This window comes from Reyranella sp. (assembly GCF_052439685.1).
Classification (GTDB): Bacteria; Pseudomonadota; Alphaproteobacteria; order Reyranellales; family Reyranellaceae; genus Reyranella.
In genome coordinates this window covers 1-98,484 of record NZ_JBQVQG010000020.1, presented here as the reverse complement: position 1 = coordinate 98,484, position 98,484 = coordinate 1, and the positions used below count along the sequence as shown (strand labels likewise).

Below are 98,484 nucleotides of genomic sequence, written 5' to 3'. Positions count from 1 at the left end.
GGCTTCCCCATCCATACTGGCCTCCACGCCCAGCCAGCATCTTGAATCAGGCTTCCGATTCCTTGGGAATCCCCTTTCAATTCTTATTTCAAGCTCGGCGCTCTAATGCCCGGCCGGTTACACCCGCGCGGCACGATTGCTGAAATCAGGCGAAAGGATAAGGTCCGGGGAACGTGCCGATCGGGATGAAGTGAGAGACGAGGCCCCTCCCCTCCAGCCAATGATGCAGCAGCATCGCCGGCGGCTCGATGTACGATGCGGGTTTCGCGTCGGCGCGAAGCTGCAGGGCGATTGCAGTGGTGGTGGACGGCGCGGTGCACAAGACCGTGCCGCCGAAGCGCATCTGCATGACGCGATGGACATGGCCGCAGAGGATTCGCTCGACCTGGGGATGGCGCGCGACGATCGCGGCCAGCCTGTGCCCTTCCCGGCAGTCATACGGATCCATGTAGGGAATACTGGTGGCGAAGGGCGGCTGATGCATCATGACGATCGTGGGCCGCGCCGGCTCCGCAGCCAGGACACCGTCCAACCAGGCCGCCGCCTCTTCGCTCACGACGCCGTGGTGCTGACCGGGAAGCGTGACGTCCAGGGCGACGACACGCACCGCACCGCAGTCACCGACCACATAATCGAACGGCCCCTCGGCCGGCAGCCAGGGCTTTCCGACGAAGGCACGGCGAAAGACCTCGCGCTCATCGTGATTGCCGGGGATCGCCAGCACCGGCATGTCGAGGGCGCCGAGCATCCGCAAAAGCATCACGTATTCGTCCGCTTGGCCGTGATCGACCAGGTCGCCGGTCAGCAGCACCAGCTCGGGCGGCGGATCCAGAGCTTTGACCTGTGCGATGGCCGCGGCGAACTGTGCGTTGGAATCGACCACGCCCTGGTAGAGCACGCCCTCGGGGCGCACATGGGGATCCGACAAATGGGCGATCAGCATCTAGCCGCCCTTCCGGTCGAACTGCACGAGCCCCTCGCACCCCTTCGGCGTGATCGCATAGACACCGCGCTCCACTCTCTCGAACCAGCCATACACGTCCTGCTGCAGGATCTGGGCCGCCTTGGGCGCCCGCGCGGCCTCGCGTAGCGCCGCCACCTTCATCGGCCCGTTGGCCGCCAGAAGCTCGGCACAGCGAAGTGCCTCCTGTCGGTATGCAGTCATCAACGGCGCCCGCATCGCCTGGCCGCCGAGATTGGGATCACCGACCCGACGCGCGTGTTCGCCCAAAAGGCGCCCGGCCTTCTGCTTGTTCGGGCGCGGCGTATAAGGAACGGGATCGAACACCACGTCGGCCTTGCCACTGGCCACCACGATGAAGCCCAGCCCCAACCGGCGGCAGAGCTTCCTCACATTCTTCATCTGCTTGGGCCACTGGCCGACGGCCAAATAGACGAGATCGCTGAGCGCCAACCGGTCGACGCCCTGCAGGACCAGCCCCAGGCCGAAGGTACGCTTCAGTTCCACCACCACGGGCGGCTCCGCACCGCGGACACCGACCACATCGCAGCCCCGCACCTCGCCCTTGACGACGTACCCTTGCCCTTCGAGGAGCCCCTTCACGGGCGCATAGAGGTCGCTCTCCAACGTCATGGCGGCGCACGCTATCATGATCGGGAGTTGGTGAATGAGGAAAACATGACCGAGTTGCTGGATCAGGGCGCCGCTGCCATCGCTGCTGCCGTGCGGGTGGGCAAGACGAAGGCCCGAGACGTAGCCGAAATGGCGATCGCCCGCGTGGAGGCGCGAAACGGGCAACTCACCGCCATCGTCGACTTCGACCCGGCCGAAGCCCGCGCTACGGCGGACGCCGTCGACGCGCGGCGGAAGCAGGGTTTCGATGGCCCGATCCTCGGCGTCCCCTACACCGTGAAGGACACGACCTGGGTGGTGGGTCGCACCGTCACCAACGGCTCGCTGCTCTACAAGGACTTCAAGCCGCCGCGCGATGCCGTCGCTGTCGAGCGGCTGAAGGCGGCGGGCGGCATCTTCCTCGGCATGACCAACACGCCGGAAATGGCCGCGAAGGGCCACACCGAGAACAAGGTCTATGGTCCGTCACGCCATCCGATGAATCCCGCGCTGACGCCGGGCGGCTCATCGGGCGGCGCCGCGGCGGCGTTGGCGGCGGGCTTCTCGCCGATTGCCCTCGGGACCGACGGCGGCGGCTCGGGCCGCCGCCCGGCCTCGCATTGCGGCGTCGTCGGGCTCAAGACATCGGCCGGCGCGATTCCGTCCGTGTTCGGCTTCGGCGGCGCCTACGGTCCGCTCTACGGCGTGACCGCGCCGATGGGCCGCACGGTCGCCGACGCCAAAGTCGGCTTCGAGGTGATGGCCGGTCCCGACCGGCGCGACCCTCATTCGGTAGCTCTGCTCGATGTCCCGCCGCCCAGTGCTCCGCGCATCGCCGTAAGCCCGCGGCTCGGCCTTGGCATTCCAGTCGATCCTGACGTCATGGCGGCGTTCAACGCGGCGGTCGCGAAGCTCCGCGCTTCCGGCTGGCGCATCGAGGAAGCGGATGTCGCCTGGCCCGGCGACACGAGCGAAACGGCATTTTCGGCGGTGAACAGCGCAGCCTCTGCCCTTCTCTACGGCGACCGGCATGCCGCCGACAGGGAGCTGTTCGGTGACAACATCGCCGGCCTGATCGAGCGCGGCCGTTCGGTGCCCGGCACGGACGTCGTCGCAGCCTTCCGCTTCGCCGATGCATGCGCGCGCGCGGTCGCCCAGTTCTTCACCGAATACGACTATCTCCTGACACCGACGACGGCCTGCGTGTCGTGGCCGGTCGAACAGGTCTATCCCAAGATGATCGAGGGCAAGGAGGTCGGGCCGCGCGGCCACGCCGCCTTCACGCCCCTGTTCAATCTCGGCCTCGTGCCGGCGATCTCAGTGCCATGCGGCAGCGGCCGCGACGGGCTCCCGGTGGGCCTGCAGATCGTCGCCCCACGCCTGCATGACCGGCCTCTGCTGGCAATGGCGCAACGGGCCGAAACGGCGCTCGCCCGCTAGCATTGCAGGCATCGCACTCAGTACCATGCAGCTGACCGAAATCCTGATCGTCGTCGGCGTCGCGTTCGTCGTAGCGGTCGCCATCCGGCTGATCCGCGCACGCCAGGCGGCGCGCAATCGCGGCCCCGCCCATATCCACGAGGCCCTGATGAAGCGCGCCGAGCTTCAGGTCGAGCGCAGTCCGTTCCTCAAAAAGGTCGTGAAGGAATTCAAGGCCAACGGACATGTTTCCAACCGGCAGGCCGACGCCGTTGCCAAGGCCCTGAAACGGCTTGAAGGTCATTGAACATCGTTATCCCGTAGCGGGCGCCGCGACGATGGGATTAGGGTGGCACCGTGTCTCGGAAATTGAAACTGAGCGCCGCGTCGGCCCGGCGAATCGCGCTGGCGGCGCAAGGCTTCGGCATCGGTCGACCTGACGGCAACGTCAACCGGGGTCATGTGAAGCGGGTCATCGATCGGCTGGGCCTGCTGCAGATCGATTCCGTCAACGTGCTTGCACGTGCGCATTATCTGCCACTGTTCTCGCGGCTCGGGAATTACGACAGCGCGCATCTCGACGGATTGGCCTGGGGTAGCAGTAGTCGCCGTGGCCTTTTCGAATTCTGGGCACACGAGGCTTCGCTGCTGCCGCTGGCGTCGCAACCGCTGCTGCGCTGGCGCATGGCGCGCGCCCGGGAAGGCACCAGCAAGGGCACGCTGCAGCAGTTTCGTCGCGAGAAGGCCAACTACATCGAGGATGTCCGCCGACACGTCGAGGCGCGCGGCCCCCTCGCCGCGTCGGATCTGGCCGATGGTGGAGCGAAGCGCGGCCCCTGGTGGGGATGGAACGACGGCAAGCTGGCGCTCGAATGGCTGTTCTTCGCCGGCATCGTCACCACGGCCACGCGGCGCGGCACCTTCGAGCGCGTCTACGACCTTTCCGAACGCGTCTTCCCGGCCGAGATTCAGGCATTGCCGACGCCCTCGACCGAGGATGCACAGCGCCAGCTGCTGCGACTCTCGGCCCGGGCGCTGGGCATCGCCACCGAGTTCGACCTGCGCGACTACTTCCGCCTCCCCGTTGCTGACACCAAGGCGCGGCTGGGCGAGTTGGTCGACGCCGGCGATCTGCTGCCGGTCGAGGTCGAAGGCTGGAACCGGCCGGCCTATCTGGAGCCGGCCGCCCGTCAGCCGCGCCGGATCGAGACGCGCGCCCTGCTCGCGCCGTTCGATCCCTTGATCTGGGAGCGCGACCGCACGGAGCGGATCTTCGATTTCTTCTATCGCATCGAGATTTACACGCCGGTCGCCAAACGCAAGCATGGCTACTACGTTCTGCCCTTCCTCCTGGGCGACCGTCTGGTCGGCCGGGTCGACCTCAAGGCGGATCGGCCGAACTCGACGCTGCTGGTGCCGGCCGCCCATCTCGAGCCCGGCGTTGAGGCGCGCGACGTGGCCGCGCCGATGCGCGAGGAGCTGCGGCTGATGGCCGACTGGCTGGGCCTCGAAAACAATGCTCTGCCTCGGGGCGGGGATCTGGGCCACGAGTGGAGTAGAATGGGTAAGTGATGTGCGTAGGAAGGAAGAAGCGAGCATGAACGATCTGGTTCTCAAGGGCGGCCGCGTGATCGATCCGTCACAGGGCATCGACCGCGTGACCGACATCGCCTTCAACGGCGGCAAGGTTGCCGCCATCGGCGATGGCCTGTCGGGCCAGGATACGCGTGACGTTGCAGGCAAGATCGTCTCGCCCGGCCTGATAGACCTGCATACGCACGTCTATTGGGGCGGCACCTCGCTCGGCGTCGAGGCCGAGTTGCTCGCGCGATCGGGCGGCGTAACCACCTTCATCGACGCCGGCAGCGCCGGCCCGGGCAACTTCCACGGCTTCCGCAAGCACGTGATCGAGACCTCGCCGGTCCGGATCCTGCCCTACCTCAACGTTTCCTTTCCCGGCATCTTCGCCTTCTCCAAGTCGGTAATGGTGGGTGAAAGCGCCGACATGCGCCTGCTCGATGCGCGCGAGGCCGTACGGGTGGCGCGCGAGCATAAGGATTTGGTGCTGGGCGTGAAGGTCCGCGTCGGCAAGTCGGCGAGTGGCGATTCCGGAATCATGCCACTCGACATCGCGCTCGACGTGGCCGAAGAGGCCGGCCTGCCGATGATGGCGCATCTCGATTCGCCGCCGCCCTCCCGCCACGAGGTAGTGAGCCGCCTGCGTCCAGGCGATATCCTCACGCATTGCTTTCGCCCCTTCCCCAATGCGCCGGTCCAGCCCGACGGCAAGGTGCGCGACGAGATCCTGGCGGCCCGAGAGCGCGGCGTGATCTTCGACATCGGCCATGGTGGCGGCTCGTTCGGCTTTGGCACGACGCGCAAGATGCTGGCGGCCGGTTTCCTGCCGGACGTGATCTCGTCCGACGTCCATGCGATCTCGATCGAAGGCCCCGCCTTCGACCTCCTCACTACCATGTCGAAGTTCCTCTGCATGGGCCTCGACCTCGCGACCGTCATCAAGCTCACAACCGCCAACGCCGCCGCTGCCATCAAGAGGCCGGACCTCGGCACCCTGAAGGTCGGAAGCGTCGGCGACGCCACCGTGATCGACCAGGCGAGCGGGACGTTCGACTATGCAGATTCAATCGGCGAAAAGCTCATTGGCGACAGACGGCTCCTCTCGGCGGGGGTGATTCTCGCGGGCCGCTGGTGGCACCCGTTGTAGACCCATGACTGCCAAGGCCCCCTCCTCCCCTGCCTGTCTCGCCCACGAAGCCGATGACGCTTACATGGGTTTCGCAACCCGCGGAGAGATCGTCCGCTTCCTGACGGATTTCGACGCGGCACCGGCGGCGGACAAGGTGGAAATGCTTCGGCAGATGCTCCCCAGAATCCGCGATGACGTGCTGTACGCCGAGCTACGCTCCCGTCTCTCGGCAATTGAGTCAGGCAAATCAGTGACTTAGCAAGGCAGGGAATATTCAACGAAGGCTTGCAACCATATGGCGCAAGGCGCCGTTGATCGTGCATGGTTGGATAATTGGTGTTGCCTCTGCCCCCGCTCAGCAACACCTCTCTCCCCATCCAACCGAATCAAGCCCGCTCCTGACTCATCATCGGGGGCGGGCTTTCTCTTTCTCGGAGCTACTTCAGGAATGCGACGGCGAACAGCCGCACCGGATCGGTCCAGAACGCGGCAGTAGAGAAGCCGCCTCGTCGTGCCAGCTCTGCGATGCCGGCCGCGTCGTACTTGTACGAATACTCCGTGTGGACGCGCTCGCCCTCGGCGAAGTGGAACCGGCAGCCCGCGACCGTCACTGCTTGGTCGCACAGGCTTCGGAAGTAGATTTCGATCCGCCCCGCCGCTTCGCTATAAGATGCGTCATGCGCGAATGCCGACAGGTCGAAGTTCGCCTCCAGTTCGCGGTTCATGCGGCGCAAGAGGTTCAGCGTGAACTGAGCCGTGACCCCCGCCCGATCGTTATAGGCGTCGTAGAGTCGCTGCGGGTCCTTCTTCAGGTCCACGCCCAGGATCAGGGCGCCGTCTGAGCCCAGAAGGCGCCGCGCGCGTCGCAGGAACAGTACCGCCTCCTCCGGCTTCAGATTGCCGATCGTGGAGCCCGGAAAGAAGCCGATACGGTGGGCATTGCCGATCGTATCCGGAAGCACATCGAGCGCCATGTAGTCGCCCGTTACTGGATCGACACGTAGCCCCGGATAGTCCTCGCGCAGCCGTCGCGCCGTTGTATCGAGATGCTGGCGCGAAATGTCGATCGGCACGTAGGCGTGCAGATCCGGCATCGCGTCCAGAAGCAGCCGGGTTTTAACGCTCGAGCCGCTGCCATACTCCACCAGCGCGCACCCGGGGCCGGCAAGGCGCGCAATCTCGGGCGCATGCTGACGCAGGATCGCCGCCTCGGTGCGCGTCGGATAATATTCCGGCTGGTCGCAGATCGCATCGAAGAGTGCCGAGCCACGCGCGTCGTAAAGGTACTTGGCCGGAATCGCACGGGGCGTTTCAGCAAGCCCAGCAAGAACGTCGTGGCGGAAGGCATCGCGGTCGGCCCGCTCACCATCCGCGACCGCGAGAAGTGGCACATTCATCGAAGATCCTCCGCGAGTCGAATTCCGCCGAACATCCATCGGGCGTCGGGCGGGAAGAAGTTGCGATAGGTCGCGCGGCCATGACCGATGGCCGTTGCCGCGCAGCCGCCGCGCAGCACCATCTGGTTGGCCATGAACTTGCCGTTGTACTCGCCGACGGCGCCGGCGGGTTCACGATAGCCGGGATAGGCGATGTAGGGACTGCCGGTCCATTCCCAGACCTCGCCGGCGCCCTTGACGCTGTCGGCGGCGATCTCCCACTCGGCTTCGCGCGGCAGCCGCTTACCCGCCCACTTGGCATAGGCCGCCGCTTCGAACGCACTCACATGACAGACGGGACGGTTGTGATCGACGAGCTCGAGCCCTGACAAGGTGAAGACGTGCCACCCCCCGTCCCTCATCTCCCAGTAGAGCGGCGCTTCCCAATCGCGCTGTTTCACGCAGTCCCATCCGGCCGAAAGCCAGAATTCCGGCCGCCGATAACCGCCATCCTCGATGAACGCGAGGTACTCGCCACAATTCACGGGCCGCATCGCCAGCGCAAAACCGTCGAGCCACGAGCGATGGCGAGGTCCCTCGTTGTCGAAGGCGAAGCCCCGGCCATCGTGGCCCGTCTCGACGAGACCGCCTTCGAATTCACGCCAGGAGAGCGGCGTGTCGGACTGTGCCGTATCGGTGCGCGCGCGACGATAGGCCGGCCGCAGCGGATTTAGCGAAAGGGCGTGCTTGATGTCCATCAGGATGAGTTCCTGATGCTGTTGCTCATGATGCAGGCCGAGTTCGACGAGTTCATGTGAGTTGTGATCGCCCCTCAGGAAGTCGAGCATCGCCGCTGTCACGTGATGGCGATAGGCCAGAACTTCCTCGACACCCGGACGCGTGATGAGCCCTCGCTGGGGGCGCGGGTGCCGCGGGCCTACGGCCTCGTAATAGGAGTTGAAGAGGTATTCGTAACTGGGATCGAAAACTCGATAACCGGATGCATGCGGGCGGAGAACGAAAGCTTCGAAGAACCAGGTCGTATGCGCGAGATGCCACTTGGTGGGGCTGGCATCCGGCATCGATTGCACGGTCTGGTCTTCGGGAGAGAGCGGCGCGGCCAACTCCTCTGTACGAGACCGGACAGTCCGAAAGGACTGGAGGTCGTGCGGTCGCACGGCAAGCATCATCGATTTCGGCAAGGGACCTCCATCGGCGTAACGTGGGGGCGCGGACGTCGGTTGCAAGGGCGCCGTGCGGCGAGCACCCTGCAGCATCCGCTCGTGGAGATGAGGGAAGCAAGTGCCGATTTGCGAGATCGACCCGTGGCGCTCTCAATATTTCGAAAACGTGACCTGTCCCGCAGACGTCTTCATACCGACTGAGGACTCCGATGCCTGGCTCTGGAATCCGGAATATCGATGGGTCTATGACAAACTTGCCATTGCCGCATCCCAAGCACTCGACTCGGCGCCGCACGGAATCCAGCCTGACCGCTATCCCGTCTTCTCAAAGCCCATCTACAATCTCAAAGGCATGGGTGTCGGCAGTCGCGCGCTCCATTCGCAGGAGGATTACCAGGCGGCCTATCAGGCCGGACACATGTGGATGCCACTCCTCGTCGGCGAGCATGTCAGCAGCGATGTCGCCCTGATCGACGGCGTGCCCCGCTGGTGGGGCCATGCGAACGGCATCCCCGGGAAAGACGGCACCTTCGACTACTGGGAAGTCCATGCCGGAGCCGAGCCGCAGATAGAGAGTTCAGTGGGCGATTGGTGCCGTCGTCATCTCGGAGGCTACAGTGGTATGGCCAATCTCGAGACGATCGACGGGCGGATCATCGAAGTGCATCTGAGATTCGCCGATCAGTGGCCCGACCTATACGGGCGCGGATGGGTAGAGGCGCTGGTCGCACTTTACGAGCGTGGAGTGTGGTCATTCACTGATCATGTTGATCGAGTCGGGTATAGTGTTGTCCTGTTCATGCCGCACGGCACGCACTACCGCCACCCGCCGCCCCAGATCATCAACCGCGTTCTGGCGCTCGAAGGTGTCTCCAGTGTGCAGATCACCTTCCACGAGGGGCTCGCGCCGGAACAACATGCCATGCCACCCGGCGGCTTCCGGGTGGCCATCGTCAATTGTTGGAATCTCGCAGCGGGCCGCGAAGCGCGCAATCTGCTGCGAGGACACTTCGGCTAGAGGTTGCGGCGCACGAAGCCCGCGAACAGGCTGACGACGAAGAGCACCAGCGCAATGACGAACAAGATCTGCGCGATACCCGTGGCCGTCGAAGCGATACCGCCGAAGCCGAAAATCCCGGCCAGCAGCGCGATCACTAGAAACATCAAGGCCCAGTACAACATTTCCTCGCTCCTTCCGAGCATTGGCAGGGGTTGTGCAGGCAACGTTGGAGCGAGAGTTCCGGTTCCGCCGGGCAACCCTCCCTGTCAAGGCGGCGTTGGAAATCTCAACACCAACAAACACGGAGGCACTATGCAGCCCGAAGTCACCCCCACCGAAGCGCGCAGCGGCGTCGTGACCGGTCGCGTCCTAGTCGTCCTCATCATTTCGTTCCTTGGCGCAGCCGGCGGCATGGGACTGGCTTGGTATCTGCTCGGCTAGTAGGTTGGCCGGATGAAGACCGTGATGGCCAGCTACGCCGTCGCTTTGGGCGTACTGGCCGTCATAGACGGGCTGTGGCTCGGCGTCGTTGCGCGCGAGTTCTACAAGTCGCAGCTTGGAAACATGCTGCAGGACAAGCCGATCTGGAGCGTGGCCATCCTGTTCTATCTCGTGCACGCAGCCGGCGTCGCAGTCTTCGCCGTTCCGCCGTCGGTGACCGCCGGAACTTGGACGAGCGCCCTCCTCTACGGCGCGCTTTTCGGGTTCTGCGTCTACGGTGCGTACGACTTTACAAATCTAGCCGCCTTGCGCGGCTGGCCATGGACGGTCAGCGTAGTGGACTTGGCATGGGGAACAGCGGCGACGGCGATCGCCACCGTGATCGCCTTTCTGGTCGTAAAGCCCTGATCAGCGACCGCTGTCATCAAACTCGGGGTGGCGACGGACATAGGCGACGACGAAGCTGCAGGCCGGTACGATTTTGAAGCCCTGCTTTCGCGTGTCCTCCAGCGCCGCTTTGACGATCCGTGCACCGATACCCTTACCCTCATCTTCAGGCGGGACTTCCGTGTGGGTGAAGATTCGCGCATCACCCTGCTGACGATAGACGGCAATCGCCATCCCATGTTCGGCGGCCAACTCGTATCGTTGTTCTGCGGCGTTGTGTGTAACGTCCATGGTCATCCCTTCCAGCTCGTGGGCGGTGCATCGGCCCGGAGGCACCGCATCGTCGGGAACGCCCAGCCGGCAGGCCGGTTGCCCTAGCGGTCCACTTCCCAGAACATCGGGTAGGATGACTGGATCAGGCCCTTCAGATCGCTTCTATAGCCTGCGGGTATGGTGAACTGGCCCCACATCAGCGACGGCACGAGTTCGTAGGCGATCAACTGGATTTCGGCGGCGATTTTCTTCCGCTCCTCGAGGGTCGCCGCCCGAGTAAAGGCTTTGAGCAGATCCGGGATACGGTTGTCGCAGGACCAGCCCGGGAAGTCGTTGCAGGTGGCAGCGACGTAGAAGTGCGTGAGCGGCGAGAACATATCCGTGCCGTTCGAATAGACAGGAAACATCGACCACCCGTCCTTCTTGGCACGACGCGCCAGCACGGTGGGCCAGTCGCGTGGCTGCTGCTCCACGTTGAAGCCGACATCCTTCATGTTCTGGACGAGCACGCGCGACGCCGTCTGGCTGATCGACCCGGCTACCTCCAGCACGATCACAGGCTCACCCTTGTAACCGGAAGCCTTGAGTTCGGCGCGCGCCGCCGCCAGGTCCGGCTTGGCGACGTTGCCGCCCGCGTCGGTGGAGAACGGAGTACCGCACATCCAGAACGAGGTGCAGTCCTTCGTCTGATACTTGTCGGGCACACCGATGGCCGTCAGCGTCGCATTCTGGTCTACCAGCTTCCACATCACCTTGCGCACCGCCGGATTGTCGAACGGAGGGGACGCATGGTTGAGGCGGAAATTGCCTTGGAACTGGTGGAGCCCGCCCAGCCCGAGCAGCTTGACCGACTTTTCCTTCTCGAGGACCGGCAACATGTCGAACGGGAGATACTGCATGTAATCGATTTCGCCGGCGATCAGCGCATTGGCACCGGTCGACGGATCCGGCATCACGCGCAGGGTGAGTTGGTCGATCTTCACGTTCTTCCCGCCGGTCAGGAAGTCCGGCGCCTCCTTGCGCGGAACATAGGCCGCATTGCGCTCAAGGATCATGGCGTTGCCGGGCCGCCATTGATCCTTGAGGAAGCGGAAAGGTCCGGAGCCGATCGGCTCGGGGATTCGCTGGTCCGCGGGCGTCGCGGCAAGCCGTGCAGGCATCATCACCGGCAGCGGCGCATTGGGTTTGCCCAGTACCTCCAGCAGCAGCGGGAACGGCTGCTTCAGGACGAACTTGATGGTCTTGGGATTGGACGCTTCGAGCACGGCGGTGTCCGCCATCAGCATCTTGCCCAGGGGGTCGCGAACTGACCAGCGCTTGAGCGAAGCGACGCAATCCTCGGCCGTCACCGGCGTCCCGTCATGCCACTTGAGCCCCTCGCGCAGAACAAAGGACCAGGTGAGCCTATCGGAGCTGCTGTCGTAGCTCTCGACCATTTGCGGCTTGATCTCGCCCTTGTCGTTCATGGCGAAGAGCGTGTCGAAGACATGCAGGCCAAACGTCCGTGTAATCGCGGCCGTCGTCGCGTGGGGATCGAGGATGGTGACCTCTGATTCGAGCACGACAGTAAGCCCTTTGGCAGCCCGCGCCTCCCTCGACCGAATGAGCGATGCACCGGCCAAGGCCATCCCGCCCGCCATTGCCGTCCGACGTCCGAGACCAATCTTACGCATGAACATCTTCCCTTCTTTCCCCAGTGGTCACCGTAGCGACCTTTCGGAGCAAACGAAACGGGCCGGCCATCCCTTTCGGAAATGGCAGGCCCGCAATCCGCTGGTCGAAAGAAAGCGGCGACTACGCCGGTGAAAGAAGCCGGCAGGTGACGCGGTCTACGAATGTCGAAACCGGGGGCCCGTAAACCGGAACTCCCCAGCGCTCACCCGGACCTGCCGGTGACAGCATGATACGCGTGTCCTGAACGGGCCGTCCGCCGTTTGTGAACACACATCCGACGACTGGATCGACTACGTTGGCGGAGTTGTTCGTCACGTAAACGACCGAGAGCCAGTTCTGCTGCGGGACGGCCTGCAACCACGGGCTGTCGATCACGACAGCAGGCACTGACGGGCCCGCCGTGATCGGCACTACACCCATCAGGGTACCCCGCGGACGCTGAACGACCACCTGAGTCGGGGCGGACTGGGCACTTGGATCGAACGCCTTGTCGGCAGACGTGCTGGGCACCGCGGCCTGCTGCTGGGGCGTCTGATTGTCTTTACTCACGTTTTCCGGCGTCCAGACCTTGCCTGTTCGTTCGTCCTTGAACTGGGTGACGCCGTTTGCCGAAACACCGGCAGCGATCGAGCCGGACGTCTGGCCCGTCGGGGCCTGGGCGGATGCCGATGCCGCGAAAACAGTTGCGACGGCGACGGCAGCGATAGTCGAGTAGCGATTCATTTGCGTCCTCCTCACATCTGCTTCAGACGGCCCTTCTCCCAGGCACCAACCTGCGCCTCGGCCGCCTCGCGGGAGATGCCATAGCGGGTCTGGATCTTACCCACGAGCTGGTCGCGGCGGCCCTCGATCGCCAGGAGATCATCGTCAGTGAGTTCGCCCCACTGCTCCTTTACGGTGCCCTTGGTCTGGTTCCAGCTGCCCTTGAGCTTCTCCCACATCGTCTGGGCGTCGTTTTGCGTCGTGGTTGTCGTGCTGGAGCCCGTCTGGGCGGCTGCCACGAGTGGCACCGAAACGACGGCAACGGCGGCACACGCCGCCAGGGTAACTATGGAACGCATTGATATCCTCCTGATTGGGACGTGTTAACGGCCGTACCAAACACGAGGTTGCCCGCCTCCCAAGATCGCAGCGTGAGAACCCTCAGACCCAGACGGATTTGAGGAAGAACGCGATCGGGATGACGATGATCATGGCGACGTAGAGGTCCATCAGCTCGCCGGCCAGAGGACTGTGGTCGGACTGATCCTGCGTAACGATGCTCGGCGTTTCGGGTACGTGCTTGGTGTCCATGATCCCCTCCACGATTGCCTCATCCTGAACAGATGAACGCCGCAAAATCGACGACGGTTGCAGGCGCTTCGAGCGAATCGTGGGGAATCTAGGGCGACTTAGCGGATACTGTGATCCAGAGCCTGCTGGAGGTCGATCGACGAGTATGGCTTCGAGATGAACTGCATTCCTTCGGCCTGAATCCCGGGCCGTCCATAGCCGCTGGCGATAACCACGGGAAGCGACGGAAAACGATCCCGCACCTTGAGGGCAAGGTCCTCGCCACTCATGCCCGGCAGACCGACGTCGGTGATGAGCATATCATGGGCGTCGCCCTGGCCGAGCAGCTCAAGAGCGGCCTCGCCACTGCCGACGGCGGAAACGGAACATCCCAGCCGCTCCAGCATGTCCGTGGTCGACATCCGCAACAGGACTTCGTCCTCGACCAGCAGCACGCGCCTCGCCCTGCCCTCCGATGGCGCCTGGCGGGCCGCCTCATCGGAAGAGGCTTGGAGCGCCTCTGCCGGCGCCGGGACAGGCCGGCGGTTGGCCAGCACGCTTCGCAGCTTGGCCGAGAGGGCGTCGCTGCTGTACGGCTTGGCAATCATGGGATAGCCTGATCGGGTGTGGTCGGGAATGAGGCCACGCGCGAAGCCGGAGGTCAGGAGCACCGCAATCCCGGGCTGCAGGTGTTGTGCCCGCTGCGCGAGTTCGACGGCCGTGATGCTGCCCGGCATCACGATGTCGGTGAACAGGAGATCGAAGGCGGAATCTCTTTCGAGAATCGCCGCCGCTATATCCGGGTCTTCCGCGGCCTCCACGCGGTACCCCCAACCCTTCAGCATCTCGACGACGGCCCGCCGCACGTCTTCGCTGTCTTCCACCACCAGGATCCGCTCACTGCCGTTCACCGCGCTGCCCGGATGGGGTAGGTCCTCGACCACTGGATCTTCCGTGCGCGGCAAGTAGAGCTTGATGCTGGTTCCTTGCCCGATCGCGCTGTCAATGCGGATATGTCCATTGGACTGGCGCACGAAGCCATAGACCATGCTGAGCCCAAGCCCGGTACCCTTACCGTCGCCCTTGGTGGTGAAGAACGGATCGAACGCCTGGGCTGCGACCTCCGGCGGCATGCCGGTGCCGGTATCGCTGACGTCGACCAGCACATAAGGGCCCGGGGTCACGTCCGGGTGAAGAGCGGCATAGCGGCGGTCGAGGGTCGCATTCGAGACCTGGACCCGGACTGTACCACCGTCCGGCATGGCATCGCGGGCGTTGATCGCAAGGTTGAGAATCGCATTCTCGAGCTGCCCCGCGTCGATCCTCGCGTTCCAGGGATCGTCGGCCATCTTGAACTCGATGGCGATACGCTCGCCCAATGAATGCCGCATCAAATCGGCCAGGTCTCCGAGCAGCTTGGCGATGTTGGTGGGCTGCGGTGTCAGGGGCTGACGTCGCGCGAAGGCAAGCAGTTGCTGCGTGAGGCGTGCGCCTCGGTCGGCCGCTGCCGTGGCGCTCTGTACCCGCGACAGCATCGGCGCATTGTCGCCAGCCTCCTCCTTGAGGAGGTCGAGATTGGCCCGGATGACCTGCAGGATGTTGTTGAAGTCGTGCGCCATGCCGCCCGTAAGCTGGCCCGTCGCTTCCATTTTCTGGCCCTGCCGAAGCGCCGCTTCGTCATGCAGCTTTTCAGTGATGTCGACGGAGCGAATGACGGCACCGCCGCCCGACATCTCACCACGATAGATTTCGTAGTCGCGCCCGTCATGTGCGACGCGCACGATTGCCGGTCCCGTAGAAGGCATCTTGTCGAGCTCGAGCGGCAGGAGGAGTGCACGGGTCGCCGGCGAGCGCTCGGACAGGAGTTGATCCAAGGTCGGCGGCTTCTGCTTGCCAGGTTCCCATTGCGCGAGCTTGGCGAAGGCTTCGTTCCAGGCGACCACGGCACGCTCGCCATCGATCACGAAAATCGGATCGCGCAGGCTCTCGAGAGTTGCCTGCAGAAGGCGGGATCTTCCAGCCAGGGCCTGCTGGCTGCGCTCGAGGCGCCCGGCGCCCTGCAGCACGATATAGATGCCGGCGATCAGGCAGAGAAAGGCTCCGCCTAGGACCAGCAGGCCCGCGACTTCCGCCTGTTCCTGCTCCGACCGCAGGGCCGTCAGACGCCGCGCTAGCAGGAGCCGCTGACCCTCCACCAGACTGTCACCGAGCAAACGGACCTGGCCGAGCATTGCCCGCCCCGCTCCCGTCCGGTCGAGCGACAATGCCGCCTCGCGCCCCTGCGTCTGATAGGCGCCAACCGTCGAATTCAGCTGGTCGAACTTCTGCGCGGTGATATTGCGAAACTCTTCGAACTGGCGCGTCGTGTCGGGATCGTCGGCGACCGCGACTTCGAGTTGGCGCATGCTCGATTCGATTCGGAGGCGCGCCCGTTCATAGGGCTCGAGGCTGGTCGCGTCGCCGGTCAGAAGGTAGCCGCGCAATCCGATCTCGGCATCCTGGACCGCGATCACCATCTCGCGCATCAGCGCCATGGTTTCGTAGTTCGCGACCACCAGACGCTGCTGGCGCGCCGCCGATTTCGACTGAGAGAAAGCCAGCATGAGACCCGCGGCGATCAACACGGCGAGCGTGATCCCGGCGATGACGCCGGTCGATCGGGCCGATCGAAGCACGCTAGGCATTCGTCGGTTCGTCGGCGGCCGGCGTGGGAAACACGACCACGACCCGGTTGCCGCCAACGGGCTTCTGCTCGATGGTGACCTCTCCACCGAGCTGCATGGCCAATCCGCGGATCAGCGTGAGACCGAAACCGCCCCGGCCGTCGGATGCGGCCTGCGTGGCATCGCGCGTCACGCCATTATCCTCGATGACAAGTTCGACTTCCTCGCCGCGCTCGCTCGTCTCGATGCGAATCTCCGGGGCAGCGGTCCGGCTGAAATCGTGAGTGAGCGCGATGCTGACCGCTTCGGTCACAATCAGGCCGATCGGAATGGCGGTGTCGGGACCGACGGCCATGATCGGCGCGCGTATGTGATAGCGGGGTGCCTGCTTGCCGCCTCCGGTACGTCCGACCGAGATTTGGCGCACGAGATCGCTGATGAACTGCTGGAAGTCGACGAGCGACCAGCTCGATCGCTCGTAGAGATGGCGGTGGAGAATGGACAGGGTGAGGACGCGATTCTGCGCATCGCCGAAGAAGCGGCGAATACGCGGTGACCTGATCTCGCCGGCCTGGAGGTTCAGCAGGCTGGAAATCATCTGCAGATTGTTCTTCACCCGGTGATGGATTTCGCGGAGCATATGGTCGCGTTGCTCAACATTCGCGCGAAGCGCCGCCTCGCGACTGGCGATGGCTTCGGCCATCGCCGTGACCCCCGCGCCCACCGATGCCATTTCCGGACTCCAGGGATGCGGCGGCGCCAAGGTGATGCTCTCGCCGCGCGCGACCTTGTCGGCGAAGTCCTGGATGTAGTGCAACGGGCGGACGCACCAGCGGTCGGCGCCGAACCAGATCACAAGCAGAACGACCGCGGACGCAAGGGCGACGAACAACACGCCCACCCACGCGCCGGCAAATCCCAATGGATTCTCCGAAATCGGCGCCGACACGACGGCAAACAAGGCGTTCGCCCCGACAGGGCGGATCCAGAATTCGTAGTAGGCGCCGTCCTGACCGAAGTCGGAAACCCTCATCTGGTTGCGTGCGAGCGCATCGGCCAGTCGCGCCGGGACCGGAAGCCGGCGCATCGCCGCCGGGTCGCCCCCGAGAGCTGTCCCCGTGCGATCGATCACGGCGACGGCTGTTCCGGCGGTGCCTTCGGCTTGGGCAGCGTCCTGAGCGAGCGCCTTGAGGGTGATTCCCAGCGTGCACATTCCCGCGAACGCGCCGTCGCGTCGGATCGCAATGGCTATGGGAATGATCGCGCGGGTAGATATACGGCTTGCGATCGCAGCACCGCTTACCAACTCCCCGCCCTGCCGGGCCTTCTGGAATATCTCGCGATCGGCGAAGTTCATGCCGACCGCCCTTCGCGCCGTGGCGCAGCGGGCAATTCCCTCGTCGTCCGTCACGAAAGCGGTGGAGTATTGGCCCGGATAGGCCTGTACCAGCTTCGACAGGTAGGCTTCGCAGCGGTTGGCCGCTTCAGGGGACGGGTCCGGCCGGGCGCTTTCTACGACGGACTCATCGGCGCAGGCCGCCGCGAGCATGCGCTGCGATGCGTCAAACAGACCAGCATAACGCGCCACGGCGAGATCGGAGACCGATCCTAGCGCCGCCGCGCGTTGTGAAAACGTCGCCTCTTCCTGGAGCTCTGCCTGCCAGACCGCCAGCCCCAGTACCGGCAGCAAGGCCAGCGCTACGAGGGTGACGAGCTTGGTGCGAAGCGACCATCGCGCCACGTTCCGTCCCGGTCTCAGATCGATACGGTGTCGAGCGCCTGCGCGATCGCCGCCCGGAGAAGATCTGGATCGAAGGGCTTCGAAATCACGAAAGCCGGCTCGACCTGCTTGCCCGTCAGGAGGCGCTCGGGAAAGCCCGTAACGAAGATGACGGGCACGGACATCGACTTCATGATCTGGTTCACGGCAGAGATACCGCTGTCGGAGCCACGGAGCTGAATGTCCGCGAGCACGAGGTGCGGCGAGTGCTTCTTGGCGAGCTCGATCGCCGCCTTCTCCGTAGCGGCGATGCCCACGACTTCGTGACCTGCGTTGCGAACGATGTCCGCCACATCCAAGGCGATAACCGCCTCGTCTTCGATCACGAGAATGCGCACCGATGCCACGCGCTGAAGCTCCCAGCGCGCCTCTTCCAAGCTGCGCTCGGCATCGTCGATGCTGACGCCCAGAACGTGAGCGGCATCTCCGACGGTGAAGCCTTCGAGCACGGTAAGCAGGAGGACCTGACGCTGCATCGGCGCCATGTCGGTGAGGGACTCTTTCAGTCGGCCGCGGACGCTCTCGCCTCCGCTCGCGCCTGCCTCAAGGTCGCCGAAAGGCTGACGCAGCCGATGGAACAACGCGAATACGCCCAGCTTCGTATCTTCCACTTCGGCGATGAGTTCGGGCTGCTGCACCGCGACCTCGGCGCAGAGGCGAACCCACTCGTCTCCCTGCTGCTGGGAGCCGGTTACGGCGCGAGCGTACCGCCGCAGAAACGGCAGTGTCCTGGTGATCGCCTCGGACACCTTCTTCGAAGCTACCTCTTCAGCCACGTACTTCTCCCTCATCGCTCGAATCCGTCGCTCGGCGTATCGCAGCCGTCCTACACTACGCCCTGTGCGCCTACATACAACTGTCGAACCTACACAACGCCCAACGGATCCGTAAACTGACGCTGCCCCGCGCCGAAACAAAGACCACGAAAACGAACGGCGGGATTCCGGCGCCCGCCTGACGCGCGTTAGTGAAGCCACCCCAAAACCCACATGAGCAACAACACCGGAATCGGCACACCAACGAACCAGAGAAGAGCTGCGCGTCCCATATGATCCTCGCCATGGAATGAGTGACCGCGTAAACGCTCCACCACACCGTTGGTTCCCGCGCCGTGTCGCCAGCACCATATGTTGCTTGACGTGCTGATTTGCCCTTTCGGGATCGTAACGGGCTCCCCAGATAGACGAGTCATGAAGGACGAGATCGTTGCGCTTCTCCCGGACCTGCGTGCGTTTGCGCGCTTCATGTGTCGTGAACGAGAAGCGGCGGACGATCTGGTACAGAACACCATCCTCGCGGCACTGAACAAGCAGACCCAGTTCACTCCCGGTACCAATCTCAAGGGCTGGCTCTTCACGATCATGCGCAATCGCTTCTACTCGGATATCAGAACCCAACGCCGACGGCCCTTGACCATCGATAACGACGCTGCCGCGCCGTTGCCGGCGGTGGACAATCCCGAAGCGACGCTGGCCTTGAAGGAACTGTCGTCCGAAATATGGAAGCTCAATCCACAGTCTCGCGAGGCGCTGGTGTTGATCGGCGCAGGCGGATTTTCCTATGAGGAAGCTGCCAGCCTCTGCGGATGTTCGGTCGGCACCCTGAAAGCCCGCGTATCGAGGGCCCGGAAATATCTCTCCGATCGGCTTCAGTGAGATTTTCGGGCGATTTTTCATTTGAATTCAATAAATTAAAAGAATTAGTCGCTCAGGTGTAACCAATTCCCGCTCCAGGCATTCCTCTCCACAGGACGCAACCTTGGAGATAGCCAATGCTCACGCAGACCCCGCAGGATAACGGCACCCGTGACTTTCACGACCAGCTCAAGACCGTCCTGCCCCGCCTGCGCATCTATGCTCTCTCCCTCACGCGGGATCGCGATGCGGCGGACGATCTCGTTCACGACACCGTCATCAAGGCACTGACCGGCCGCAACAGCTTCCAGCCTGGGACGAATCTGGCCGCGTGGCTCTTCCGCATTCAACGCAACGAATTCATCTCTGGCCTGCGCCGTCGCCGGCCGACCGTGCCCGTCGACACGGCCATCGCCGAGTCGCTGTCGCATCCGCCGCATCAGGACAGCGGTCTCGTCATGCGAGAGTTCATGTCCGCGTTCGGTAAGCTCGCGGCGGCTCAGCGCGAAGCCCTGTTGCTGGCCGTTCTCGAGGGCCTGCCCTACGAGACGATCGCCGAACATACCGGCGTTTCCGTGGGCACGGTCAAGAGCCGTATCTCCCGCGCCCGCGACACGCTGGAACGCCTCCTGCTCGAAGGCGAGGCGCGCCGTCCGGCCGGATCGGGCCGGGTCTCGACCAGCCTCCAGGACGACCACGCGCTCGAAGCACGCTGAAGCCCCTTTAAAGTCCGCTGTCAGAGTGCGACATAGCCATGAGTAGTCCCACGGGGAGAAGTGAATGGGTCGGACAGGATCCCGCGGAGTGGGCTTCCGCCTCCGGGGAGCATGTGATGGCCAATAATGACGATAAGCCGGAAGGAAAGCGTGCCGCTGCCGCGGCACGCTCCAAGCCTCGCGGCAACGACAGGCCATTCGATTTGTGGCTGCACAAGCAGCTTCATGCAATGTATGACGAGATCGCGAGCGAGCCCTTGCCCGACGATCTCCTGAATCTCATCGACAAAGATGCTGCCGCCCACGAGAAGGGTGGCACCAGTGAGCCGCCCAAGAAATAGCGATTCGTGACCCAATTGGCGCACCTGTCAATTGGGTCTGATCAACAGCACCCGACGCAAGAATGGCGGCGGCCTTTCGACCGCCGCCACCCTGTCCGCAGCCAGCTGGTCAGCCCGGCCGGCCAGCTGCGAAGCGCAATGTCTGCCACCTGCAATTGCGTTTCTCTGTATTGGTCAACGGCCCCCCCTATTTCGGGTTCCGGGCCTTGGATATAGAGGACCGACAGGAAGCGGGAGGAATTGTATGGAGCTGTTCGATCTTTCGGGCCGTGTGGCCATTGTCACGGGCGGAAACGGCGGCATCGGTCTCGGCATGGCCCTCGGTCTGGCGCGTGCAGGCGCAACCGTCGTCGTTGCTGGCCGGGATGCGTCCAAGAACGCGGCAGCGCTGTCGGAACTCCAGGCGACGGGAGCGAATGCCAGTGCCGCAAGCGTCGACGTCCTCGAGGAAGCATCATGCCGCGCGCTGATCGCCGACACGGTGATGGCCCACGGCCGGCTCGACATTCTCGTGAACAACGCCGGCATCAACATCCGCAAGCAGCCGCAGGAGTACTCGCTCGCGGAGTGGCACCGTGTCATGGACAGCAACCTCACCAGCGCCTTTGTCTGCAGCCAGGCGGCCTACCCCGAGATGATGAAGACGGGCTCGGGCAAGATGATCAACATCGGCTCGATGATGTCGATCTTCGGCGCCTCCTTCACCACCGCCTATGCCGCAAGCAAGGGCGGCATCGTGCAGATGACCAAGGCCATGGCGACCGCGTGGGCGAAGGACAATATTCAGGTGAACGCGATCCTTCCCGGGTGGATCGACACCGCGCTGACGCAGCGCGCCCGCCACGACGTTCCGACGCTCCACGATTCGGTGCTGAATCGCACGCCGGCAGGGCGGTGGGGCACGCCGAACGACTTCGCGGGCATCGCCGTGTTCCTGGCGTCATCCGCGTCGGACTACGTCACCGGCGCCGCCATCACGGTCGATGGCGGCTATTCGGTGCAAGGATAGGCGTCAGGGCGAAACAACGCGGCAGGACGCACGATCGACGAACAGATCGGTCTTCGGCCCATAGATCGTCAGGCCTCCTCGCACGCCGGCGCCGATGCCGGGCAACAAGGCGCGCGTTTCCTCGACGAGCTTGCCGGCGTTGGTGAAGCGGCAGTCGACCATCGGCGCGAGGGTGCCCGCACTGTTGTTGCTCACGTACATGACGACCTGCCAGTGTCGCGCGGGAACGGCGCTGAGACTGGCATTGTCCATGGTCACCAGCGGCGTGGTCGGTCCAGCAGTGGGTGCCGACCACCCCAGCGGGGTGAAGCCCGGCCGCTGAATAACAACGCCCTTGATGCGTTCGGCCTGCGCCAGCGGATCGAAAGCGAGATCGGCCGGCGTCGGCTTGCCGATCCGCCCCTGCCCCACATTGGCGGGCGTCCAGATCTGGCCGGTCTTGGGGTCGCGGAATTCCTGCATGCCCGCGCTCGTCGACATCTCGACACTGCTGCGTTGTACCGGCGTCGGCGCTTGGGCACCGGCGGCAGAGGCCAGCATCAGGGCCACCATGGAGGCGAAAACGATCTTGGTTGAGGGTCGGGGCATGCGATCTCCTTTCGTGCCCCAATCTCAGCCGATGGCCAGCTTCGTTGCAACCCACAGGCCGCCCGCGGCGATGGCCGGGCCATAGGGAATCCTTCCGCGCAATCGCCCCCGCAGCGTCGCCTCCCCTTGGCCGCTGACCGATCCAAGCGGCACGCCGGCCAGGACAGCCAAGCCCAGCACCCCGCCCGCGACCGCCGTCACCAGGAGCAGATCGACGACGAGCGCCGGTCCCGCAAACAGTCCCATACCGGCCAGCAGCTTCACGTCTCCCCCGCCCAGCATTCCGCCGGCAAACGCCGCCACGCCCAGCCCGAAGAGCACTGCGGCGCAGCCGATCGCCATGCCAAGAGTCGTGGCTGAATAGACGCCCTCGGAAAGGCCAACGAGGGCCCATATGCCGAAAAGGGCCGCGATCGCTATCGACAGCCCGTTGGCGATATGGAGGGTTCGCAGATCCTGCCAGGCTGCTGCGAGGAGCAGCCCTGCGAGGACGATCAGGCAGCCCGTCTGGAATAGCGTCGCCAGATCTGGCAAGGCCCGGCGCTCTGCGTCAGTTGAGCCCGGCCGTTCCCAGAACGTGAGTCACCTTGTCTGTCACGGAGCGGATCGACGCGATGGCCGCGACAGCGATCAACGAGGTGATCAGCGTGTACTCGACCGCCGTGGCACCCTGGTTGTTTTTCATCAAGCGACGAAAAATCGTAAGCATTCCCTGCTCCCCAGCTTAGACTCCCCGGCCCCACGCCGAATCAACTTAGGGAAGTTACTTAATGCGATTTGTCAGGTCAATTGAAACTCGTCCATTTTGTGACATCATTTCTAACAGTATGATTTAAAAAGGGAAATTTCGAGATGCTCAAGCTCCGTCGCAAGTCGCCCCAGACGTCCGCTAAACAACTGAAATCAGGATTCTGAATCCGCGGACCGGGTCTCGATCAGCCGTGCCGCGGCCGTCCAGAAGCATAGCGCCGCAACCAGGCTGGCCAGCCAGGCAAACAGGTCGGGAAAGAGGCAGAAGAGGATGAAGGCGAGGATCGTCTCGGTCCCCTCCATGAGACCCGCGGCATGGAAGAAGGACTTTCGTCCCCGGCGTCCCGTATCACCCTCACCCCGCCCGGCAGCAAGGACTGCCCGCCCGAGGAAGGAAGCACAGGTGCAAACGAAGGAGGCGAGAAGGAGAGCGGCCCAGACGGCGTTTTCGGGCCGTGCCAAGGCAAATCCCAACGGCACCGCCGCGTAGAATACCATGTCGCAAAAAATGTCGAGATACCCCCCGTAGGGCGACGACCGCGTGTGCCGAGCCACCACCCCATCGAGTCCATCGAGCAGGCGGTTCAAGGCAATCGCCACCAGTGCCATGCCGTAGTGCTCAAATGCGAGAAGCGGCACCGCGACCAGTCCTGCTGCGAGGCCCGTCACGGTGATGACATTGGCGGACGCGCCCCGGGCCGCGAGCCAAGCCCCCGCATGATCGAGCGGTGGGTCGACCCACCGGCGCAGGATGGGATCGAGCATCCGCGTCAGTCGCGCGGAGGCACAGGATCCGTATCGACGGAATGAAGCGGGACGACGCCCGCGGACTCGGCCGTCTGCCGGTCCTGCGCGGCCTGCCGCCGATAGGACAGAACGCTGAAGGGAATCAGGCAGATATAGGCAAGGCCGAGCAGCGAAAGAGCGATCCACGGCGCGCTGGCCAGGACACCCATGAAGAGGCCTGCTCCAAGCAGCAACGGCAGAACCAGGTGACGGGGTACCCTGCCCTTCTTGAAGGAGAAGGTGGGGAGCCGGCTCACCATCAGGCCGCCGACAATCACCAGCCCGAGGCCGACGAGCACGGCATGGCGCGGCCAAGCCGCTTCGATCTCGAAGCTCAGCATGAGGGGCATGAGGGCGAGCAGAGCACCCGCCGGCGCCGGAACGCCGGTGAAGAAGGATCCCGTCCAGACGGGCGGCGGCGTATCGGAGACCAGCGCGGTGTTGAAACGGGCCAGGCGCAACGCCGAGCAGATGGGAAACATGAGGGTCACGACCCAGCCGAGCGCGCCGGCATGCGTCATCGACGCAAGGTAAAGCACGAGCGCGGGCGCCACACCGAAACACAGGAAGTCGGATAGCGAATCGAGTTCGGCGCCGAAACGGCTGGTGACCCCCAGTCGCCGGGCAACCCGACCATCCAGGGCGTCGAAAATCGCCGCGACGATGATCGCGATCACCGCAAGCCGCATCTCGCCCTGCAGGGCGAAGCGTATCGCCGTCAGGCCCGAGCATAGTGCCGCCAACGTCAGCACGTTGGGGATCAGGCGATGGATCGAGAAGCCGCGTAGTCCGCTGCGCTGCGCGCGCAGGTCGCTGTCCATGTCGGACTCCCTAGAATTCGACGGCGGTACGCGGCTCGCTCACGGTGGGATCGAGTTCGGCCATCACCGTTTCGCCACCAATCATGCGCTGACCCGGAGAGACCAGCAAACGCGCCCCTTCCGGCAGGTAGAGGTCTGTACGACTACCAAAGCGGATGTGGCCGAAACGTTCCCCCGCCGCGACTGTCTGCCCCGGCTTCACGTAGCAGACGATGCGGCGGGCGACGTAGCCCGCGATCTGGACGCAGCCGATGACGCGCCCGTCGGCGCGGCGCAGCGCCAGTGCCGTACGCTCGTTGTCCTCGCTCGCCTTGTCGGCATTGGCGCTGAGGAACTTGCCCGGACGATAGGCAACCACGTCGACCGTAGCGGCGCAGGGACTGCGGTTGATATGGACGTCGAACACGCTGAGAAAGATCGAAACCCGCGTCAGCGGCTTGTCGCCCAGGCCCAGTTCGGCCGGCGGTACGGCCGGGACCACCATCTGCACGAGACCGTCGGCCGGCGCGATCAGCAATCCGTCGTCCTGCGGCACGCCGCGCGAGGGGTCGCGAAAGAAATAGATCGACCACAAAGTCACGATGAACAGCGGCCAGAACAACCAGGCCGCACCGGTCAGCGCAGCAAGGAAGGTCGCGCCGGCAAACAGGGCGATGAAGCGCCAACCGTCGGAGAGGATCGGCACCAGGAAATTTGCCAGCATGATTTTGCGCGCTCTCGGTTGTCCGAAGATCAGTTGACCTTGGGCAGGGTGAGTATTTGCCCCGGATATATCAGATTGGGATCGACAATCTGTTCCTTGTTTGCGTCAAAAATGACGGTATGGCGCCAGCCGGCGCCATAGTGGGCGCGCGCGATGTTCCAGAGATTGTCGCCCCGGACGATGTGCAGCCGCCGGCCGTCGGCGCTGGAGACCGGCGCCACGATCACCCGCTCGAACGGCAGCTCGAGGCGCGCGACGGGCTTGCCGTCCTTGGCGATCCGGTCGAGGCGCAGCCGGTGCTTGCCCTGCTCGATCGGATCCGGCGGCATCAGGCGCCAATGGCCATCCGTTCCGGCCGTGCCCTCCGCCACCATCTTCTCGTTCACATAGGCGCGGACGACCGTCCCTGGCGCGGCTCGTCCGGACAGGGTCACCTGCCCCCGGTCGTCGTAGACCAGGGTCGACAGCGACAGGTCCGCCGACTTCGGCACGCCGGCGGGCGATGCCGGTTGCACCAGCGTCGGCACGCCAGCGGGCGGCGAAATCATGACCAGCGTTTCCTCGCGCGGTTGGCCCGGCGCCCCTGCCGCGGGCGGCTCGGGGACGACCGCAACCACGGCCTGGCCCGACGTAACCGGCGCCTTGCCTTCTATGTGCTGCACCACGCGCAGTTCGTGCTGCCCGGGCGTGAGTGGCGGATCCTGAACGATGACGACCCACTCTCCGCGTGCATCGGACTCAGCCTTGGCGATCTCCTTGCCGCCGTCGAGCAGCACGATCTTGGCCCCCGGAGCGGCCCGGCCGGCGATCACGGCCCGGCCGTCAGGTCCAATCCGCGCGACGTCGAACGACGGCTGCACAGCAGCGGCCGGTGTGGCTGGTGCGGACGCCGGGACGGCTGGGGCGACGGCGGCGGACGGCGAAGGCCCTCCGGACGCGTCAGCCGCCCCCGGCACAGGTTCACGACTGGCGGCCTTCGCCGACTGGTCGATGGCGGCCTGTTCGCTCAGCTTGCCGCGCCACGCGACACCCAGGGCGACGGCGATGACGACGGCCCCGACAGCCACCAGCCCGAAAACAGTTCGTGACATCGCCCTCCCAACGGTGCGACCACCATCCCCATGGTGTTCGCAACCACTCTTTGCGAAATGATACCATGTCACCCCGGCGCTGAAACGCGCTGGTTCGTCCCAGAAAAGCAGCTTTCGTGCCCGATTTCATCCCCTCTTCCCTCTGCGTCTTCTGCGGCTCCCGCTTCGGAACCGATCCCGCAACCAGCGAAACCGCCGTCGCCCTCGGGCGGCTGCTGGCCGCCGAGGGCATCACCCTGGTCTATGGCGGGGGTGGCGTGGGCCTGATGGGACTGGTTGCCAATGCCGTTTTGGACAGCGGCGGCCGGGCGATCGGCATCATCCCGAACTTCCTTCTGCAGCGTGAAGCGGGCCATCCGGACCTCACCGAGACGGTCGTTGTGGAGACGATGCACGAACGCAAGCTGCAGATGTTCGAGCGCTCCGAAGCCTTCGTCGTGCTTCCCGGGGGCATCGGGACCCTGGAGGAGTTCTTCGAGGTCCTGTCGTGGCGGACCCTCGGCCTGCACAAGAAGCCGATCGTGATCATCGACCAGGGGGGCTATTGGCAGCCGCTCGCGGCGCTGCTCCGCGGCGTCGTGGAGGGCGGTTTCGCCGATCGAACCCATCTCGACCATGTCGCGATCGTGAGCGAAGTGAGCGAGGTTCTGCCTGCGATCGCGGCAATGCCTCCCGCGGCCGGCTCCGAGAAGCCTCTGGACCGGGTCTGACGGAGAATCGCCCGCCGGTGCGCCGGCCCGCCGTCTTGCAGCCCTCCCCCGGCGGTGCAACAAGACTGGCCCGACGAGCAATTCATCAACCCAGCCGAAGCGAAAACGGCGTACGGAGGTGCAGGTATGTCAGATCTCGAAATCGTCTGGACGAAGGTCGATGAGGCCCCCGGACTTGCGACCTATTCGCTGCTGCCGATCGTCGAGGCCTTCGTCGCGACAGCCGGCGTGAAGGTGAAGCTGAAGGATATCTCCCTGACCGGCCGCATCATCGCCAACTTCCCCGACAAGCTGAAGCCGGAGCAGAAGATTCCGGACGAGCTCGCCGAACTCGGCAAGCTGACGCTGAAGCCGGAAGCCAACATCATCAAGCTGCCCAACATCTCCGCCTCGATCCCGCAGCTCAAGGCCGCGATCAAGGAGTTGCAGAGCAAGGGCTACGACATCCCCAATTATCCCGACAGCGACGCCACGCCGGCCGACAAGGAAATCCGCGCCCGCTACGGCAAGGTGCTGGGCAGCGCCGTGAACCCGGTGCTGCGCGAGGGCAATTCCGACCGTCGCGCCGCCGGCGCCGTGAAACAGTACGCCCGCAAGCATCCGCACAAGATGGGCGTCTGGAGCAAAGAGTCGAAGACCCGCGTGGCGACCATGTCGGGCGGCGACTTTTATGGTTCCGAGGTCGCGACGACCCTCGCAGCGCCCACCAGCGCCCGCATCGAGCTGGCCGCCGCCGACGGCGCGACCACGGTGCTCAAGCCCAAGATCCCGCTCAAGGCCGGCGAGATCATCGACTGCTCCGTGATGAACGTTAAGGCGCTGCGCGCCTTCTACGGCGAGGCGATCGAGGCGGCGAAGAAGGAAGGCATCCTGTTCTCGCTGCACCTCAAGACGACCATGATGAAGATCTCCGATCCCATCCTGTTCGGCCATTGCGTTTCCGTGTTCTTCGCCGACGTTTTCGCCAAGCACGGCGAGACGTTCAAGAAGCTCGGCATCGATCCCGACAACGGCCTGGGCGACCTGCTCAGCCGCATCGAGACGCTGCCGGAGGCCGAGAAGGCCGCCATCAAGGCCGACATCCAGGCCGAGTATGCGAAGCGTCCCGGCCTCGCCATGGTGAATTCCGACAAGGGAATCACCAACCTCCACGTCCCCAGCGACGTGATCATCGATGCATCGGTGCCGGCGATGATCCGCGAGTCGGGCAAGATGTGGGGTGCCGACGGCAAGCTGCACGACACAGTCGCCACCATCCCCGACCGCTGCTACTCGACCTTGTTCCAGGCCGTCATCGAGGACTGCAAGGCGCATGGCGCCTTCGATCCGACGACGATGGGTTCGGTGCCGAATGTCGGTCTGATGGCGCAGCAGGCCGAGGAGTACGGCTCGCACGACAAGACCTTCGAGATCGCCTCGGCCGGCACGGTGCGCGTGGTGGCCGAGGACGGCACCGTCCTGATGGAACAGAAGGTCGAGGCCGGCGACGTCTTCCGCATGTGCCAGGTCAAGGACGAGCCGATCCAGGACTGGGTCAAGCTCGCCGTGCGCCGCGCGCGCCTGACGAACACCCCGGCGGTGTTCTGGCTAGATGCCAAGCGCGCCCACGACGCGCAGCTGATCGCCAAGGTCGAGAAGTACCTCAAGAACGAGGACACCAAGAGCCTGGACATTCGCATCCTGGCGCCGGTCGAGGCCACGAAGTTCTCGCTCGAGCGCATCCGCAAGGGCCAGGACACGATCTCCGTCACCGGCAACGTGCTGCGCGACTACCTGACCGACCTGTTCCCGATCATGGAACTGGGCACCTCGGCCAAGATGCTGTCGATCGTTCCCCTGTTGCAGGGCGGCGGCCTGTTCGAGACCGGCGCCGGCGGCTCGGCGCCCAAGCATGTCGAGCAGTTCCAGCACGAAGGTTACCTGCGCTGGGATTCGCTGGGCGAGTTCCTGGCACTCGGCGCTTCGCTGGAGCACCTCGCGCAGACGACCGGCAACGAGGATGTGAAGGTGCTGGCCGAGACGCTCGACGAAGCCAACGCCAAGATTCTCGAGGACAACCGTTCCCCTGCCCGCAAGGTCGGACAGCTGGATAATCGCGGCAGCCATTTCTATCTGGCCAAGTACTGGGCCGAGGCGCTGGCCCGTCGCGACAACAGCACCGCTCTCTCGGCCCGCTTCAAGCCGCTGGCGAAGGTGCTGGAGGAGAACGAAGCCAAGATCGACGCCGAACTGATCGCCGCTCAGGGCAAGCCGGTGGACACGGGCGGCTACTACCTGCCCGACCAGAAAAAGACTTCGGCCGGGATGCGGCCGAGTGCGACGTTGAACGAAGCACTCGCTGCCCTCTAAAGCAGCGTCAGGTGAAGCCGCCCCGGGCAACCGGGGCGGCTTTCTAAATGGTGCATTACGGAAGTGTGAGGTCCGGAAGATGGCGAAGATCAAGGTGAAGAACCCGGTCGTCGAGATGGACGGCGACGAGATGACCCGCATCATCTGGGCGTTCATCAAGGACAAGCTGATCCTTCCCTATCTCGACATCGACCTGAAATATTACGACCTCGGGATCGAGAATCGCGACAAGACCGCCGACAAGGTGACCGTCGAGTCGGCCGAGGCCACGAAGAAGTACGGTGTCGCGGTGAAGTGCGCGACCATCACGCCGGACGAAGCGCGCGTGAAGGAGTTCAATCTCAAGGAGATGTGGCGGTCGCCGAACGGCACCATCCGCAACATCATCGGCGGCACCATCTTCCGCGAACCGATCGTCTGCAAGAACGTGCCACGCCTCGTGCCGGGCTGGACGCATCCGATCGTCATCGGCCGCCACGCGTTCGGCGACCAGTATCGCGCTACCGACTTCGTGGTGCCGGGCAAGGGCAAGCTCACCGTCCGCTTCGAGGGCGAGGACGGCAAGGTCATCGAGCACGAGGTGTTCGACTTCCCGGCCGGCGGCGTCGCGATGACGATGTACAATCTAGACGAATCGATCGTCGGCTTCGCGCGCAGCTCGTTCAATTACGGCCTGATGCGCGGCTGGCCGGTCTTCCTGTCGACCAAGAACACGATCCTCAAGCGCTATGACGGCCGCTTCAAGGACCTGTTCCAGGAAGTCTTCGACAAGGAATTCGCCGACAGGTTCAAGGCGAAGAACATCTATTACCAGCACCGCCTGATCGACGACATGGTCGCCTCCGCTCTCAAGTGGCATGGCGAATTCGTCTGGGCCTGCAAGAACTACGATGGCGACGTCCAGTCCGACACGGTGGCTCAGGGCTTCGGCTCGCTCGGCCTGATGACGTCGGTGCTGTTGACTCCGGACGGCAAGACCGTCGAGGCCGAGGCGGCCCACGGCACGGTCACGCGCCACTACCGCGAGCATCAGCAGGGCAAGCCGACCTCGACCAACCCGATCGCCTCGATCTTCGCCTGGACGCAGGCGCTGAAGTATCGCGGCAGGTTCGACGACACCCCCGAGGTGGTGAAGTTCGCCGAGGCGCTCGAGAAGGTCTGCGTCGAGGCCGTGGAGAGCGGCAAGATGACCAAGGACCTCGCGCTGCTCATCGGCATGAACCAGGCCTACCTGACCACCGAGGAGTTCCTCGCTGTGCTCGACGGCAACCTCAAGACCCAGATGGCCAGCTGGTAGGCGCCGTTTGATCGTTGCCGGCGCTGACGGTTGCCGCACCGGGTGGGTGATCTGCCGGCGCGACAGTAACGGCACGCTGGACATTAAAGTCGTTCAGACCCTCGCAGAGGCCTGCGAGGGTCTTTCCGTTCTGGCCGTCGACATGCCGATCGGCCTCACCGACACGCCTCGCCCGGGGCGCGCCTGCGAACGCGAAGCCCGCACGCTCCTCCGCGGCAAGACGAGCTCGGTCTTTCCTACCCCCTGCCGCCCGGCCCTCGCCTGCGCCACGCACGCCGAAGCCAACACGCTCAGCAAGATGATGGGTGTCGGGCTGACCCGGCAGACGTTCCACCTGTTCCCCAAGATGCGCGAGGTCGACGCGCTGATGCGCGCCAACGAGACCTTGCGCTCGACCGTCTACGAGGCCCATCCCGAACTGGCCTTTGCGCGCATGAACGACGGCAAGCCCGTGCTCAGCAAGAAGCGCCGGCCCGACGGCTTCGGCGAGCGCCTCGAGTTGCTTGCACGGCACGGCTTCGCGTGGGAGCCGCGATCGCTCCCCGGAGCTGCCCGCGACGACGTGCTCGATGCCATTGCCGTCTGCCGCACGGCCCTCCTGATCGCACAGGGTACCTCGACGCGCCTGGGACCGGCGCAAGAGCGTGACCGCTACGGCCTGCCGATGAACATCTGGTTCTAAAACATTGTTATAATGTGATTTTTCGAAATTCCGGCGAGCAACAGTGACGCATCAACGGCCACCACGGGTCCCGATCCAGGAGGGTGCGACATTCGCTTCATTTATTTCGTTTATTTCGTTTGTTTCGTTTACTTGCGAGAAAGCCCCACTATTTCAGCGGCCTGTTGGAGCACGGAACTGCCCGGTTGCCCGACCGGTGGGCCGAACACGGCAAACAGGCGCTTCTCGATCTCGACGGCGACGAGCAGTACCACCCCGACCCCGACGGTCGCGACGCCATCGCCGACGGACAGATCGCGCGTACCGAAGGCCGCCTGCATCGGCGGCAGATAGGTGAAGGCGAACTGGGCCAGGACGACGATCCCGACGCCGATCAGAACGGCAGGCGTACCGAAGATCCCGCGCCAGGTCAGCGATGTGCCGTGAACGTAGCGCACGCTGAACAGATAAAAGATCTCCATCACCACCAGCGTGTTGACCACCATGGTCCGCGCCGTCTCGATCGGAAGGTTGCGGGCCTCCGCCCAGCCGAACATCCCGAAGGTTCCGACGACCATCAGGGCTGAGACGAACAGGATGCGCCACAGGAGCCGTCCGGACAGGATCCGGCCCCCCGCCCGCCGGGCCGGCCGCTGCATGGCCCCGGGCTCGGTGGGCTCGAAGGCCAGTGTGAGGCCCAGGGCGACGGCCGTGATCATGTTGACCCAGAGGATCTGGACCGGTGTCACCGGCAGGGTCAGGCCGAACAGAATTGCCAGGATGATCGTCATGGCCTCGCCGCCGTTGGTCGGCAGCGTCCAGGTGATCACCTTGGTGAGATTGTCGTAGACAGTGCGCCCCTCGCGGACAGCCGCCACGATGGAGGCAAAATTGTCGTCGGCGAGAACCATCTCGCTCGCCTCCTTGGCTGCCTCGGTCCCCTTGCCTCCCATGGCCACACCAACATCGGCGCGCTTGAGGGCCGGCGCATCGTTGACCCCGTCACCGGTCATCGCAATCACGGAGCCGTCCTGCTGCAGAGCTTCCACGAGTCGGAGCTTGTGCTCGGGACTGGTGCGCGCAAAGACCGTCGACTCGCGAGCCTTGCGCTTGAACTCGGCTTCATCCAGGCCGTCGAGTTCCTGCCCGGAGACCGCCACCGGATCGGCCGCGAGCCCAAGTTGAAGGGCGATGGCGCGCGCGGTCGATGCATGATCGCCGGTGATCATCTTGACGCGGATTCCGGCCGATCTGCACTCGGCGACGGCGGCCACGGCTTCCGGCCGTGGCGGATCGATCAGGCCCACGAGGCCGAGCAGCGTGAGCCCTCCCTCGACATCGGCGGGCACGATCTCAACCGCTTCCTCCGGCATGGTCCTGCGGGCGATGCAAATGACGCGCTGGCCCTCGCTCCCGAGCCGCTCGGTCTCGCGACGCCACCAGTCCAGGTCCATCAGCGCTTCGCCCTCCCGGGTGGCCGCCCAGGCGCACATTTCGATGATGCGTTCCGGCGCACCCTTCACATAGGCGACAGGCCGACGCCCATCGCGAGCGTTCAGCGTCGCCATGTAACGGTGACGCGCGTCGAAGGGAATCTCGTCACGCCGGACGAAGCCCGCCCGTGCCGCCGTGACGTCATGTCCGGCCTTGCTGGCCAGTGAGACGAGCGCTCCCTCCATCGGGTCGCCGTCGACGATCCACGCCTCGTCCGGCCGCCGAATCTCGGCGTCGTTGCACAGAAGGGCCGCCAGCGTGAGTTCCTCGAGAACCGCGTCGGCGGCGGGATCGACCGCCGCGCCGCCTTCGACCGCAAACCCACCCTCGGGACGATAGCCGACCCCTTCCACGACGATCCGACGATCCGCCGTGACGACGGCGGTCACGGTCATCTCGTTGCGGGTCAGTGTCCCGGTCTTGTCGGAACAGATCACGGAGACGGCGCCAAGCGTCTCCACGGCCGGCAGGCGACGAATGATTGCGTTGCGCCGCGCCATGCGCTGGACGCCGACGGCAAGCGTGATCGTCATCACCGCAGGCAGACCTTCGGGAATGGCGGCGACGGCCAGGCCCACGACCGCCATGAAGGCTTCGTCGAAAGCATAGGCATGGGCGAAGGTCGCATACAGGAACACGAGGCCCGAGACGCCGAGGATCGCGAAGGTCACGTGTCGTGCGAACTGATCCATCTGCCGCACGAGAGGCGTCGCCAGACGCTCGACGGCACCGATCATCACGCTGATCCGCCCCAGTTCCGTGGCCGCGCCGGTGCCGATCACGACGCCCGTCCCCTGACCGGCCGTGATGAAGGTTCCGGAGTGCGCCATGCACAGGCGGTCCCCGAGAGGGGCCGCGACGTCGACGGGTCCGGTCGCCTTGTCGACGGGGACCGACTCGCCGGTCAGGATGGCCTCGTCGATCCGGAGATTGCGCGACTTTACGAGACGCAAGTCGGCGGGAACGCGATCACCGGCTTCCAGCAGCACGATATCCCCGGGCACCACCTGGTCGGCCGGAACCGTCCGGCGATGACCGTGCCGGATCACGGAGGCGCGCGGGTCGATCAGGTCGCGGATCGCCTCGAGCGCCTTCTCCGCGCGCCCCTCCTGAACGAAGCCGATCACGGCATTGGCGATCACGACCGCGAAGATCACCAGCGCGTCGACCGTATGGTCGAGCGCCGCCGCCACGAGGCCTGCCGCCATCAGGACATAGATGAAGAGATTGTGGAACTGCTCGGCAAACCGCAGGAGCGGGCCGCGACCCGGCCCCTGCGGCAGGCGGTTAGGTCCCCAGATCGCTAGACGTCGCGTGGCCTCGGTCTCATCCAAGCCTTCGACCCGGGTTTCGAGCTCCGCCAGGCACTCCGTCGGCTGCAGCGCATGCCAGACGCGATTCAAGTCGAGCTGCGTATTGGCGCCCCCTGATGCGCCGGGCCCTCCCGCCGGCCCTGAACCCGAGGCTCCCGAAGTCGACTTCCGCATGGTCACGAACTCCCTCGGGGGTTAGTGCGAGAGCAGCACGGGCAGGCGAGACTCCGCGAACACGCCTTTGGTCGCGCCGCCGAGAACGAAATCGCGAATGCGGGAATGACCGAACCCTCCCATCGCGAGCAGCTGCGCCCCTTCCGTCAGGGCCCTCTCCTGCAACGCCTGGGCAATCGTCCTTTCGCCGAGGGTGATCTCGATGGGATCTGCCTTCATGCCCCGCTTCTCAAGCGACGATGCAAGAAGGCTGGCGAGAGCTGCCCCGGCCAGCGGCTTCTCATCCCGAACGGTTAGCACAGAGACACGACTACCCTCTTGCAGAAGCGGAAGGACATCCCCGAGCGCACGGGCGGCGACCCGGCTGCCGTCCCAAGCGACGGCGATATGGTCAAGCCTGGGGGCGGGACCGGCCGAACCCGGCACCACAATGGTCGGACGGCCGGATCCGAAGACGACCGCCTCGATCAGGTGCTGGGCGGACGCTGTGTCCCGAGACCAGGGAAGGACGGCCAGATCGTAATACCGAGCGTCGCCGGCAGCGGCATCGAGCAGTCCGCTCAGAAGGACCTCCCGGCTGGAGCAGTTGACGGCGGCAGGACTCCCGATCCCGCGTATCAGGTCGTGGAGGCGGCTACATTCCGACCTGCTCTTGTCCTCGGCCGCCTGAACCAGACCGGGAATGTCGATCAAAAGGCCGGCCAGCGGCGATGGTACGCGAGGAATGTCGACGGAGAACGTCGTGACCTCGAGCGTCCCTCCCAGGGACACGGCGAAGCCGGCTGCCGCCCGGATGGCCTCATCGTCGACCGCCTCCGGATAAGTCGCCAACGGCATGTAGGTCCTGCGGATCGTGATCATTTCGCTTCTCCAGTTGACTGAGGCGAGCGTGAGGAACGGCCAACCGGCTTACCTCACATGCTATGCAATTCTGGAGAAGGGCCCCGCACCTGCCCTTGATCTGGGTCAAGCGCGAAGGCAGGCGTTCACTCGTTCAGTGGTAGATGAAGAGTGGAATAGGAGCGCTGTCGAACAGGTGCCGTGTCGTGGAGCCGAAGAGAATCTCCCGGAAACCACGATGACCGAAGGCTCCCATGACGAGCAGCCGTGCACCCGTTTCCGAAGCGCGCCTCAGCAGGACATCGGCGGGGTTCTCCGTCGTTGCGATCGCCTCGAGATCGGCATCGACACCGTGCAGAGCCAGGAATGAACGGGCTCGTTCGGCGACCGACATTGCGGCCGATTGCTCGCGGCCGATCGACAGAATGCGAGCACCGGAAGATCCGAAAATGCCCATCAGCGCCGCGACCTGTAAAGCCTTCGCGGCCGGCGCGCTTCCATCGTAGGCCACCAGGACGGGGCCCTTCTCGTTCCATTCGGGACCGCTCACCACGACAGGACGGCACCCCTTGGCGATGATGTGGTGGACCAGGGATGTAACCCCCTCCACCGCTTCGAGGTGAAACTCGGCATCCCGGCCGGTAACGACGAGGTCGCACGTCTCGATCATCCGAAGCAACCCATCGCGCACGTCTGCTTCCATCGTGGAGCACACGGCATCCATACCCTCGTCCGCCAGGGAACGTCGAAACACGTCCGGCAGTTCGGATATTCTCGCGCGTCGCTCGTCCGCAAGCTTCTTGCGATGCTGCAGCCGGTCGTAGGCGTATTGCACGCCGCCGATGGGCACCGGCTCGACGCGATCGAGGTCGCTGACATCCAGTGCGGTTACGCCTCTTATCTGGGCGCCACACTGTCGAGCCAGCGCAGCAGCCAGCCCCCTGGCCGCGACGGCGGACGGCGTGTCATCGACCGTGACGAGAATGGAGCGCATGGGAACCCTTTCGTTGTGGAGTGGCGGCCCCACGCTGAGCTCCTGCCGGGAGGAACCTTCGGGTCGACCAGGACGGACGGCCAGGCGAGACATCAGGGCCTCACGGCGAGGATGTCGCAGGGAGGGTAGCTTAGAAGATCCTCGGCGACGCTTCCCATGACGACGTGCGCGATGCCGCTCCGCCCGTGAGTACCGAGAACAAGCAGATCCGGCTTCAGCTGATCGATCTGATCCTGGATCACGTCGCGGACGGGCCCTTGTTTCAAGACTGGAAACACGCGAGCGGGCACCGCCTGCAGAAGAGGAAGAAGCGCGGGGCAATCCCCTCTGATGAACCGGTCCATCTCTTCCTCATGGCTCCTCGACACTTCTTGGCGAGTGTCCTCGCTTCTCAGGAAAGCCTTGAAGGGGACATCGAAAGCATGGACGAGGTGGAACTCCGCATTCGGAAATAGCTTCACTGCAACTTCGATGGCACGCCGCGAGCAATCGGAGAAATCGACCCCCACCATGATGCGGCGATAGTCGGCTTGCGGTCTCGCCTTGACCATCAAGACCTGGCACGCGCGGCTGCGAATGACGCGCTCTGCCGTCGTGCCACGGAAGAGTTCAGGTGTCTCGTTGCGGTGGACGCCGAGAACGATGAGTTCGCACCCGGATTTCCGGGCGACCTCCTCGATCTCCTTGTAATCCGTGCCGAGCACGACCTTGATGTCGGGCGCCATCGCTTCGGCGCTTTTCAGTGTCGCGACATGTTCGCCAATCAACACCCGGGCCTCGTCGACCAGTCGATCAGCCGTCCGCCGCGGAAGTTCCGCGTCGACCACGTGAAGAACCGTGACGGCCGAACCCGCCTCCTTCGCCAGGAGGACGGCCCGCTCGACCGCACGATCGGATCGCGCGGACAGGTCCGTTGCGACGAGCACTTTGGACGGCGCGGACGCGGCTGCTGCGTTCGTCATCGCGGATGCCGAAAGGTCATGAATGGCTCCCTCTCCCGCTTACTGCGCAATAGCAGATCGACTGAAATGTGATCCTGCGCTTTGACCTGGATCAATATCGGGACCAGAGATGCTGAGCCTTTCTCCCTATTCCGGTTTGATCCCCGCAGCCTGAAGCACCGGTACCCAGATCGGCTCCTGCACCTTGAGCCAGTCGGCAAGCTCCTGCGGCGTGCCGCCCATGGCGACGAAGCCGCGCTTGGCGAGGTCTTCCTTCTGCTCGGGCGTTGCCACGGCGGCGTTCAGTGCCTCGTTCAACCTGGCGGTGACCGCCGGTGGCGTGCCGGCGGGTGCCAGCAGCGTGTAGACGATCGTGCCGTCGACATCGCCCGCCCCCAACTCCTTGAAGGTCGGGATGGTCGGAGCGACCGACGAGCGCTCCAGCGACGCCATCGCATAGGGCTTGAGCTTTCCGGATGCGATCTGTTGCGCAACGCTGGTGATGCTCGACATGCCGAGCTTGATGTGGCCGCCGAGCAGGTCGGTCACCAGCGGGCCGGTCCCGCGGAACGGCACGTGCGTCAGCTTGATTCCGTTCAGCATCGCGAACTGCTCGGTCGACAGGTGCATCGGCGTGGTGAGGCCCGCGGTGCCGTACTGAACGGAGCCGGGCGCCGCCTTCGCCGCGGCGATGATCGCCTTGAGGTCGGGCCAGGGCGCATCGAGGCTGCCGACGAGCACGGATTCCTGCTTGGCAATGAAACCGACCGGCACGAAGGCCGTCTTCGCGTCGAAGCCCAGCTTCGCCACGATGTGCGGATAGAGTGGCAGGTTGTTCGCACTAACCACCATCCAGTGGCCGTCCGCCGGCTGCTTGGCCACGAATTCGTGGGCGATGCTGCCGCCGCCGCCGCCCTTGTTGTCGACGATCACCGTGCCCCCCAGGGCCTTCTGCATCGGCTCCTGGATCGCCCGCGCAAGCGAGTCGGTCCCACCACCCGGCGGAAACGGCACGACGACATGGACAGGCTGGGATGGGAAGCTCTGGGCCCAAGCCGGCAAACCCGCCGCGGCGACGGCGGCGGCAGGCACGCGCAACAGGTTGCGCCTCGAGATCATCGACCGATGAGCGGACATCCGCATGGCATTCCTCCAAGGCCTGCTCCCGTGACCGGAGCATTCGCCGTGAAGAAGCCTAGCGCCCGCGCGACATGGGCGGAATCAAAAACCGGGACGCGTTTCGCTCCGGTCAGACCATTCCGAGGGCGTGCTTGTAAACGTCGAGCAGCGTCTCCGCTTCCGCCCGGTCGGAGGCGTCCATGGAGCGCAGCGACACGATCTTGCGCATGGTCTTCACGTCGTAGCCGACGCCCTTGGCCTCGCTGTAGACGTCCTTGATGTCGCCGCCGATGGCCTTGCGCTCTTCCTCGAGCTTCTCGATGCGCTCGATGAAGCTCTTCAGGCGGTCGGCCGAGATCGGGCCAGCTTTGGTCTTCTTGGAAATCGCGCTTCCGTCCGGCATGTCCAGCTACTCCATGGTCCGACCGGCAAGACCATAGAAGCGACCACCATGTCCACTCAATTACATCGACGCAATGAAACGTGGGGATAACGGGGACGGCGGCCGCTCAATCTTTGCTCTGCGCATGGGCCGGGAACCTAGTCCGCCAATGCTGCGCGACGTCGATCCCGCGGCAGAACCAGACGCCTTCGCGGGCTGTCGCATGCTGCAGAAACTTGACGAGGCCGCCCGCGCGCCCCGGCCGTCCGATCAACCGGTCATGCAGGCCGATCGACAGCAGCTTCGGCGAGCCTGCCGCCCCCTCCTCGTAGAGAAAGTCGAAGGCGTCGCGCATGTATTCGAAGAAGTCCTGGCCGGTCGAGAAGCCGGAATTCGCATCGAAGCGATTGTCGTTGGCCTCGTAGGAATACGGGATCACCAGATGGGGGCCGTGTGCGGTTTCCACCCAGTAGGGCAGTTCGTCGGCGAGCGAGTCGCGGTCGTAGAGAAAGCCGCCCTCCTCGGCCACCAGCCGCCGCGTGTTCTCGCCAGGACGCCCGGTCATCCAGCCCAGCGGCCGGCTTCCGGTGAACCGCGTCAGAATCTCGACCGCCAGGCGGATATGCTCCCGCTCGGTCGACTCGTCGACGTCGCCGTAGTCGATCCAGCGGTAGCCGTGGCTCACCATCTCATGGCCGCGCTCGACGCAGGCCCGGGCGAGCTGCGGATTCTGTTCGAGCGCGCGGGCCACTCCCAACACGCTGACCGGCACGGAGAACCTCGCGAAGATGTCGAGAAGCCGCCAGGCCCCGCGCCGGCTGCCATATTCGAAGACCGATTCGACGAGCGGCACCCGGCGGCCGGTCTTGGTGTCGACGCCAATGTCGTTCAGCATCCCTTCCGACACGGCATCGCCGTTGGCCAATGTCGATTCGCTGCCGCCCTCGATGTTGAGGTTGAAGTTGACGGCGATCCGGGCATTGCCCGGCCAGTGGGGATGCGGCGGCCGCTCGCCATAGCCCACCAGATCTCGGATCTTCATCGGATCGGGACGGATGTCACCGGGGGCGGCGGGGTCGAGGACGGACATTGGCGGCTCCGGATCAGGTGGCGGCGTCGAGCGGGGCGTTGCAGGGATCGTAGGCGAAGAACCAGTCGACCTCCGTCGGCCCGTGCATCCAGGTGTTGTCGATCGAGATGCGCTGCACTTCGGCGACCCGGGGTATCCGGTTGGCGGCATAGCGCCGGAAGGCCGCGCCAGCGTCCGTGGCACCGACGATGCAGCGGTGGAGAATGGCGGCGTCTTCGATCGCCATCGAGCCGCCGGCCGCCATGAACGGCCGCACGGCGTGGCAGGCGTCGCCCATCAGGACGACGCGGCCTTCGTGCCAGTTGTCGTTTCGCGGCCGGTCCATGATCGGCCAGACGGACACGTCCGTCGCCGCCTCGGCCGCCCGCAGCAGCTCGGGATGGAAGCCCTCCAGCGCCGAGACGAAATCGTCACGCGTGCCGGGGATCGGCGTGCCATCGCCGTCCCAGCGATCGGCCGGGATGGCGGCCATGACATAGACCTCGTCGCGCCGCGCCGTCATGTAATAGACCAGCACGTGGCGATCCGGTCCCCACCATTTGGTGCAATCCCGGATGCCGAGGTCGCCGAGACGATCGGCGGGAAAGACGGCGCGCGGCGCGATCCGCCCGATGAAGCGCGGCTCTTCCCTGCCGAGGATCTCGTCGCGGACCCTCGAACGAATGCCGTCGGCGCCGATCACGATATCGACCTCGGCGCGGACGCCGTTATCGAAGGCCAGCGTGATTCCGCCCGGCGTCTCCTCGAGGCCCGCCAGCCGATGGCCGAACCGGATCGTCCCCGGCGCCAGCGGCGCCTGGAGAATCCGATGCAGGTCGGCTCGATGAATGTTGACGAAGGGACCGCCGAACCGGGCCTCGCAGGCGGCGTCGAAGACGAGTTCGTACAGCGTCTCGCCGCTGTCCCATGCCCGGCTGACGAAGGCATCGGGACGGATGCCGGTGTCAGTGAAGTCGCGCCCGAGACCTAGGGAACTCAGCACTTTCGCGACGTTGGCGCCGAGGATGATGCCGGCCCCGATCCTCGAAAAATTCGGCGTCTGCTCGTAAACCGCAACGGGGTATCCGTCTCGCTGCAACAGAGTCGCCACCGTCAACCCCGCCAACCCGCCGCCGACAACTGCGATCCGCGTCTGCCGATCCATCCGTCTCACCTCGATCCATGTCTTGCGAAGACCCTTCGTAGATCATTCGTCATCGAATGAATAGAGGCTCCAATGCAGTTCACATCTGATCACATCCGCACACGCAAGCCGGTAAATGCTCCATTATTAGCGTTTTGGTAGACGCCTTGATCAAGAGATAGGCAGCTTTCGATCCGCCTGCTTTAAAGCCATTCCCGGCTTTTCATTCGATATGGAATGAAATATGCAAAGGCATCGGGACGCTCAGTGCGGCGACGGCGCCGCAGCCTGCCGGGGGCCTTCCCAGTTCGAACCGAGGATGTGATCTATGAAACTGCTTGGACGTCTCGCCGCCGCAATCGGCCTCGTCGTCGGCATGGCCGGGGCCAGCGCGGCGCCGGCCCGCGCGACCGACGTGAACTTCATTACCGACTTCGGCTTCAACGGACGGCACGCCTATTTCTACGTCGCGCGCGAGAAGGGCTACTACAAGGATGCCGGCCTCAACGTGACCTTCCTGCGCGGCCAGGGCTCGGCCGATGCGATCAAGAAGGTGGCCGCCGGCCTCGCCACGATCGGCTTTGCCGACGCGGGCTCGCTGGTGCTGGCCCGTGGCAATGATGGCGTCCCGGTGAAGCTGGTCTCCATCGTCTATGCCCGGCCGCCGCAGGCCATCTTCGGCGTGAAGGGAACGGGCATCGCCTCGCCCAAGGATCTCGAAGGCAAGACGATCGCCGATACCGCGTCGAGCTCGGTCCGCCTGCTCTTCCCCGCCTTCGCCAAGGCGGCCGGCATCGATGCCAGCAAGGTGAAGTGGGTCGTTGCGGAAGGCTCCGCCCTGCCCTCTCTGCTCGCCAACGGCCGGGTCGATGCGATCGGTCAGTTCTCCGTTGGTGAGCCGCTGATCGCGGCGGCGATCGCGCCCAAGGAAACGGTCCGCATCGCCTACAAGGATTCGGGCCTCGACTATTACGGCAACGGTTTGATCGCCTCGGAAGAGACGATCGCCAAGCAGCCCGAACTCGTGCGCGCCTTCGTCAAGGCGACGATCAAGGGCATGAAGGATGCATTCGCCAACCCGGCCGAGGCCGCCGCCATCATGGCCAAGTACCAGAAGGAACTGGCGCCGGCGATCATCGAAGGCGAGACGAAGCTCGTGGGCGAGCTCGCGACCGTGCCCGGTCGGCCGCTGGGCAGCATCGACCCCAAGAGCATCGCGGGAACCGTCGAGGTCATGTCGGCGAACTTCACCCTGAAGTCGCCCGTGCAGCCGACGCAGCTCTACGCTCCGGGCTTCGTCGAATAATGGCGGCCGCCGGTGGCCTGGCGGCCGCCCCTCCGCCGGCGGCGGATGTGGCGGCCATCGATCTCCGGGGTGTGAGCAAGCACTACCCCGGCGCGGCGGGAACGTCGGTCCATGCGCTGGGCCCGATCGACCTTCGCATTCCGACCGGCAGCTTCGTCGCCGTGGTCGGCCCTTCCGGTTGCGGCAAGTCGACCCTGTTGCGGCTGGTCGCCGGCCTGGAGATGCCCGACACCGGCACGATGGCGCGCTACGGCACGCCGCTCGACGCGCCTTCCCACGAGGTGGGAATCGTTTTCCAGGAGCACGTGCTGTTCCCCTGGAACACGGTGCTGGAGAACGTCCTGCTCCCGGCCGACGTGCTCGCGCTGCCCAAGGCGGCGGCCCGCGAGCGTGCCCTGCGCCTTCTCGAAATGACGGGCCTCGCGGCCTTCGCCGATCACCGCCCCCAGATGCTGTCCGGTGGTATGCGCCAGCGCGCTGCTCTCTGCCGGGCGCTGCTGGCGGATCCACGCCTGCTGCTGCTCGACGAGCCGTTCGGCGCGCTCGATGCGCTGACGCGCGAGGAGCTTTCGCTCGAACTGTCAGGCCTCTGGCAGGATCTCGGACGGACCGCCTTCCTGATCACGCATGACATCGAGGAGGCCATATTGCTCAGCGACCGCGTGCTGGTGATGTCGCCACGCCCGGGCCGCATCCGCGCCGACTTCGAGGTCGACCTGCCGCGCCCGCGCAATGCCGACACGCCGAGGCTGCCGCGCTTCCAGGAGCTCAAGCAGCAGATCCGCGACATCATCTTCGACCGCCGGGCCTGACCTATGGGTGCGTCCTCCTCCTCGCGCCTCGCCGAGCGCGCCACCATCCCGGTGGTCTATCTGGCACTGCTCGTCGTCTGGGAACTGTCCGTCCGCGTCTTCGCGATACCCGCCTGGATCCTGCCCGCGCCAACCGAGATCGGCAGGACGGCCATACAATGGGCGCCCGAGCTCGCCCTCAACAGTCTCGTGACCTTGCGCGAAACCCTGGTGGGCTTCGGGCTCGCCATCGCCCTGTCCCTGCCGCTGGCCGTGCTCATCGCCCTGAACGCGACCGCCCGCAGGCTTCTCTATCCAATCCTGCTCGGCCTTCAGTCGGTCCCCAAGGTCGCGGTCGCGCCGCTGATCATCCTGTGGCTCGGCCTCTCGGAATGGCCGAAGATCGTGATCGTCATCCTGGTCTGCTTCTTCCCGATCCTGGTCAATCTGATCGCCGGCCTGGAAGCCGCGCCGCGCACCATGCTCGATCTCATGCGATCGCTGGGGGCGTCGCAGCACATGATCTTCCGGCGTCTTCGGATTCCCGTGGCGCTGCCGCACTTCTTCACCGGCTGCAAGGTGGCGGTGACCTTCGCCGTCATCGGCTCGGTCATCGGCGAGTTCGTGGCGGCACAGGAGGGGCTCGGCTATCTCATCCTGATCTCGACGTCGCAGTCGCAGACGCCCCTCGCCTTCGCCGCCATCGCGTTGTTGACCCTGCTCAGCATCGCGCTCTTCCATGGCATCGAATGGATCGAGCGCCGGGTCGTCGACTGGACGCCCTGAACCCGCGCGTGCAATGACGGGCTTCGACGGAGGAAAGATGGGCAGCGGCAAGCCGGCAACGGAAGGCAAACCGGAGACCGCGGTCGCGAAGCCGCAGCGGCCCGGCCGCCGCCCCACGGCCAGCGCCCGGGCCGCCCGCGACCAGGTGGATGCCATCTTCTCGCAATGGCGCACCGAGCGGCCCGACATCGACACCAGCCCGGTGCAGATCTACGGCCTGATCGCGCGCATCCAGATCCAATGCACCGCCTTCATCGAGGAAGTGCTCGTTCCGTTCGGCCTGACCCGCGGCACGTTCGACGTTCTGACGGCGCTCAGGCGTGCTGGTACGCCCTACTGCCTCACGCCCAAGCAGCTCGTGCAGTCGCTGCTGCTGAGCGGCGCGGGACTGACGAGCCGTTTGAACAAGCTTGAAGCCCAGAACCTGATCGCCCGCCTCGCCGAGCCGAGTGATCGCCGGACCCTTCGGGTCCAGCTCACGGCGGCGGGCGAAGCCGTCATCAACGAGGCCATCCCCCGCGTCTTCGACGTGCAGCGCAGCCGCCTTCAGAAGCTCGGCGACGACGGTCAGCAGCGGCTTCTCGAGGAATTGTCCCGCTTCGCCGAAGCGATCGATACCTGGCCGCGCTAGAGTCTTTCCGCTTCAAGGAGACCTGCACCACCTCATCCTGAGGAGCGACCGCAGGCCGCGTCTCGAAGGATCGGCAACAGGCGTGGTGCTCGTGCCCATGCTTCGAGACGCCACGCTTCGCGCGGCTCCTCAGCATGAGGTCCTAGGAGTGAATTCGCCTTCAGCCCTGCTTATGGGCCTTGTCGAAGGCCTTCTTCTGGTCGCCCGAGGCATCCTTCTGGTGCTTGGCCTTCCACTCGTCGTAGGGCATGCCGTAGACGATCTCGCGAGCCTTGGGATCGGCGATCTCGATACCCCGTTTGCCCGCCTCCTCGCGATACCAGCGCGACAGGCAGTTGCGGCAGAAGCCGGCTAGGTTCATCAGGTCGATGTTCTGGACATCGGTGCGCTCCTGAAGGTGCGACACCAGACGCCGGAAGGCGGCGGCTTCGAGTTCGGTGCGGGTCTTGTCGTCCATGATCGCCTCCCGGAAGTACGGACTGATCTCTGCTTCCGGATATAGGCTCAGGTGCCTGGATTAACCAGACACCAAGGCCTTTTTGACTGCGGTCGAGATCGCCGGAGCCAGTCGCCGCCCCCAGGCGCGCGCATCGTCCGGCGTGCCCATGAGATCCTGGCGTACTTCCAGCGAGCAATGCGGCAGCGCCCGCGGCCGTGCATGGGCGGTCAGTGTGTATTCGTAAGGTGCACGCGCCGAATAGGGCTCGTTGTCGCCAACCACGAGCGAGGGATCGCGGCGCAGCTCTTCCAGCAGCGGCTCGGGCAGGCGCGGATCGTCGTTCCACAGCACACCGACATGCCAGGGACGCTCGAAGCCTTTCATCACCGGCGTAAAGCTGTGCACCACCAGCAGGCAGACCGCCCCGCGATCAGCCGTCATCGCATCGAGCAGCCGGTCGACCTCGCGGTGATAGGGCCAGAAGCAGGCCTCGGCGCGGGCATCGACCTGCACCTTGGTCAGGTCCTTGTTGGCCGGCACGACCGTCTCGTCGCTGATCTCCGGCGTCGAGCCCTCGCCGCCCGGCCAGCGGTTGCAGTCGATGACCAGCCGCGAATAGCCGGACGCAACCAGCGGCGCATCGAGCGCCTTTGCCAGTTCGATCGCCGCATCGAGCCCGCCGATGTCCCAGCCGATGTGCCGTGAAAGTTCGCTCTCGGGAATGCCGAGATCGCCCAGCGCCTGGGGGACCGCCTTGCTGGCATGATCGCAGAGCAGCAACAGCGGCGCCCGCCCCTGTTCGTTGAAGACGGAGAACGGCGGCGGATCGTCCGGCCGGAGCAACGGTTGCATCGCGCCCCTATAGTGCGAAGATCGGGCAAATGAAAGATGCCGACGCCCCCGCCCTGCTGCGCGCCCTGTTCGACGCCGCGCTCGCCGCCGCACGACCCGCCACCTGCCTCGCGCCCTACATCGAGAAGCTGCAGCCGCCGAAGGGCCGGACCATCGTGATCGGCGCCGGCAAGGCCAGTGCCGCCATGGCGCGCGCCGTCGAGGACCAGTGGCCGCACCCGCTCGAAGGGCTGGTGGTGACACGCTACGGCTACGGCGAGATCTGCAAGCGCATCGAGATCGTCGAGGCCGCGCATCCGGTGCCGGATGACAAGGGCCGCGAGGCCGCCGGCCGCATCTACGAGCGCGTCCGGGGACTGAGTGCCGACGATCTCCTGCTCTGCCTGATCTCGGGCGGCGCCTCCGCCCTGCTGGCGCTGCCGGCCCCGGGGCTCACGCTGACCGACAAGCAGGACGTCAATCGCGCGCTGCTGAAATCGGGCGCCAACATCGGCGAGATGAACACCGTACGTAAGCATCTCTCGGCCATCAAGGGCGGCCGCCTCGCCATCGCGGCGCAGCCCGCGCGCGTCCTGTCCTGGCTGATCTCCGATGTGCCGAATGACGATCCCGGTGTCATCGGCTCGGGTCCCACCGTCGCCGACAAGACGACCTTCGCCGACGCGCTCGCCGTTCTCGCCAAGTACCGGATCGACCCGCCGCCTGCCGTGCTCAAACATCTGCAGGAGGGCGCTGCCGGCCGCATCGACGAGACACCGAAGCCCGGCGATCCCCGCCTCGCCAATGTAGAGACGATCATGGTGGCGACGCCCAAGCGCTCGCTCGAAGCCGCCGCCGCCGTCGCGAGGGAGCATGGCGTCGAGGTCGTCATGCTGGGCGACAATCTCGAAGGCGAGGCTCGCGAACTCGGCGCGACGCATGCGCGGCAAGCCCTCGAGATCGCCAAGCGCGGCGGCAAGCCCGTGGCTATCCTGTCCGGTGGGGAGACCACCGTCACGGTGCGCGGAAAAGGCCGCGGCGGCCGCAACGTCGAATATCTGTTGGCCGAAGCCATCGCCGTCGACGGCGCGGCGGGCATCTGGGGCCTGTCGGCCGATACCGACGGCGTCGACGGTGCCGAAGACATTGCCGGCGCCATCTTCACGCCCGACACGCTCGCCCGCGCGCGCGCCAAGGGTCTCGATCCGCAGGCCATGCTCGACGACAATGATGGGCATGGCTTCTTCGGGATGCTGGGTGACGGGCTCGTCACGGGCCCGACGCGGACCAACGTCAACGATTTCAGGGTCACCCTGATCGCGCCATGACGACCTATCCCGGTTCCTGCCACTGCGGCGCGATCAGCCTCACCCTCACGTCGGAGAAGCAGCCCGAGGAGATGCGGGTCGGCCGCTGTGCCTGCAGCTTCTGCCGCCGCCACGGGGCCCGCACGATGGGAGATCCGACGGGAAGCGTGGAATTTCGCAGCGCACCCGATGCCCTGTCGCGCTACCGCTTCGGCCTCGGCATCACCGACTACCTTCTCTGTGCTCGGTGCGGCACCTATGTCGGCGCCGTCATGCCCGAGGAAAACGGCGCCATCGGCATCGTCAACGTCAACGCGCTCGACATTCGAGATACTTTCGATGCTGCACCGCCGTTGCATCACTACGATGGCGAGGACGAAGCGCGGCGGCGCTCCCGGCGCCGAAAGTTCTGGATGCCTGCGACCGTCATCGCCTAGGGTCGTCCCATGGCCATTCTTGGAGTGATCGCCGACGACTTCACCGGCGCAACCGACATCGCGGGCATGCTCGTCAAAGGCGGCATGCGCACCATCCAGACGATCGGCGTGCCGGCGAAGGGTACGATCCCCGACGACGTCGATGCCGTCGTGGTCGCGCTGAAGACACGCTCGATCCCGGCGGCCGACGCGGTCGCGCAATCGCTCGACGCGCTGAAGGCATTGCAAGCGGCGGGCTGCGTGCGCTTCTTCTTCAAATACTGCTCGACCTTCGATTCGACCGACGCCGGCAATATCGGTCCCGTCGGCGATGCGCTGCTCGACGCGCTGAAGGCGAAGCAGGCGATCTACTGCCCCGCTTTCCCGGTGAACGGCCGCACCATCTTCTTTGGACATCTCTTCGTGGGCGACGTGCTGCTGTCGGACTCGCACATGAAGCACCACCCGCTGACACCGATGACGGATGCCAGCCTGGTGCGCGTGCTGGCGCGGCAGACGCCGCACAAGGTCGGACTCGTCGCCTTGAAGCAGGTCCAGTCCGGATCCGCCATCTTGCGTGAAGCGCTCGACAGGCTCGCCGCCGAGGACGTTCGCCATGTCGTGGTCGATGCCGTGGCCGATACCGATCTCGGCATCATCGGCGAAGCGATCGGTGACGACACGCTGGTCACCGGCGGTTCGGGCGTAGCGCTTGGCCTCCCGGCCGCCTATCGCCGGCGCGGCCTGATGGCCCATCGCTCCGGCGCCGATGCCCTGCCGAAGATCGAAGGCGCCGCCGCCGTCCTCGCCGGCTCCTGCTCGGCCGCCACGCTCGGCCAGATCAAGGCTTTCAAAGGTCCACATCTGGCGCTCGACACCGATGCGATCTGCCGCGGTGATGACGTGTCCGGCAAGGCGCTCGACTGGGCCAAAGGCAAACTTGGTAGCGGGCCGATTCTGCTGTCGGCCAGCGACACGCCCGACGCCGTGAAGGCACTGCAGGCAAAATACGGCATCGAGAAATCGAGCCAGGCGATCGAGAAGACCATGGCGACGCTGGCGCGCGGCCTCGTCGAGGCCGGCGTCGGCCGCCTCGTCGTCGCCGGCGGCGAGACCTCCGGTGCCGTCGTGAGCGCGCTCGATGTCACGGCGCTGCGCATCGGACCGGAGATCGACCCGGGCGTGCCGTGGACAGCGTCGGTCGGCACCAGGCCCATCCTGCTCGCGCTGAAGTCCGGTAATTTCGGCGCGCCCGATTTCTTCACCAAGGCATTCGACACGCTATGAGCACCGTAGAAACCAAGATGCGCGAGCAGATCTGTGCGTTGGGCGCCAAGCTCGCCGCGCGCGGCCTCTGCCCCGGCACCTCCGGCAACATCAGCGCGAGGGTGGCCGATGGCTGGCTGATGACGCCGACCAACTCCTCGCTGGGGGAACTCGAGCCCGGTCAGCTCTCCAAGATCGATCTCTCGGGCAAACATGTCGCCGGCGATCCGCCGACCAAGGAAGCGCTGCTGCATCGCTCGGTCTACGACGTGCGGCCCAAGGACGGTGCGATCGTCCATCTCCACTGCACCCATGCGGTGGCGATTTCCTGCCTCGATCCGTCATGCCACCACAATGCCGAGACGACCCTGCCGCCGATTACGCCCTACTTCGTGATGCGGGTCGGCAAGCTGCCGTTGGTGCCCTACTACAAGCCGGGCGATCCCAAGCTTGCCGACGCCATCCGCGAATATGCCAAGGGTCATCGCGCCGTGCTGCTGGCCAATCATGGTCCCGTCGTCGCCGGCACCTCGCTGTCGGCCGCTTCCGCCTCGATCGAGGAACTGGAAGAAACGGCGAAGCTCCACCTGCTGCTGCAGGGATTCAAGCTGCGCACCCTCTCGGACGCCCAGGTGCGCGACGTCGAAGAAGCCTATCCTTCCTGATTGGACCAGAAGAATGCCCAAGCTCGCCGCCAATCTTTCGTGGATTTACCAGGAAGTGCCATTGCTGCAGCGCTTCGGCACCGCCGCAGCACATGGCTTCAAGGCCGTCGAGATCCTGTTCCCCTATGAAGCGCCGGCCGCCGACATCGCCGCCGAACTGAAGAAGCACAAGCTCACGCAGGCACTGTTCAACCTGCCGCCGGGAGATGCGAGCAAGGGCGAGCGCGGCCTGGCCGCCCTTCCGGGCCGCGAGGCCGAGTTCGCCGCCGCCATCGACAAGGCGCTGGACTACGCGCATGTCCTCGAATGCCGGACCCTGCACGTGATGTCCGGCATGATCGCCCCCGGCGCCGACGTGAAGGCGATGCATCGCACCTTCATCTCGAACCTGAAGAAGATCTGCGATCGCACGGCCAAGATGGGCATCACCATCGTGCTGGAGCCGATCAACCATCGCGACATTCCCGGCTACTTCACCAACACGACCGACCAGGTGAAGGCAATCATCGACCAGGTCGGCGCGCCGCACCTGCGCCTGCAGCTCGACCTCTATCACCTGCAGGTCACCGAGGGTGATCTGCAGAAGCGCATGGAGCGGCTGTTCCCGATTACTTCGCACGTGCAGATCGCCGGCAACCCCGACCGCAACGAACCCGACATCGGTGAAGTGAATCACCTCTACCTGCTCGATGTGCTCGATCGCCTCGGCTACGACGGTTACGTCGGCCTCGAATACAAGCCGAAGACCACGACCGGCGCTGGCCTGGGATGGGCGGCGAAATACGGCATCAAGGCCTGATCCATGACCGACAAGAACACGCCCGTCGTCGCTTTCGTGGGCCTGGGCTCGATGGGCCTCGGCATGGCGAAGAACCTGCTGAAGCACGGCCACAAGGTGATCGGCGTCGATCCCAGTGCCGCCGCCCGCGAGGCCTTCGTCGCCGCAGGCGGTACGACGGCCGCGTCTCCCGCTGAAGCCGCGAAGACCGCCGACGTGGTCATCGTCGCCGTCGTGAACGCGCAGCAGGTGGAAGCGGTCCTCTACGGCGAGGGCGGCGCCGTTGCCACGCTGCGCAAGGATGGCCTGGTGATGCAATGCGCCACCTGCCCGGCCGCCTTCATCCGCAAGCTCGACGAGCGTCTCGCAGCAACCGGTCATGCGCTGCTCGATGCGCCGATGTCCGGCGGGCGGGCCCGCGCCGAATCCGGGGAACTCACCTTCATGTCCTCCGGGAACGCCGGGGCCTTCGCCGCGGCGGAATCCATCCTCTCGGCCACTTCGGCGAAGGTGTTCCGGCTCGGCGACAAGGCCGGCATCGGGTCTTTGGTGAAGACGGTGAACCAGCTCCTCGCCGGCGTGCACATCGCCACGGCCGCCGAGGCGATGGCGCTAGCGGCCAAGGCCGGCGCCGATACGCGCGCGGTCTATGAAGTGATCTCGGCCAGCGCCGGGAATTCCTGGATGTTCGGCAACAGGGTGCCGCACATGCTCGACGACGACTATTCGCCGCTCTCGGCAGTCGAGATCTTCGTGAAGGACCTCGGCCTGGTGCTCGACACCGGCCACGAGCTGCGCCTGCCGCTGCCCCTGGCCGCCGCCGCGCACCAGCTCTTCATCGCGGCCGCGGGCGCCGGCTGGGGCAAGCTGGATGACGCCGCCGTCGTCAAGGTTTACGAGGCCGCAGGCGACTTCAAAGTGTCGTCCCCGGTGAAGTAGACTGACCGCATGCGCCGTAATCGTTTCACCAAGATCGTCGCCACGCTCGGCCCCGCCTCCTCGACCACGGAGCGGCTGCGAACGCTGTTCGAAGCCGGGGCCGACGTCTTCCGGCTGAACTTCAGCCATGGCCAGCACGAGGATCACCGCCAGCGGGTCGAGCAGCTCCGCGCGCTCGAGAAGGAATTCAAGCACCCGATCGCGATCTTGCTGGATCTTCAGGGCCCCAAATTGCGCCTCGGTACGTTCGCCAAGGGGCCAATGGTTCTGAAAATGGGCCAGCGGGTGCGCTTCGACATGGATGCCGAGCCCGGCACGACCGAGCGCATCCCCCTCCTTCATCCGGAAATTTTCAAGGCCGCCAAGCCCGGCGGCATCCTGTTGATCGACGACGGCAAGGTGCGGCTGCGCATCGTGTCCCACGACGCCCGGACCATCGACACCGAGGTCGAGGTCGCCGGCACCATCAGCGACCGCAAGGGCGTCAACCTGCCCAACCTCGTCCTGCCGATGTCGCCCATGACACCGAAGGATCACAAGGACCTCGCGTTCGGCCTGTCGCTGGGCGTCGACTGGATCGCGCTCTCCTTCGTGCAGCATGCGAACGACATCGCCGAACTGAAGAAGCTGGTGGCCGGCCGCGCCGCCGTGATGGCCAAGCTCGAGAAGCCGCAGGCGATAGAGCATCTCGACGAGATCATCGAACAGAGCGACGGCATCATGGTCGCCCGCGGCGACCTCGGCGTGGAGATGCCGCCCGAGGCCGTTCCGCCGCTGCAGAAGCGCATCCTCGCCGCCGCCCGCGTCGCGGGCCGGCCGACCATCGTGGCGACCCAGATGCTGGAATCGATGATCCTGGCGCCGACACCGACACGGGCCGAGGTGTCCGACGTGGCCACGGCGGTCTATGACGGCACCGACGCCGTGATGCTGTCCGCCGAATCCGCTTCGGGCAATTTCCCGCTCGAGGCGGTCACGATGATGGATCGCATCCTGAAGAGCGTCGAGGGCGACCCGCTCTATCGCCGCCTGATGGATGCCAGCCGGCACGAGCCCGAAGCGACGACGGCCGACGCGATCAGTGCGGCCGCCCGCCAGTGCGCCCACACTCTGTCGGCCGCCGCGATCGTCACCTACACCAACACCGGCTCGACCACCTTGCGCGCGGCGCGCGAGCGGCCCGACGTCCGCATTCTCTGCCTTACGCCGAATCTCGACACGGCACGGCGCATGACGCTCACCTGGGGCGTCCATCCGGTCCGTACCGAGGACGCCCACAATTTCGGCGACATGGTGCAGAAGGCCGTGCGGGTGGCCCGTCAGCAGGAGATGGCCAAGGAAGGTGAGCGGCTGGTGGTGACGGCAGGCGTCCCCTTCGGCACGCCGGGCGCGACCAACATCCTGCGCATCGCCTACGTCTGACGTACTCCGCCCGCAGAACGCGCGCATGATTTTCCGCGAGGGATGATCGCTCCCGGCTCTCCGTAGTGTTCTCGTACGAACACAACGAGGAGTTCCATGTCTCGCCGCAATTTCGCCACCGTCGATGCCGTGCTCGTCGCGATCTGCATCGTCGTCTTTGCCGGCGGCGTCCTGGCGCAGAGCCTCGCATCGGGGCCGTCCGCGTCTCCCCCTCCCGTCAGCAGCGGCGGAGACCGGCGATGAAGCGTCGTCGCTTGTCGCTCACCTGGATCGACTTCCTGGTCATCGCCGCCTCGATCCTGACCTTCGCCGCGGTCGCCGGCGCCACCATCGGACACGCTTGACACAATCCTCCTTGGTATCGCCCCAGTCCGGTCGCGGCCCGGACCGAAACTGGAATCATAAGCAACCTTTCCAGCCCAGCCGATAACACTGTTCCAAGAGGCCATCATGAATCCCGGCCAGAAGAAGAAGCGGGCGATCGCCGTCCCCTATGAACTTCGCAAGACGCGCTTTTCGTGGATCGATCTGCTCGTGATCGCCGCCGCCCTGATCACGCTTGCGGTCGTCATCGATGCCTCTGTGGCTCGCGCGAAGGCGTCAGCGGCGCCTGTGTCGCAGGCCAACCTCATCACACCCGAACTCAGCCAGCTTCCCGACGATCCCGGACTGCTCAAGGCCAGAATTCGCCTGGCGTCGGGGCTCTAAATTTTGGGGCGCCTGTCGATGACACGGCGCGCCTTGCCCAGCGACCGCTCGATCGTCCCCGGCGCGGCAACCTCGACATCAGCCGAGAGGCCGCACATTCCCTTGAGCCTTCGAGCCAGTTCGGCACCCGACTGAAGCCGAGCCTCCTGCTCCTGAACCTGCCGCGCCTCGACACGCACCAGCAGATCGTCGAGCGCCCCCGCCCTCGTCAGCTCGATGACATAGTGGCCGCTCAGGGCCGGATCGCGCAGGATCTGTTCCTCGACCTGGCTGGGGAAGAGATTGACGCCGCGCACGATCAGCATGTCGTCGCTGCGGCCGGTGATCTTGGCCATGCGCCGCATCGCGGTGACCGAGCCCGGCATCAGCCGCGTCAGGTCACGCGTGCGGTAGCGCACGACGGGCATCGCCTCTTTCGTCAATGTCGTGAACACAAGCTCACCCGGCTCGCCCTCGGCCACCGGCCGGCCGGTCGTGGGATCGACGATCTCGGGGTAGAAATGATCCTCCCAGATCGTCGGCCCATCCTTGGCCTCGACGAACTCGCAGGCGACGCCCGGCCCCATCACCTCGCTCAGGCCGTAGATGTCGACGGCATCGATGCCGAGCCGGCGCTCGATCTCCGTGCGCATGCCCTCCGTCCACGGCTCGGCACCGAAGATGCCGATGCGCATCGCCGTCGAGCGCGGATCGACGCCCTGACGCTCGAACTCGTCCGCGATCGCCAGCATGTAGGACGGCGTCATCAGCACGATGCGGGCGCCGAACTCGCGGATGAGCTGGACCTGGCGCTCGCCGAATCCCCCCGACATGGGCACGACCGTGCAGCCCAGCCGCTCCGCGCCGTAATGCGCGCCCAACCCGCCGGTGAAGAGCCCGTAGCCATAGGCATTGTGGATGATGTCACCCGGCCGGGCGCCGCCCGCAAACAGCGACCGCGCCATCAGGTCGCCCCAGGTGGCGATGTCCTGCGCCGAGTAACCGACGACGGTCGGACGGCCAGTGGTGCCGCTGGAAGCGTGCAGACGCACGCAGCGTTCGCGCGGGATTGCCAGCATGCCGTAGGGATAGGCGTCGCGCAGGTCACCCTTCTCCGTGAAAGGAAAGCGCGGGAGATCGTCGAGGCTCGCGAGCTGGTCGGGGTGAACGCCAACGGCTTCGCACCTGGCCCGCCAGGGCGCCTGGTTTTCGTAGGCATGACGAAGCGTGGCACGCAGCCGGTCGAGTTGCAGAGCCCGCAACGCATCGAGCGACAGGCCGAGTTCGGGGAACAGAGTGCCCGTCATTTGCCGTCGAATCCGAAGCGCCGGTAGGCGTAGCCGAGGCCGATCAGTGCCGCGCCCAGACCGAGGAAGGAGAACACCCGCAGCAGACCCTGCAGCCCCGCCATGTCGATCAGGAAGACCTTGGCCACCACGATGCAGACCAGCACCATGCCGGCATGCCGCAGCGCTGCGGCCTGCCGCAGGAAGCCGAGCGCCAGCAAGGCGACGCCGAACAGCAGCCAGACGATCGAGTAGGCATAGAGTTCCAGCCCATGCGCATCGAAGCCGCGCCGCTCGAAGCCGGGATCGAAGAAGTGGCGTACCTCGAACGAGACATAGACGAAGGCCAGGATCGAGGCCGTCGCCTCGACGAGGAGATCGACCCGCCGGTCGGGCTCGGCATCGATCCAGCGGCGCGCCAGGGCCGCCATCGCCGCCGGCGCCGCATAGGCGAGCAGCAATCCATTGAAGATCGGCAATCGGCCGACATCCGCCGGCTCGAACACCGGATTGGCCACCAGCACCTGGACGATCAGCACCACCGCAACAGCCACCCCGCCGCTCAGGCGCCACGCCCACAGGGCCACGAGGTCGCCGTCGAGCCGCGTCTTCCACAGCGCCGCCAGGGCGAAGGCTCCCCAGACCAGGACATAGGTGGCCCGCTCCATGAAGCTGGCATCGGGCGTCATCATCGTCGTCGGCTGGAAGACGCTGCGCACTTCGAGCGTCAGCAGGACGAACGCGAGCAGGGCGGCGGCCGCCTCCGTCGCGCGCACGAGCTGGATATCGCCCGTCGGACGCAGGAAGCGCAGCGCGACAACCAGCGCGGCGATCGAGATGCCGTAGCCCCAGAGCATCCAGTTGAGGATCGGCGTCAGCCCGATCGGATAGGTCAGGATCTCCGGGTTGATGACGAAGCGCACGACCACGATGGCGAGCAGCGGCCAGCAGAGCCGGCGCAGGGCGACCAGGCCGAGCTGCGCGGAGATCGCGGCGACCGCGGCCAGTTCGACCGCATAGGCGACCGTGATCCATTCGCGGCTGAGTTCCAGCGGAATGGCGGCGCCGATGAAGAAGGTGACGCCGGCGGCCAGGAAGCCCAGGGCCTCGGTGGCGCCCGGCATCGTCCCGCGCCATCGGGTCAGGCGCTCGGCGCCCACGAGGAACGGCGCGGCCAGGCCGACGCTGATCAGGCCCCAGGGAATGCCCGGCGTTGCACGCAGCACGTACCAGGCGAGCAGGAAGTGCGAAAGCGCGGCTGATATCGACAGGGCTGCCCAGAAGCCCGGCCGGGCGGCGTTCCACAGCAGGGCAAAGGCCGCCGCAGCATAGAGGCCGCCGAAGCCGGTCACGAGCCAACCGAAGCGACCATCGTTCCAGTCGGCCGCCACGCCGCTCCCCGTCCACCACCAGAGCGCCAGCGCGGCCAGCGACAGAGCCGGAGCGAGGCCGGCTGCGAACTGGAAACGCGGTGCCCAGCGCGAGAAGGCGAAGATGCCTATTCCGTGCGCGGCCAGGGCCAACCAGCCCGCCGTTTGCGCGCCCCTATCCTGGGAGATCGCCAGCACGAGCAAGCCGCCGGTGACCGCCAGCGAGGCCCAGACCAGGGCCAGCACGTCCTTCGCCGGATTCTCGCTCTCCTCCAGGCGCCGCCACGACGCCCAGACGAAGAGCCCCGCGAGCGCTACCAGGAAAAGGCCGACCCAGTGCAATTCGGGCAGGTCGGGATCGGCCAGCATCCAGATGCAGGTCCACAACGCCGAGCCGGCCAGCACGCCCCAACCGAGTACCCACCATCCGCGGATCCGGATGACCGTGAGAGTTCCCGCGGCAATGGCCAGCAGATAGCCGAACAGCACGGGCGTATTGGGCTGCTCGCTGCCGATGATCGCGGGGCTGAGGAATCCGCCGACGAAGGCCAGCGCCGCGACGAATATTCCGTGGCGCAACGAGAGCGTGATCGCAAAGGCGGTCAGGGCCGCGGCGCCGCCGCCGGCCGCAACCTTGGAGATCATGTCGTACAGCGCCACGGCCGACAGCAGCGAGCCGTAGAGCGCCGCCACACCCGCGGCCGCCAGCGCCTGCGACACGCGATCGTCGCGCGCCCGAATTCGTTCGGCGCCCGCGATCAGGGCGAAACCGAACAGGGCTGCAAGGATGACGCGCACCTCGGGAGAGAGATAGCCCTCCTCGATCGAGTAACGGACGAGGAAGACGGCCGACAATGCCAGGGTGATGGCGCCGACCCAGAGGAAGGCGCGGGCACCGAGCCGCTGCTCCCACCCGCCCCGCACCGGCTCGACGGCCGGGATCGCCGGCGGCGGTGCGGGCACCGACGGGGATGCCGGCAGATCCACACCGATGACGATCGCCGCGGGTTCGGCCTGGGGTTCGGGCTCGGGAACGAAGGGTGGCGCGGGCGGCGGCGGCACGACGGCCTCGGCCGGTGCCGCCGGGAGCGGAGCTGCCTCGACAACCGGCGGAAGCGGCACAGTGCCCGCCGCGGCGATCTGGCGACGCAGTACCGCCAGTTCGGACGCGAGACGGTCGTTCTGCGCGCGGATGCCCGAGGTGCGGACCAGCGCGATGATGGCAATCAGCGGCGTGCCGAGCGCCCAGGCGATCCCGACGAGGATGAGGAAGATTTCTTCCACGAAGGCTCCGGGATCGCCCTGCTCGGCTCTTTATTCCGCCGCGACGCGGACGGCTTCTCGGGAGAAGGCCGCACGGTTGTCCCGGGCGACGATGCCACGCTTCACGACAAGGCGATGGTTTTCCTTGCGCGCCGCACGCTTGATATCGGCCAAAGCATCGCCGTCGCACAGCACGAAGTCGGCGACGTTGCCTTCCTTGATGCGGCCGTGATCGGCCAGCCGCATCAGGTCGGCGGCACTCGCGGTCGCAAAGAACAGCGAGTCGCGGCTGGAAATGCCGATGTCACACATGAATTCGAGCTCGCGTGCATTCTCGCCATGGCGATTGTGCGGCGTGCCGGCGTCGGTGCCCATCGCGATGCGACCGCCCGCCGAGTAGTACATCTTGGTCGCGGCGATGTGCCGGTCGAAGACGCGGCGACTCTTCTCGATGACGTAGTCCGGAATCGAGCGGTCGCCCTCGTCATAGCCCTTGAGGATGTTCTTCACGGCCGCCAGCGTCGGCACCAGCCAGACGCCACGCTCCTTCATCTCGCGGCAGCATTCGTCGTCCATGAAGATGCCATGCTCGATCGAATCGATGCCGCCGCGCACCGCGTTGAGGATGCCGAGCGCGCCCTGGGCGTGGCTGGCGCAGCATTTGTGGAAGCGATGCGCCTCCGAAATGCCGGCCTTCATCTCCTCGGCGCTATAGTGGGCGTCCTCGGGATTGACGCCGGCGGTCATCACCCCGCCCGTGGCCATGATCTTCACCAGGTCGGAGCCGGCATGGACCTGCTCGCGCACCGCCTTCACCACCTCGTCGACACCGTCGGCGACGCGACCGACCCTGTTGCCGTGACCGCCGGTCATGCAGATCATGCGGCCGGAGCAGCGCATGGTCGGGCCCAGGAAACGCCCGGCGTTGTAGGCGTCGCGGATCGCGAACTCGATATAGTCCTTGCCGCCGCAGTCGCGCACGGCGGTGACGCCGCCTTCCAGGGTCTGGCGCATGAACTCCATGCCGCGCACCGTGAGCTGGGCCGCACTCAGGCGATCCTGCACCGCACCGGGATTGCCCTCGGCGCCCGACAGCGAATGGACGTGGCAGTCGATGATTCCGGGGATCAGCGTCGCCCCCGACGTGTCGACGGTCTCGCCGGCAAATCCCTTGAACTCGCCCGCCGGGGCGACCCGCCTGATGCGGCCGCCCTCTTCCAGCACCGCCTGCCCGTCTTGCACTTTCTCGCCGTCGAAAAGACGACCGCCGACATACAACGTGGCCATTCACCAACTCCCGAATCTGAACGCGGCGCGACTTTGACCTACGTCGAGGGCCGACCGCAACCCAGCGGATCGGCATCGGGCCCCTTATCCCCGCCCAAAGCCTGCAGGCGCTCGATTTCGCCCGCGATGCCCGGTATGTGCGGGTTCCACCGGCGCGCCAGTTCGAACGCCGCAACGGCGCGCCCGTTCTCCCCCATTTCCGCGCGAATCATGCCCAGCCCCGAATAGGCGCCGAAATGGCGCGGCTCGCGCTTCACCGTCTCGCAGATGTCGGCCAGCGAGGCCGGGAAGTTGCCCATCAGCCAGTGCGCCGTCGCGCGCTTGTTCCAGGCCTCCGACAGATCCGGTGCGACGTCGATCAGGCGCGTGAAGGTCTCGATCGAGGCCTTCAGCTCCTGCTGCTGCATCTCGGCGATGCCGCGCATCATCAGGGCGCGCTGGCTCATGTCCGGCACCATCACCCATTGTTCCCAGATCGCGGCTTCCAGCGACTTGATGGCGGATGGATCGGTGGCGCTCTGCAGCTTGATGAACAGAGTATCGAGCACGGTGCCACTCCCGGCGTTCTGCGCCTGCACGTTGGCCCCGAGCATCAGTCCGAGAAGGGCGGCAAGGCAAGCGCGAAGAGCGTTCATGCCTCCCCTCCTCGTCTGCGGTCAGTCGAGTGCGGCGGGCTTCGGCCCGCCCGTCGCCCAGTCGAGCAGCTCGACCGTATGGGCGATGGGTACGCCCGTGCCCGAGGCGATGTTGCCGATGCAGCCGAAGTTGCCGGCGGCGATGACGTCGGGCTTCACGCTCTCGATGTTCGCCACCTTGCGATCGCGCAGGCGGCGCGACAGTTCGGGCTGCAGCACCTGGTAGGTGCCGGCCCAGCCGCAGCACAGATGGCCCTCGGGCACGTCCTTCACGACGAAGCCGGCATCGCGCAACAGCCGCTTGGGCTGCTCGATCACTTTCTGGCCGTGCTGCATCGAGCAGGCCGAATGATAGGCCACGGTCAGGCCCTTGGGCTCGACATTCACGAGGCCGATATCGAGCATGACCTCGCTGACATCCTTGGCGAGCTTGGCGACCTGCAGCGCCTTCTCGTGCCATTCCGGCTCGTCGGCCAGCATGTTGCCGTAGTCCTTGACGGTCGTGCCGCAGCCCGAGGCGTTGATCACGATGGCGTCGAGCCCAGCCCCGTCGATCTCGCGCAGCCAGGCGGCGATGTTGGCCTTGGCCAGCGCAATCGCCCGCTCGTTGCGCCCGACATGGAGCACCGACGAGCCGCAGCAGCCCGAGCCCGCGACGTTCACCACCTCGATGTCGTGGCGCGTCAGCAGCCGCACCGTCGCCTCGTTGACCTCCGGCGCCAGCACCTGCTGGCCGCAGCCCGGCATCAGCGCGACGCGCTTGCGGCGCAGGCCTTTCGCCGGGAAGGTCTGGGGCCGGTCGACCGGCGACGGGCCGCGCAACCGCGCCGGCACCGCGTCGAGCATGGCGCGCAGGCGGCGCGGGAAAGTGGCACCGCCGGGATCGGTGCTGGTCGCCGGCAGCAGTGGCGCCAAGGGCTTGGCGAGTCGGCCCAGCCTCATGGCCCAGCGGAACGCGGTGGGCCGCGGCATCAGCCAGGCCAGCAGCGCCCGCATGAAGCGGTCGGCCGGCGCCCTCGTATAGGTTTCCTCGATGCGGTGCCGACCGTGATCGACCAGGTGCATGTAGTTCACGCCCGACGGGCAGGTCGTCATGCAGGACAGGCAGGATAGGCAGCGATCGACGTGCCGCACCTCCTGCATCGTCGGCGCGCGGTCACCCTCCAGCATCGCCTTGATGAGATAGATGCGACCGCGCGGACTGTCGCGTTCGTCGCCCAGCAGCACGAAGGTCGGGCACGTGGCCGTGCAGAAGCCGCAATGCACGCACTTGCGCAGGATATGCTCGCTGCGGGCGTTCTCGGGATCGGCAAGCTGGGCCAGGGTAAAGTTGGTTTGCACGACGCGGATCAGGCCGCTTGATCCAACTTCAGCCGTTCCGTCGTCTTCTTGATCAGTTGCCCCGATTCAGAGGACGCCTTTTCCAACTCGTACAACGTCTGCAGGTTCATCCAGGTCTGAGCGCTCATGCCAAGGGCGCGCTCCAGTCGCAGGGCCGTCTCTGCCGTTATGCCGCGCCTGCCCCGGACGATATTGCCCACCTGCACCTGCGACAGACCGGCCGCCTGCGCCAACCGGTACTGCGAAATTCCGGCCGGTGCCATGAACTCGTCATGGAGAATGCGACCGGGATGCACTGGCTTGATCTTGCGCTTCATATCCCAACTCTCTCAATGATAGTCCACGACCTCGATCGCTGTCGTCTTTGTCCCGTCCCAGGCGAAGCAAATCCGCCACTGCTCGTTGATGCGGACGCTCCATTGCCCTTTCCGGTCGCCTCGCAAAGCGTCCAGCCTGTTCCCAGGCGGGACTGCCAAATCCTCGAGCCGGCTCGCAGCATACACGATCTTCAGCTTGTTCTGGGTTCGCTGAGTCAAGTCCACCGGATGGCGCCGGACCCGCTCTCCGTAGAATAGGCGCAGCGTGCTTTCGTTGCGGAACCGATCCTCATCGACCATCAACCCCAATACTAATCAGTTTGATTAGCAGGAACAATCCCTAACCCATCCTCCCCGGATTGAAGAGCCCCTTGGGGTCGAAGCTTTCCTTGAGCCGCGCCGCCAGTGCAACGAGCGCGGCGGACTGGGGCTGGAAGACGGGCACGGTTGTACGTGTGGCCTCGGGAGCGCGGAACAGCGTCGCGTGACCGCCGGTCGCGCGCAGCGCGCCGCGAACCAGCGCGTGATCGGCATCGTCCGACGGCGGCAGCGCCAGCCAGATCAGGCCTCCCGACCAGTCGTAGAAAGCCTGTGCAGCAGGGCGCTGTGCCTTGATGCGCGCCAGGATCTCCGGCCCCTCGGTCGGCGGACAGGAAATCTTCCAGACCACGGCATCGGGCGCGGCCTTCAACGGGACCACGTCGCGCACCTCGCGCCAGAAAGTCCGGCTCTCCAGCGTGCCCAGTTCCTCCATCTTGGCGCCGGCGTCGACCATCAGCTCGCGCAGGCCCTTCAGCCGTGCCTCGACCGAGGGCGCCACACCTTCGAGACGGAGCGCGGTCATACCGGGCACGTGCGCGGCACCGGAGACTTCGTGCGGGCTGCCCATCGCGGCGCACATCGCGCGCACGGCTGCGGCATCGTCGAGGCCCAGAAGCATGAGTGTCGCCGTCTGATCGGGCGCCGGCAGCACCTTCACCGACACCTCGTCCAGCACCGCCAGAGTGCCCCAGGATCCGGCAAGGACCTTGGAGAGATCGTAGCCGGTGACGTTCTTCATCACGCGGCCGCCGGACTTGAAGGCCTCGCCGCGTCCATTGACCCCGCTGAAACCGAGCAGATGGTCGCGCGCGGCGCCGGCCGACAGGCGGCGCGAACCGGCGAGATTGCCCATGACGGCACCGGCCAGCGTGCCCTGCCCCGGCTCACGCCCCAGCAGCGGCCCGAGATCCGGCGGCTCGAAGGCCAGCATCTGGTTGCGCTGGGCCAGCAGCGCCTCGACCTCGCGCATCGGCGTGCCGGCGCGCAAGGTGACCACCAGCTCCTCGGGCGCATAGTCGACAATGCCGGAGAGGCCCGTGATATCGAGCACCTGGTCGCAGCGCATCGGCTGGCCGAGCGCCAGCTTGCTGCCCTCGCCGCGCACGTCGAGCGTCACGCCCTCGCCCAGCGCCCACTCCACTGCCTGCCGCAGCTCCTTCGCGTCGCGCGGCTTGATGGTCTGACTCATGAGCCCCACGCGGCGCGTAGACGAAAAGGAACCTGAAACGAGGATGCTGGCATCTTTGCTTTAGAACCGCGGAATATCGGGGAACGGGATGTTGTTCTGCGTCACGACCAGGCGGCCAAGTTCAGCGCAGCGGCGCAGCTTGGGGAACACCTTGCCGGGATTGAGCAGGTGGTCGGGATCGAAGGCGCATTTCACGCGCATCTGCTGGTCGAGATCGATCTCGGTGAACTGCACGCCCATCAGGTCGCGCTTCTCGATGCCGACACCGTGCTCGCCAGTCAGCACACCGCCGACCCTCACACAGAGTCGCAGAATGTCGGCGCCCAACTCCTCGCAGCGCCGCAGCTCGTCGGGATCGTTGGCGTCGAACAGGATCAGCGGATGGAGATTGCCGTCGCCGGCATGGAACACGTTCACGACGCGAAGCCCGTACTGCTTCGAGAGGCGGCGCATCTCGGCCAGCACCTCGACAAGTTTTCCGCGCGGCACCGATCCGTCGAGGCACATGTAATCCGGTGAGATCTGGCCGACGGCGGGGAATGCCGCCTTGCGGCCGGCCCAGAACAGCACCCGCTCCTGCTCATCATGGCTGACCCGGACGGTGGTGGCGCCGCGGCTCCGGGCAATCTCGGCGACACGCTCGACGAGATAGTCGACCTCGACCGGCGGCCCGTCGAGCTCGACGATCAGCAGCCCCTCGGCATCGAGCGGATAGCCCGCGCCGACATAGGCCTCGGCGCACTTGGTCGCGTCCTTGTCCATCATCTCCATGCCGCCGGGGATGATGCCCGAGGCGATGACGGCGGCGACGCAGTCGGCCGCGCCCGCCTCGGTCGGGAAACCCAGCAGCACGGCGCGCGCCGTCGAAGGCTTGCGCAGGAGCCGCACCGTCACTTCGGTGACGACGCCCAGCAGGCCTTCCGAGCCTGTCATCAGGCCGAGCAGGTCGTAGCCGCCGGCATCGAGATGCTTGCCGCCCAGCCGCACCACCTCGCCGTTCATCAGCACCATCTCGATGCCGAGCAGGTTGTTGGTCGTGAGCCCGTACTTCAGGCAATGCACGCCGCCGGAATTCTCCGCGACGTTGCCGCCGATCGAGCAGGCGATCTGCGAGCTGGGATCGGGCGCGTAGTAGAAACCTTCGTGTTCGACCGCCTTGGTGACGCCGAGATTTGTCACCCCCGGCTGCACGCGGGCGCAGCGATTGGCGTAGTCGATCTCAAGTACGCGGTTGAACTTGCCCATGGCCAGCAGGATCGCGTCGCCGACCGGCATCGATCCGCCCGACAGCGAGGTGCCGCCGCCGCGCGGCACGACCTTCACCTTGTGGTCCTGGCAGTAGCGCAGGATGGCCGCGACCTGGGTCACCGTCTCGGGCAGCACCACGACCAGCGGCATCTGCCGGTAGGCCGACAGCGCGTCGCATTCGAAGGGGCGCATGCCGTCGAGATCGTCGATGACGCCCTCGCCCGGAACAATGGCGCGCAACGCGGCGACGATCTCCGACCGGCGGGCGAGAATGGCGGGGTCGAGCGGCGGCATCTCCATGCTTCGCTCATACGCCAAATGAAAAAGCGGCGGAAGCCGAAGCCTCCGCCGCTTTGTTCGCTAAGACGCTGACGCCGTCTTCAGCCCTGGCGGGCCTTGAAGCGCGGGTTGGTCTTGTTGATCACGTAGACACGGCCCTTGCGGCGCACGATGCGGCAGTCCTTGTGACGGAGCTTCACCGACTTGAGAGAATGACGGATCTTCATGGCCCTAACTCAACAAAAAGCCCCGGCCGGGCCGGGGTGAATTCCGAAAGCGCGCGGAAAATACGGACCGCAGCCGCTCTCGTCAACCCATTGATTTTCCACCCAAGTTTCGCAGCGCCTTTTTGCCCTGAAAGAGCAGATTCGTCAATGATCCCAAGGGCTTGAAGGCGGGATGAGGCCTCTGCCCGCATCGCTACCTCCATCAGGTCGGCCACGAGGCCCGCGAATCCCGCGCGATGCGCGCCATTCCTACCGCTCCAGCCTGCGCATCAGGGCCCGCGCATCGTCGGGGGCATGCAGCTTGTCGGTATTGTCGAAGTAGACGTAGACGTCGCGCCGCAGCTGCCGCGTCAAAGGTGGCCCGGCAAACGCGCCGTCGGTCATGGGCGCGCCGTCGCGCCATGCCGCCACCCGCGTCGCCCACCGCGAAAGCTCCGGCCCGCTGTAGGCGCTGCGGTAGAGTTCGCTCGAACCGTGGAGGCGGCAGTAGACGAAGTTCGCCGTCAGATCCATCAGCAGCGGCCAGTCGACCGTGTCGGCACAGACCAGTGCGATCCGGTGCTTGCGCAGCAGGGCGATAAAGGCCGGGTCGCAAAAACTCTCGTGGCGAATCTCGACCGCGTGCCGGATCGGCTGGGAACTTTCCACCCGCAGCCACGCCCGCGCCTTCAGCCGATGATCGTGACGCCGGCCGAGCCGCGCCGCCTCCTCGGTGTCGCGCGGCAGGACTTCGAAGAAGGCTTCCAGCCTCTCCGGCTCGAAGCGGAAGTTGGGCGGGAACTGCCAGAGGATCGGCCCGAGCTTGCGCCCGAGCCGCAGCACGCCCGAAGCCATGAAATTTGCCAGCGGCGCCACCGGGTCGCGCAGCCGCTTCATGTGAGTAAGAAAGCGCGGCCCTTTGACGGCGAACACGAAACCGTCGGGCGTGCAGTCGAACCACTGCCGGAAGGAGTCCGGCACCTGCAGGCTGTAGAAGGTGCCGTTGATCTCGACCGTCGGAAACACCGAGGCGAGATGGGCGAGCTCATCCTTTTGCGGCAGGCCTTTCGGGTAGAACTGGGCACGCCACGGGGTGTAGCGCCATCCCGATACGCCGATGAGGACCTGTGATCGTCGGACCATGCCGCCAAACGGTGCACGCGCGCGACGGTTGCTCCTCCTCGGGCCCTACTCCTCGGGTTCGGTGCTGAACTCCAGCGGATGGCCGGCGCCGCGGGCCAGATCGTTCGCCTCACTCGCCTTGGACTCAGCAATGTCGCGCGTGTAAGCCGCGACGACGCAGGCACCGCGTTGATGCGCCGTCATCATCACGGCGTAGGACTGTTCCTCGGTCAGGCGGAACACAGCCTTCAGAACGACGACCACGAACTCGCGCGGTGTGTAGTCGTCGTTCAACAGGATCACCTTGTAGAGCGGCGGCTGCTTGGTCTTGGTCCGCTCCACCGCCTGTGGCTTGGTGTCGATATCGCTCATCGATCTCCCTTCAGTTTCCTTGAGGGCACCAACGAGCGACAGTCTCAGCCCACCGGCATCGTCTCGGCAAGAGGCGGCAGCTTCACGACTATGTCGTACCAGGCGGCGAGCGTGGGATGGCCCGGACGCCACGGCTCGTTGGCGTAGCGGAAGTCGAGATAGCCCAGCGCGCAGCCGATGGTGATCTCCCCGATCGTGGTCAGGTTGCCCAACGAATCGGCCTGCTTCTCCAGTTCGTCGAGCGCGCGTGTGACCTTGCCCTGCTGCAGGGCGATGTAACTCTGGCGGCCCTCGTCCTGGGGCAGCGCGATCTCGCGGCGGCGCGGCTGCGTGGCATCGAGAATGCCGTCACCCAGCGCCTCCTGGGTCAACGCCTTCCAGCGCGCCGGGCCGACCGGCGGGAACAGCTTCGGCGCGCTGCCGATGCTGTCGAGATACTCGCAGATCACCGGGCTGTCATAGATCGACATGCCGTCATCGCTGATCAGCGTCGGCACCTTCGACAACGGGTTGACCGGCAGTAGGGCCGGATCGGTCGTGCCGACCTTCCAGCGCTCGATCTTGTCGTTGAGCCCGCGCGCGATGGCGCAAGCCATCACTTTACGGACATACGGGCTTGCAGCAGAATAGGCGATCTTCATGGCGGTCCCCCTTGAGATTCATCGGATCGGCGCGCACGTTATCCCGCCTTCCGGGAGCAACGCCATGAATTTCCAGACCGAGAAACTCGGCCCCCACATGGCCGCAGCGGTGAGCGGCATCGACTTCAACACACCGGCTGACGACGCGACGCAAGCCGCCCTGACGGGCGTGCTGCACGACAACCTGGTGATCTGCATTCGAGGCCAGCATCTGGCCCCGCCGGCGTTTCTGGCGGCCATGTCGAAGTTCGGAACGCCGATGCTGCGCAAGCAACTCACCCGCACACCGGAATGCGCCGAGGTGAACATCATCTCGAGCGAGGACCGCGACGTGCTGGGCGACGGCAAGAAGATCGTGAACGGCGCCAACTGGCACACCGACGACAGCTTCATGCGAGCCCCCTGCTCGCTCACCATGCTCTACGGAGTCGAGGTGCCGTCGCGCGGCGGCGACACGCAATTCACCAACATGTACGCCGCCTACGAGGACCTGCCGCCGGAGATGAAGGCCCGGATCGATCCGATGAAAGTGATCCACAAGTATCATTCGAGCCGCAAGCTCAGCCGCATCTCGACTCGCCCCGCCGAGGAGATGGCGGCGATGCCCGAGGCCACGCATCCGCTGGTGCGCACCCACCCGGAGACGCATCGCAAGTCGCTTTATCTCAATCCCAATCGCATGGAGCAGATCTTGGGTCTCGACCGCGCCGAGAGCGACGCGCTGCTCGACGAGCTGATCGCCCATGCGACGCAGCCGAAATACGAGTACCGCCATGTCTGGCGCCAGGGCGACATCGTGATCTGGGACAATCGCTGCACGATGCACAAGGCCAACGCCGACTACCCCGAGGGCGAACGGCGGCTGATGCACCGAGTGATCGTGGCGGGGACGGAGCCGTTCTAGAAAAGCCTGTCGTCTCTCCGCTACGCCTCGCTTCGCGAAGCTCCGGTCGAGACGACGGGGAATTTTTACGCCTCCAGCAGCACGCAGTGCTCGGGCGAGAAGGACAGCGTCACATCGGCGCCTTCCGGCAACAGGTTGGTCGGCGGGCGGCGCACGATCATCGCGCCCACGGGACTGTCGACGACGTATTGTACGAAGTCGCCGTGGAACAGGCGCTGGCGGACCCTGCCCGGCACATGGTTCTCGCCGGCCAGCGGCTCCAGTCCGATATAGGCGGTGCGGACCGCGACTTCCGTCTCCCTTCCATGTGGCATGTGGGGTGCCATCACCTTCAGCACCGTACCGCCTTCTGTGACGAAGGTGCCGTCGCCGGCAGGCTTGCCCTTGATCAGGTTGGCCGAGCCCACGAAATCGGCGACGAAGCGGCTGCGCGGCTTGTTGTAGATCTCCTCCGGCGTGCCGATCTGCTCGATCACTCCGACGTTCATGACGATCACACGGTCGGAGATGGCCAGCGCCTCCTCCTGGTCGTGGGTGACGTAGACCGAGGTGATGCCCAGCCGCCGCTGCAGCTCGCGCAACTCGACTCGCATCTCTGCGCGCAGCTTGGCGTCGAGGTTGGAGAGAGGCTCGTCGAACAGCACGACGGTCGGCGAGAAGGCGATGGCGCGGGCCAGCGCAACCCTCTGCTGCTGGCCACCTGACAGTTTCGACGCACCGCGGTCTGCGAGGTGGCGCATCTGCACCAGGTCGAGCGCGCGCTCGACATTGGCCTTGATCTCCTGCTGGCCCTGCTTGCGCACCCGCAACCCGTACGCGACGTTGTCGAACACGCTCATGTGCGGCCAGATGGCGTAGGATTGGAACACCATCGACACGCCGCGCTGCTCGGTCTGCACGTTGGTGCGTGTTGCCGCGTCGTAGACCGCGTGACCCTCAAGGTTGATTTTGCCGCTGGACGGATGTTCGAGGCCGGCGATGGCGCGCAAGGTCGTGGTCTTGCCGCAGCCCGACGGGCCCAGCAAGGTCAGGTGCTCGCCCCTGCCGACCGTGAAGCTAACCCCGTTCACCGCGACCTGATCGCCGTAGCGTACGACCAGATCCTTTACTTCGATACGCGTCTCGCTCACTGCAACTCCTTGGTCATGCCGCGCGCGACGCGGAACAGGATGACAAGCGCCACGATCACGGTGAAGGTCTGGATCAGGGCCATCGCCGCGGTCAGCTCGGTACCGCTGGTGGCGAAGGCGCTGACGATCGACGGCGCGATCACCTTGGCATTGGGTCCCATCAGGAAGGCCGAGGCGCCCAGCTCGCGCACGCAGGCCATGAAGATCAGCAGCCACGCCGCCAGGATGCCGGGCTTGAGCAGCGGCAAGGTGACGGTGCGCATCTGATAGGCCCAGGAAGCGCCGCAGACGCGCGCACACTCCTCCAGGCTCTTGTCGATCTGGAGCACCACGCCCGCCAGCGTGCGCACACCGAGCGGCAGCATGACGGTGAAGTAGGCCAGCGCCAGCAGCCACAGGGTGCCGTAGATGCCGATCGGGATGTTGAGCCACGCCCAGAGCAGCGCCAGGCCGAACACGAGGCGCGGCACGGCCTGCGGAAACATCACGAGATACTCGATGGCGCCGCGGCCGCGCAGTTGCGAGCGGTAGATGATCCAGACCAGCAGCGCCATGATCACCACGCCCACCGTGGCGACGCCCAGGCCCAGCATGATGCTGTTGAACAGCGCCGTCCGCACGGGACCGAGCGACAGGGCCGTCTCGTAGTTGGCCAGGGTCCACTGCGCCTGGTCCAGGAGCACGGTGGCGAAGCGCTGCAGCGAGGTCATCAGGAGCGCCGCGATCGGAAAGACCACCGCCAGCGCCACGTAGAGCGCGCAGACGCCGAACAGCACCCAGGCGAGCCGTCCCATTTCCATAGGCCGCGGCCGGAAGGCCTTGCCGCTGATGGTGGTGAAGGTGCCGCGGCGGATCATCCGCCTGTAGAAGGACAGCATGAAGAACATGACGACGAACAGCGACAGGCCCATTGCCGAGGCGCGGCCGTAGTCGGGTGGATAGGACAGCGTCGAATCCCAGATCGCCGTGGTGATGACGTAGATGCGGCCGGGAATGCCAAGCACGAGGGCGGCCGCGAACGAGCCCAGCATCTCGGCGAAGACGAACAGCATGGCACCCAGCACGCCCGGCATCACCAGCGGCAGGGTCACGGTGAGCATGGTGCGGAGCTTGGAGGCGCCCATGACCCTCGCCGATTCCTCCAGCGCCGGATCCATCGATTTCATGGAGGCCGAGATCATCACGAAGGCGACCGTGCCCTCGAACAGGGCCATCACCCAGGCGATGCCGAAATGGGTGTAGATGTCCGCAATATCGCCGGTGCCGCCCACCGCCTTCCACATCTGGTTGATGAAGCCGCTTTTGGGACCGGCGATCACCGCCCAGGCGAGCGCGCCCACCAAGGGGGTCATGTAGTAAGGCAGCTCCATCAGCCGCTCGAGCTTCTCGCGTCCCGGCACGTTGGTGCGCGTCAGGATCCAGGCCAGCGTGAAGCCGATGAAAATCGCCATCACGGTCGCCATCACCGCAATGATCAGCGTGTTCCAGACGGTCTTCAGGTCCTCCTCGAAGATCGCGACGTAGTTGGCGATGCCGAACTCGACCGGCGGAAACGCCATCGGATCGCCGACGTTCAGCGATTCCTCGACCAGGAAGACCATCGGGAGCAGGACGAGGAAGCCGACGATCAGGAGGACCGCCAGCGTCGTCAGGGCCTGCCCGTTCAGGCGTGGGCGCGATATGCCCGTCGACGCATCCGCCAAGGCCTAGCGCCCGGTGCCGACGATGCGATTCCACTCCTTGGCAAAGGCCGGACGATCCTTCTCGAAGGCGTTCCAGTCGGCCGGCGTCAGCAGCTTCATCTTGCTGAGCGGCACCGTGTCGGCGCCCCCCGGCGGCGGCACGTCCGGACGCGGCGAATGGAGCAGCAGCGCGTCGGCGAGCGCCTTCTGGCCGACCGGCGAGAGGAACCAGTCCATGAACAGTTCGGCCGCGTTGGGATGCGGCGCCTGATCGACGATGCCGTAGGTCTCAGGCACGGCCGGCACGCCGGTTTCCGGGAAGACGAAGGCGAGCGGCGCGCCCTTGGCCTTGAATTCGATATAGCCCGAGTACTGGGCGCCCATGATGACCTTGTCCTGGCCGTCTACCAGGCGACCGTACTGCTGGACGTAGGAATCAAATGCGCGCGGCTTCTGCTCGCCGAACTTCTTGAAATAGTCCGCGCCGAGGATCGGCATCAGCATGTACCAGACTCCGTGCTGCAGGCCCGAGTTGGACACCTTGACGTTGATGCTGTCCTTCCACTTCGGATCGAGCAGGTCTTCCCACTTCTTGGGTGCGTCGGCGGCCGACACCTGGTTGGGATTGTAGGCAATGCCGGCCATGATGACCGAGCCCCAGGTCCAGAACCCTTCCGGCTGGCTCTTGGCCTCCTTGGGAAAGAACTGCATCTCGGGCGAAATGTACTGCCGGAACCCGCCCTTGCGCTGGAAGTCCAGGATCATGCCCATGTCGGAGATCTGGATGACGTCGACCAGATAGGACTTGGCCTGGCGCTCCGAGAGCAGCTTGGCGTAAAGCGCGCCGGCTTGCAGGCGGACGTAGCTGGTCTTGATCTCGGGGAACAGCTTGTTGAAGGCGGCCAGCAGCTTGACCTGGCCCTGCTCGGGGTCGGTCGAGTAGAGCGTGAAGGCGCCCTCGGCCTTGGCTTTCGCCACGTCGGCACACGTCTTGAAGCCGTCCATCTGCTGCGGACTCGCGCAGAGCTTGGCCCCGCCGGTGGCTTGGGCGCTGGCCGGGGAAGCAGCGGCCAAGGCAATGGCGCAGAGAGCCGCGGATGCGGCAGCGAACAGCTTCATTGGTTTCCTCCGATTTGCTCTTATTTGCAGCGAGCGTACCGACCGCTGCCCGGAGGTTCAATCTCTGTGTTAATCGTCGCCCTGATACGCTGACTGCACCGTCACGTATCCCGCCGCGATGTCGGCAGCGAGTGCAGCCGTGGAGCGCAGCGTCGGATCGCCGTGACCACCGCCGCCCGGTGTGCCCAGCGAAACCGTATCGCCCTTGTTCAAGACATACTGCTTCTTCGGATCGGTCTTCTCGCCGTTGATGCGCAGCTCGCCCGGCGCGCCGTCCTTGCCGCCCTCGATGCCGAAGGCGGGAAACAGCGTCCGCTCGGCGAGGAACGACACGGCGATCGGTGTCTCGCTGCGGCTCTCGATCAGGATCTCCTGTCCCAGCCCGCCGCGATGACGGCCGGGGCCGCCGGAATCGGGACGCAGCTTCTTGTGATGGAAGCGCAGCGGCGCGATGTGCTCGCTGATCTCGATCGAGGTCGAGCTGACGTTCGACGGCCACGACAGACACGTAACGCCGTCGCGCTGCGTGTTGCCGCCCATGCCGCCATTGTAGAAGAACATGTTGGCGTAGGGCTTGCCGCCTTCACGAACACCGGACTGGTTCATGCCCCACATCGGCGAGCCGCAGGCCGCCATCACCCTCTCGGGCACGATCTGGCCCAGGCAGCCAAACACCAGCATCGGAATGTAATGGCCGATCAGCATGCGCGAGCCGCCCGGCGCAGGGAATTGCGGGTTCACGATGCAGCCCGGCGGCGCGGTGAGCGTAATCGGTCGCCACGCGCCTTCGTTGTTTGGCAGGTTGGAGTTGGTGCAGACCTTCACCCCATACATGCACATCGCATTCGTGTAACACAGGGCACAGTTGATCGCGCGATCGACCTGGGCATCGGTGCCGGCGAAGTCGATCGCGATCTCGTCGCCCTTGATGGTGAGCGCCATCTTGATGGTGATGGGCTTGTCCATGATGCCGTCGGTCTTGAGCTCGCTGTGGTAGGTGCCGTCCGGCAGTTCGCGGATCGCGGCCCGCATCGCCGCCTCACAGCGCCCCTGGATTTCGCGTGCCAGATCGGTGAGATCGGGCAGCCCGTAATTCTCCATCAGGACCAGCAACCGATCTTCCATGAGATCGAGCGCCACGATCTGGGCGTAGAGATCGCCCATCGTCTGGTCCGGCGTACGCACGTTCTTGCGGATCAGCGCGACCAGCGTCTCGTCGGTCTTGCCCGCCGCCATCATCTTCATCGGCGGGATCTGCAGCCCCTCCTCGAAGACCTCGCGCGGCTCGGGGCTCCTGATCTTGCCGCCAATGTCGGGCACATGCGCCGTGGTGGCGCTGAAGGCGATCAGCTTTCCATTGCGGAAGATCGGCTTGGCCAGGGTCACGTCGGGCAGATGACCGGTGCCCAGCCAGATGTCGTTGGTAATCAGCACGTCACCCGGCGAGAGCTGATCCTCGGGAAAATGACGCAGGAAATGCTTCACGGTCTCCGGCAGGGTGCCGATGAAGCTCGGAATGCTCTCGCTCGCCTGTACCAGCGACTGGCCTGCCGCGTCGGTCACGACGCAGGAGAAGTCATAGCTTTCGCGCACCAGCGTCGAGAACGACGTGCGCACCATGGCCGCCGCCGCCTCGTCGACCAGCGAGATCAGCCGACGCCAAAGGAGTTCGAGTTCGATTGCATCGAAAGTGCGTGACATCAGTTGGCTTCCGCCAGGATGGAGCCGTCGGCGAGCAGTCGCGCCGTCGAATTCGGCCCGACGATGAAGGTGCTTTCGTTTTCCTCGAAGACTGCGGGCCCGTCGATGCTGACACCGGGTTCGAGGGCGTAGCGGTCCCAGACGCGTGTCGGGAGTGTCTTGCCTTCGTCGGGGAAGAACACCGGCCGCGTGCCCTTGAGCGCCGTGTCCGAAGCGTGCCGCGGCAGTTCGAGCTTGCCGCCGGTGCCGGGCATCGGCGCGCTGACCGACAGCCGAAGGGCCACGAACTGGATCGCGGCACCCGGCGGCGTGCGCGCGAACAGCGCCTTGTACGCCGCTTCGAAGGCGGTCTTCACGTCAGCCTCGCCGAGAGCTTGAGGCAGGACGACGGTGATCTCGCTGCCCTGCCCGATATAGCGCATGTCGGCGAGGCGCCGAACGGTTCGGTTCTCGACATCGGCGCCGGTCAGGTGCAGCACGTCCAGCGCCTCTTTCTCGAGGCCGGCGAAGAGGCTATCCGCGGCGGCGAGATCGGCGCCCGCCAGCGCGGTCGTGAAACTCGCCACACGATCGACGCGCGCCGGCGCCATCAGCATGCCGATGGTGCTGCCCGCACCGGCACCCGGCGGGCAGACCACGCGGCCGACACCGAGCTTGCGCGCCACGTGCCAGGCATGGACGGGCCCCGCTCCGCCCGTCGCGAGGAGCGCGTATTCGGAGGGCACACGGCCGCGCTCGGCGATCGCGACCCTCGCCGCGCCGGCCATGTTCTCGTTCACCACGTCGTGCACACCGAAGGCTGCACGCCCCGACTCGACGCCAAGCGCACCGGCCAGCTTGCCGAAAGCGGCGTTGGTCGCCGCCGCGTCGATCTTCATGGCGCCGCCCAGGAAGAAGTCGGCATTGAGGTAGCCCAAGGTGAGGTCGGCGTCGGTCACCGTGGCCTCGGTGCCGCCACGGCCATAGCAGGCCGGTCCCGGCTGCCCGCCGCTGCTCTCCGGCCCGACGTTCAGCGTGCCGAGATCGCTCCTGTGCGCAATGGAGCCTCCCCCGGCGCCGATCTCGATCAGCTCGACGGTGGCGATCTGCATGGGCAGGCCCGAGCCTCGCAGGAAGCGCTTCTCGCGCGCCGCCTCGAAGCCCCAGGCGACGACCGGTTCGCCATCGTCGACCAGCGCCAGCTTGGCGGTCGTCCCGCCCATGTCGAAGGCCAGCACGCGCTCCAGCCCGGCATTGCGCCCGAACCAGGCGCCGGCCAGCGCGCCGGCGGCCGGCCCGCTTTCGAGAAGCTGCACGGGCGCCCGCTTGGCCTCGCTCACATGGGTCAGGCCACCGTTCGACAACATGAGGAACAGCCCGCCCGGGATCCCCTCGTCCCGCAGCGCCTGCTCGAGCCGCTCCAGATAGATCTCCGCCAGCGGCCGCACATAGGCGTTGGCTACCGTGGTGCTGGCGCGCAGGTACTCGCGAATTTCCGGTGCGATTTCGGACGACAGCGAAATGGAAAGGTTCTGGAAGCGTTCGGCCACCGCCGCGCCGATCTTCCGCTCATGCGCGGCATTGGCATAGGAGTGCAGGAAGCAGATGGCGAGGCTTTCCACGCCCTGCTCCACCAGATCCGCGACTTCAGCCAGCGCCGCCTCGACATCGAGTGCGATCTCGATCGAGCCGTCGGGCCCCAGCCGTTCCTTCGCCTCGCGACGCCACGGCCTCGGCACCAGCGGCTTCGGCATCTCGATGAAGAGATCGTAGAGCTCGTACTTGCGTTCGCGCGCGATTTCCAGCACGTCGCCGAAGCCTGCCGTCGTGAGCAGCCCCGTCTTCGCGCCCTTGCGCTCGATGAGCGCGTTGGTGAACAGCGTGGTGGCGTGGACGACGCGGCCGATCTCCTGCGGTCGGGCGCCCGCCTTTTCGAGCACGCGCCGCGTGCCTTCGAGTGCCCCTCGGGCAGGATCGTCGGGTGTGGTGCTCTCCTTCCAGATGACGGCGCGCCCGGTGCGCGGATCATGAATGACGAGGTCGGTGAAAGTTCCCCCGATGTCGATTCCGAGGGAAAGCGGCGCACTCATTACTCTTCCTTTGCTATTGGGCTCTTACGTTGCCCTGCTTGGCGACCTTCGCCCAGCGCTCGCGATCCTTGGCGATATACGCGGCGAAAGCATCGGGTCCCTGGCCGATCGGCTCAAGCCCCTGCTTCGCCAGGGTTTCGGTGTTCTTCGGGTCCGAGATCGCGTCGATGAATATCTTGGCGAGCGCCGCCTTGATGTCGGTCGGCAGGGCAGCCGGCCCCATCAGGCCGAACCAGTTGTTGATGTCGAGGGCCGGAATGTCCTTCGTGAGCAGCGGCAGTTCGGGGGCGAGTGGCGTGGGCTTCGTCGCGGCGAGCGCGAGGATGCGCACCTTGCCGCCACGCGCCTGGCCGATCAGTTCCGACACATTGCCGAAGAACACGTCGACGTTTCCAGCCGCCACGTCGGCAATGGCGGGGGCGCCGCCGCGATACGGAACATGGATCAGTTTCAAGCCGCCCGCTTCCGCCGCCAGGAATTCCGCGCCGAGCTGGTTGGTCGAGCCAAGGCCGGTCGAGGCATAACTCACCTTGCCGGGATTGGCCTTCGCATAGGCAACGAATTCCGGAATGGTCTTGAAGGGTGCATCCATGCGCACGATCAGGGCCATCGGCACACCCACGAGATTGCAGATCGGCGTCAGCTCCTTGTCGAGATCCAGCGGGATCTGCGAGCCCGGCACGACAGGTCCGACCGCGAGCTGGCCCATGATGCCGATGCCTACCGTGTAACCATCGCCCGGTGCCTGGGCCAGGGCCTTCAGCGCGATGAACCCGCCGGCACCGGTCTTGTTGTCGACGATCACCGTGTAGCCGTGCTGCCGCTGGATCGTCTCCGCTGCGATGCGCGCCGCCATGTCGGCGGTGCCGCCAGGCGCATAACCGACCAGGATCTTGATCGGCTGTTTCGGCACCCATTGCTGGGCGCGCGCGGACGCGGCAGCCAGGACGAGCGGAGCGGCAAGCAGGCTTCGACGGAACATCACATCTCCCAATCCCCAATGGCGAGCGTTAGGCAAGCGTCGTGCCGGGTCAAGGTGACCCGCTTGTGATGAAGCGGTCTTCGGGTAGTCTCCGCGCGCATGCCTCTCGCCCAACCCGCTCCCGATGTCTGGACGCTCGTCGCCGATATCGCAGTGCAGACCCCCGATGCGCCGGCTCTGCTCCACGCCGACCGGAGGATATCCTTCCTTGAGCTCACCGAGCGCGCGCGACGCGCGGCTCAGGGCCTTACCGACCTAGGCGTCGGCCCGGGCGACCGCGTGGCACTGTGGCTGCCCAACGTGCCGGCCTATCCGATCCTCTATCTCGCCTGCATACGGCTCGGCGCCATCGCCGTCGCAGTGAACACGCGCTATCGCGCGGTCGAAGTGGCCGACATCGTCCGTCGCTCAGGCGCCAAGGTGCTGGCCTGCGCGCCCGGCTTCCGGCGCATCGACTTCCTGTCGATCCTGGCCGACGTCGAGCCCGACGCTCTCGACCGACTCGCGGCCATCGTCACGGTGGGCGACGAGCCCGCTTCGATCCCGCCCGCCATCGAGCGCCTGCGGCGCGTGCCCTTCGAGCGCCTGCTGTCGCGCCCGCGGCTCGGCCTCAACAATGCGAAGGCCAGCGCCCCCTGCAATATCTTCACGACCTCGGGGACCACGAGCGCGCCCAAGTTCGTGCTGCACCGCCAGGGCGCCATCGCCGGCCACGCCCAGCAGGTCGCGCGCGCCTTCGGCTTCACCGCGCCCGACACGTTATCGCTCTCGATCCTGCCGATGTGTGGCGTCTACGGTTTCGACCAGACGATGGCGACCCTTGCGGCCGGCAGGCCCTGCGTGCTGGTCGAGTCCTCAGAGATCGACGAGATCGCGCGACTGATCGAACGACACCGGCCGACGACCCTGTTCGGCAGCGACGACATGTTCGCCCGCCTGCTCGACGCCGTGCCCGGCGACCGCCCCTTCCCGTCGGTGAGATGGGCGGGCTACGCCGGCTTCAACACTTCACTGGACAGTATCGCAGAGTCCGCGGAGCAGCGTGGGCTGCGTCTCTGCGGCCTCTACGGGATGAGCGAGGTTCAGGCGCTCTATTCCCTGCAGCCGATCGACTCGGCGGTGTCGCGCCGCAAGAAAGGCGGCGGCGTTCCCACCTCGCCGCTCGCCCATGTCCGCGTCCGGGATCCGGAGACCGGCGACCTGCTGGGCGTGGGACAGCCCGGCGCGCTCGAATGCGCCGGCCCGTCGCTGATGGTCGGCTATTACGGTGACGACAAAGCCACCGCCGAAACCGTGACGGCGGACGGCTATGTCCGCACCGGCGACCTGGCCGAGCTCGACGGGCATGGCGGTTTCACGTTCCTCAGCCGCATGGGCGACGTGCTGCGCCTCTCGGGCTTCCTGGTGAATCCCCTCGAAATCGAGGCCCATCTGCAGAAGCTGCCGGCCATCGCTGCCTGTCAGGCAATCGCGGTGGCGCGCCCGGACGGCGTGCGCGCGCTTGCCTTCGTGATCCTCGCGCCCGGCGCGTCGCTCGACGAGGCCGCAGCCATCGCGCACTGCAAGCAGGGCCTCGCGAACTACAAGGTGCCGATGCGCGTTCTGGCCATCGACGATTTCCCCAAGACGCCCTCGCCCAACGGCTTCAAGATCCAGCGCGCCCGTCTGCGCGACATCGCCTTGGAACGGGTCTAGCGCCCCGGCAGGCGGAGGTTGGCGACCGCGGATCCGACGAAGATCTGTGGCAGCGACGGCGTGCGGATGCCCATGTTCTTCTCGAGATTCTGCACGCAGGTCCGCGTCGCCTGGGCGAGCTGGCCCCAGGTCGAGGCGGCATCGAACTGCTGCAGCAAGCACTGGTCGTAATAGGTGAAACGGTCGCCCGCGCCGCAGCCGAAGCTCACGCGATCGGCCGCGGCGGCCGTCAGCACCACCCGGTTGGGCTGGCGCATGGCCGGCGTCAGAAAGACGCCGCTGTGGCAGGCCGAGACGACCACGACCGTCGGCAGCGTGCCACAGCCCGCGTCCAAGGCATTGTCGAGCGTGGACGGTCGAACGACGCCGTTGGCCTGGCGCAGCACGAAGCCGGCCTCGGTGCCGTGGCTAGTGATGAAGGCGAGGCAGGCCCCGGCGTCACCGGCATTGCGCAACGCGCTCGAGACGTTGGCGGCGCTGGCGACTTCGGCCGAGGGATTGCGCCCGGGATCGGAGGTGAGCAGCCGGATGTCCCGCACGCCCCGCGCCGACAGCTTGTCGCGCAGCGCATCGATGCCGTTGTCGAAGGACGGGCTGTTGTTGTCACCGGCAATCAGCACGGCATGCCAGCGCGCCGCCGGCACGTCTCCTGGCGCAGAGGCAGTCGCCGTGTTGCGGCCCGACGGGGGCGCTGCGTCGGAGTCCGGCGTGCAGCCAATCAGCGAGGCCAGCAACGCAGCCAAGGCCGCGACGCGAATCAACATGCTCTGCTGCTCCAGATCTGCTTATGCGGGCTGAGGCGTGGCGCCGACCATGCGCAGGGCCATGTCGGTGTAGAGCTTCGCCATCTGTTCCTCGGTGAGATCGCCGCCCGGACCGTACCACATCGAGACATGAGTGCACTGGTCGAGCAGCGCCATCGCCATCGCCTTGAGATCGTGCTTTCCATCGACGCGCGGCGGATCGAACACGCCCTTTTCGACGCCATGCCTGAGGATCGTCACGACGATGTCGCGAATCGCCCGCCGGCTACGCCGGATGTCGGCCACGCGCGCCGAATCCAGCCAGCCGATCTCGCGGTTGGCGACCAGCGCCTCGATGCGCAGCCGGCAATGCCGGATGACATAAATCCGCACGAAGGCCGCGAGTTCTGCACGTGGATCGCCGCCCGCTCCGGCCACGGCCTGCTGGCACTGCCGCTCCAGCTCGCCCTGGGTCGAGGCGATGATGTCGTGCAGCAGCTCGTCCTTCGACTTGAAGTGGTTGTAGAGCGCGCCCTGCGTCAGTCCGCAGGCCTTCATGATGTCGCGTACCGTGACGACTGGATAGCCGCGCTCGGCGAACTGGGCAAAAGCTGCGGCCCGGATCGCCTCGACCGGCGGACGCGCCTCGCGCTCTTCCACCGGCGCCGTCGACGCCTCGTCGGCGAGGACCATCTTGCGCTTGCTCATCGCGAGGCTCCGGACATGTTGCGGACGATCTCCCAGGCGAGGTCGGCGGCGGGTTTCACCAGCTTGCCCGAGTCGGCGGCTCGCATGTTGGCCGCCGTGCCGTCGAGTGACCGGGCATAGACGCCCTGACGGATGCAGGACACCCGGAACAGATTGTAGGCCATGTAGAACTCCCAGAGCGCGGGCTCCGGGACGGAGCGCTTCGACAAGGTGCTGTAGTAGTCCACCATCTCGGCCTCCGTCGGAAGGCCTAGTTCGCCGAGATCGTGGCCCTGCAGGCCACCCCAGTCCTTCGGGGTGCGCCAGAGCATGCAGAGATAGGCCAGCTCGGCCAGCGGATCGCCGAGCGTCGAGATTTCCCAGTCGATGATGCCCAGTACGCGCGGCTCGGTAGCGTGGAAGATCATGTTGTCGAGGCGATAATCACCGTGGACCAGCACCGTCTCGTCGTTCTTGGGCAGGTTGGCCGGCAGCCAATCGAACAGCCGGTCCATGGACTCGATCTTCTCGGTCTCCGACGCCTTGTACTGTTTGCCCCAGCGCGAGATCTGACGCGCGACGTAGCTGCCCGGGCGCCCGAAATCCGAGAGACCGAGCGCGGTATAGTCGACGCGGTGGAGCCGGGCCAGCGCTTCGAATTTGGCGCGGTAGATGTCCCGCCGCCCCTCCTTCGGGACGTCCGGCAGCAGCGGGTCCCACAGGACCCGGCCGTCGCAATATTCCATAATGTAAAAAGGCGTCCCCACGACACTCTCGTCCTCGCTCAACGCGTAGGCCCGCGGGGTCGGCACATCGGTGCGGTTGAGCGCCGAGATTACCCGAAATTCCCGGTCGACTGCGTGTGCCGAGGGCAGCAGCTTGCCGGGAGGCTTGCGGCGCAGGACGTAGCGGCGATCGGCACCATCCGTCAGCCGGTAGGTCGGGTTGGATTGCCCTCCCTTGAACTGCTCGACCCGCACCGAAGGCGTGAATCCGTCCACATGGGCGGACATGAAACGGCCGAGCGACTGCTCGTCGAACCGGTGCCTTTCCTGCACCGCCATCGTGCCGATATAGTCGTCCCCTCGCCGTGACACCCGAAAACCTCCTGAACGACCGTTCACATTGGCCAGGAGTTTGCTCGCCCGTCGGTGCGCATGCAATATCGACCAACGGGGACATTGACGCTTGGAAACACTGTTTACGGCCTATCCGCCGGCTGCCTGGGCGGCGCTGCTGGCGACGGGTATTCTCATCGGCCTTCTGGCAGGTCTCCTGGGCGTGGGCGGTGGTGTCGTTGCGGTCCCGATCCTGCTGGAAATATTCGAGTTTCAAGGCATCGGAGAACCCCAGGCGGTGCCGCTCGCCGTGGGCACGGCCCAGGCGAGTATCCTCATTGCTTCGATTACGGCCGCAGCGGCCCACTGGCGTGCTGGAACGATCGACCGCGAACTGGTTCGGGCCTGGCTGCCAGCTTTGATGGCGGGCGCCATCGTCGGGCTGGCCGTGAGCCCGTTCGCGCCCACCAAGGTCCTGACGACTCTGTTTGCCGTCATCGCGGCTGCGCTTGCCCTGAAGATGGCCGCGGGCGACCGCCTCATTATTGGGCACTCCCAGCCAACAGGTTTGCTGTCGCAGGTGACGCCCGCCGTCGTCGGAGGTCTGGCGGCCGCCGTCGGTGTCGGGGGCGGAACACTGAGTACACCCGTGCTGACGCTCTTCTCTTTTTCGATCAAGCGCGCGATTGGCGCCGGCGCGCTGTTCAATCTGATCATCGCCGTGCCGGCCACCATCGTCTTCCTGCAGATGGACCGCAACGCGCCGGGCCGTCCCGCCGATGCGCTAGGCGATGTCGCGATGTTTTGCGTTGCGACCCTGTCTCTCCCTGCGCTCTTTGTCGCGCCAGTGGCCGCTAGATGGTCGACCAAGGTGCCCGTGTCTTTACTACGGCGCTTGTTCGCTCTTTGCCTGGCCGTAATCGCAGTCCGTCTGCTGCTCAGGTAGTGCACTTAGCACTTGTATTGCACTTGGCACTTGGGCAAAGCGGCCGAATTGTGTTTAGCTGTTGGCGGTCCCGGGGTTCGGACCCAACAACACATTGACGGCTACGCGTTTCTGGGGAGGCATCGTTGAATCGATTCCTAAGCAAGGACTTCTTGTCCGGGCTGATGTTCATTGGCTTCGGCCTACTGGCCCTTTATGTCGGGCAAAAACTGGCAATCGGCACACCCGTTCGCATGGGACCGGGCTATGTGCCGCGGATGCTCTCGCTGATCCTGCTGGCGCTGGGTACGGTGGTTTGCATCCTGGCGCTGGTGAACGGCAGCGAAGCGGTCGAGCCTCCCAAGTGGAAGCCGATCACGTTGGTGACCATCGGCATCGTCTGCTTCGGGCTCCTCTTCGAGCGGGCAGGCCTCATCCCCGCTCTGATCGTGCTGGTCACGATCGCATCGCTTGCGGGCGAGGAATTCAAGCTCACGGAAGTGATCGGCCTCATCGTGGCGCTCGCCGTGCTCTGCACACTCGTCTTCAAGGTCGGCTTGGGCATGAATATCTACATCCTGCGCGGAGTGTGGTGAGATGGAAATTCTCGACAATCTCGCGCTCGGCTTCAGCGTCGCCCTTTCATTCCAGAATCTGACATATGCGCTGCTGGGGTGCATTCTCGGCACGCTGATCGGCGTTCTTCCCGGCATCGGCCCCGTGGCGACCATCGCGATGCTGCTGCCCATCACCTTCCACCTCCCGCCGACGGCCTCGCTGATCATGCTGGCCGGCATCTACTACGGCGCGGCCTACGGCGGTTCGACGACGTCGATCCTGGTCAATTTGCCTGGTGAATCGTCTTCGGTCGTGACCTGTCTCGACGGCTACCAGATGGCGCGTAATGGCCGTGCGGGTGCCGCCCTGTCGATCTCCGCGGTCGGTTCGTTCTTCGCCGGCACCGTCGGCACGATCATCATCGTCATGTTCGCCGAGCCGCTGACTCGAATGGCGCAAAAGTTCGGCCCGGCCGACTACTGCTCGCTGATGGCGCTCGGCCTGGTCGCTGCCGTCATCCTGGCCAGCGGCTCGGTGACCAAGGCGATCGCGATGGTCTTCCTCGGCCTGCTGTTCGGCCTGGTCGGCACCGACGTGAACACAGGCGCCCAGCGCTTCACCTTCGACCTGCCGGAACTCAGCGACGGCATCGACTTCGCGCCGATCGCTATGGGCCTGTTCGGCATCGCCGAAATCGTCGTCAATCTGGAGAGACATCTCACCCGCACCGGGGGCACCATCAAGGTGACCTCGCTGTGGCCGACCGCGGACGAAATCAGGCGCGCAATTCCCGCCGCGCTGCGTGGCACCTTCCTGGGTGCGGCCCTCGGCGTGCTGCCGGGCGGTGGGCCGACCCTCGGCGCCTTCTCGTCCTATACGCTCGAGAAGAAGATCTCGAGGGATCCGAGCAAGTTCGGCAAGGGCGCGGTCGAGGGCGTCGCGGCCCCGGAAGCGGCCAACAACGCCGCGGCCCAGACCTCGTTCATCCCGATGCTGACCCTGGGCATCCCGTCCAACGCCGTCATGGCGCTGATGGTGGGGGCCATGATCATTCAGGGCATCCAGCCCGGCCCCGAGGTCATGACCAAGAAGCCCGACCTGTTCTGGGGCATGATCGCCTCGATGTGGATCGGCAACGCCATGCTCGTCATCATCAACCTGCCGATGATCGGCATCTGGGTGAAGCTGCTGACGGTGCCGTACCGCTTCCTAGCGCCGGCCATCCTGCTGTTCTGCTGCATCGGTGCGTACAGTCTGCAAAACAGTACGTTCCATGTCATGCAGGTCGCCCTCTTCGGGGTGCTGGGCTATATTTTCGTTCGCCTCGGCTGCGAAGGTGCTCCGTTCCTGCTGGGCCTCGTTCTGGGGCCACAGATGGAGGAATACTTCCGGCGCGCCATGCTGCTCTCGCGGGGCGATGCCATGGTTTTCCTGGAGCGTCCGATCAGCCTCGGTCTGCTCATCACGACGGCGCTTCTGCTGCTCCTGATGTCCATTCCGAGCTTCAAGAAGGCAAGAAAAGAAGCATTCGTCGAAGAGGAGGGCTGACGCCCTCCTCCTGACACCAGGAGGAAGAGATGTCGGACCTGCCCAAGCGCGTGACCATCGACGAGGAAGGTCCTCGCGAGGGCTTCCAGTCCGAGAAGAAGGTGATCCCGGTGGCCGACAAGGTCCGCCTCATCGAGGCGCTTGCGGACACCGGGTTGAAACGTATCGCCTGCGTTTCTTACGTCAATCCAAAGCGCGTGCCGACCATGGCCGACGCCGAGGAAGTGGCCTCCCGGATCGATCGCAAGCCCGGCGTGCAATACAGCGCGCTGTGGCTGAACCAGCAGGGCCTCGAGCGTGCGCTTCGGGGCCCTTTGCATGTCGAAGGCAGCGTGCGGGTCACCGCCTCCGACACCTTCTCGCGCAAGAACATCGGCAAGTCGGTGCCCGACGCGATGATCGAGCAGCGCCTGTCGCTCCAGACCTTCAAGGAGCGCGGTATGCCGGTCGAGTGGGGCGTCATCCTCGGCGCCTTCGGCTGCAACTACGAAGGCGAGCTGTCGACCGACCTGATCCCGCAGAGGGTCCAGCTGGCGCTCGACGAAGCCGAACGGGCCGGCTTCAAACTCAAGGGCATCAAACTCACCGACGCAATGGGATGGGCCACCCCCGCCTCGGTCGAGCGGCTGATCGGCGCCATCCGGTCGAAGTGGCCGGATCTCCAGATTTCGCTGCACCTCCATGATACGCGCGGCATCGGCACGGCCGCGGCCTATGCCGGCCTGCGCCTGGGGGTCACGCGCTTCGACGCCTCCGTCGCGGGTCTGGGCGGCTGCCCGTTCGCGGCGACAGAAGGCGCGGCCGGCAACATCTGCACCGAGGACCTCGCCTTCATGTGCGAGGAGATGGGCATCGAGACCGGGCTCGACATCGAGCGCCTGATCGAGGTCGCGAAGCTCGCCGAAGAGATCGTGGGACGCCCCCTGCCCGGCCATCTGATGCGCGGTGGCACGCTGACGGCGGCGCGCCGGAGGATGGCCGCATGAACGCCGCAGCGCCGACGGGCCTGGTTCCCAACTCGACATATGTAGACGTCGCCGAGCTGCCGTGGCAGCCGACCCGCTTCCCCGGCGCCGAGTGGAAGATCCTGATGGAGCAGAAGGAGACGGGTCTTTCGACGGTGCTGATGCGCTGGGCCCCGGGCGCGCGCCTGCCGGCGCACGAGCACGTCGCCATCGAGCAGACCTATGTGCTCGAGGGATCGTTTGCCGACCATGCCGGCGTCTGCCGGGCGGGCAATTACGTCTGGCGGCGCGCCGGCAGCCGCCACGATGCCTGGACCGACGAAGGCTGCCTCATGCTGGCGATCTTCCTGAAGCCCAACACCTTCTTCGATTGAGGCCCGCGCCCCTTACACGCGGAACGGATCCGGCCGTGGAATAGAACCGCCCTTCGACCTCTGCTAATGCTCCGTCGCAGCATGGCCCGCCAGGGCCGGCGCAAGGGAGGCAGAAGCAATGTCAGGCGTTCTTGAAGGCATCCGCGTACTCGATTTCGGCCGCTACATCGCCGGTCCGTTCTGCGGCACCATGCTGGCCGATCTCGGCGCCGAGGTGATCCGCGTCGAGAAGCTCGAGGGCAGCGAGGATCGCTGGGTGACCCCGGTCGTCGAGGGCGGCGAAGGCGCCATGTTCCTGCAGATGGGCCGTAACAAGCTGGGCCTCACCCTCAACCCGATGAAACCCGAGGGCGGCGAGATCGTGAAGAAGCTGGTGGCGGCTTCGGACGTGGTGATCGCCAACCTGCCCTATGAAGACCTGCAGAAGATGGGCATCGATTACGAGAGCCTCTCCGCCCTCAATCCGCGCATCATCCTCGCCACCACCTCGACCTTCGGCTCGGAGGGCCCCTACAAGACGCGTGTCGGCTTCGACACGATCGGCCAGGCGATGTCGGGTGCCATGCACCTCTCGGGCGACGGCGAGACGCCGACCCGCATGAACGCCCCCTTCGTCGATTTCGGCACCGCGCTGCTCAACACCGTGGGCGTGCTCGCGGCCCTCATGGAGCGCAGCAGGAGCGGCAAGGGCCAGAAGGTCGAGACCGCCCTGCTGCGCACGGCCATCAACATCACCAACGGACACCTGATCGAACAGGCGATGCTCGACCTCAATCGCATTGCCACGCTCAATCGCGGCTTCACCGCCGGTCCCTCCGACACCTTCAAGTGCAAGGACGGCTGGATCTACGCCATGACGATCGGCCAGCCGCTGTTCGTGCGCTGGTGCAAGCTGATGGGCGACGAGAGCCTGGCGGCCGATCCTCGCTTCAAGGACGACCTCGCACGCGGCGACAATGGCGAGGCGCTGTCGGCGATCATGCAGAAGTGGTGCGACACGCGCACCGTCGCGGAGACACTGGCGGCGCTCGAAGCCAGCCGCATTCCGGCCGGTCCCGTCTACACGCCGCAACAGACGCTCGACGACAAGCACGTCCAGGAGGCCGGGTTCTTCCATTCCATGGAGTATCCCGGTGCCAGGATGGGTGTCCCGGTGCTGCAGGAGCCGGTGAAACTCTCCCGCACCCCGCTCACGATCCGCCGCCGCGCGCCCACCCTGGGCGAGCATACGGACCAGATCCTGCAGGAGCTTGGCTACGGGGCCGACGATATCGCGCGTCTCAGGGCCGACCGGGTCGTCTGAGGGGGCTGATCCGGGGGCTCCTGAGGGCGTATAAAGGGTTCAGGAGCCCAAACATGATGCGACGTCTTCTACTGGTGTTGATGGCGGTGGGATGCTGCAGCTCGGCGGGAGCGCTGGCGGCGCAGGACCTGCCGTATGGCCAAAGCCATGTTTTCGCCGCTTTCCGAAACGGCGAACGCATCGGAACACACACCCTCACCTTCCAGCAGAATGGCGACAAGCGGGTCGTGACCACCTCGATCGACTTCTCGGTCAAGGTCCTCGGCATGACCATGTACCGCTACGTGCATCGCGGCCAGGAGGTCTGGAACGGCAACACGTTCGAGTCGATCTCGACTCAGACCGACGACAACGGCACCAAATACGGCGTGAAGGCTCGGCATGAGGCCGGCGGCGTCGCAGTGGTGCGCAATGGCGGCAGTGCGCCGAAGCTCACGGCCAACGATGTCGGCTTCCAGCAGGGCAGCGCCCGACAGGAGACGCTTCCGCCCGGAACCATACCGTCGACCCACTGGAACCTGAACCAGGTCAAGCAGTCGGCCATGCTGAACAGCCAGAACGGCTCTCTCGCCAAGATCCAGATCACGCCGCGGGGTCGAGAGACGGTCAAGACGGCCAACGGCACGCTGCAGGCGACGCGCTATTCCTACACCGGCGACGTCGAGATGGATCAGTGGTTCGATGATCGCGGCCGCTGGGTGAAGGCCTCATTCAAGGCTTCCGACGGGTCGACGATCGAGTACATACTGCAGGAATGATCCCTGCAGATTGTTTTGCGAAGCTGCCTGCTCTCCTCGCTGACGATGGCGACCTGCTGCGGCGAGGCCGCTGGCTGAATGTCGACTGCAGGGTCGACATCGGCAGCGAGCCCTTCCATCTGACCTTCAGGGACGGCACCCTCGCCTCCTTCGATCGCGGACCACGCCTGATGCGTTCCACCGCCTTCAGCGTGCGCGCTACCGACGAAGCGTGGCGACATCACTGGCGGAAGATGCCCGAACCGGGCTGGCATGACCTGTTCGCGCTCACCAAGCGGGGCGAGGCCTCGCTGCAAGGCGACCTGCGGCCGCTGCTGCAGAACCTGCAGTATTTCAAGGACCTGCTGGCGCTCCCGCGCCGCCTGCCGGAGGCCCCCTGACATGGCGCCCGTTCTCGACCCCATGGTCGGCCGCTACCTGCGGCTCGACATCGACGGCACGCCGCATCGCGTCTACTTCGAGGAGACCGGCAGCGGCATCCCGCTGGTCTGCCTGCACACGGCCGGCGCCGACGGCCGGCAGTTCCGCCACATCATGGCCGATCCCGAGATCACCAGCCGCTTCCGCGTGATCGCCTTCGACATGCCGTGGCATGGCAAGTCGACACCGCCGGATGGTTGGGAGAAGACCGAGTACCGGTTGACGACCGCCTCCTACACCGCCGCCATCCGCGCCTTCTGTCAGGCGTTGGAGCTCGACCAGCCCGTGGTGATGGGCTGCTCCATCGGCGGCCGCATCGTGCTCAACCTCGCCATTGCCCATGCGGCCGAGTTCCGCGCTCTGATCGCATTGGAGGCCGCCGACTTCCAGCAGCCCTGGTACGACACGGCGTGGCTGCACCGTCCCGACGTGCATGGCGGCGAGGTCTGCGCCGCGCTGATCTCGGGCCTGATCGCGCCGCAAAGCCCGCCGGTCAGCCGCCACGAGACCTTGTGGATGTACATGCAGGGCGGCCCCGGCATCTTCAAAGGCGATCTCTATTTCTATCGCGTCGACGGCGACCTGCGCGAGAAAGTGAAGTCGATCGACACGAAGGTCTGCCCCCTCTACCTGCTGACCGGCGAGTACGATTTCTCCTGCACCGCCGAGGACACGCTGCGCACCGCCGCCCAGATTCCCGGCGCACACGTGAAGGTCATGGAAGAGCTTGGCCATTTCCCGATGAGCGAGAACCCGGCCAGGTTCCGCGAATACATCCTGCCCGTCTTGGAGACGATCGCTTCAACTTCGTCGTCTTGAGCGCAGCGAAGGACCTAACGAAACGACCAGAGCACTACGTGCTGGCAAGAGATCCTTCGGTTCGCTCAGGATGACAGATGAAGTCTAGGACCTACTGTCGACCGCGAGCCTCACGGCGAGGCCGGCGAAGAGGGCGCCGAGGAAATATTGCGGCAGGCGGCGAAAGCGTCCTCCTCGGGAGAAGACGCGGCTGAGGCGGCTTGCACCCACGATGACCGCGCCGTTGACCATCAGCCCGATTGCATTGAGCACGCTCGCCAGGACGAGGATCTGGAGCACCAACGAATCCGCTTGAGGCTGAACGAACTGCGGGAACAGCGCGAGGACGAAAAGCGCCATCTTGGGGTTCAGCAGGTTCGTGAGCAGTCCCTGCCGGAACATGACTCCGACGGCTTGGCGAGGCGCACCCGCCTGAGGCGTGAGGCTCACGGCCCCGGACCTCACCGTCTTCCAGGCAAGGTAGAGGAGATAGGCCGCGCCGGCATAGCGCACGGCATCGTAGGCGTGCGGCACGATCAGGAAGAGCTGTGACAGGCCGAACGCCGCCGCCAGGGCGTGGCAGTAGGTGCCGGCCTGGATACCGGCCAGAGTGGCGAAACCGGCCGCCCTGCCCTGACTGGCGCTGCGGGAGGCGATCAGGAGCATGTCCGGCCCCGGCGTCATCGTCAGCGCGAGCGCCGCCACGCCGAACACAGCCAGGGTCGAAAGATCGATCATTAGAGAATCTGGAACACTTCGTAGACCGGCCCGGTGGGATCGCGCCGCCCCGTCGAGACGCAGACGATGCGATTGAGGAAGCGATACTTTTCCGACGCCGTCTCGAACCACGGCGTGGCCCGGAAGTAATACTGGCTGGGATCGACCTTCTCGCCCTTGTTGAGCTGCTCGATCACCCAGGCCGGGCCGTGCCGCATGCCGCGATAGCTCATGTAGACGAGGTGACCGTCGTCGGTCTTGAGCGTGAGCCGCACGTCGAGCTGCAGGATGCCGTCGCGGCGCTGCAGCAACCAGTCTCCGGCCGGCGCCGGCAGCACGGTACCGCGCAATTCCTCGCCTTCGAATGTGCCCCCGGTCACGGTCGCGATGCGACGGCGTCCGTAGGGCGTCTCGCCGACATCGACGAGGATCGGATCGACTTGAAGAGTCAGCGTGAAGAGATGGGTGGAACGGAGTGTCGGTTCGCTCATGCTAATCCTCGAATCCTGACCATCAGATCTTGGCCGTCCGGCCTTCCCAGTAGGGAGCGCGGAGTTCGCGTTTCATGATCTTGCCTATGGTGCTGCGCGGAAGCGAGTCGCGGAATTCGACGGCGACCAGGCGCTGCGTCTTGCTGAGCTGGCCGTTCGCCCATTCGCGCACCGCCGCCTCGCTCACCGTCGCGCCGGCGCGGCGTACGCACAAGGCCATCGGCGATTCACCCCACTGATCGCTGGGTACGCCGATCACGGCGACGTCGATCACGTCGGGATGCTTCAACAGGAGCACCTCGATGTCGGCAGCATAGACGTTGAAGCCGCCCGAGATGATCATATCCTTCTTGCGATCGAGCAGGATCAGGAACCCGTCCTCGTCGAGCTTGCCCATATCGCCGGACTTGAAGAACAGCCGGCCGTCGGCATCGTGCCAGAACAGCTCGCGCGTCTTGTCGTCCTGCTTGTAATAGCCCTTCATCATCATCTCGGCGCGACCAGCGATCTCGCCGACCTCGCCCTGCGGCAGCTCCCGGCCCTGTTCGTCGAGGATCTTGAGCTCGACGCCGAAGCCAGGCTTGCCGACAGTGTGGAGCTTGTCGGGATGCAGGTTGGCTTCGAGCATGCAGCTGCCGCCGCCCTCGGTCAGGCCGTAGATCTCGATCAGCCGGCCGGGCCAGCGCGCGAGGCAGTCGGCCTTCACCTGCGCACGCAGCGGCGCGCTGGTCGAGAGCTTGGCCTTGAAGGCGCCGAGGTCGTACTTGCCGAAATCCGGATGAGCCAGGATGCGCTGGTACTGGACCGGTACCAGCATGGCATGCGTGGCTCGCTCGCCCTGAGCCAGTCCGAGGAACTTCACCACGTCCGACTTACGCATCAGGATCGACGTGCCGCCCACGCCGACCGTGGCCAGAAGCGCGACCAGCGTGGTGTTCGAATAGAGCGGTGTCGAAACCAATGAGATCGTATCGGGCCCGTAGTCGAAGGCCGGGAAGCGCACGGGAAGCTGGCTGCGCAGCGCGTGAGAATGAAGAATGCCCTTGGGCAGGCCGGTCGTGCCGGAACTGTAGATGATGTTGAAATCGTCGAGCGGTCCGATCGCCGTCTCGAACGGCGCGTCGCTCGCCGGCGCCAGCCAGGCTTCGAAATCCTGCCAGCCAGGCCGGGCGAAGTCGTAGGCGATGCGGCCGCCGGCCACGAGCTTGCCCAGGCGCGCCTCGTAGGGTTCCACCAGCGCACGGTACTGGTCCGACAGGAACAGCACCTTGGCGTCGCAATCGTCGAGCATCTTCTCGAGCGCATCGGCGGCGGACATGGTCGAGAGCGGCACGACGCAGACGCCGGCCCGCAGGCCGCCCATGAACGTCTCGAGATACTCGATCGAGTTGGCGGCCAGGATCGCGACCTTGTCGCCGCGCCCCAGCCCCATCTCCGACAATCGCCGGGCGATCCGGTTGATGCGCCCGTCGAACGCCCGCCAGCTCCGCACGACCCCGTCGCACTTCACCGCCGGCTTTTCCGGATCGTTCGTCGCGTGGCGCGCGATATAGGCCGGGATCGACGTGAACTCGGGAATGTCGTCGATGACCGGCTGCGGAACGGTAGGCTGGGGCGCGGTCTGGTCGGCGCTCACGGCCGCGCTACTTCTTGGGCTCGACCGTCTCCACCGCGCCGCCGGCCTTCTTCCACGCGCCGAAGCCGCCTTCGAAATGGGCGACCGGGGTGAGGCCCATGTCCTGTGCGGTCTTGGTCGACAGGGCCGAACGCCAGGCGCCGGCGCAGAAGAACACGAACTTGTTGCCGGTCTGGAAGTAATCCTTGGCGTAGGGGCTATGGGGATCGATCCACATTTCGAGCATGCCACGCGTCACGTTGATCGCGCCGGGGATGGTCCCGTCGCGCCACAGTTCGCGCGGATCGCGGATGTCGATGAAGGTCACGCCCGGCTGGCCGTGCATCTTCATCGCGTCGGCCAGCGACAGCGTCTCGATCTGGCTGTTGGCCTCGTCGACCATCTGCTGAACCGTCTTCTTGATCTCGAGTGGCATCGAATCCTCCTACGCGCTTCCTTCGAGCGTCAGTAGCATTTTGGCCGCAGCGCGCAAACGACGGTCAGCCCGCCGCGTGAAATCGCGACCGCTATTTTTTGCCGGCCTCTGGAATGGCCTTCATCTCCTCCAGCCAGACGTCGGGGCTACCGTCGGACGGAGCCCGCCAGTCGCCGCGCGGCGAGAGCGACCCGCCGGAGGAAATCTTCGGCCCGTTGGGCACGGCCGAGCGCTTGAACTGGTTGGTGAAGAAGCGGCGCAGGAACAGCGCCAGCCAGCCGCGAATCTCCTCCAGCGTGTAGGCGCGGCGCGTTCCTTCCGGCAGGTTGGCCGGCCAGGCGCCCGTCTCGATGTCGTGCCAGGCATTCCAGGCGAGGAAGGCGATCTTGGACGGCCGGTAGCCGAGCCGCGTCAGGTAGAAGAGGTTGAAGTCCTGCAGCGCGTAGGGACCGACGAAGCTCTCCGTCGCCTGCACCACGCCCTTCTCGCCGGCCGGGATCAGCTCGGGCGAGATCTCGGTGTTCAGGATGTCGTGCAGGATCTCCGCCGTATCCTGGCTGACGTCGCCGGAGGCGGCGACGAAACGGATGAGGTGCTGGATCAGGGTCTTGGAGACCGAGCCGTTGGGATTGTAGTGGGACATATGATCGCCCACGCCGTAGGTGCACCAGCCCAGGCCCAGCTCGGAGAGATCGCCGGTGCCGACCACCATACCGCGCTGCTGGTTGGCCAGGCGGAACAGATAGTCGGTGCGCAGGCCTGCCTGCACGTTCTCGAAAGTCACGTCGTAGACCTTCTCGCCCTTGCCGAACGGATGGCCGATATCGGCCAGCATCTGGGTCGCCGCCGGCTTGATGTCGATCTCCGCCGCGGTGACGCCCAGTGCCTTCATCAGCCGCCAGGCATTGGTGTACGTCTTGTCGGAGGTGCCGAAGCCCGGCATCGTGTAGGCGAGGACGTTCTTGCGGCTCAAGCCCAGCTGATCCATCGCGCGGCAGGCCACGATCAACGCATGCGTCGAATCGAGACCGCCCGAAACGCCGATGACGGCATTCTCCGTGTGGCTCGACTGCAGGCGCTGCGCCAGCCCCTGCACCTGGATGTTGTAGGCCTCGTAGCAATTGTCGCGCAGCTTGGCGGGATCCGACGGCACGTAGGGGAAGCGTTCGATCGCGCGGTTGAGTGCGACCGCCTCCTCGGGCGGATCGAAGACGAACTGGACGTGCCGGAAGCGCTCGATCCGTCCCTTCTCCTGCAGCGCGCAGTCGGCGAAGCCGTTGTAGCGCAGCCGCTCCTGGCGGATGCGGCCGACATCGACGTCGGCCTGGATCATCTTCGACTCGAGCGCGAAGCGCTGGGATTCGACGAGCTGGTCGCCCAGCTCGTAGATCGCGGCATGGCCGTCCCAGGCGAGATCGGTCGTCGATTCGCCGCGTCCCGACGCCGAGTAGGCGTAGGCCGCGACCGCGCGCATCGACTGGCTGCCACACAGCAGCCGCCGCGCCTCGGCCTTGCCGATGGTGATGTTGCTGGCCGACAGGTTGACCAGAAGCTCCGCCCCCGCGAGTGCGGCGTGGCTCGACGGTGGGATTGGCACCCATACGTCCTCGCAGATCTCGACATGGAAGGTTAGATCGATACCGGTCGCCTTGAACAGCAGGTCGGTGCCGAAGGGTACGGTCTGCCCGGCGAGATCGAGCTCTTGGCAGATGACGTTGGCGCCGGAGATGAAATGGCGCTTCTCGTAGAATTCGCGATAGTTCGGCAGGAAGGTCTTGGGCACCACGCCCAGCACCTTGCCACGATGGACGACGACCGCGGTGTTGTAGAGGCGGTTGGTCACGCGCAGCGGCGCGCCGACGATCAGGACGGAGAAGAGAGCGCGCGACGCCTCGACGACCTTGGCGATCGACTGCTCGACCTCGTCGAGCAGCGCATCCTGCAGCAGCAGGTCCTCGAGGGCATAGGAGGAGAGCCCCAGCTCGGGAAAGACCATCACGGAAGCGCGCGCGGCGTCGCCCTGTCCGGCGAGCTTCAGCGTCTCGGCCAGATTGTAGGCCGCATCGGCCACGCGGGTGCGTGGCACGCAGCAGGCCACGCGCACGAACTCATGCGAGTAGAGGGAAAAGAAATCGGACATCGGAACTCCAGCCATTCCCTACTCGTGCCTTGGACACCGGTTCCGATCAAGGGTGCTGGAGAGAGAAGGCGATTGTGGGCGCGACAGGGATCGAACCTGTGGCCACTGCCATGTCAAGGCGGATGCCAGCACCTATCCCATTGATAAACAATGTTTTGCAGCCGCTAGAAAAGTGAGAACGAAACGTGACGTACGCGCAAGTTGCGCGCGCAGCTGCTCTGCCTCTTATACTCGGCCGGCGGCGAACAGAAGTAAATGGAAGGAGCAGCTGGCTGTCTTGACTCAATGTCCGAACAGCGTCGACAACATGAGCAAGGCGCAGTCGAACATCCCGATCGGTGTGTGGCGTGACCTGTTGGCCTTGGTTGAGGCTCGCGAGAGCGAGTTGTGGCCCTTGACGAAGGACCTTTTCAGCATGACGGGGTCCGAGCAACCCTTCCGTGATGTCAGGATCTCTCCGTCCATCGTCGGCGCGAGTTTGGGCCAGCGGATGATCGACGAACTCAACCGTCGTCTGTCGGCCCTGCCGGAGGGTCACGAATTCCAGCGCGCTGCCGCCTATTCGGTAGGTCATGGCGCCGCAATTTTCACGGTGCCTCCCGACATGTCCGGCGACACGATAGAAAATCTCAAGAAGTGGGTGACCGACCAAGTTGAGAGGCTTGGAGTCGATCTGAATCTTCACAGGCAAATCAACGCGGTGGGCACTTTCGGCGGGTAGCTGCCGACAGCACCGCCAGCAGCCCCGCGCCGCGCTCACGCCGCCATGCGCAAGACCGGGATCGTCGGCCGGGCAGCCGAGCGCTACGACTCCGGCCGAGGACAGAACCAGGCGGCGGGGCGTGGGGCCGCAGCCAACCGGGGATCGCCATGGTCCGCCCAAAGCGCGGTTGGAACAGCCCCACTTCGCTCGCCTCCGACGAGAAGACCGCTTCCGAACTGCTGACGACGCGGAGTGGAGAGCCGCCGCCGATGGAATCGCCGGGCCGGCCGGCTGGTACTCGATCACCGGCACGTATGCGGACTGGGGCTGTAGGCTCATCCACTTCGCCACGCAGGCCGAGGCCGACGCGATGCAGCGATGGATCGCGGAGTCGGGTATCGAGACGAGGTCGGGGCCGGCCGCGTACAACGGTCCCCAGCTCGGGGTCGCAGGCGGCGAACCCTCCTGATGGTCGGCCCCCGGCCCCACCCGCCGGAAACCTTGCGCGCCCTGCGGACGATCCTCGGCCATCACTACGTCCTGTGCCATCGCCGCCGAAGCTTCGCAGACATGATCATCGCGCGCGGCATGGAGGATCGGCAGTACGAGCCCTGTCCCTACCGATGTCGCGTGTGCGGAACACGGGGTCACCTGGTGACCGATGTGCCTCGAGGATTCGAGCGCGATCCAGCCAGCGAGGCGACAGGATTGGCCAATCGACCCTTATTTCTTGTGCAATCCAATTGGACGTCGTCCACCGATGCTATGTTCTCGGGCAAACTGGAGGCGCATTTTGATGGGCAGCAGTCGGCGTGGGCGCGAACGGGATGCAAATTGCAACTCAGCTTGCGTAGGCTTTATGACCGTAATACGGCCCTTCGCGAGCAGCGCCGTCATGTGGGCTCAGCGGATCGACGCCAATGAAGGATCGCATGCGTCAAGCGCACGTCGAGTCCACCTTCACGAGAAATCGGGGCCCAACATGAACGATTACAGGATTGGCCTGAAAGCACTACAAACCCGCGTCACCCGCGAGTGCATCAGCGAGGCGGACTTCATCGCCGCCGTCTCCGAAATCGTCGCCGCCACACCGGCCGATCTTGAATCGATCGACGGCTTGCGTCTGGCCCAGCAGATCCGGGAGATGGAACACGTCAGGAAGACCGGCGCAGAGCCGGCGTTCACCTGAGCTTCCCGCTCGACGGTCCCGCCTCGACGAGGTCGGCCGCTTCCACGACCTGCAGCCAGCGTTCCACCGCCACCTTGAGGAATTGCAGTCTCGCCTCGGAAGGCTCGCGCCTGTACGCGGCAAGCCTCTCGATCACGGCTTCCCGGGCCATCTGACGCGCTTCGCGGACCGACATTCCTCATCCTTCCCAAAATCGCGGCGTATGAGCCGGCGCCACCGTAAATCATCCCACTCTGGCGCATTTGTGGTAACCGCCAGCCCAGCGCCCAGATGCAGCGGCAGGCAATTTCTTCGAAGACACCCCGCGTGCTAAGCCTTCCTCGCCTCCGGCACCAGCAGGATTGCGTCGTCAGGCGCCGACTTCTCCAGCTGCAAGGCCTCCCCGGGCAGCGCCTCGATCCACTGCTCGGCCGCGTCCTTTGTGCGGATCAGCACCGGTATCGCGTTCTCGTGAATCGGCCCGACGATGCCGTCGGACTCGGTCCGCGCGAAGGTCGGGCGAACTAGACGCATCTATCGTTGTGGTATCTTCGCAGTTGGTGCATATTCCCACCGCTGTCTTCCTAATGAGGGGTTTCGACGTGAAAAGATTGCTGCTTGCGGCTGTTGCTTCGCTCGCACCTGTGGCCGGTCATGCTCAGGGCATGTTCGACCAGACCTTAACCGCGCAGCCGGGCTTCTACGTCGGTGCCCAGGGCGGCTTGAATTGGCTCTTGAATACATCGATGGGGAACTCGCCTACCAACACTGGCCTCGGCTGGGTCGCTGGGGGAGTTGCGGGCTATGACTTCGTCGGCCCGCGTGTCGAATTAGAGGCCAGGTACAGTGAAACTCCCGTAGGCTACCTGGCCTTCGTCCGGGGCCAGGCCAATAACACATCCAATCAGCTCAGCTTTCTCGTAAATGTGCTCTACGACTTCTTTCCGACTGCCGCCGTCACGCCTTACGTCGGTGCCGGTGCGGGCATCGGCTTCGTCGATAGCAGCGGTTCCTGCGAGGCATGTGGGTCGCTCGCTAGCACGACATTTGCCTACCAGGGCATTGTTGGCGTGGGGTGGAGGCTCAACGACAATTTCCGCATGAACCTCGACGGTCGCTACTTCGGTACGACAAACCCATCTGTGACCAATATCTTCGGCCAGCCCTCGACGTGGACCAACAACAACTTCAGCGTCATGCTCGGACTGCAGTACAAGTTCGTTGCGGCCGCGCCACCCCCGCCGCCGCCGCCCCCGGCGGTTGAGCCGCCGTCGTTCATGGTGTTCTTCGACTGGGATCGCTCGAACCTGTCGGCGCAGGCTCTCAACACGATCAAGCAGGCTGCCGGCGCCTATAAGACGAAGGGCAACGCGCGCATCACGGCGACGGGCCACACCGACACGTCGGGTTCGGAGAGCTACAACATGGCGCTGTCGCTGCGTCGTGCGAACGCCGTGAAGGACGCGCTGCTGCGCGAGGGCGTGCCGGCGACCGCGATCGCAGTAGTGGGCCGAGGCGAGCAGGGCCTTCTGGTGCAGACCGGCCCGAACGTCCGCGAGCCGCAGAACCGCCGAGTTGAAATCGTCATCCAGTAAGACAGTCCATACAGACATAGAAAAGGCGGCTCGCAGGCCGTCTTTTTTGCCGCACATTGATCCCGATTAGCGCCGGCCAGGGAAAGCGGCCTCGCCCGATCGGGAGATAGCTGTCAATGTCGAGCGAGGCTTGGCCGACCGGCAGCAGGGGTGCAACAGGGCGGTTGCCCTCCGCGTACATGCGCGTTGTCGGACCGCCAACTTGAAAAGATGTCGCGTGCCGCATCTCGAACTCAGCAATCGTGATCAGTCGCCTTAGACACGGCCTCCGGGGCGCTGACCGGCCGCTCATCGCGAAGTATCTTTTCGCCGATCGTTCGAAACCGAACTTTGCGCGCCGGCTGCGGGACCGTACCATTGTGGCGGGTCGAGTGCAGCAGCCAGCACTCGGCTCGGCCCTGCGGTCTTGTCCCCTCAAGTGAGCCGCAGGGCCTTTTATTTCGTGTCTCCGCCAAGGCGACTTCGACGCCCTGGCTATCAGGAGAGCTCACCGCGACGCTGAGCATCATCGAGGCTGAGCGGCGTCACACGCCACAGCGTAGTCGTCGGAACGCGCAGCCCAGGGGCCGCTGTCAACAACGCGCTCGCTGTAAGAGGCACAACCCGCTACCAGCGCAGCGGGCCTGAGTTTGGGAAGGGCCTGAGCAGGCAGGCCAACATCGCAACGAACCGCGATCGAGCGCAGAGATTGCCATGGCAGCGATCCTAGCGGCCAGGCCGGGGGCTGTCCTGACGCTCCCCGGACTGACTCCGCAGCTAAGTACAGCTAAGATTTAGCCATGATCGACAGCAAAATCCGCGAGATCCAAGAAGTCCTCACTGAGGTCGACACGCTGTTACGCGAGCGGCTGAAGGCACTCGGAGTTGAAAGCCAACATGTCCTGCTGGCAGCGCTGCCCAACAGTGCGGGCGTGATCCGCAGCAACGTAGTGCCGCAGGTGCTGAGCAACATGGCGGAGATGCTTATGGATATTGCTGACGAGGCCATCAAGAGTCGGCCTAAACCGCCCCTAAACTAAGCTCGCGCTGCGTCGAACGACGAGATGTGCGCAACTTCTGCTAGGATCGCCGTCATGACTGACCGAGCAGACGCCCTCCACAAGATTCTTAATGATGTCCACGACATCCTTCAGCAGCGCTTGGTAGAGATCGGTGAGACGGACACACCGCATGTCCTGATGGCGATCGGGCCTCATGGAATGGCCCTGGTTCGCACGAATGTGGACCCCGAGGTGCTGAAAGCAATGTCACAGGACCTCGGCGATGCCGCCGACGGTGCGATGCAACGGCCTCCCGACAACGAGCCGCTGAACTGAGCGTTATCCCGCCAGCTGTCGCCCTTCGTCGGTCAGGCAGACCGAGCGCACCTGCGTCCCTTCTCCTGTCATTCAGCCCTTCTCGATTGCCAGCGCCGCGTCGAGGGTTGGCATCGCGGTATCCGGGTGCCGCAGCCCAAGCTCGCCGACCATGATCCATTTCATCGGCTGGCCGCCGGTGACCTTGTAGGCGTCGTCGCGGAGGGTGCGGGCGAGGCCGAGGGGCGGTTTGCGGGCGGGCATGGCCGGGTAACGGCGCGGGTGGTGTTAAGTTTCTCGCCTGGGCGGGATGTCGCCCACCTGCGGCCTCGAGATGAAGCCACCGAGCTCTTAGGCGACCACCCGGCGCGCCATGTCCGGCCGCCACAGCAGTCTAGTTGAGCCCCTCCCGCACCGCGCTATGCCACCTCTCGATCGCCTCTTCCAATGCAATGAGCCTGTCGTCCGCGGGATCGTCCTGATACGCCGCCAGCTTCTCGATCACGACCAGGCGCGCCACCTCGATGGCGCCGCTTCGCTCGTCGATTTTTATTCCCCACACTCCCCAGTCGCACTACACCCAAACGGTGGCTGCTTTTCCAATACAGCTCCAAGGTTGTTCGCGATATGCAATGCCCTACGAAAAAGCCCCGCACCGCGTCATCGGGCGGGCACTCGAAGCCTTCTACCTTTCCAGATGACCGAGGAACGCTTGTGACATATCCAGGCTGACCATCGTCCAGTAATCGGCAACGGTCGCGGCGACGCGCTACGGCGGCCTCGATACCGATCCGGCAGGAATGACCACGGGGGCAGCAAGTCCCACTAAAAGGCCTGCTACTAACCGGGACACCATCGGCCGCCGCTTAGGATTGTCCGACATCCAGCGCTCCTTCGGGTTCGCCCGGGTGATCGCTAGAGCATCGAGCGCTTAATCGGGAGCATATCCAGCGTCTTTGAGGAAGTTCCAGCACTCGTGCTGGGAGTAGAGGGCGCAGATATCACCGATGGCTTCCAGAGGGCATCGATTGTACGCGCGCCGATACGTCTGAGATGGGCCTTGAGCTTGGCGAAGGCCATTTCGATCGG

Annotated in this window: 106 protein-coding genes and 1 pseudogene; 45 read left to right on the top strand and 62 right to left on the bottom strand. The window is 65.4% G+C overall.

From position 1 onward, the window contains the following. Positions 1-145 precede the first annotated feature (145 nt). Together ACT6UX_RS22200 and ACT6UX_RS22195 are read right to left on the bottom strand one after the other, a co-directional pair. On the bottom strand, positions 146-943 hold the full coding sequence (locus tag ACT6UX_RS22200) for a phosphodiesterase (protein ID WP_444777328.1): 798 nt from the start codon (positions 941-943) through the stop codon (positions 146-148). Further along, a complete protein-coding gene (locus ACT6UX_RS22195) occupies positions 944-1,594 on the bottom strand; it encodes a DUF2161 domain-containing phosphodiesterase (RefSeq protein WP_444777327.1) in 651 nt (216 codons plus the stop codon). Between the two features lie 45 nt (positions 1,595-1,639). Here ACT6UX_RS22195 and ACT6UX_RS22190 point away from each other — a divergent pair, with 45 nt between their 5' ends. The 5 genes from ACT6UX_RS22190 to ACT6UX_RS22170 are packed head-to-tail and all read left to right on the top strand — an operon-like array spanning position 1,640 to position 5,958. Next, positions 1,640-3,013, top strand: a complete 1,374-nt coding sequence (locus ACT6UX_RS22190) for an amidase (RefSeq protein ID WP_444777326.1) — start codon at positions 1,640-1,642, stop codon at positions 3,011-3,013. 25 nt (positions 3,014-3,038) lie between these two features. Then, positions 3,039-3,299: a hypothetical protein gene (locus ACT6UX_RS22185; protein ID WP_444777325.1), complete on the top strand. Its 261-nt coding sequence runs from the start codon at positions 3,039-3,041 to the stop codon at positions 3,297-3,299. A gap of 50 nt (positions 3,300-3,349) precedes the next feature. Further along, a complete protein-coding gene (locus ACT6UX_RS22180) occupies positions 3,350-4,564 on the top strand; it encodes a winged helix-turn-helix domain-containing protein (protein WP_444777324.1) in 1,215 nt (404 codons plus the stop codon). Between the two features lie 25 nt (positions 4,565-4,589). Continuing rightward, complete coding sequence (locus ACT6UX_RS22175; protein WP_444777323.1) at positions 4,590-5,717, top strand: amidohydrolase/deacetylase family metallohydrolase; 1,128 nt, start codon at positions 4,590-4,592, stop codon at positions 5,715-5,717. A 4-nt stretch (positions 5,718-5,721) separates the two neighbouring features. Next, the gene (locus tag ACT6UX_RS22170) at positions 5,722-5,958 is read left to right on the top strand and encodes a hypothetical protein (protein WP_444777322.1); all 237 of its coding nucleotides are present in this window, start codon (positions 5,722-5,724) and stop codon (positions 5,956-5,958) included. 178 nt (positions 5,959-6,136) lie between these two features. Here ACT6UX_RS22170 and egtD read toward each other — a convergent pair whose 3' ends face one another. Further along, positions 6,137-7,096 (bottom strand): L-histidine N(alpha)-methyltransferase, encoded by a 960-nt coding sequence (gene egtD, locus ACT6UX_RS22165; protein ID WP_444777321.1) that lies wholly within the window; start codon positions 7,094-7,096, stop codon positions 6,137-6,139. Next, positions 7,093-8,352 (bottom strand): ergothioneine biosynthesis protein EgtB, encoded by a 1,260-nt coding sequence (gene egtB / locus ACT6UX_RS22160; RefSeq protein ID WP_444777320.1) that lies wholly within the window; start codon positions 8,350-8,352, stop codon positions 7,093-7,095. The genes egtD and egtB overlap by 4 nt, the downstream gene beginning before the upstream one ends. Before the next feature lie 25 nt (positions 8,353-8,377). On the opposite strand from egtB, the gene ACT6UX_RS22155 reads away from it, so the two are divergent. Beyond that, entirely contained in the window at positions 8,378-9,277 is a 900-nt protein-coding gene (locus tag ACT6UX_RS22155; protein ID WP_444777319.1) for a hypothetical protein, read from the top strand. On the opposite strand, the gene ACT6UX_RS22150 is transcribed toward ACT6UX_RS22155, so the two are convergent. Then, positions 9,274-9,441: a DUF1328 domain-containing protein gene (locus tag ACT6UX_RS22150; RefSeq protein WP_422014754.1), complete on the bottom strand. Its 168-nt coding sequence runs from the start codon at positions 9,439-9,441 to the stop codon at positions 9,274-9,276. The genes ACT6UX_RS22155 and ACT6UX_RS22150 overlap by 4 nt on opposite strands. Before the next feature lie 130 nt (positions 9,442-9,571). On the opposite strand from ACT6UX_RS22150, the gene ACT6UX_RS22145 reads away from it, so the two are divergent. After that, complete coding sequence (locus ACT6UX_RS22145; protein WP_444777318.1) at positions 9,572-9,700, top strand: hypothetical protein; 129 nt, start codon at positions 9,572-9,574, stop codon at positions 9,698-9,700. Between the two features lie 12 nt (positions 9,701-9,712). Beyond that, entirely contained in the window at positions 9,713-10,108 is a 396-nt protein-coding gene (locus ACT6UX_RS22140; RefSeq protein ID WP_444777317.1) for a DUF2177 family protein, read from the top strand. Here the strand turns inward: ACT6UX_RS22140 and ACT6UX_RS22135 are convergent, their stop codons facing one another. From ACT6UX_RS22135 to ACT6UX_RS22100, 8 genes are all read right to left on the bottom strand, one after another. After that, the gene (locus tag ACT6UX_RS22135) at positions 10,109-10,384 is read right to left on the bottom strand and encodes a GNAT family N-acetyltransferase (RefSeq protein WP_444777316.1); all 276 of its coding nucleotides are present in this window, start codon (positions 10,382-10,384) and stop codon (positions 10,109-10,111) included. A 77-nt stretch (positions 10,385-10,461) separates the two neighbouring features. Next, positions 10,462-11,922: an ABC transporter substrate-binding protein gene (locus ACT6UX_RS22130; RefSeq protein WP_444777315.1), complete on the bottom strand. Its 1,461-nt coding sequence runs from the start codon at positions 11,920-11,922 to the stop codon at positions 10,462-10,464. Positions 11,923-12,154: 232 nt separating this feature from the next. Continuing rightward, complete coding sequence (locus tag ACT6UX_RS22125; protein ID WP_444777314.1) at positions 12,155-12,757, bottom strand: hypothetical protein; 603 nt, start codon at positions 12,755-12,757, stop codon at positions 12,155-12,157. 11 nt (positions 12,758-12,768) lie between these two features. After that, on the bottom strand, positions 12,769-12,975 hold the full coding sequence (locus tag ACT6UX_RS22120; protein WP_444777330.1) for a CsbD family protein: 207 nt from the start codon (positions 12,973-12,975) through the stop codon (positions 12,769-12,771). Positions 12,976-13,177: 202 nt separating this feature from the next. Continuing rightward, positions 13,178-13,327, bottom strand: coding sequence for a hypothetical protein (locus ACT6UX_RS22115; RefSeq protein ID WP_444777313.1), 150 nt, complete (start codon positions 13,325-13,327; stop codon positions 13,178-13,180). A gap of 98 nt (positions 13,328-13,425) precedes the next feature. Then, positions 13,426-15,990 (bottom strand): response regulator, encoded by a 2,565-nt coding sequence (locus ACT6UX_RS22110; RefSeq protein ID WP_444777312.1) that lies wholly within the window; start codon positions 15,988-15,990, stop codon positions 13,426-13,428. Next, positions 15,983-17,710, bottom strand: coding sequence for a sensor histidine kinase (locus ACT6UX_RS22105; protein ID WP_444777311.1), 1,728 nt, complete (start codon positions 17,708-17,710; stop codon positions 15,983-15,985). Before ACT6UX_RS22105 ends, ACT6UX_RS22110 begins: the two co-directional genes overlap by 8 nt. A gap of 14 nt (positions 17,711-17,724) precedes the next feature. Further along, positions 17,725-18,540, bottom strand: coding sequence for a response regulator (locus ACT6UX_RS22100; RefSeq protein ID WP_444777310.1), 816 nt, complete (start codon positions 18,538-18,540; stop codon positions 17,725-17,727). Between the two features lie 399 nt (positions 18,541-18,939). Between ACT6UX_RS22100 and ACT6UX_RS22095 the strand changes: the two genes are divergently transcribed. From ACT6UX_RS22095 to ACT6UX_RS22080, 4 genes are all read left to right on the top strand, one after another. Further along, positions 18,940-19,404 carry a sigma-70 family RNA polymerase sigma factor gene (locus ACT6UX_RS22095; protein ID WP_444777309.1) on the top strand — a complete coding sequence of 155 codons (465 nt, stop codon included), beginning with the start codon at positions 18,940-18,942 and terminating at the stop codon, positions 19,402-19,404. A 116-nt stretch (positions 19,405-19,520) separates the two neighbouring features. Then, entirely contained in the window at positions 19,521-20,099 is a 579-nt protein-coding gene (locus tag ACT6UX_RS22090) for a sigma-70 family RNA polymerase sigma factor (RefSeq protein WP_444777308.1), read from the top strand. A 116-nt stretch (positions 20,100-20,215) separates the two neighbouring features. Further along, a complete protein-coding gene (locus ACT6UX_RS22085; protein WP_444777307.1) occupies positions 20,216-20,440 on the top strand; it encodes a NepR family anti-sigma factor in 225 nt (74 codons plus the stop codon). A gap of 244 nt (positions 20,441-20,684) precedes the next feature. After that, the gene (locus ACT6UX_RS22080; RefSeq protein WP_444777306.1) at positions 20,685-21,449 is read left to right on the top strand and encodes a glucose 1-dehydrogenase; all 765 of its coding nucleotides are present in this window, start codon (positions 20,685-20,687) and stop codon (positions 21,447-21,449) included. Between the two features lie 3 nt (positions 21,450-21,452). Here the strand turns inward: ACT6UX_RS22080 and ACT6UX_RS22075 are convergent, their stop codons facing one another. From ACT6UX_RS22075 to ACT6UX_RS22045, 7 genes are all read right to left on the bottom strand, one after another. Then, positions 21,453-22,037 carry a hypothetical protein gene (locus ACT6UX_RS22075; protein ID WP_444777305.1) on the bottom strand — a complete coding sequence of 195 codons (585 nt, stop codon included), beginning with the start codon at positions 22,035-22,037 and terminating at the stop codon, positions 21,453-21,455. Positions 22,038-22,061: 24 nt separating this feature from the next. Continuing rightward, positions 22,062-22,571: an A24 family peptidase gene (locus ACT6UX_RS22070; protein ID WP_444777304.1), complete on the bottom strand. Its 510-nt coding sequence runs from the start codon at positions 22,569-22,571 to the stop codon at positions 22,062-22,064. 16 nt (positions 22,572-22,587) lie between these two features. Next, complete coding sequence (locus ACT6UX_RS22065; RefSeq protein WP_444777303.1) at positions 22,588-22,746, bottom strand: Flp family type IVb pilin; 159 nt, start codon at positions 22,744-22,746, stop codon at positions 22,588-22,590. 194 nt (positions 22,747-22,940) lie between these two features. After that, positions 22,941-23,552, bottom strand: coding sequence for a CDP-alcohol phosphatidyltransferase family protein (locus tag ACT6UX_RS22060; RefSeq protein ID WP_444777302.1), 612 nt, complete (start codon positions 23,550-23,552; stop codon positions 22,941-22,943). 5 nt (positions 23,553-23,557) lie between these two features. Beyond that, entirely contained in the window at positions 23,558-24,394 is an 837-nt protein-coding gene (gene pssA / locus ACT6UX_RS22055) for a CDP-diacylglycerol--serine O-phosphatidyltransferase (protein WP_444777301.1), read from the bottom strand. Positions 24,395-24,404: 10 nt separating this feature from the next. Next, a complete protein-coding gene (locus ACT6UX_RS22050) occupies positions 24,405-25,097 on the bottom strand; it encodes a phosphatidylserine decarboxylase (RefSeq protein WP_444777300.1) in 693 nt (230 codons plus the stop codon). 29 nt (positions 25,098-25,126) lie between these two features. Further along, the gene (locus ACT6UX_RS22045; RefSeq protein WP_444777299.1) at positions 25,127-26,188 is read right to left on the bottom strand and encodes a LysM peptidoglycan-binding domain-containing protein; all 1,062 of its coding nucleotides are present in this window, start codon (positions 26,186-26,188) and stop codon (positions 25,127-25,129) included. A 116-nt stretch (positions 26,189-26,304) separates the two neighbouring features. On the opposite strand from ACT6UX_RS22045, the gene ACT6UX_RS22040 reads away from it, so the two are divergent. The 4 genes from ACT6UX_RS22040 to ACT6UX_RS22025 all read left to right on the top strand — a co-directional run bounded on the left by ACT6UX_RS22040 (position 26,305) and on the right by ACT6UX_RS22025 (position 31,226). After that, positions 26,305-26,898, top strand: coding sequence for an LOG family protein (locus ACT6UX_RS22040; protein WP_444777298.1), 594 nt, complete (start codon positions 26,305-26,307; stop codon positions 26,896-26,898). A gap of 126 nt (positions 26,899-27,024) precedes the next feature. Continuing rightward, positions 27,025-29,247: an NADP-dependent isocitrate dehydrogenase gene (locus tag ACT6UX_RS22035; protein ID WP_444777297.1), complete on the top strand. Its 2,223-nt coding sequence runs from the start codon at positions 27,025-27,027 to the stop codon at positions 29,245-29,247. A gap of 79 nt (positions 29,248-29,326) precedes the next feature. Then, positions 29,327-30,544: an NADP-dependent isocitrate dehydrogenase gene (locus ACT6UX_RS22030; protein WP_444777296.1), complete on the top strand. Its 1,218-nt coding sequence runs from the start codon at positions 29,327-29,329 to the stop codon at positions 30,542-30,544. A 7-nt stretch (positions 30,545-30,551) separates the two neighbouring features. Continuing rightward, positions 30,552-31,226, top strand: coding sequence for a DUF429 domain-containing protein (locus tag ACT6UX_RS22025; protein ID WP_444777295.1), 675 nt, complete (start codon positions 30,552-30,554; stop codon positions 31,224-31,226). Between the two features lie 128 nt (positions 31,227-31,354). Here ACT6UX_RS22025 and ACT6UX_RS22020 read toward each other — a convergent pair whose 3' ends face one another. The 8 genes from ACT6UX_RS22020 to ACT6UX_RS21985 form a co-directional block, all read right to left on the bottom strand. Continuing rightward, positions 31,355-34,186: a cation-transporting P-type ATPase gene (locus tag ACT6UX_RS22020; RefSeq protein WP_444777294.1), complete on the bottom strand. Its 2,832-nt coding sequence runs from the start codon at positions 34,184-34,186 to the stop codon at positions 31,355-31,357. 21 nt (positions 34,187-34,207) lie between these two features. After that, positions 34,208-35,047: a universal stress protein gene (locus ACT6UX_RS22015; protein ID WP_444777293.1), complete on the bottom strand. Its 840-nt coding sequence runs from the start codon at positions 35,045-35,047 to the stop codon at positions 34,208-34,210. A 133-nt stretch (positions 35,048-35,180) separates the two neighbouring features. Further along, entirely contained in the window at positions 35,181-36,020 is an 840-nt protein-coding gene (locus ACT6UX_RS22010; protein ID WP_444777292.1) for a universal stress protein, read from the bottom strand. A gap of 92 nt (positions 36,021-36,112) precedes the next feature. Beyond that, positions 36,113-36,982, bottom strand: a complete 870-nt coding sequence (locus ACT6UX_RS22005; RefSeq protein ID WP_444777291.1) for a universal stress protein — start codon at positions 36,980-36,982, stop codon at positions 36,113-36,115. A 126-nt stretch (positions 36,983-37,108) separates the two neighbouring features. Then, positions 37,109-38,098, bottom strand: coding sequence for a Bug family tripartite tricarboxylate transporter substrate binding protein (locus tag ACT6UX_RS22000; RefSeq protein WP_444777290.1), 990 nt, complete (start codon positions 38,096-38,098; stop codon positions 37,109-37,111). Positions 38,099-38,210: 112 nt separating this feature from the next. Continuing rightward, positions 38,211-38,483 (bottom strand): DUF2312 domain-containing protein, encoded by a 273-nt coding sequence (locus ACT6UX_RS21995; protein ID WP_304849010.1) that lies wholly within the window; start codon positions 38,481-38,483, stop codon positions 38,211-38,213. Positions 38,484-38,589: 106 nt separating this feature from the next. After that, on the bottom strand, positions 38,590-39,552 hold the full coding sequence (locus tag ACT6UX_RS21990; RefSeq protein ID WP_444777289.1) for a polysaccharide deacetylase family protein: 963 nt from the start codon (positions 39,550-39,552) through the stop codon (positions 38,590-38,592). A gap of 13 nt (positions 39,553-39,565) precedes the next feature. Then, positions 39,566-40,696: an FAD-dependent monooxygenase gene (locus ACT6UX_RS21985; RefSeq protein ID WP_444777288.1), complete on the bottom strand. Its 1,131-nt coding sequence runs from the start codon at positions 40,694-40,696 to the stop codon at positions 39,566-39,568. Between the two features lie 307 nt (positions 40,697-41,003). Here ACT6UX_RS21985 and ACT6UX_RS21980 point away from each other — a divergent pair, with 307 nt between their 5' ends. From ACT6UX_RS21980 to ACT6UX_RS21965, 4 genes are read left to right on the top strand one after another with little or no spacing between them, the layout of a single operon-like run. Then, on the top strand, positions 41,004-41,981 hold the full coding sequence (locus ACT6UX_RS21980) for an ABC transporter substrate-binding protein (RefSeq protein WP_444777287.1): 978 nt from the start codon (positions 41,004-41,006) through the stop codon (positions 41,979-41,981). Further along, positions 41,981-42,793, top strand: a complete 813-nt coding sequence (locus ACT6UX_RS21975) for an ABC transporter ATP-binding protein (RefSeq protein WP_444777286.1) — start codon at positions 41,981-41,983, stop codon at positions 42,791-42,793. Before ACT6UX_RS21980 ends, ACT6UX_RS21975 begins: the two co-directional genes overlap by 1 nt. A gap of 3 nt (positions 42,794-42,796) precedes the next feature. Next, complete coding sequence (locus ACT6UX_RS21970) at positions 42,797-43,558, top strand: ABC transporter permease (RefSeq protein ID WP_444777285.1); 762 nt, start codon at positions 42,797-42,799, stop codon at positions 43,556-43,558. A gap of 37 nt (positions 43,559-43,595) precedes the next feature. Next, complete coding sequence (locus ACT6UX_RS21965; protein WP_444777284.1) at positions 43,596-44,189, top strand: MarR family winged helix-turn-helix transcriptional regulator; 594 nt, start codon at positions 43,596-43,598, stop codon at positions 44,187-44,189. A 160-nt stretch (positions 44,190-44,349) separates the two neighbouring features. On the opposite strand, the gene ACT6UX_RS21960 is transcribed toward ACT6UX_RS21965, so the two are convergent. Both ACT6UX_RS21960 and ACT6UX_RS21955 read right to left on the bottom strand, forming a co-directional pair. Continuing rightward, a complete protein-coding gene (locus ACT6UX_RS21960; RefSeq protein ID WP_444777283.1) occupies positions 44,350-44,646 on the bottom strand; it encodes a DUF1244 domain-containing protein in 297 nt (98 codons plus the stop codon). A gap of 60 nt (positions 44,647-44,706) precedes the next feature. Next, entirely contained in the window at positions 44,707-45,480 is a 774-nt protein-coding gene (locus tag ACT6UX_RS21955; RefSeq protein WP_444777282.1) for an N-formylglutamate amidohydrolase, read from the bottom strand. 29 nt (positions 45,481-45,509) lie between these two features. On the opposite strand from ACT6UX_RS21955, the gene ACT6UX_RS21950 reads away from it, so the two are divergent. The 9 genes from ACT6UX_RS21950 (at position 45,510) to ACT6UX_RS21910 (ending at position 52,960) form a co-directional block, all read left to right on the top strand. Further along, entirely contained in the window at positions 45,510-46,787 is a 1,278-nt protein-coding gene (locus tag ACT6UX_RS21950) for a glycerate kinase type-2 family protein (RefSeq protein WP_444777281.1), read from the top strand. Further along, on the top strand, positions 46,784-47,203 hold the full coding sequence (locus ACT6UX_RS21945) for a GFA family protein (RefSeq protein WP_444777280.1): 420 nt from the start codon (positions 46,784-46,786) through the stop codon (positions 47,201-47,203). The genes ACT6UX_RS21950 and ACT6UX_RS21945 overlap by 4 nt, the downstream gene beginning before the upstream one ends. Before the next feature lie 9 nt (positions 47,204-47,212). Then, the gene (otnK, locus tag ACT6UX_RS21940) at positions 47,213-48,469 is read left to right on the top strand and encodes a 3-oxo-tetronate kinase (protein WP_444777279.1); all 1,257 of its coding nucleotides are present in this window, start codon (positions 47,213-47,215) and stop codon (positions 48,467-48,469) included. Beyond that, positions 48,466-49,113 (top strand): 3-oxo-tetronate 4-phosphate decarboxylase, encoded by a 648-nt coding sequence (gene otnC, locus ACT6UX_RS21935; protein WP_444777278.1) that lies wholly within the window; start codon positions 48,466-48,468, stop codon positions 49,111-49,113. The genes otnK and otnC overlap by 4 nt, the downstream gene beginning before the upstream one ends. A 13-nt stretch (positions 49,114-49,126) precedes the next feature. Beyond that, the gene (otnI, locus tag ACT6UX_RS21930) at positions 49,127-49,912 is read left to right on the top strand and encodes a 2-oxo-tetronate isomerase (protein WP_444777277.1); all 786 of its coding nucleotides are present in this window, start codon (positions 49,127-49,129) and stop codon (positions 49,910-49,912) included. Between the two features lie 3 nt (positions 49,913-49,915). After that, on the top strand, positions 49,916-50,830 hold the full coding sequence (gene ltnD / locus ACT6UX_RS21925) for an L-threonate dehydrogenase (RefSeq protein WP_444777276.1): 915 nt from the start codon (positions 49,916-49,918) through the stop codon (positions 50,828-50,830). 9 nt (positions 50,831-50,839) lie between these two features. Next, positions 50,840-52,252 carry a pyruvate kinase gene (gene pyk / locus ACT6UX_RS21920; protein WP_444777275.1) on the top strand — a complete coding sequence of 471 codons (1,413 nt, stop codon included), beginning with the start codon at positions 50,840-50,842 and terminating at the stop codon, positions 52,250-52,252. A gap of 96 nt (positions 52,253-52,348) precedes the next feature. After that, complete coding sequence (locus ACT6UX_RS21915; RefSeq protein WP_444777274.1) at positions 52,349-52,495, top strand: hypothetical protein; 147 nt, start codon at positions 52,349-52,351, stop codon at positions 52,493-52,495. A gap of 207 nt (positions 52,496-52,702) precedes the next feature. After that, complete coding sequence (locus tag ACT6UX_RS21910; RefSeq protein ID WP_444777273.1) at positions 52,703-52,960, top strand: hypothetical protein; 258 nt, start codon at positions 52,703-52,705, stop codon at positions 52,958-52,960. Here the strand turns inward: ACT6UX_RS21910 and ACT6UX_RS21905 are convergent. The 13 genes from ACT6UX_RS21905 to ACT6UX_RS21845 all read right to left on the bottom strand — a co-directional run bounded on the left by ACT6UX_RS21905 (position 52,957) and on the right by ACT6UX_RS21845 (position 65,816). Further along, entirely contained in the window at positions 52,957-54,246 is a 1,290-nt protein-coding gene (locus tag ACT6UX_RS21905; RefSeq protein ID WP_444777272.1) for an AMP-binding protein, read from the bottom strand. The two genes, ACT6UX_RS21910 and ACT6UX_RS21905, sit on opposite strands and share 4 nt — an antisense overlap. Next, entirely contained in the window at positions 54,243-56,879 is a 2,637-nt protein-coding gene (locus ACT6UX_RS21900; RefSeq protein WP_444777271.1) for a DUF2339 domain-containing protein, read from the bottom strand. Before ACT6UX_RS21900 ends, ACT6UX_RS21905 begins: the two co-directional genes overlap by 4 nt. Before the next feature lie 30 nt (positions 56,880-56,909). Next, a complete protein-coding gene (locus ACT6UX_RS21895) occupies positions 56,910-58,145 on the bottom strand; it encodes an amidohydrolase family protein (RefSeq protein ID WP_444777270.1) in 1,236 nt (411 codons plus the stop codon). A 38-nt stretch (positions 58,146-58,183) separates the two neighbouring features. Beyond that, positions 58,184-58,780: a tetratricopeptide repeat protein gene (locus tag ACT6UX_RS21890; protein WP_444777269.1), complete on the bottom strand. Its 597-nt coding sequence runs from the start codon at positions 58,778-58,780 to the stop codon at positions 58,184-58,186. Between the two features lie 21 nt (positions 58,781-58,801). Then, positions 58,802-60,121, bottom strand: a complete 1,320-nt coding sequence (glcF, locus tag ACT6UX_RS21885; protein ID WP_444777268.1) for a glycolate oxidase subunit GlcF — start codon at positions 60,119-60,121, stop codon at positions 58,802-58,804. 8 nt (positions 60,122-60,129) lie between these two features. Then, a complete protein-coding gene (locus tag ACT6UX_RS21880; protein WP_444777267.1) occupies positions 60,130-60,438 on the bottom strand; it encodes a HigA family addiction module antitoxin in 309 nt (102 codons plus the stop codon). Positions 60,439-60,450: 12 nt separating this feature from the next. Beyond that, positions 60,451-60,738, bottom strand: coding sequence for a type II toxin-antitoxin system RelE/ParE family toxin (locus ACT6UX_RS21875; RefSeq protein WP_444777266.1), 288 nt, complete (start codon positions 60,736-60,738; stop codon positions 60,451-60,453). A gap of 40 nt (positions 60,739-60,778) precedes the next feature. Continuing rightward, positions 60,779-61,948, bottom strand: coding sequence for a glycolate oxidase subunit GlcE (gene glcE, locus ACT6UX_RS21870; RefSeq protein WP_444777265.1), 1,170 nt, complete (start codon positions 61,946-61,948; stop codon positions 60,779-60,781). Positions 61,949-62,008: 60 nt separating this feature from the next. Beyond that, positions 62,009-63,496, bottom strand: a complete 1,488-nt coding sequence (locus ACT6UX_RS21865) for an FAD-linked oxidase C-terminal domain-containing protein (RefSeq protein WP_444777264.1) — start codon at positions 63,494-63,496, stop codon at positions 62,009-62,011. 80 nt (positions 63,497-63,576) lie between these two features. Continuing rightward, a complete protein-coding gene (gene ykgO, locus ACT6UX_RS21860) occupies positions 63,577-63,702 on the bottom strand; it encodes a type B 50S ribosomal protein L36 (RefSeq protein ID WP_068191747.1) in 126 nt (41 codons plus the stop codon). A gap of 249 nt (positions 63,703-63,951) precedes the next feature. After that, positions 63,952-64,824, bottom strand: a complete 873-nt coding sequence (locus tag ACT6UX_RS21855; protein ID WP_444777263.1) for a DUF72 domain-containing protein — start codon at positions 64,822-64,824, stop codon at positions 63,952-63,954. 45 nt (positions 64,825-64,869) lie between these two features. After that, positions 64,870-65,175, bottom strand: a complete 306-nt coding sequence (gene clpS / locus ACT6UX_RS21850) for an ATP-dependent Clp protease adapter ClpS (protein WP_444777262.1) — start codon at positions 65,173-65,175, stop codon at positions 64,870-64,872. Positions 65,176-65,219: 44 nt separating this feature from the next. Further along, positions 65,220-65,816 (bottom strand): glutathione S-transferase family protein, encoded by a 597-nt coding sequence (locus ACT6UX_RS21845; protein ID WP_444777261.1) that lies wholly within the window; start codon positions 65,814-65,816, stop codon positions 65,220-65,222. 64 nt (positions 65,817-65,880) lie between these two features. Between ACT6UX_RS21845 and ACT6UX_RS21840 the strand changes: the two genes are divergently transcribed. Further along, the gene (locus ACT6UX_RS21840; protein WP_444777260.1) at positions 65,881-66,720 is read left to right on the top strand and encodes a TauD/TfdA dioxygenase family protein; all 840 of its coding nucleotides are present in this window, start codon (positions 65,881-65,883) and stop codon (positions 66,718-66,720) included. Positions 66,721-66,785: 65 nt separating this feature from the next. Here ACT6UX_RS21840 and ACT6UX_RS21835 read toward each other — a convergent pair whose 3' ends face one another. The 6 genes from ACT6UX_RS21835 to ACT6UX_RS21810 form a co-directional block, all read right to left on the bottom strand. Further along, complete coding sequence (locus tag ACT6UX_RS21835; RefSeq protein ID WP_444777259.1) at positions 66,786-67,850, bottom strand: ABC transporter ATP-binding protein; 1,065 nt, start codon at positions 67,848-67,850, stop codon at positions 66,786-66,788. After that, a complete protein-coding gene (locus tag ACT6UX_RS21830) occupies positions 67,847-69,553 on the bottom strand; it encodes an ABC transporter permease (protein WP_444777258.1) in 1,707 nt (568 codons plus the stop codon). The genes ACT6UX_RS21835 and ACT6UX_RS21830 overlap by 4 nt, the downstream gene beginning before the upstream one ends. A gap of 3 nt (positions 69,554-69,556) precedes the next feature. After that, complete coding sequence (locus tag ACT6UX_RS21825) at positions 69,557-70,651, bottom strand: ABC transporter substrate-binding protein (RefSeq protein WP_444777257.1); 1,095 nt, start codon at positions 70,649-70,651, stop codon at positions 69,557-69,559. A gap of 69 nt (positions 70,652-70,720) precedes the next feature. Further along, entirely contained in the window at positions 70,721-72,352 is a 1,632-nt protein-coding gene (locus ACT6UX_RS21820) for a hydantoinase B/oxoprolinase family protein (protein WP_444777256.1), read from the bottom strand. After that, entirely contained in the window at positions 72,352-74,421 is a 2,070-nt protein-coding gene (locus tag ACT6UX_RS21815) for a hydantoinase/oxoprolinase family protein (RefSeq protein ID WP_444777255.1), read from the bottom strand. Before ACT6UX_RS21815 ends, ACT6UX_RS21820 begins: the two co-directional genes overlap by 1 nt. Before the next feature lie 13 nt (positions 74,422-74,434). Next, positions 74,435-75,403: a Bug family tripartite tricarboxylate transporter substrate binding protein gene (locus ACT6UX_RS21810; protein WP_444777254.1), complete on the bottom strand. Its 969-nt coding sequence runs from the start codon at positions 75,401-75,403 to the stop codon at positions 74,435-74,437. Positions 75,404-75,502: 99 nt separating this feature from the next. On the opposite strand from ACT6UX_RS21810, the gene ACT6UX_RS21805 reads away from it, so the two are divergent. Further along, the gene (locus tag ACT6UX_RS21805) at positions 75,503-77,098 is read left to right on the top strand and encodes an AMP-binding protein (RefSeq protein WP_444777253.1); all 1,596 of its coding nucleotides are present in this window, start codon (positions 75,503-75,505) and stop codon (positions 77,096-77,098) included. Here the strand turns inward: ACT6UX_RS21805 and ACT6UX_RS21800 are convergent. The 3 genes from ACT6UX_RS21800 to ACT6UX_RS21790 are packed head-to-tail and all read right to left on the bottom strand — an operon-like array spanning position 77,095 to position 79,592. Then, a complete protein-coding gene (locus ACT6UX_RS21800; RefSeq protein WP_444777252.1) occupies positions 77,095-77,862 on the bottom strand; it encodes a C13 family peptidase in 768 nt (255 codons plus the stop codon). The genes ACT6UX_RS21805 and ACT6UX_RS21800 overlap by 4 nt on opposite strands. A gap of 21 nt (positions 77,863-77,883) precedes the next feature. Continuing rightward, entirely contained in the window at positions 77,884-78,549 is a 666-nt protein-coding gene (locus tag ACT6UX_RS21795) for a TetR/AcrR family transcriptional regulator (protein WP_444777251.1), read from the bottom strand. Beyond that, positions 78,546-79,592 carry a phosphotransferase gene (locus ACT6UX_RS21790; protein WP_444777329.1) on the bottom strand — a complete coding sequence of 349 codons (1,047 nt, stop codon included), beginning with the start codon at positions 79,590-79,592 and terminating at the stop codon, positions 78,546-78,548. The genes ACT6UX_RS21795 and ACT6UX_RS21790 overlap by 4 nt, the downstream gene beginning before the upstream one ends. A 124-nt stretch (positions 79,593-79,716) precedes the next feature. Here ACT6UX_RS21790 and ACT6UX_RS21785 point away from each other — a divergent pair, with 124 nt between their 5' ends. From ACT6UX_RS21785 to ACT6UX_RS21745, 9 genes are all read left to right on the top strand, one after another. Further along, on the top strand, positions 79,717-80,532 hold the full coding sequence (locus tag ACT6UX_RS21785; protein WP_444777250.1) for a sulfite exporter TauE/SafE family protein: 816 nt from the start codon (positions 79,717-79,719) through the stop codon (positions 80,530-80,532). 125 nt (positions 80,533-80,657) lie between these two features. Further along, positions 80,658-81,107, top strand: coding sequence for a tripartite tricarboxylate transporter TctB family protein (locus ACT6UX_RS21780; RefSeq protein ID WP_444777249.1), 450 nt, complete (start codon positions 80,658-80,660; stop codon positions 81,105-81,107). A 1-nt stretch (position 81,108) separates the two neighbouring features. Next, positions 81,109-82,617, top strand: a complete 1,509-nt coding sequence (locus ACT6UX_RS21775) for a tripartite tricarboxylate transporter permease (protein ID WP_444777248.1) — start codon at positions 81,109-81,111, stop codon at positions 82,615-82,617. 29 nt (positions 82,618-82,646) lie between these two features. After that, complete coding sequence (locus ACT6UX_RS21770) at positions 82,647-83,603, top strand: hydroxymethylglutaryl-CoA lyase (RefSeq protein WP_444777247.1); 957 nt, start codon at positions 82,647-82,649, stop codon at positions 83,601-83,603. Beyond that, positions 83,600-83,956, top strand: coding sequence for a cupin domain-containing protein (locus ACT6UX_RS21765; RefSeq protein WP_444777246.1), 357 nt, complete (start codon positions 83,600-83,602; stop codon positions 83,954-83,956). Before ACT6UX_RS21770 ends, ACT6UX_RS21765 begins: the two co-directional genes overlap by 4 nt. 118 nt (positions 83,957-84,074) lie before the next feature. Then, entirely contained in the window at positions 84,075-85,259 is a 1,185-nt protein-coding gene (locus tag ACT6UX_RS21760; RefSeq protein WP_444777245.1) for a CaiB/BaiF CoA transferase family protein, read from the top strand. A 53-nt stretch (positions 85,260-85,312) separates the two neighbouring features. Continuing rightward, positions 85,313-86,017: a DUF6134 family protein gene (locus ACT6UX_RS21755; RefSeq protein ID WP_444777244.1), complete on the top strand. Its 705-nt coding sequence runs from the start codon at positions 85,313-85,315 to the stop codon at positions 86,015-86,017. Further along, complete coding sequence (locus ACT6UX_RS21750) at positions 86,014-86,397, top strand: hypothetical protein (RefSeq protein WP_444777243.1); 384 nt, start codon at positions 86,014-86,016, stop codon at positions 86,395-86,397. Before ACT6UX_RS21755 ends, ACT6UX_RS21750 begins: the two co-directional genes overlap by 4 nt. A 1-nt stretch (position 86,398) precedes the next feature. Then, on the top strand, positions 86,399-87,256 hold the full coding sequence (locus ACT6UX_RS21745; protein WP_444777242.1) for an alpha/beta fold hydrolase: 858 nt from the start codon (positions 86,399-86,401) through the stop codon (positions 87,254-87,256). An 84-nt stretch (positions 87,257-87,340) separates the two neighbouring features. On the opposite strand, the gene ACT6UX_RS21740 is transcribed toward ACT6UX_RS21745, so the two are convergent. The 5 genes from ACT6UX_RS21740 to ACT6UX_RS21720 all read right to left on the bottom strand — a co-directional run bounded on the left by ACT6UX_RS21740 (position 87,341) and on the right by ACT6UX_RS21720 (position 92,634). Beyond that, entirely contained in the window at positions 87,341-87,973 is a 633-nt protein-coding gene (locus ACT6UX_RS21740; RefSeq protein ID WP_444777241.1) for a LysE family translocator, read from the bottom strand. Then, complete coding sequence (locus ACT6UX_RS21735; RefSeq protein ID WP_444777240.1) at positions 87,973-88,443, bottom strand: DUF3237 domain-containing protein; 471 nt, start codon at positions 88,441-88,443, stop codon at positions 87,973-87,975. The genes ACT6UX_RS21740 and ACT6UX_RS21735 overlap by 1 nt, the downstream gene beginning before the upstream one ends. 22 nt (positions 88,444-88,465) lie before the next feature. Further along, on the bottom strand, positions 88,466-90,079 hold the full coding sequence (locus tag ACT6UX_RS21730; RefSeq protein ID WP_444777239.1) for a class I adenylate-forming enzyme family protein: 1,614 nt from the start codon (positions 90,077-90,079) through the stop codon (positions 88,466-88,468). Positions 90,080-90,086: 7 nt separating this feature from the next. Continuing rightward, entirely contained in the window at positions 90,087-90,494 is a 408-nt protein-coding gene (locus ACT6UX_RS21725) for a rhodanese-like domain-containing protein (RefSeq protein WP_444777238.1), read from the bottom strand. Between the two features lie 91 nt (positions 90,495-90,585). Then, a complete protein-coding gene (locus ACT6UX_RS21720; RefSeq protein ID WP_444777237.1) occupies positions 90,586-92,634 on the bottom strand; it encodes an NAD(+) synthase in 2,049 nt (682 codons plus the stop codon). Between the two features lie 307 nt (positions 92,635-92,941). On the opposite strand from ACT6UX_RS21720, the gene ACT6UX_RS21715 reads away from it, so the two are divergent. Further along, a complete protein-coding gene (locus ACT6UX_RS21715; protein ID WP_444777236.1) occupies positions 92,942-93,355 on the top strand; it encodes a hypothetical protein in 414 nt (137 codons plus the stop codon). 964 nt (positions 93,356-94,319) lie between these two features. Continuing rightward, positions 94,320-94,526 carry a hypothetical protein gene (locus ACT6UX_RS21710; RefSeq protein WP_444777235.1) on the top strand — a complete coding sequence of 69 codons (207 nt, stop codon included), beginning with the start codon at positions 94,320-94,322 and terminating at the stop codon, positions 94,524-94,526. Here the strand turns inward: ACT6UX_RS21710 and ACT6UX_RS21705 are convergent. Both ACT6UX_RS21705 and ACT6UX_RS21700 read right to left on the bottom strand, forming a co-directional pair. Further along, entirely contained in the window at positions 94,519-94,701 is a 183-nt protein-coding gene (locus ACT6UX_RS21705; RefSeq protein WP_444777234.1) for a hypothetical protein, read from the bottom strand. The genes ACT6UX_RS21710 and ACT6UX_RS21705 overlap by 8 nt on opposite strands. 134 nt (positions 94,702-94,835) lie before the next feature. After that, positions 94,836-95,039, bottom strand: a complete 204-nt coding sequence (locus tag ACT6UX_RS21700) for a hypothetical protein (protein ID WP_444777233.1) — start codon at positions 95,037-95,039, stop codon at positions 94,836-94,838. A 68-nt stretch (positions 95,040-95,107) separates the two neighbouring features. On the opposite strand from ACT6UX_RS21700, the gene ACT6UX_RS21695 reads away from it, so the two are divergent. From ACT6UX_RS21695 to ACT6UX_RS21685, 3 genes are all read left to right on the top strand, one after another. After that, on the top strand, positions 95,108-96,100 hold the full coding sequence (locus tag ACT6UX_RS21695) for an OmpA family protein (protein WP_444777232.1): 993 nt from the start codon (positions 95,108-95,110) through the stop codon (positions 96,098-96,100). A 779-nt stretch (positions 96,101-96,879) separates the two neighbouring features. Next, on the top strand, positions 96,880-97,119 hold the full coding sequence (locus ACT6UX_RS21690; RefSeq protein WP_444777231.1) for a hypothetical protein: 240 nt from the start codon (positions 96,880-96,882) through the stop codon (positions 97,117-97,119). 54 nt (positions 97,120-97,173) lie between these two features. Further along, positions 97,174-97,416 (top strand): hypothetical protein, encoded by a 243-nt coding sequence (locus ACT6UX_RS21685; protein ID WP_444777230.1) that lies wholly within the window; start codon positions 97,174-97,176, stop codon positions 97,414-97,416. A gap of 72 nt (positions 97,417-97,488) precedes the next feature. Here the strand turns inward: ACT6UX_RS21685 and ACT6UX_RS21680 are convergent, their stop codons facing one another. The 3 genes and pseudogenes from ACT6UX_RS21680 to ACT6UX_RS21670 form a co-directional block, all read right to left on the bottom strand. Further along, positions 97,489-97,659: a hypothetical protein gene (locus ACT6UX_RS21680; RefSeq protein WP_444777229.1), complete on the bottom strand. Its 171-nt coding sequence runs from the start codon at positions 97,657-97,659 to the stop codon at positions 97,489-97,491. Between the two features lie 130 nt (positions 97,660-97,789). Continuing rightward, the gene (locus ACT6UX_RS21675) at positions 97,790-97,957 is read right to left on the bottom strand and encodes a hypothetical protein (RefSeq protein ID WP_444777228.1); all 168 of its coding nucleotides are present in this window, start codon (positions 97,955-97,957) and stop codon (positions 97,790-97,792) included. 369 nt (positions 97,958-98,326) lie between these two features. Next, positions 98,327-98,484: pseudogene (locus ACT6UX_RS21670) on the bottom strand (IS630 family transposase); the annotation flags it as partial.

What these genes read in the sequence shown, in the direction of transcription:
- glcE (WP_444777265.1), bottom strand. Translation starts at nt 61,948, where the DNA reads ATGAGTCAGACCATCAAGCCGCGCGACGCGAAGGAGCTGCGGCAGGCA.
- ACT6UX_RS21710 (WP_444777235.1), top strand. Translation starts at nt 94,320, where the DNA reads ATGAACGATTACAGGATTGGCCTGAAAGCACTACAAACCCGCGTCACC.
- ACT6UX_RS22115 (WP_444777313.1), bottom strand. Translation starts at nt 13,327, where the DNA reads ATGGACACCAAGCACGTACCCGAAACGCCGAGCATCGTTACGCAGGAT.
- ACT6UX_RS21875 (WP_444777266.1), bottom strand. Translation starts at nt 60,738, where the DNA reads ATGGTCGATGAGGATCGGTTCCGCAACGAAAGCACGCTGCGCCTATTC.
- ACT6UX_RS21760 (WP_444777245.1), top strand. Translation starts at nt 84,075, where the DNA reads ATGTCAGGCGTTCTTGAAGGCATCCGCGTACTCGATTTCGGCCGCTAC.
- clpS (WP_444777262.1), bottom strand. Translation starts at nt 65,175, where the DNA reads ATGAGCGATATCGACACCAAGCCACAGGCGGTGGAGCGGACCAAGACC.
- ACT6UX_RS21820 (WP_444777256.1), bottom strand. Translation starts at nt 72,352, where the DNA reads ATGTCACGCACTTTCGATGCAATCGAACTCGAACTCCTTTGGCGTCGG.
- ACT6UX_RS22020 (WP_444777294.1), bottom strand. Translation starts at nt 34,186, where the DNA reads ATGCGGAAGTCGACTTCGGGAGCCTCGGGTTCAGGGCCGGCGGGAGGG.
- ACT6UX_RS22185 (WP_444777325.1), top strand. Translation starts at nt 3,039, where the DNA reads ATGCAGCTGACCGAAATCCTGATCGTCGTCGGCGTCGCGTTCGTCGTA.
- ltnD (WP_444777276.1), top strand. Translation starts at nt 49,916, where the DNA reads ATGACCGACAAGAACACGCCCGTCGTCGCTTTCGTGGGCCTGGGCTCG.
- ACT6UX_RS21750 (WP_444777243.1), top strand. Translation starts at nt 86,014, where the DNA reads ATGATCCCTGCAGATTGTTTTGCGAAGCTGCCTGCTCTCCTCGCTGAC.
- ACT6UX_RS22110 (WP_444777312.1), bottom strand. Translation starts at nt 15,990, where the DNA reads ATGCCTAGCGTGCTTCGATCGGCCCGATCGACCGGCGTCATCGCCGGG.
- ACT6UX_RS22150 (WP_422014754.1), bottom strand. Translation starts at nt 9,441, where the DNA reads ATGTTGTACTGGGCCTTGATGTTTCTAGTGATCGCGCTGCTGGCCGGG.
- ACT6UX_RS21725 (WP_444777238.1), bottom strand. Translation starts at nt 90,494, where the DNA reads ATGCCACTCGAGATCAAGAAGACGGTTCAGCAGATGGTCGACGAGGCC.
- ACT6UX_RS22135 (WP_444777316.1), bottom strand. Translation starts at nt 10,384, where the DNA reads ATGACCATGGACGTTACACACAACGCCGCAGAACAACGATACGAGTTG.
- ACT6UX_RS22120 (WP_444777330.1), bottom strand. Translation starts at nt 12,975, where the DNA reads ATGTGGGAGAAGCTCAAGGGCAGCTGGAACCAGACCAAGGGCACCGTA.
- ACT6UX_RS22175 (WP_444777323.1), top strand. Translation starts at nt 4,590, where the DNA reads ATGAACGATCTGGTTCTCAAGGGCGGCCGCGTGATCGATCCGTCACAG.
- ACT6UX_RS21795 (WP_444777251.1), bottom strand. Translation starts at nt 78,549, where the DNA reads ATGAGCAAGCGCAAGATGGTCCTCGCCGACGAGGCGTCGACGGCGCCG.
- otnI (WP_444777277.1), top strand. Translation starts at nt 49,127, where the DNA reads ATGCCCAAGCTCGCCGCCAATCTTTCGTGGATTTACCAGGAAGTGCCA.
- ACT6UX_RS21895 (WP_444777270.1), bottom strand. Translation starts at nt 58,145, where the DNA reads ATGGCCACGTTGTATGTCGGCGGTCGTCTTTTCGACGGCGAGAAAGTG.
- ACT6UX_RS21770 (WP_444777247.1), top strand. Translation starts at nt 82,647, where the DNA reads ATGTCGGACCTGCCCAAGCGCGTGACCATCGACGAGGAAGGTCCTCGC.
- ACT6UX_RS21980 (WP_444777287.1), top strand. Translation starts at nt 41,004, where the DNA reads ATGAAACTGCTTGGACGTCTCGCCGCCGCAATCGGCCTCGTCGTCGGC.
- ACT6UX_RS21815 (WP_444777255.1), bottom strand. Translation starts at nt 74,421, where the DNA reads ATGAGTGCGCCGCTTTCCCTCGGAATCGACATCGGGGGAACTTTCACC.
- ACT6UX_RS22000 (WP_444777290.1), bottom strand. Translation starts at nt 38,098, where the DNA reads ATGTCCGCTCATCGGTCGATGATCTCGAGGCGCAACCTGTTGCGCGTG.
- ACT6UX_RS22140 (WP_444777317.1), top strand. Translation starts at nt 9,713, where the DNA reads ATGAAGACCGTGATGGCCAGCTACGCCGTCGCTTTGGGCGTACTGGCC.
- ACT6UX_RS22045 (WP_444777299.1), bottom strand. Translation starts at nt 26,188, where the DNA reads ATGTCACGAACTGTTTTCGGGCTGGTGGCTGTCGGGGCCGTCGTCATC.
- otnC (WP_444777278.1), top strand. Translation starts at nt 48,466, where the DNA reads ATGAGCACCGTAGAAACCAAGATGCGCGAGCAGATCTGTGCGTTGGGC.
- ACT6UX_RS22145 (WP_444777318.1), top strand. Translation starts at nt 9,572, where the DNA reads ATGCAGCCCGAAGTCACCCCCACCGAAGCGCGCAGCGGCGTCGTGACC.
- ACT6UX_RS21975 (WP_444777286.1), top strand. Translation starts at nt 41,981, where the DNA reads ATGGCGGCCGCCGGTGGCCTGGCGGCCGCCCCTCCGCCGGCGGCGGAT.
- ACT6UX_RS21805 (WP_444777253.1), top strand. Translation starts at nt 75,503, where the DNA reads ATGCCTCTCGCCCAACCCGCTCCCGATGTCTGGACGCTCGTCGCCGAT.
- ACT6UX_RS21680 (WP_444777229.1), bottom strand. Translation starts at nt 97,659, where the DNA reads ATGCCCGCCCGCAAACCGCCCCTCGGCCTCGCCCGCACCCTCCGCGAC.
- ACT6UX_RS21995 (WP_304849010.1), bottom strand. Translation starts at nt 38,483, where the DNA reads ATGCCGGACGGAAGCGCGATTTCCAAGAAGACCAAAGCTGGCCCGATC.
- ACT6UX_RS21755 (WP_444777244.1), top strand. Translation starts at nt 85,313, where the DNA reads ATGATGCGACGTCTTCTACTGGTGTTGATGGCGGTGGGATGCTGCAGC.
- ACT6UX_RS21945 (WP_444777280.1), top strand. Translation starts at nt 46,784, where the DNA reads ATGACGACCTATCCCGGTTCCTGCCACTGCGGCGCGATCAGCCTCACC.
- pyk (WP_444777275.1), top strand. Translation starts at nt 50,840, where the DNA reads ATGCGCCGTAATCGTTTCACCAAGATCGTCGCCACGCTCGGCCCCGCC.
- ACT6UX_RS21985 (WP_444777288.1), bottom strand. Translation starts at nt 40,696, where the DNA reads ATGGATCGGCAGACGCGGATCGCAGTTGTCGGCGGCGGGTTGGCGGGG.
- ACT6UX_RS22035 (WP_444777297.1), top strand. Translation starts at nt 27,025, where the DNA reads ATGTCAGATCTCGAAATCGTCTGGACGAAGGTCGATGAGGCCCCCGGA.
- ACT6UX_RS21690 (WP_444777231.1), top strand. Translation starts at nt 96,880, where the DNA reads ATGATCGACAGCAAAATCCGCGAGATCCAAGAAGTCCTCACTGAGGTC.
- ACT6UX_RS21715 (WP_444777236.1), top strand. Translation starts at nt 92,942, where the DNA reads ATGAGCAAGGCGCAGTCGAACATCCCGATCGGTGTGTGGCGTGACCTG.
- ACT6UX_RS21685 (WP_444777230.1), top strand. Translation starts at nt 97,174, where the DNA reads ATGACTGACCGAGCAGACGCCCTCCACAAGATTCTTAATGATGTCCAC.
- ACT6UX_RS21915 (WP_444777274.1), top strand. Translation starts at nt 52,349, where the DNA reads ATGTCTCGCCGCAATTTCGCCACCGTCGATGCCGTGCTCGTCGCGATC.
- ACT6UX_RS22085 (WP_444777307.1), top strand. Translation starts at nt 20,216, where the DNA reads ATGGCCAATAATGACGATAAGCCGGAAGGAAAGCGTGCCGCTGCCGCG.
- ACT6UX_RS21735 (WP_444777240.1), bottom strand. Translation starts at nt 88,443, where the DNA reads ATGAGCGAACCGACACTCCGTTCCACCCATCTCTTCACGCTGACTCTT.
- ACT6UX_RS21865 (WP_444777264.1), bottom strand. Translation starts at nt 63,496, where the DNA reads ATGGAGATGCCGCCGCTCGACCCCGCCATTCTCGCCCGCCGGTCGGAG.
- ACT6UX_RS21955 (WP_444777282.1), bottom strand. Translation starts at nt 45,480, where the DNA reads ATGCAACCGTTGCTCCGGCCGGACGATCCGCCGCCGTTCTCCGTCTTC.
- ACT6UX_RS21840 (WP_444777260.1), top strand. Translation starts at nt 65,881, where the DNA reads ATGAATTTCCAGACCGAGAAACTCGGCCCCCACATGGCCGCAGCGGTG.
- ACT6UX_RS21765 (WP_444777246.1), top strand. Translation starts at nt 83,600, where the DNA reads ATGAACGCCGCAGCGCCGACGGGCCTGGTTCCCAACTCGACATATGTA.
- pssA (WP_444777301.1), bottom strand. Translation starts at nt 24,394, where the DNA reads ATGGACAGCGACCTGCGCGCGCAGCGCAGCGGACTACGCGGCTTCTCG.
- ACT6UX_RS22095 (WP_444777309.1), top strand. Translation starts at nt 18,940, where the DNA reads ATGAAGGACGAGATCGTTGCGCTTCTCCCGGACCTGCGTGCGTTTGCG.
- ACT6UX_RS22005 (WP_444777291.1), bottom strand. Translation starts at nt 36,982, where the DNA reads ATGACGAACGCAGCAGCCGCGTCCGCGCCGTCCAAAGTGCTCGTCGCA.
- ACT6UX_RS22190 (WP_444777326.1), top strand. Translation starts at nt 1,640, where the DNA reads ATGACCGAGTTGCTGGATCAGGGCGCCGCTGCCATCGCTGCTGCCGTG.
- ACT6UX_RS21700 (WP_444777233.1), bottom strand. Translation starts at nt 95,039, where the DNA reads ATGCGTCTAGTTCGCCCGACCTTCGCGCGGACCGAGTCCGACGGCATC.
- ACT6UX_RS21775 (WP_444777248.1), top strand. Translation starts at nt 81,109, where the DNA reads ATGGAAATTCTCGACAATCTCGCGCTCGGCTTCAGCGTCGCCCTTTCA.
- ACT6UX_RS22090 (WP_444777308.1), top strand. Translation starts at nt 19,521, where the DNA reads ATGCTCACGCAGACCCCGCAGGATAACGGCACCCGTGACTTTCACGAC.
- ACT6UX_RS21990 (WP_444777289.1), bottom strand. Translation starts at nt 39,552, where the DNA reads ATGTCCGTCCTCGACCCCGCCGCCCCCGGTGACATCCGTCCCGATCCG.
- ACT6UX_RS21890 (WP_444777269.1), bottom strand. Translation starts at nt 58,780, where the DNA reads ATGAACGCTCTTCGCGCTTGCCTTGCCGCCCTTCTCGGACTGATGCTC.
- egtB (WP_444777320.1), bottom strand. Translation starts at nt 8,352, where the DNA reads ATGCTGCAGGGTGCTCGCCGCACGGCGCCCTTGCAACCGACGTCCGCG.
- egtD (WP_444777321.1), bottom strand. Translation starts at nt 7,096, where the DNA reads ATGAATGTGCCACTTCTCGCGGTCGCGGATGGTGAGCGGGCCGACCGC.
- ACT6UX_RS21910 (WP_444777273.1), top strand. Translation starts at nt 52,703, where the DNA reads ATGAATCCCGGCCAGAAGAAGAAGCGGGCGATCGCCGTCCCCTATGAA.
- ACT6UX_RS22050 (WP_444777300.1), bottom strand. Translation starts at nt 25,097, where the DNA reads ATGCTGGCAAATTTCCTGGTGCCGATCCTCTCCGACGGTTGGCGCTTC.
- ACT6UX_RS21740 (WP_444777241.1), bottom strand. Translation starts at nt 87,973, where the DNA reads ATGATCGATCTTTCGACCCTGGCTGTGTTCGGCGTGGCGGCGCTCGCG.
- ACT6UX_RS22170 (WP_444777322.1), top strand. Translation starts at nt 5,722, where the DNA reads ATGACTGCCAAGGCCCCCTCCTCCCCTGCCTGTCTCGCCCACGAAGCC.
- ACT6UX_RS22195 (WP_444777327.1), bottom strand. Translation starts at nt 1,594, where the DNA reads ATGACGTTGGAGAGCGACCTCTATGCGCCCGTGAAGGGGCTCCTCGAA.
- ACT6UX_RS21790 (WP_444777329.1), bottom strand. Translation starts at nt 79,592, where the DNA reads ATGGCGGTGCAGGAAAGGCACCGGTTCGACGAGCAGTCGCTCGGCCGT.
- ACT6UX_RS22015 (WP_444777293.1), bottom strand. Translation starts at nt 35,047, where the DNA reads ATGATCACGATCCGCAGGACCTACATGCCGTTGGCGACTTATCCGGAG.
- ACT6UX_RS21800 (WP_444777252.1), bottom strand. Translation starts at nt 77,862, where the DNA reads ATGTTGATTCGCGTCGCGGCCTTGGCTGCGTTGCTGGCCTCGCTGATT.
- ACT6UX_RS22125 (WP_444777314.1), bottom strand. Translation starts at nt 12,757, where the DNA reads ATGAATCGCTACTCGACTATCGCTGCCGTCGCCGTCGCAACTGTTTTC.
- ACT6UX_RS22080 (WP_444777306.1), top strand. Translation starts at nt 20,685, where the DNA reads ATGGAGCTGTTCGATCTTTCGGGCCGTGTGGCCATTGTCACGGGCGGA.
- ACT6UX_RS22060 (WP_444777302.1), bottom strand. Translation starts at nt 23,552, where the DNA reads ATGCTCGATCCCATCCTGCGCCGGTGGGTCGACCCACCGCTCGATCAT.
- ACT6UX_RS21705 (WP_444777234.1), bottom strand. Translation starts at nt 94,701, where the DNA reads ATGTCGGTCCGCGAAGCGCGTCAGATGGCCCGGGAAGCCGTGATCGAG.
- ACT6UX_RS22030 (WP_444777296.1), top strand. Translation starts at nt 29,327, where the DNA reads ATGGCGAAGATCAAGGTGAAGAACCCGGTCGTCGAGATGGACGGCGAC.
- ACT6UX_RS21720 (WP_444777237.1), bottom strand. Translation starts at nt 92,634, where the DNA reads ATGTCCGATTTCTTTTCCCTCTACTCGCATGAGTTCGTGCGCGTGGCC.
- ACT6UX_RS21855 (WP_444777263.1), bottom strand. Translation starts at nt 64,824, where the DNA reads ATGGTCCGACGATCACAGGTCCTCATCGGCGTATCGGGATGGCGCTAC.
- ACT6UX_RS22100 (WP_444777310.1), bottom strand. Translation starts at nt 18,540, where the DNA reads ATGAGGGAGAAGTACGTGGCTGAAGAGGTAGCTTCGAAGAAGGTGTCC.
- ACT6UX_RS21825 (WP_444777257.1), bottom strand. Translation starts at nt 70,651, where the DNA reads ATGAAGCTGTTCGCTGCCGCATCCGCGGCTCTCTGCGCCATTGCCTTG.
- ACT6UX_RS22065 (WP_444777303.1), bottom strand. Translation starts at nt 22,746, where the DNA reads ATGCTTACGATTTTTCGTCGCTTGATGAAAAACAACCAGGGTGCCACG.
- ykgO (WP_068191747.1), bottom strand. Translation starts at nt 63,702, where the DNA reads ATGAAGATCCGTCATTCTCTCAAGTCGGTGAAGCTCCGTCACAAGGAC.
- ACT6UX_RS21880 (WP_444777267.1), bottom strand. Translation starts at nt 60,438, where the DNA reads ATGAAGCGCAAGATCAAGCCAGTGCATCCCGGTCGCATTCTCCATGAC.
- ACT6UX_RS21745 (WP_444777242.1), top strand. Translation starts at nt 86,399, where the DNA reads ATGGCGCCCGTTCTCGACCCCATGGTCGGCCGCTACCTGCGGCTCGAC.
- ACT6UX_RS21960 (WP_444777283.1), bottom strand. Translation starts at nt 44,646, where the DNA reads ATGGACGACAAGACCCGCACCGAACTCGAAGCCGCCGCCTTCCGGCGT.
- ACT6UX_RS22010 (WP_444777292.1), bottom strand. Translation starts at nt 36,020, where the DNA reads ATGCGCTCCATTCTCGTCACGGTCGATGACACGCCGTCCGCCGTCGCG.
- ACT6UX_RS21950 (WP_444777281.1), top strand. Translation starts at nt 45,510, where the DNA reads ATGAAAGATGCCGACGCCCCCGCCCTGCTGCGCGCCCTGTTCGACGCC.
- otnK (WP_444777279.1), top strand. Translation starts at nt 47,213, where the DNA reads ATGGCCATTCTTGGAGTGATCGCCGACGACTTCACCGGCGCAACCGAC.
- ACT6UX_RS22075 (WP_444777305.1), bottom strand. Translation starts at nt 22,037, where the DNA reads ATGCCCCGACCCTCAACCAAGATCGTTTTCGCCTCCATGGTGGCCCTG.
- ACT6UX_RS21810 (WP_444777254.1), bottom strand. Translation starts at nt 75,403, where the DNA reads ATGTTCCGTCGAAGCCTGCTTGCCGCTCCGCTCGTCCTGGCTGCCGCG.
- ACT6UX_RS21965 (WP_444777284.1), top strand. Translation starts at nt 43,596, where the DNA reads ATGGGCAGCGGCAAGCCGGCAACGGAAGGCAAACCGGAGACCGCGGTC.
- ACT6UX_RS22200 (WP_444777328.1), bottom strand. Translation starts at nt 943, where the DNA reads ATGCTGATCGCCCATTTGTCGGATCCCCATGTGCGCCCCGAGGGCGTG.
- ACT6UX_RS21905 (WP_444777272.1), bottom strand. Translation starts at nt 54,246, where the DNA reads ATGACGGGCACTCTGTTCCCCGAACTCGGCCTGTCGCTCGATGCGTTG.
- ACT6UX_RS21845 (WP_444777261.1), bottom strand. Translation starts at nt 65,816, where the DNA reads ATGAAGATCGCCTATTCTGCTGCAAGCCCGTATGTCCGTAAAGTGATG.
- ACT6UX_RS21970 (WP_444777285.1), top strand. Translation starts at nt 42,797, where the DNA reads ATGGGTGCGTCCTCCTCCTCGCGCCTCGCCGAGCGCGCCACCATCCCG.